Raw genomic sequence first — 115343 nt, 5'->3', positions numbered from 1 at the left:
TGGCTCAACCGCGCCATCGGCAAGCTGGTGCACTATGCCGATGCGGTCAGCCAGGGCCAGCCCGCCACTCTGCCACGCCTCTACAGCCCGGAGCTGGATCGGCTCGGCCGCTCCCTTGAGACCATGCGCCGCCAGCTGGACGGCAAGGCCTACATCGAAGCCTATGTGCACAGCCTGACCCACGAGCTCAAGAGCCCGCTGGCCGCCATTCGCGGGGCAGGGGAAATACTGACCGAGGTGCCGCCGCTGGACGTCGCAAAGCGTTTTATCGGCAACATCAATCTGGAGACGGCCCGCATGCAGCAGCTGATCGAGCGGATGCTGCAGCTGGCCAAACTGGAATCGGGGCAGGGGCTGGACAGACAGGCGGTCGAGCCGGCCAGGCTGGGCAGGCGGGCGCTCGACGCCCGTCAGATCCTGGCCCAGCGCCGCCAGATCACCCTGCACGCCGAGCTGGGGGAAGCCCAGAAACAGAAGTGGGACCCGCTGCTGGTGGAGCAGGCCCTCGGCAACCTGCTGGACAACGCCCTCGACTTCTCCCCCGTCGGCAGCACTCTCAGGCTGAGCGGCACCATGGAGGAGGGGGGTTACTGCTTCCGGGTGCGGGATCAGGGACCCGGTATTCCGGACTATGCCCTGCCGCGCATCTTCGAGCGCTTCTACTCCCTGCCCAGACCCGACAAGGGCAAGAGCAGCGGCCTCGGGCTCAGCTTCGCCATGGAGGTGGCGCGCCAGCACGGCGGTCGGCTGACCCTCACCAACCAGGCTGACGGCGGGGTGCTGGCCGAGCTCTGGTTGCCAGCGGGCTGACACTTCACACTGGGCACATAAAGCGGCGCTATGCTGATGTTTTCCCAGCGAACTTTATGTGCTCAAGGAGCCCCCATGTCCCGCCTTCTGTTATCCGGCCTGCTCGGCGCAGGCCTGCTGTTTTCGCTGCCTGCCAGCGCCGCCACCGGCTGCTTTCTCTATGCCGACGGCAACGGCCAGACCCTCTCCAGCGAAGGGGATTGTTCAAGCCAGCTGCCACCCGCGTCCACCTTCAAAATCCCGCTGGCGCTGATGGGTTATGACAGCGGCTTTCTGGTAGACGAAGAGCACCCGGCACTGCCCTTCAAGCCGGGTTACGACGACTGGCTGCCCGCCTGGCGGGAGACCACCACCCCGCGCCGCTGGGAAACCTACTCGGTGGTCTGGTTCTCCCAGCAGATCACTGAATGGCTGGGGATGGATCGCTTCCAGCAGTACGTCGACCGTTTCGACTACGGCAACCGGGATCTCTCCGGCAACCCCGGCAAACACGACGGTCTGACCCAGGCCTGGCTCAGCTCCAGCCTGGCCATCAGTCCACAGGAGCAGGCCCGCTTCCTCGGCAAGATGGTGAGCGGCAAGCTGCCGGTGTCGGCGCAGACCCTGCAGTACACCGCCAACATCCTCAAGGTGAGCGAGATCGACGGCTGGCAAATCCACGGCAAGACCGGCATGGGCTATCCGAAGAAGCTGGATGGCAGCCTCAACCGGGATCAGCAGATCGGCTGGTTCGTCGGCTGGGCCAGCAAACCGGGCAAGCAGCTCATCTTTGTCCACACCGTGGTGCAGAAACCCGGCAAGCAGTTTGCCTCCCTCAGGGCCAGGGAAGAGGTGCTGGCCGCCCTGCCGGCCAAACTGAAAACCCTGTGATACCCAGACCGGCGCTCTGCGCCGGTTTTTTATCCCCCTTCACCGCCACTTCACACAGCCCCATCCCCCCTTCACCCGACCCAGCCACACTCGCTCCATCAACAAGGAGACGTGTCATGGTCAAACAGATATTCAGCCACAAGATCTTTCTGCTGCTGTTGCTCAGCCTGCTGCTGATGGTGCCGGTGCAATCCATCATGGAGCTGAACCGGGAGCGCCAGGCCTATCGCAGCCAGGCCATCCACAGCATCATGGCCAGCAGCAGCGGGCCGCAGCGACTGCTGGGGCCGGTCGTGGTGCAGCCTTATACCCGCACCGTCACGGTGGAGCAGGATGGCAAGCGCTTCGAGCGCAAGCTGCAGCTCTATCGCTACCTGCTGCCGGAACAGCTGGATGTGCAGGCCAGCATGGAGGTGACCCCGCGCAAGCTCGGCATCTACCAGGCCCAGGTCTATCACACCCGGCTCTCCCTCTCCGGGCGATTGCCTGCCGAACTGAACGGTAAAACCCTGATCAGCGGCGAACCTGATCTGACCGTCGATGGGGCCGATCCCGCCCTGGTGGCAGGCAAACCCTATCTGAGCCTGGTGCTGTCCGATGCCCGCGGCATCAACCGGGTACCCGAGCTGCAACTGGGTGAGCAGCGCATCCCGTTCGCCCCCGGCGCCCTGCTGGGTGACGGGCTGGCCGGTATTCATGCACCGCTTACCACCCTGCCGGGAGCAGACGGTGCCTTTCATATCGAGCTGGATCTGCAGGGGATGAACCAGCTGGAAGTGGTGCCGCTCGGCCAGGACAGCAGGCTCAACCTCGCCAGCAACTGGCCCCACCCCAACTTCATCGGCGACTTTCTGCCGGGCAGCCGTACCCTCACCGCCAGCGGCTTCGAGGCGAGCTGGCAGAGCAGCTGGTTTGCCACCGACATGGAGAGCCGTTTCAACCGGATGATGAAGGGTGCCAGCGGCGATCTGCCCGCCTTCAGCGTCAGCCTGGTGCAGCCGGTGGATCACTATCAGCAGAACGAGCGGGCCGCCAAGTATGCGCTGCTGTTCATCGGCCTCACCTTCCTCAGCTTCTTCATGTTCGAGCTGCTCAAGGGGCTGCGGGTGCACCCGATCCAGTACGCGCTGGTGGGCATCGGGCTGGCCATCTTCTATCTGGTGCTGCTGGCACTGACCGAACACCTCGGCTTTGCCTGGGCCTATCTGATTGCCGCCCTGGCCAGCGTGACCCTCAACGGCTTCTACCTCAGCCATGTGCTGGGCGGCCCCAAACAGGGGCTCGGCTTCGCGGCCCTGCTCGGGCTGGTCTACGCCATCCTGTTCGGCTTGCTGCAGGCCGAGGAGATAGCCCTGCTGCTCGGCGCCCTGCTGCTGTTCGCCATCCTGGCGCTGGTCATGGTGCTAACCCGCAAGCTGGACTGGTATCGGGTGATGGGAAGCGCCCCGACGCCCCCCGCCAGCGGGCAGGAGAACTGAAAACAAAACCGGCGCCATCAGGCGCCGGTTTGCATTTCATTGATCGGGCATCACTTCTTCTTGACCGGGCGAGCCCAGTTTTTGATGTGACGCTGGGGCACCCGGGTGATCACCAGCTCGTTCTCGGCCACATCCTTGGTGATGGTGGAGCCGGCCCCCAGGGTCGCCCCCTTGCCGATGCGCACCGGCGCCACCAGCTGGGTATCGGAGCCGACGAAGACGTCGTCCTCGATGATGGTCTGGAACTTGTTCACCCCGTCGTAGTTGCAGGTGATGGTGCCGGCCCCGATGTTCACCTTGGCACCTACTTCGGCATCCCCCAGATAGGTCAGATGACCGCACTTGGAGCCAACCCCGAGGCGCGCCTTCTTCATCTCGACGAAATTGCCGACGTGAGCATCCTGCTCCAGTACGGCACCCGGGCGCAGGCGGGTAAAGGGACCGACCGAGCACTGGTCGGCGATTTGCGCGCCTTCGATGACGGAGTAGGGTTTCACCTCGGTGTGATCGCCTATCAAACAATCCTTCAGCACGCTGCCGGCCCCGATGCGGACGTGGTTGCCCAGCACCACCTTGCCTTCGATGATGACGTTGACGTCGATTACCACCTCTTCCCCGATCTCCAGGCTGCCGCGCAGATCGAAGCGGGCCGGGTCGATCAGGGTGGCACCGGCGATCATCAGCTTCTCGGCCTGCATCTGCTGATAGCTGCGCTCGAGCTGGGCCAGCTGCACCCGGTTGTTGGCCCCTTCCACCTCCATGGCGCTGTCCGGGTGAACCGCGGCGATGGGGCAGTTGTCGGCGTGGGCCATGGCGATCACGTCAGTCAGATAGAACTCGCCCTGGGCATTCTTGTTGTCCAGACGGGAGAGCCAGCTGCGCAGCTGGCCACCGTTGGCCACCAGCACGCCGGTGTTCACTTCGCGGATGGCCAGCTGCTCGGCGTTGGCATCCTTCTGCTCGACGATGCCGACCACCTGGCCATTGCTGCGCACGATGCGGCCATAGCCGGTCGGGTTGTCCAGCACCACGGTCAGCAGCGCCATGCCGTCGTCGGCCTTGGCGGCCAGCAGCCGCTGCAGGGTCTCCGGCTGGATCAACGGGGTGTCGCCGTACAGCACCAGCACGTCGTCTTCATCGTTCCAGAACGGGATGGCCTGGGCCACCGCATGACCGGTTCCCAGTTGCTGGGCCTGCAGCACCCAGTTCAGGTCGGATGCCTGGATCCGCTCCTTCAGCAGTTCGGCACCGTGGCCATAGACCAGGTGCAGCTGCTCGGCCCCCACCTGGCGGGCAGTCTCGATCACATGGGAAACCATGGGCTTGTTGGCGACCGGGTGCAGCACCTTGGGCAGGGAGGAACGCATACGGGTACCTTTACCCGCAGCAAGGATCACGACGTTGAGGGACATAATTCGACCTTTGGAACATGAAGAAATACTCGGCGGAGTCTATCCAACGAGTAAAAAAAAAGCGACCCGCAGGTCGCTTTTTACCTCACCGTTATTAACGGTAATTCTTTTTGACGATATCGATGACCCGCAGTTGAGCCATCGCCTTGGCCAGCTCGGTAGCGGCCTGGGCGTAGTCGATATCACCATGGGAGCTGTGGATCCGCTCTTCCGCCGCGCGTTTGGCTTCCTGGGCTTTCGCCTCATCCAAATCGTCGGCACGAATCGCAGTGTCCGCCAGCACGGTCACGGCTTCGGGTTGTACTTCCAGCATGCCGCCGGAGATGTACAGCACCTCTTCAGTTCCGTTCTGCTTCACCAAGCGGACCAGGCCCGGCTTGATGGCAGTCAGCAACGGAGCATGACCGTGGCGGAGACCCAGCTCACCTTCGGAGCCTGATACCTGAGCGGACTGCACGCGACCGGAAAACAGTTTTCCTTCGGCGCTCACCACGTCCAGGTGAAAGGAGATCATCTCAGCCATGGGCCCTCCTATCGAGGCTTACAGTTTCTTGGCTTTCTCGACAACTTCGTCGATGCTGCCAACCATGTAAAACGCCTGCTCCGGCAGATCGTCGTACTCGCCTTTCAGGATGCCCTGGAAACCACGGATGGTCTCTTTCAGCGGCACGTATTTGCCCGGGGAACCGGTAAACACTTCGGCCACGAAGAACGGCTGGGACAGGAAACGCTCGATCTTACGGGCACGGGCTACGGTCAGTTTGTCTTCTTCTGACAGTTCATCCATACCCAGGATGGCGATGATGTCCTTCAGCTCTTTGTAGCGCTGCAGTACGGTCTGAACGCCACGAGCAGTCTCGTAGTGCTCCTTGCCAACCACCAGCGGATCCAGCTGACGGGAGGTGGAGTCCAGCGGGTCAACGGCCGGGTAGATACCCAGTGCCGCGATCTGACGGGACAGTACCACGGTCGCATCCAGGTGGGCGAAGGTGGTCGCCGGAGACGGGTCGGTCAAGTCATCCGCAGGCACGTAAACGGCCTGTACGGAGGTGATGGAACCGGTCTTGGTGGAGGTGATGCGCTCCTGCAGAACACCCATCTCCTCGGCCAGGGTCGGCTGGTAACCTACTGCGGAGGGCATACGGCCCAGCAGTGCGGATACTTCGGTACCGGCCAGGGTGTAACGGTAGATGTTGTCCACGAAGAACAGCACGTCACGACCTTCGTCACGGAACTTCTCGGCCATGGTCAGGCCGGTCAGCGCCACACGCAGACGGTTTCCGGGCGGCTCGTTCATCTGACCGTAAACCAGAGATACTTTGTCCAGTACGTTGGACTCCATCATCTCGTGGTAGAAGTCGTTACCCTCACGGGTACGCTCACCTACACCGGCGAACACGGAGTAACCGCTGTGTTCGATCGCGATGTTACGGATCAGCTCCATCATGTTTACGGTCTTGCCTACACCGGCACCACCGAACAGACCAACCTTACCACCCTTGGCGAACGGGCATACCAGGTCGATAACCTTGATACCGGTCTCCAGCAGGTCGTTGCTGTTGGACTGATCTTCGTAGCTGGGAGCCGCGCGGTGGATGGACCAACGCTCTTCTTCACCGATCGGACCCTTTTCGTCGATCGGATCGCCCAGTACGTTCATGATCCGACCCAGAGTCGATACACCGACCGGCACCTGGATGGATTTACCGCTATTCACTACTTCCAACCCACGACGCAGACCGTCGGAGGAGCCCATGGTGATGCAACGAACGACGCCGCCACCGATCTGCTGCTGAACTTCCAGCACCAGACCCTGGCCTTGACCTTCGCTGACAACCTTCAGTGCATCGTACACCTGGGGCACGGCATCTTGCGGGAACTCGATGTCCACCACAGCGCCGATGATTTGGACGATGAAACCGTTACTCATGTCAAATCCTCTAAACCTTTGATAACCCTTGCCTTACACCGCAGCAGCACCGGACACGATCTCTGTCAGTTCCTGGGTAATACTGGCCTGACGGGCCTTGTTGTATACCAGTTGCAGATCGTTAATCAGGTTACCGGCGTTGTCAGTCGCGGCTTGCATGGCAACCATTCGGGCTGCCTGTTCACTTGCCAAGTTTTCCACTACCCCCTGGTAGACCTGGGATTCGACGTAGCGAATCAGCAGGGTATCCAGCAGTTGCTTGGGATCCGGCTCATAGAGGTAATCCCAGTGGTGTTTCTTGGCGAGCTTGCTGTCTTCAGTTACGGGCAAAGGCAGCAGTTGATCGACTCGTGGTTGCTGAACCATGGTGTTGACGAACTTGTTGTACACCAGATACAGCCTGTCAATCTCACCGTTGTCGTAAGCCTTCAGCATGACCTTGACTGAACCAATCAGGTCATTGACGCTCGGGTTATCGCCCAGTCCTGCGACGTGAGCTTTCACCTTGGCGCCGTGCCGTTCAAAGAAGTTGGAGGCCTTGTTGCCGATCAGAGCCAGGTCAACCTTGGCTCCTTTCGCGCTCCATTGCTTCATGTCATTGAGGGCAGCCTTGAACAGGTTGATGTTCAGACCACCACACAGGCCACGGTCGGTGGAGACGACGATGTAACCCACTCGCTTGACCTCACGTTCGATGAGGTAGGGGTGCTTGTATTCCAGGTTCCCCTGAGCGATATGGCCGATCACCTTGCGCATGGTTTCAGCGTACGGACGGCTGGCAGACATGCGATCTTGCGCACGGCGCATCTTGCTTGCTGCCACCATTTCCATAGCGCCGGTGATCTTCTGAGTGTTTTTCACACTCGCGATCTTGTTACGTATCTCTTTTGCGCCGGCCATCTCTTACTCTCCATCAGGTGGCAGCTCGCGCTGCCACACACGCTTACCAGGTCTGGGTTGCCTTGAAGTTGTCCAGCAACGCAGTCAGCTTGCCAACGATCGCGTCGTTGTAGTCGGCCTTGGCATTGATTTCAGCCATCAGCTCGGCATGCTGGGTATTGGCGTAAGAGAGCAGAGCGGCTTCGAAGTCGACGATCTTGTTCAGCTCGACATCGGAGAGATAGCCTTTTTCCGCGGCGAACAGCACCAGAGACTGGTGAGCCACGCTCAGCGGAGAGTACTGCTTCTGCTTCATCAGCTCGGTCACTTTCTGACCGTGGTCCAGCTGCTTGCGGGTCGCATCGTCCAGGTCGGAAGAGAACTGGGCGAATGCAGCCAGTTCACGATACTGGGCCAGCGCGGTACGGATACCACCGGACAGCTTCTTGACGATCTTGGTCTGAGCGGCACCACCTACACGGGATACAGAGATACCCGGGTCAACGGCCGGACGGATACCGGAGTTGAACAGTTGTGAAGTCAGGAAGATCTGGCCATCGGTGATGGAGATCACGTTGGTCGGAACGAACGCGGACACGTCACCAGCCTGGGTTTCGATGATCGGCAGCGCGGTCAGAGAACCGGTCTGGCCTTTCACGGCACCGTTGGTGAACTTCTCTACGTACTCGGCGTTGACGCGAGCAGCACGCTCCAGCAGACGGGAGTGCAGATAGAAAACGTCGCCCGGGTAGGCTTCGCGTCCTGGCGGACGGCGCAGCAGCAGGGAGATCTGGCGATAAGCTACGGCCTGCTTGGACAGGTCATCATAGATGATCAGCGCGTCTTCACCGCGGTCACGGAAGTACTCACCCATGGAGCAGCCGGCATACGGAGCCAGGTACTGCAGGGCAGCCGCTTCGGAGGCAGAGGCAACCACCACGATGGTGTTGGCCAGGGCGCCGTGCTCTTCCAGCTTGCGCACCACGTTGGCAATGGTGGAGGCCTTCTGGCCGATCGCAACGTAGACACACTTAATGCCGGAGTCTTTCTGGTTGATGATGGTGTCGATGGCGATGGCAGTCTTACCCACCTGACGGTCACCGATGATCAGCTCACGCTGGCCACGACCGATAGGGATCATGGCATCGATGGCTTTCAGACCGGTCTGGACCGGCTGGTCAACAGACTTACGCTCGATAACGCCCGGTGCAATCACTTCGATCGGCGAGAAGCCGTCGTTGTCGATTGGACCTTTACCGTCGATCGGCTGACCCAGGGTGTTCAACACCCGGCCCAACAGACCACGACCGACCGGCACTTCCAGAATGCGGCCAGTCCCTTTTACTTTCATTCCTTCTGACAGACCGTCATAGGAACCCATGATCACCGCACCGACAGAGTCACGCTCCAGGTTCAATGCCAGAGCGTAGCGGTTGCCCGGCAGCTCGATCATCTCACCTTGCATGGCATCGGCCAGGCCGTGAATACGAATGATACCGTCGCTCACAGAGACGATGGTACCTTCGTTACGCGCTTCGCTCTTTACATCAAACTGCGCAATGCGCTGCTTGATCAGCTCGGCGATTTCAGTGGAATTCAGTTGCATGCTCTAATACCCCAATCAAGATTGCAGCGCGTCAGCCATGCGATCCAGCTTACCGCGGACCGTGCCGTCGATAACCAGGTCACCGGCCTTGATGAGCACCCCGGCCATCAAGGACGCATCCATGCTGCAATTCAGCTTCACTTTGCGCGCGAGACGTTGTTCCAGAGAAGCCTGAATATTGGCTTTCTGCTGGTCGGTCAGTTCGATCGCCGAAATCACATCAGCCTGAACTTCTTTATCCAGTTCAGCCTTGAACGCGATGAATTCGGCAACGACCGCCGGCAGCACACCCAAGCGACCATTCTCGGCCATCACCCGGATCAGGTTCTGACCATGCTCGTCGAGTTGCTCACCACAGATGCCGACAAACAACTTTGCCAGCTCTTCGGCAGCCACAGAGCCGTTTACCAGGTTGTGGATGGTCTCGTTCTCCGCTACTTGTGCAGCGAAGCCGAGCATCCCCAGCCACTGGTCAACCGCCTTGTGCTCAACGGCAAACTCGAAAGCAGCCTTGGCGTAGGGGCGAGCGATTGTAGTCAGTTCAGACATAGCCCCGTTCCCGTTACAGTTCTGCTACCAGCTTGTCGACGATGTCGCTGTTGGCAGCCTGGTCGATTTGACGCGCCAGGATCTTCTCTGCACCAGCAATGGCAAGAGCAGCAACCTGCTTACGCAGTTCTTCTTTGGCACGATGACGTTCAGCTTCAATCTCGGCACGGCCCTGAGCCAGGATTTTTTCCCGCTCAGATTGGGCACCGGCAGCAGCTTCATCAATGATCTGGGCCTTGCGTTTGTTGGCCTGTTCAATGATTTCTGCAGCCTGGAGCTTGGCTTCTTTCAGCTGATCGGTGGCGTTGGCCTTGGCCAAATCCAGATCTTTCTTGGCACGCTCGGCAGAAGAGAGGCCGTCAGCAATGGTTTTCTGACGGGCTTCGATGGCAGCCATCAGCGGCGGCCACACGTACTTCATGCAAAACACTACGAAGAAGAAAAAAGCAACTGCTTGGCCGAGGAGGGTGGCGTTGATATTCACAGCCTGTGTCCTCTTAGTTAGTTAATGGGTTATGTCCGGAGGTCGCTATGACTTAGCCGGCAACCGCAAACATCACGTACAGACCCAGACCAACGGCGATCATCGGGATCGCATCCACCAGACCCATCACGATGAAGAACTGGGTACGCAGAACAGGGATCAGGTCCGGTTGACGAGCTGCACCTTCCAGGAATTTGCCACCCAGGATACCGATACCGATGGAAGCGCCGATAGCCGCCAGACCCATCATCATTGCAGCAGCGATGTACAGCAGGTCCATGTTCAAGTTTTCCATGAGGATCTCCATTTATTTAGATGTAATTGATTGTATAAAAAGGATTATTTGAGTTGCATCAACCATGGTCTTCTTGCGCCATCGACAGATAGACGATGGTCAGCACCATGAAGATAAACGCCTGCAAAGTGATGATCAGGATGTGGAAAATTGCCCAAGGCACGGACAGGATCCACTGAGACCACCAGGGTAGCAAACCCGCAATCAGGATAAAGATCAGTTCGCCAGCATACATGTTGCCGAACAGTCGAAGACCCAGAGAAACAGGTTTGGAAATCAGCGTAACAGTTTCCAGGATGAGGTTAACCGGGATGGCCGCCGGGTGGTTGAAAGGCTGAAGCGTCAGCTCCTTCACAAACCCGCCGATACCCTTGACCTTGATGCTGTAGTACAGGATCAAGAAGAACACGCCCAAAGCCATGGACATGGTGATGTTAACGTCAGCAGAGGGAACCACACGCAGATAGGGAACACCCATCAACTGTGCAGCGTGGGGGATAAAGTCAACGGGGATCAGATCCATCAGGTTCATCAGGAAGATCCACACAAACACCGTCAGGGCCAAAGGTGCGATGACCTTGTTGCGACCGTGAAAGATGTCCTTGACGTTACCACTCACAAACTCGACCAGCATCTCCACAAAGCACTGCAGTTTACCGGGCACACCACTGGTAGCGTTGACGGCTACGCGGCGGAACAACCAGATAAACAGAGCGCCCAACAGAACAGAAAATATCATTGAGTCGACATTGACTGTCCAGAACCCAGACCCGACTTGCAGATGGGTCAGATGGTGGGAGATATATCCCTGAGGAGTCAGGACTTCTCCGGTTGCAGACATGAGTTTTCCTAATAGTGGTTGTTAAGCGTGAATGAGACTATCCACTGTACAACGAGGGCGAGGATATAAGTGGCAAAGAACGAGACGGTATCGACCTCGATCCCGGCGCCAAACATCAGGGCGAAAAGTCCTGTTGTAGTAATGAGCTTAATCCCTGCCCCACCATAAAAGTCCCGCAGAACCAAGCCCACGCTCTCTTTCGTCACCTTGCGGCGCAGAACCCAGAGCGTGAACAGGGCTTGAGGAACCCAGTACATGCTCCCCCCGTAGAGAGAGGAGCGTCCGGCAAACGCACCGCTCTGGTAAAACCAGACGGTACTGATCGCCAGGATCAGGACGAGCTGACAAACGAGCATAGCCAAGGCCAGCGTTAAACCTTCCAAGGCTATTTTCTGCTTCACCAACCTACCCCTGAACATTACAGAACTGTAAAAAATCGGGATCCGAAGACCCCGCGTTTACAGCCCAAAAAGCCGGTCAAATTATACCCTTGAAGACAGCTATTGCAACATGGCAAAAATCCTTAATTTTTGCGGCTTTCCGCACAGAATTAAGGTTATGTTCATATCAAAAGGAATGGATGTTTTATTACTACAAAAAGCGTAAAAATCACGATTCTGACAGGCCAAAATAGCTCAATACCCGGTCCAAATCCGCCAAGTTCTCGTAACTAATTACTAACTTGCCGCTATCCTGTTTTCCCGGCTGAAGTTGTACCTGATTGCCAATTTTTTCTGAGATCTGGCGCTCGAGATAACCAAACTGGGGATCGCGGACGGGCTCGACCCTGGCTTTTGCCGGTTCCAGCGCCTTTTGCACCAATTTCTCGGTATCTCGCACGGTCAGCCCCTTCTGGGCCACCAGTTTGGCCAGTTCGGACTGGGCCTGGCCACTCAGGGCCAGCAGGGCACGGGCATGACCCATGTCGAGGTCACCGTGCTCGACGAAGCGCTTCACGTCGTCGTTGAGCTGGTTGAGACGCAGCAGGTTGGTCACCGTGGTGCGGGACTTGCCCACCGCATCGGCCACCTGCTGGTGGGTCAGTTCGAATTCGGTCAGCAGCCGCTGCAGGGCGACCGCCTCTTCGATGGCGTTGAGGTCTTCACGCTGGATGTTTTCGATGAGCGCGATGGCGACGGCCGCCTCGTCAGGCACGTCCTTGACCAGGCAGGGCACCACCTCGAGGCGGGCCAGCTGGGAGGCGCGCCAACGCCGTTCACCGGCGATGATTTCAAAGGATTGCTCGCCGAGGGGACGTACCACGATGGGCTGGATCACCCCCTGGGCACGGATGGAATTGGCCAGCTCTTCCAGCGCATCCTGCGACATGTCCTTGCGCGGCTGGTACTTGCCGGACTGCAACCACTCCACCGGCAGCTTGCGCAGTTCGCCCTGATTGGTCGGGGTCGGGGCCATGGCCTGCTCGGTGCGCTGATCGCTCATCACCTGCTTCTGGCGCGCGGCCGTGCTGGTGCTGAGCAGAGCGTCCAGCCCCTTGCCCAGCCCACGTTTTTTCGGCGTCATATGCTCTCTCGGTCTGCGATGGTCACCTGACGCTCCTGCTCCTGGCGACGCAGGATCTCGCCAGCCAGAGCCAGATAGGCCTTGGCGCCCACCGATGATTTGTCATAGTGCATGGCCGGGGCGCCGAAACTCGGTGCCTCCGCCAGTCTTACGTTGCGGGGAATGATGGTGCGATAGACCTTGTCCCCGAAGTGCTGTTTAAGCTGATCGGACACATCATTGGCCAGCCGGTTGCGGTGATCGAACATGGTGCGCAGCACCCCTTCGATCTTAAGATCCGGATTGACCACGGCTGCCAGCTTGCTGATGGTGTCGACCAGGGCGGTCAGCCCTTCCAGCGCATAGTATTCGCACTGCATGGGCACCAGCACGGAGTCGGCGGCGGCCATGGCGTTGACGGTCAGCATGTTGAGAGAAGGCGGGCAGTCGATGAAGACGTAGTCGTACTTGTCCCGCACAGCGGCCAGCGCGTTGCGCAGGCGGATCTCGCGGGCGAAGAACTCCATCAGACGAATTTCGGCCGCGGTCACGTCGGCATTGGCGGCGATCAGGTGATAGCCCCCGGAGGTTTCGGGGATGATCACCTCGCCGATGGGGGCGTCCTCGATCAGCAGCTCATAGGCGGTGCGCTCGACTTCGTACTTGTCGACACCGCTGCCCATGGTGGCATTGCCCTGCGGATCCAGATCGATCACCAGCACCTTGCGGCGGGTAGCGGCCATGGAGGCGGCCAGATTCACACAGGTGGTGGTTTTACCCACTCCACCCTTCTGGTTGGCTATGGCGATGACTTTTCCCACACTGTCCCCTAAATGAAACTGCGACCCTATTAGGGCTGGATATGTTTGAATTCCAGCAGATGACGTTCGCCTTCCAGCTCCGGCACCACCAGTTGATGGGAGGCGACCAGACGGATGTTGGCGGGCAACTGGGCCAGCTCCTGCTCGGGATACTGTCCCTTGAGCGCGAGGAAGCTGCCCTGGGCCGACGGCAGATGGTGACACCAGCCCAGCATGTCCTCCAGCGAGGCGAAGGCCCGGCTCAGCACGCCGTCAAATCCCACCTCGGGCTGATACTCCTCGACCCGGGATTTGACGGGAGTCACGTTGGTCAAGCCCAACTCCAGGATCACCTGGCGGATGAAGTTGATCCGCTTGCCCAGACTGTCCAGCAGCACGAACTGCTTGTCCGGATTGATGATCGCCAGCGGCAGTCCGGGCAGACCCGGGCCTGTGCCCACATCGATGAAGCGCTCACCGTGCAGGTGCCGGCTCACCACCAGGCTGTCGAGGATGTGCTTGACCAGCATGGCGTCCGGATCTCGTACCGAGGTGAGATTGTAAGCCTTGTTCCACTTGTGCAGCAACTCGACAAGCCGAACCAACTGGGTCTTTTGGGTCTCGGTGATAACAATTCCGGCCTGCATGAGCAGGCCGTTCAATCTTTCCAGCATGTTTTGCAACGGTAGGATCCTCAGGCGGTTTTACGCAGCAGGCCGTGTTTTTTCAGATGAACCAGCAGGATGGAGATGGCCGCCGGGGTGATGCCGGAGATGCGGGACGCCTGACCTATGGTCTGCGGCTTGGCATCGTTGAGCTTGGCGATCACCTCGTTGGAGAGGCCGTTGACGTCACGGTAGTTCATGTCCAGCGGCAGCAGGGTGTTCTCATTGCGCAGCTGCTTCTCCACCTCGTCGTGCTGGCGTTCGATGTAGCCGGCGTACTTGATCTGGATCTCCACCTGATCGGCGGCGGCCGAATCGCTCAGCGCAGGCCCGACCCCCTCGATGGCCATCAGCGCATCATAGGTCACCTCGGGGCGACGCAGCAGCTCTTCCAGGCTCTGCTCGCGGGTCAGCGGGGTGTTGACCAGGGCGTTGACCGCCTCCAGCGACGGATGTTGCGGGTGGATCCAGGTCGAGCGCATGCGCTGACGCTCCTGCTCCACCTGTTCCATCTTGGCGTTGAACTTGCTCCAGCGCTCGTCATCCACCAGGCCCAGCTCGCGGCCGATGGCGGTCAGGCGCAGATCGGCGTTGTCTTCCCGCAGCAGCAGGCGATATTCGGCACGGCTGGTGAACATGCGATAAGGTTCGCGGGTTCCCAGGGTGGAGAGATCGTCCATCATCACGCCGATGTAAGCCTGATCCCGGCGCGGATACCAGGGATCCTTGCCCTGCGCACGCAGGGCGGCGTTCAGACCGGCCAGCAGGCCCTGGGCTGCCGCCTCTTCATAGCCGGTGGTGCCGTTGATCTGGCCGGCGAAGAACAGGTTGCCGATGCACTTGCTCTCCATGTTGGCCTTGAGATCCCGCGGATCGAAGAAATCGTACTCGATGGCATAACCCGGGCGGGTGATATGCGCATTCTCGAAGCCGCGCACGGAGCGGACGATCTGCACCTGCACGTCGAACGGCAAGCTGGTGGAGATCCCGTTCGGGTAGAGTTCGTGGGTGGTCAGGCCTTCCGGCTCGACGAAAATCTGGTGCGCCGTCTTGTCGGCAAAACGGGTGATCTTGTCCTCGATCGACGGGCAGTAGCGCGGGCCAATCCCCTCGATCACCCCGGCGTACATGGGGCTGCGATCCAGGTTGTTGCGGATCACCTCGTGGGTGCGCTCGTTGGTATGGGTAACGTAGCAGGGCACCTGACGCGGATGCTGGCTGGCATCGCCGATAAAGGAGAAGACCGGACGCGGATCATCGCCGTGCTGGGCCTGCATCACCGAGAAATCGACGCTGCGGGCATCGATGCGGGGCGGCGTACCTGTCTTGAGGCGATCGATGCGCAGCGGCAGTTCCCGCAGGCGCTGGGCGAGGGCGATCGAGGGAGGATCCCCGGCGCGGCCGCCCTTGTAGTTTTCCATGCCGATGTGGATCAGGCCGTTCAGGAAGGTACCCACGGTCAGCACGACCGTCTTGCCGCTGATGCGGATCCCGCTCTGGGTGACCACGCCGGCAACCCGATCCCCGTCCATGATGAGATCGTCACAGGCCTGCTGGAAGATCTTCAGGTTGGGGTAGTTCTCCAGCATCTGGCGCACGACCGCCTTGTACAGCAGACGATCCGCCTGGGCACGAGTGGCGCGAACCGCCGGGCCCTTGGAGGAGTTGAGGGTACGGAACTGGATCCCGCCAAGATCGATGGCACGCGCCATGATCCCGCCGAGAGCGTCAACTTCCTTGACCAGGTGTCCCTTGCCGATCCCGCCGATCGCCGGGTTGCAGGACATGTGTCCCAGCGTATCGATATTGTGGGTCAGCAACAGGGTATTGAGGCCCATCCGGGCTGCCGCTGTTGCCGCTTCGGTTCCTGCATGACCGCCACCGACGACGATCACATCAAATTGTTCATGGTATTGCATTGGGGATCACCTTGATCTGCACGCCTGAAGATCTTTGTTTGCCTGTGCTCGAGGGCGGAACATTCTATCTGTTTAGCGTCCTGAGGGGAACGTCTACTTAACGTTCAGTATGGAGGGAGGATCCACTAAATAGATCTTAAGGATCTTTAGATCGATCTTTTATTGGATCTTTTATTAGGATCCGCCGCTTCTGTTGATAAGCACTTTTTGATCATAAAGATCATCGTCTTAAGAGCGATCTCTGGTTGTGGAAAAGCTTGGATCCTGGCCCCGTGAACTGGGGGATAACAAGGGTTTTTATACACAGACACCCTTTGGTTTAGATCTCATACATGGATAACTATAGGTTTTACAGAGTTTCACACAGGAGTTATTCACAATTTCTCGGGGCATTCTAAGGGAACCCTTGGAACAACTTCTCCGGATCCACCTGTTAATAACCTGGTGGATAGCGATCTGGGGATAAGCGGGGAGATCGAGCCGTTCATGCCGGATCTCCCGCTCCCGGTTCAGGCGATCAGGGCCAACCAGTCCCGGATCCAGATTTCGGCCGCATCTTCCGGGATCTCGTGCCGGGTCACGTCGATGTCGAGACGATCCCCAATCCGGCTGGCGCCGCACTCGGCCAGCAGTCGATCCAGCGTCTTGCCGCCCTGGCAGAAGGTGTCATAGCTGCTGTCTCCCAGCGCGATCACCCCGTATTTCCAGCCATCAAGATCCGGACGCTGCTCGGCAAGATCCTTGGCGAAAGGCTGCAGATTGTCGGGCACATCGCCGGCACCGTGGGTGGAGGTGACCACCAGCACTATGGCCTCCGGCTCGGCAAGCACCCTGGCCAGGCTGGCGGGGTTGTGGATCTCGGTTTGGTGGCCCGCTTGTTCCAGCAGGCCGGCGACGTGGTCCGCGACATATTCAGAGGCGCCCAGCATGGAGCCGACGACGAGATTGAGTTTGGCCATGGAATGGATCCTGATTTCAGACGAAGCAAGAGAAAGCCGGATTCTACCGCCAAAGGGTGTGGATAAATATGGATAAAGCTTGGGGATAATGGATCCTCGCTGCTTTTGTACGGAAAAAAGGATCCCCGCCCACCGATCCTGCCCAATCTTGCGATCGTGTCGAAAAGGGGCCGTTTCCTCCTCTTGTGTGTTCTCCGCTCGGCTCCTGATACGTTAAGTAACAATGCGGATGCAAATGATTAGCAATTATTGAATCGATTCGATCATGGCTCCTGTAGTAGCATGTCGCTGCTTTATTCGCCTGAGGAACCGGGCTACCGGCATGACCGGCTACCAATAATAAGAAATCAGAAACAACTCATTGATATTTGAGACACTTACTATGATTGCGCAAAAAAACACCCCCATCGCAGCGATGCGAAAGAGAGGGGCACAGCAACTGCTGCCGCTCTCCTGCCTGTTGGCCAGCCTGCCCGTGCTGGCGGCCGAACAACCGAAAGAACTGCCGAAAGCCAGCGAGACCATGGTGGTCACCGGTACCGCCATGAAGGTGGAAGTGCCTATGGCCGAGACGCCTCGCGCCGTCTCCGTGGTCAACCGCGAGGAGCTGGATCAGCGTGCCGTGCAGCAGCTTGACGAGTCCCTGCGCTACCGCTCCGGCGTGCTCAGCGGCCTCTATGGCTCCGACAACAATACCGACTGGTTCAAGGTGCGCGGCTTCGATGCCGCGTCCTATCTGGATGGCAACCGCCTGTTCGGCACCGGTTATTATCTCTGGACGCCGGAGCCGTTCGGCCTGGAGAGCGTGGAAGTGCTCAAAGGCCCGGCCTCGATCCTCTACGGCGAGGCGCCTCCCGGCGGCGTGATCAATGCCATCAGCAAGCGGCCGACCGCCACCCCGCAGGGGCTGCTGGATCTGCAGCTGGGCAGCCGGGATCACCGCCAGATCGGGGTGGATGTCTCCGATGCACTGACCGACAACAGCCGCTACCGCATGGTTGCTCTTTATAAGGAGCGTGACGGCGTGCTGGACGGCACCTACAACGATCGCGTCTATCTGGCGCCAAGCGTGACCTTCGATCTCTCGGATCGCACCAGCCTGACCCTGCTGGCCAGCTTCCTGCACGACGAAGGGGTGCCGACCAACGGTTTCTTCCCGGTTTACGGCACCCTCAATACCAGCGGTGGCCAGATTGATCCCAGCACCAACCTGAGTCAGCCGGATTACGATCGCAACCGCAACACCCAGCTTTCCACCGGTTACGAGCTGGCCCACCAGCTCAACCAGACCTGGGAGTTCAAGCAGAACGTCCGCTTCAACTACAACGATCTGCTGCTGCGCCAGACCTATATCTTCCCGACCTATGAAGGCACCACCGCCTTCCGCGGCCTGATCTATCGCGACGGCACCACCAAGAGCGCCACCATGGACAACCAGATGGTGGGTTACTGGAACACCGACAGCACAGAGCAGACCCTGCTGCTGGGGGTGGATCTGCAGCGCCATGTCAATGAAGGCCAGGAAGCCGACAACTACGGCATGGGCTCCATCAATACCATGAACCCGGATTACAGCGGCTTCCCCGGTTTTGATGAGTCCACTGCCACCCACCAGAAGAGCACCAAGGGCCAGAGCGGCCTCTATGCCCAGCACCAGATCCGCTGGGACGATCGCTGGTTGCTGACCGGCGGCGGTCGCTTCGACTACGTGGAGACCCACAACATCAGCGAAGCCAAGGGCAAGAACGAGAAGCAGTATGATCACGAGCTCTCCCTCTCCGGCAGCCTGATGTACCTGGCCGACAATGGTCTCTCTCCTTATGTTGCCTATGCCGAGTCGTTCGAGGTGCTGCCTGGGATCGACCCCAACACCAGCGAATCCTACAAGCCGCTCAAGGGCACCCTGTACGAGACCGGCGTCAAGTACGCGCCGAGCTTCCTCGATGGCTACATCAACCTGGCCCTGTTCGATCTGGAGCAGACCAACTCGCTGGTCTCCACCGGTTCCGGTCAGCAGACCCAGGCCGGTGAAGTGACCTCCCGGGGTGTCGAGCTGGAAGGGAGCGTGCAGGCCACCGAGGCGCTGCGCCTGACCGCGGCCTACACCTATACCGATGCCAAGACCAACGACACCGGCAATGGCGATCGCCGTGCCAGCCTGATCCCGCGCCACCAGGTCTCCTTCTGGGGCAACTACAAGGTGCAGCAGGGTCCGGTCTCCGGTCTCGAGCTGGGGAGCGGCGTGCGCTACGTCGGCTCCAGCGTCGGCATCGGTGCCGTGAATGCGGACTACACCCCCATCTACGGCTCGGCCCAGGTGCCGGCCCATACCGTGTGGGATGCGATGATCGGGTATGACTTTGCCAAGAACTGGCGGGCTCAGCTCAACGTCAACAACCTGCTGGGTGATACCTACGTGGCCAGCTGCGACTACTACTGCTACTACGGCGAGCCGCGAAGCGTAGTGGGCAGCATCAACTACCGCTGGTAATCGAAGCGGGGCGGGAACTGGGTTCCCGCCCTTCTTTTCACCTGCAGTTGCTCTGCTCTCTCTGGAATACCGGTCCGTTATGGAACTCTTGTCTCTGGTTTATCGCCAATATCGTTGGCCCTTCATCGCCATTACCCTGCTCAGCCTGCTCAGTGCCGTCAGCGGGATTGGTGTCATTGCCTTTATCAATCAGTCTCTTGTCGAATCCGTCGGCGATCCGCTGCCGGTGCTCGGCCAGCTGATCGGCCTCATTTTATTGCTGCTGGTGATCACGCTCGGCTCTCAGCTGGCGCTGACCACCCTCGGCCATCATTTCGTCTACCGGCTGCGCGGCCGCCTGCTCAAGCAGTTGCTGGATACCGATGTCGCCCGCCTGCGCCAGATTGGCCAGGGGCCGCTGTTGGCCTCCCTTTCCAGCGACATCGGCCAGATCACCATCGCCTTCGTGCGCCTGCCCGAGCTGGTGCAGGGTCTGGTGCTCACCCTGGGGTCGGCTCTCTACCTTGGCTGGCTGTCGCCGGCCCTGCTCGGCGTCACAACGCTCTGGGTCACCTTCACCATGGTGGTGGGCTGGCTGCTGGTGAACCGGGTCTATCGCCATCTCTCCCATATGCGTCAGGCCGAGGATCGGCTCTATCAGAACTATCAGGCCATCATCGCTGGCAGCAAGGAGTTGGCGCTCAACCGCGAGCGGGCCCACTTCGTTTACCACCAGCTTTATCAGCAGAATGCGCAGGACTATCGGGAGCAGATCATTCGCGCCGACACCTATCACCTGAGCGCGGTGAACTGGTCGAATATCATGATGCTGGGGGCCATCGGTCTGGTCTTCTTCCTGGCCAACGGGCTGGGCTGGGCCGACACCCAGGTGGCCGCCACCTTCGCGCTGACCCTGCTGTTCTTGCGCACCCCCTTGCTGCAGGGCATTGGCGCCTTGCCGACCCTGCTCTCCGCCCAGGTGGCGTTCGACAAGATAGCGGCGCTCAATCTGGCCGCACCGGACGCCGACTTCCCGCTGCCGTCCGCACCCCGCACCTGGCAGCGCATCGAGCTGGAGCAGGTGAGCTTTCACTATCAGGAGGAGGGCGGCTTTGCCGTCGGCCCTATCGATCTGGTCATCGAAAAGGGGGAGCAACTCTTCATCATAGGTGGCAACGGCTCCGGCAAGTCGACCCTGGCCATGCTGCTGACCGGCCTTTATCAGCCGGTAGCGGGTCGGATCCTGCTGGATGGGGAGCCGATCACCGATCGCAACGCCTATCTGGCGCTCTTCTCCGCCATCTTCACCGACTATCACCTGTTCCAGCACCTGCTGGGGCCGGAGCCCAAGGATGAGCTGGTGGCCGAGTGGTTGGAGCGGCTGCAGATGGGCAGCAAGCTCACCATCGAAGAGGGCTTCATCGCCGATATCGACCTCTCCCAGGGGCAGCGCAAGCGGGTCGCCCTGCTGCTGGCGCTGGCCGAGCAGCGCGAGGTGATGCTGTTCGACGAGTGGGCCGCGGATCAGGATCCCCAGTTCCGTCGCATCTTCTATCAGCTGTTGCTGCCGCGCTTGAAGGAGATGGGCAAGACGGTGATCGCCATCAGCCACGATGATCTCTACTTCTCCCAGGCCGACCGGCTGCTGGAGATGCGCCAGGGCCGGCTCAGCGAGCTGACCGGCGAGCGGCGCGAGCAGGTGAGCCGCGATGCGGTCGCCCATCTGGATTGTGACTTGAATGCAGAGGCGCCGGTTTGAACCCGGCCAACAGGAACCGCTTATGTTTGAGATGAAATCAGCCAGCTTCGCGGTCAATGACCGCACGCTGCTGCACCCTACCGATCTCTGTTTCGAGCAGGGCAAAGTCTATGGCCTCATCGGCCACAATGGTTCGGGCAAATCCACCCTGCTCAAGCTGCTGGCACGCCAGCAGCCGCTCAGTGACGGCGAGATCCGGTTCGATGACAAGCCGCTACCGGCGTGGGGGGCGCGCGACTTCGCCCGTCAGGTGGCCTATCTGCCCCAGCATCTGCCTAGCGCCGAAAACCTGCTCGGGCGGGAGCTGGTGGAGATGGGACGCTATCCTTGGCGCGGCCTGCTGGGTCGGATGGGGGCGGAGGATCACCGCCAGGTCGAACGGGCCATGGCGCTGACCCATACCGAACGCTTTGCCGACCGGCTGGTGGATACCCTCTCCGGCGGCGAGCGGGGGCGGGTGTGGCTGGCCATGCTGCTGGCCCAGGAGAGCCGTTTCATCCTGCTGGACGAGCCGCTGGCCGCGCTGGACGTAGCTCATCAAGTAGAGGTGCTCACGCTGGTCAAGCAGTTGAGCCGCCAGTTCAAGCTCGGGGTCATCATAGTCATTCACGACATCAACATGGCCTCCCGCTTCTGCGATCGGCTGGTGGCGCTGCACTCCGGCCGCCTGCTGACCCACGGCGAACCCGAACAGATCATGACCGGCGAGACCCTGCACGCCATCTATGGCATCCCGATGGAGGTCATTCGCCACCCGGCCCATGACCACGCCATCGCCATCGTTTAGACAAGGCTTGTTATCTCGATGCTTTTATTCAAGAAAGTTGGCTGGTTCTGCTGCCTCTTGGCTCCGCTCATGTTGCAGGCCGAGCCAGTGGTGCCTGCCGCTGCAGACCTCCCTCGAGCCGATGCTGTGAAGTCGGTACCCCGTATCGCCACCGTCGACTGGACCATAGCGGAAACCCTGCTGGCGCTCGGGGTGACGCCGCTGGCGGTGGGGGATGTCGGTTCCTACCGCGCCTGGGTCGGCGAGCCGCTGCTGCCGGCCGCCGTGGTGGACATCGGCCAGCGCGCCCAGCCCAACCGCGAGCTGCTGGCGGAGCTCAAACCCGATCGCATCCTTATCTCGCCGCTGGCGGCCCCGCTGGCGCCGACCCTCTCCCGCATCGCGCCGGTGCAATCCATCGCGCTCTACGAGCCGGATGCCGATCTGTGGCAGCGATTGCACGAGGCGACCCTGACCATAGCTGCGCTGGTGAACAAGACCGCCGAGGCCGAGCAACTGCTGGCCAGGCTGGACCAGGATCTGGCGCAGATGCGGGCGGCGTTGCCTGCAGAGCTGCCGCCCCTCTTGGTGGTGCAGTTCATCGATGAGCGCCATGTGCGGGTATTTGGCCGCCACAGCCTGTTCGAGGCGGTGATGCAGCGGCTCGGCCTGCGCAATGGCTGGCAGGGGGAGACCAATGCCTGGGGCTTTGCCGTGGCCAGTCTGGAGCAGTTGATGGCGCTGCCGCAGGCGCGGCTGGTGGTGGTCGATCCGATCCCGGTCGGGGTGAGTGAGCGGCTGCAGGAGCCCGGTCTGTGGCAGCAGCTGCCACAGGTGAGGGCGGCGGCCGTGCTGCATCTGCCCGCGGTGTGGAGTTTTGGCGGCGTGCTGGCGGCGCGTCGCTTTGCCGTGCAGCTGAGTACTGCGCTGCAGCGGGATGGGCAAAGCGGGGAGGGGCTGTGATGAACCAGATTTTTCCATCGCCGCTGCGACTGCCTGTCAGCCTGTTGCTGGGATTGACGCTGGCGCTCGCCGGTTGGGAGCTGGCCGATCAATTGCCGGTGGCGCGTTGGCTGGCGACCCTGTTATCGCCAGATCTGACCGATGCCAGCCAGGCGGTAGTCCACTTCAGCTGGCTGCCGCGCCTTGCCGTCTGCCTGCTGGCCGGCGCCGCCCTCGGGCTGGCCGGCACCCTGATGCAGCAGGTGCTGCGCAACCCGCTGGCCTCGCCCACCACCCTGGGGGTAGCCTCCGGCGCCCAGCTGGCGCTGATGATGGTGACCCTGTTTGCTCCCTCCTGGCTGCTGCTGGGGCAGGAGTGGATCGCCATGGCCGGCGGCAGTCTCGCCATGGGGCTGGTGTTTGCCCTGGCCTGGCGTCGCCAGCTCAATCCGGTGGTCATCGTCTTTGCCGGGCTGGTGATCAACCTCTATCTGGCGGCCATCAGCATGGGGCTCCTGCTGTTCTTTCAGGAGGAGCTGAAAGGCTTGCTGGTGTGGGGCAGTGGCTCGCTGGTGCAGAACAGCTGGAGCGGGGTGAGTTACCTGCTGCCCCGTCTGCTGCTGGCTGGCGTGCTGGCCGCGGTGCTGGTGCGCCCGCTGGCGGTGCTGGAGCTGGATGATGCCAGTGCCCGCAGTCTGGGGGTCTCTCTTCAACACCTGCGTTTCGCCGGACTGGGGCTGGCGGTGTTCGTCACTGCCTGCGTGGTGAGCGTGGTGGGGCTGATCGGCTTCATCGGGTTGGCGGCGCCCGCCCTGGTGCGCTTGCTGGGGGTGAGAAAACTGGCCCTGCGACTGCTGTGGGCCCCGCTATTGGGCGCTCTGCTGCTGGCGGCCACCGATCTGTTGCTGCAATCCTTGAGCCGCAGCGGCTCTGTACTCATTCCGACCGGCGCCATGACGGCCCTGTTGGGAGCTCCGCTGTTGTTGTGGCTGATCCCGCGCCTGGGTATCAAGTCGGGCACACCAAAGGCGAATGCCGCCCTGCTGGTGGCCCGCCACCCGGCACCGGCTCGCCTTGTCGGCCTGATGTTGATGGGGCTGGTATTGGCGGTGATGGCCTCCCTGCTGTTTGGACAGGGGATTGACGGCTGGCACTGGCCTAGCTGGCTGCGCTGGCAGGCCCAGCTGGAGTGGCGGCTGCCGCGCACCCTGGCGGCCGGTGCGGCGGGCATGCTGCTGGCGCTGGCGGGCACCCTGCTGCAACGGGTCAGCAGCAACCCCATGGCGAGTCCCGAGCTGCTGGGGGTGAGTGGTGGCACCTTCATGGGGGTGATTGCCACGGCGCTGCTGCTACCCGCCCTGCCTCTGCCCATGATGCTGGCCGGCGGCCTGTTAGGTGCCTTCGGTTGTCTGCTGCTGTTGCTGCTGGTCAATCGCAGCCACGGCTTCCAGCCGGAGCGGCTGCTGCTCTCCGGCATCGCCATCACGGCGCTGTTCGAGCCGCTACAGGCCATCGCGCTGGCCAACGGTGACCTGCGGGTGCAGCAACTGCTCTCCTGGATGTCCGGCTCCACCTATTACGTCACCCTGCCGCTTGCCGGCGGGTTGGTCGTGCTGGCACTGACGCTGCTGGCAGCCTGCCTGCTGCTCAGCAGCTGGCTCGATCTGCTGCCGATGGGGCCGGCGGTGGCCGCCGCGCTCGGCATTCGGCTCAACCGGGCCCAGCTCGCCATCCTGCTGCTGGTGGCCGTGCTCACCGCCAGCGCGACCCTGGTGGTGGGGCCGCTCTCCTTCGTCGGCCTGCTGGCACCGCACATGGCCAAGCTGATGGGGCTGGTGCGGGCACGCTGGCATCTGCTCGGTGCCGCCGTCTCCGGCGCCCTGCTGATGGTGTCGGCGGACTGGATCGGCCAGCAGATCCTGTTCCCGCAGGAGGTGCCGGTGGGGCTGGTCTCCACCTTGTTAGGGGGCGCTTACTTCATGTGGTGCCTGCGCCGTCTCTAGGTTGGTGGATGAAAAATGCGCAATAAAAAGCCCGGGTTCATCCCGGGCTTTTTATTGCCTGCCGTGCAGTGTTATTTGCCGATGCAGAAGCTGGAGAAGATGCGGCCCAGCAGATCGTCGGAGCTGAACTCGCCGGTGATCTCACTGAGTGACTCCTGCGCGAGGCGCAGCTCTTCGGCCACCAGCTCGCCGGCCACGAACACCTCCAGCTGCTCCTTGGCTACCAGCAGCCGCTCGGCGGCGCGCTCCAGCGCATCCAGGTGGCGGCGGCGGGCCATGAAGCCCCCCTCGGTGTTGCTCTGGAAGCCCATGCAGGCTTTCAGGTGCTCGCGCAGGGCGGGCAGCCCCAGCTCGGTCTTGGCGGAGATTCGATAGACGGCATGGCCCTGCTCCTGACTCGGTGCCAGATCTTCGCCGGTCAGGTCGGCCTTGTTGCGCACCACGGTGAGGCCGATCTTTTTTGGCAACCGATCAACAAATTCCGGCCAGATCTCCCGCGGGTCTACCGCATCCGTGGTGGTGCCATCCACCATGAACAGCACCCGATCGGCCTGTTCAATCTCGGCCCAGGCACGCTCGATGCCGATCTGCTCCACCTTGTCCTGGGTATCGCGCAGGCCGGCGGTGTCGATGATGTGCAGCGGCATGCCATCCAGATGGATGTGCTCGCGCAGCACGTCGCGGGTGGTGCCGGCGATCTCGGTGACGATGGCGGACTCGCGGCCGGCCAGGGCGTTGAGCAGGCTCGATTTGCCGGCGTTGGGGCGACCGGCGATCACCACCTTCATTCCTTCCCGCAGCAGGGCGCCCTGCTTGGCCTCGCCGCGCACCGCATCCAGTTCATCCATGATGGCGTAGAGATCACCCGCCACCTTACCGTCGGAGAGAAAGTCGATCTCCTCGTCCGGGAAGTCGATGGCGGCCTCCACATAGATACGCAGCCGGGTGAGACTCTCCACCAGCTGCTGGATCTTGCCGGAGAATTGCCCCTGCAGGGAGTGCATGGCACTGCGGGCCGCCTGCTCGCTGGAAGCCTCGATGAGGTCGGCGATGGCCTCGGCCTGGGCCAGATCCAGTTTGTCGTTCATGAAGGCGCGCTCGCTGAACTCGCCGGGGCGGGCTGGGCGTAGCCCTTTTATCTGCAGGATGCGGCGCACCAGCATGTCCATGATCACCGGGCCGCCGTGGCCCTGCAGCTCCAGCACGTCTTCGCCGGTGAAGCTGTTGGGGGCCTTGAACAGCAGGGCGATGCCCTGATCCAGCGGCTGGCCTTGCTCATCCCTGAACGGCAGATATTCGGCGTAACGCACCCGGGGGAGTTTGCCGAGCACTATCTCGGCGACCTGTTCGGCGGCGGGGCCGGAGACGCGGACTATGCCGACGCCGCCACGGCCGGGGGCGGTGGCCTGGGCCACGATGGTATCTGTAGTCATCTTGCTTGGCTCATTTGTTCGCTGATGTTCACAGCAGTGGGGTCATTGTAATAAAAAAGGCGACCCGAAGGCCGCCTCTTTTGTCATCCATCTTGCCATCGGGAGCGATTAGCTGCGGGTATGCAGGCCTTTCTTCTCCAGCTGACGGTAGATGATGGTCTGCTGGGTAATGGAGATGACGTTGCTCACCAGCCAGTACAGGGTCAGACCTGCCGGGAACCAGAGGAACATGAAAGTGAAGATGATCGGCATGAACTGCATCACTTTCTGCTGCATCGGGTCGGTAATGGTGGTCGGGCTCATCTTCTGCAGATACCACATGGAGGCACCCATGAGGATCGGCAGCACGAAGAAGGGGTCCTTCACCGACAGGTCGGTGATCCACAGGGCGAACGGCGCGTGGCGCAGCTCGACGGACTCCATCAGTGCCCAGTAGAGGGCGATGAAGATCGGCATCTGTACCAGGATCGGCAGACAGCCACCCAGTGGGTTGACCTTCTCCTTCTTGTACAGCTCCATCATGCCCTGAGACATCTTCTGGCGATCGTCGCCGAAGCGCTCGCGCAGGGCGGCCAGCTTGGGCTGCAGCATGCGCATCTTGGCCATGGAGGTGTACTGGGCCTTGGTCAGTGGGAACATGACGCCACGCACCAGCAGGGTCAGCATGATGATGGCCAGACCCCAGTTCTGGACGAAGCCGTGAAACACGGTCAGCAGCCAGTGCAGCGGTTGGGCGATGAACCAGAGCCAGCCGTAGTCGACGGTCAGGTCGAGGTGGTTTGCCACCTTGGCCATCTGATCCTGCAGCTTGGGACCGACCCACAGCTTGCTGGTCACTTCGGCCTGCTGGCCGGCAGCGATGTCAACCAGCGGTGCCTTGTAGCCGATGATGGCCTGGTCTTTGCCAGGGATCACGCGGCTGTAGAAGCTGTTGGTGTCGTCGGCATTCGGTGCCCAGGCGGAGACGAAGTAGTGTTGCAGCATGGCGACCCAACCACCCTTGGTGGTCTTGTTCAGGTCGGCATCCTTCATCTCGTCGAAGGTGTACTTCTTGTAGCGGGTATCTTCGCTGGAGAAGGCACCACCGCGGTAGGCGCTGGCCACCATGGCGTGACCCTGCTGGTCTTTCGGCGTGGCCACGGTCTGCTTCAGCTGACCGTAGAATTGCACCTGGACCGGCTCGGCAGACTTGTTGTCGATCTTGTAGTCGACGCCGACTGCGTAGTCACCACGCTTGAGGACGAACTCCTTGGTGAAGACCACGCCCTTGCTGTCGGTCCAGGTCATCGGGACGACGACTTGATCCTGACCGTCGGCCAGCTGGTAGCTGGTCTGGGCGGCTTCATAGGTGGGACGACCCTGGGGCTGGCTGTCCGGGCCATTGCGACCAACCAGACCGCTCTGGGCAACATAGAGGTGCTCAGGCTGACTGGTCAGCAGTACGAACGGTTGATCCTTGCCTTCTTCCAGCTTGTGGGCCAGCAGTTCGGCAGAGACGATGTCACCACCCTGGGTATCCAGGGTCAGCTTGAGCACGTCGGAGGTGACGGTGATCAGCTTGCGTGCGGTGTTCGCGTTGGCTTGCTCGGAAACCTGAGGAATATCACCGGTCTGACCGGCTTCAGGTACGAAATGTTCGGTTTGGGCCACGGTAGTCGGGGCCGGCTTCGGAGCCTTGTCGGACTCCCACTGTTGCCAGAGCAAAAAGCTCACGAACAGCAAACCGATCAGGATGAGATTGCGTTGTGATTCCATAGTCTTCAGTTTCTTCGCTTTGGTTGCGGAACCGGGTCATAACCACCCTCGGATAAGGGATGGCATTTTAATAGACGTTTGCTGGCTAACCAAACGCCTTTTATGAAACCGTGAAGTCGGATTGCTTCTATCGCAAATTGGGAACAAGTCGGGGTGAAACGGCAGCGCGGCCCGAGCAGAGGGCTAATGATTAGCTGATACAGGCGTATCAGTTTGACAGCTACCCATTGCAACGGCGTGACAGAGTGCGCCATAGCTTTTCCAGTAACTTGAACAGTTCCTCGTTATCCATCTCCTTCACACCGGCCTTGGCGATCACGACGATGTCGATAGCGGGCAGATTGGCTTGATTGAGGCGGAAACTTTCCCGAACCACCCGTTTTACACGGTTGCGCCAGACGGCACGCTTGAGTGCTTTTTTGGGCACGGCGAGACCAAGGCGAGGGTGTTCGAGCGAATTGGGAGAGGCGAGAAGCGTAATCTGCGGAGAAGCGGCCCGGACAGGCTCGGCGAAAACGCGTTTGAAGTGTTCGGGAGTTAACAGACGTAACTCCCGAGAAAAGGCGTGCTGGGTAGGCATTAGACTACCAGGCGGGCACGACCCTTGGCACGACGAGCGGCCAGAACTTTACGACCGTTGGCAGTTGCCATGCGGGCGCGGAAACCGTGAGAGCGCTTGCGCTTCAGGTTGGACGGTTGAAAAGTACGTTTCATGATTCGATTCCGTATTTCTGTACAGTTTTGATTGTCACACTTAGCCGACGCGCCAGCTATAGCGTGTGACGACTAGCAAAAGAGGCCGAATTCTAAACAGAGTTCGGCTTTTAGTCAATCCGCCGTTCCCTCCCATCCTTCCCCGACCTCGAAAAGGTCTTGGGCGAGCGTGAGGATCCGAAGGATCAAGGGCTCCGGATTATACTGGCAACCCGGGGTTTAACAAGGATCCTCCAATAAAAAAGGCGGCAGAGCCGCCAAAGAGAGAGCTATTTAAGCACTTTGCGCAGGAACTCCCGGGTGCGGGGATCCTGCGGATCGACCAATATCTGATCCGGCGGGCCCTGTTCCACGATCCGGCCCCCCTCCATGAAGATCACCCGATCGGCAACATCTCTAGCAAATTCAATCTCATGGGTCACCACCACCATGGTCTGGTGCTGGCGAGCCAGTTCCTTCATCAGGCCCAGTACTTCGTCGACCCATTCGGGATCGAGGGCCGAGGTGGGCTCGTCAAACAGGATCACCTTGGAGTGAGCCGCCATGGCCCGGCCGATGCCGACCCGTTGCTGCTGACCGCCCGACAATGAGGCAGGATAGGCGTCCTGCTTGTCGGCGAGACCTATGTCCTTGAGGATGCCGAGGGCGGTGGCATGGGCCTCCGCCTTAGGTTGCTTCCAGACGGTGATCAGCCCCTCGGCGATGTTGTCCAGCGCCGTCTTGTTGGCAAACAGGGCGTAGTTCTGGAACACGAAGGAGGCGCGCTTGCGCAGCTCGATGGCCTGCTGCTCGCTGGCCTTGGCCAGGTTGAGCTGCAGATCGTCGATGGCGAGGGTGCCCGTATCGGGAGTCTCCAGCAGGTTGAGACAGCGCAGCAAGGTGGACTTGCCGGTGCCGGAGGGGCCGATGATGACGACGATTTCCCCCTTTTTCACCTCCAGATCGATGCTGTTTAGCACCTGATTGCCGTCATATGCCTTGGAGAGGCCGGTTAGCTTGATCATGATGGCCCTCCTTTAAACAGGCGCAGAGTTAAAACGGACTTCCGGCGTGCATTGCAAGCGGGTCGGTTGCGTTGTCATGGCAAACCCCTAATAGGCACGGTTGAGCCGCACTTCCAGCAGATGCTGCAGGCGGGTAAAGAAGATGACCACTACCCAGTAGACCAGGGCCACCGCCATGAAGCTCTCGAAGAACTTGAAGGAGGAGGAGGCTTCCATCTGCGCCTTGCCCATGATCTCGGCCACCCCCAGGGTGAAGGCCAGCGAGGTGCTCTTGATCATGTCGATGAAGTAGTTCATCAGCGACGGCGTGGCGATGCGGGCCGCCTGCGGCAGTATGATCCGCTGCATCGCCTGGTAACGACTCATGCCGATGCTGAGGGCAGCTTCCATCTGGCTCTTGTGGATGCCAATGATGGAGGCACGGATCGACTCGGCCATGTAGGCGGCAAAGTGCAGGGTCAAACCGACGATGGCGGCGGTGAAGGCATCCATTCCCACGAAGATGGGGAACAGCTGCGGCAGCCCGTAGTAGAGCAGGAACAGCTGGACGAGCAGCGGTGTACCCCGAAAGAACGAGATATAGAGCATCGCCAGCCAGTGGATCACGGGAACGCGAAAGACCCGTACTATCGCCAGGGCCAGCGACAGTACGAGTGCCAATGCGAATCCCCACAGGGCCATTTCCATCGTGGTGCCCAGATACTTGAGCAGGATGGGAAACAGCCCCAGCGTGTATTCGAGGTCAAATTCCATCATTTATTTGTCGGTGATGTCGGAAGCGAACCATTTTTCAGAGATCTGACGCAGGGAACCATCCTTGCGCATGGCGGTGAGGGCGTCATCGACCTTCTTCAGCAGTGCCTGCTTTTCCGGGGTCTTCAGGAAGGGCAGGGCGTTCTCGATGGTTTCGAACGGTGCGCCGGCCTGTTGTAGCGGCAGCTTGGACTCCTTGATCAGCTGGGCGGTGGAGACGCGGTCCATCACGAAGGCATCGATGCGGCCCAGGGCAACGTCCTGCTCGAAGGCGGAGTCATAGGTGCGGATGTCGATCTTCTTGTTGGGGTCGTTCTTGCGCAGCAGCTCTTCGAAGTTGGAGCCCAGGTTCACCGCGACCTTCTTGCCTTCCAGATCCTTGATGCCGTGAATGGTGCTGTTGCCCTTGCGGACCACGATCTGAGCGCCGTCATAGACGTAGGGCTGGGAGAAGGCGTACTTGGCCTTGCGCTCGTCGGTGATGGTGATCTGGTTGGAGATGGTGTCGACGCGGCCGGTTTCCAGCATGCCGAACAGGCCGGAGAAGCTGGCGGTCACGAACTCGACCTTGTAGCCGGTGCGCTCGCCGATCTGGTTCCACATGTCCACTTCAAAGCCCTGCAGCTTGTCCTGCTTGACGAAGGTGAACGGGAAGTACTTGCCGGACATGCCGACCTTGATGGTTTCCTGGGCGATGGCTTGACCGGACAGGGCGGCCAGCAGAATGGCGGCGCCGGAGACCAGCTTGATGGATGACGTCATGGTGATTCCTCTCTCTCTGTAGTTCTGTATTTTTAGTTGTAAACGCTGGGGTTGCGCTGATGTTATTGGAATAAAACCTAAAGAATAAATGATATTTGGTTATATAAAATAACCGCTTCAGGTCTGGATCTTTGGTGCATCGGTGACGGGATCGGGCTGTGGGTAACTTTGGGGATGAAATCAGATCCACGGCTGCTGGATCCTTGAAAGTCAAGGATCTTATTTGCTGGATCCGCGAGGTCGCGGCTAGAGATCCAGCCGCTAAAAACGTAGAATAGCCGGTCTTTAGTTAATCAATCGACGGGAGTTTAGAGTGACTGCTTCGCTATGGCAGCAGTGCCTTAACCGGCTGCAAGATGAGTTGCCCTCGGCAGAATTCAGCATGTGGATCCGGCCGCTTCAAGCGGAGTTGAGTGACAATACTCTGACCCTGTATGCACCGAATCGTTTCGTTCTGGACTGGGTTCGAGACAAGTATCTCATCCGGGTGAACGGCATCATCAATGAGCTCTGCGGGGTCGATGGCCCCACCCTGCGTTTTGACATCGGCAATCGTCCCCATCCCGTCGCGGTGGCCAGGGCGCCGGCACGGGGTGCGGATCCTGTGAATAACTCGCAGAAGAGCTGGGAAAGCAAGGCCGAGGCCAAGCCCGAACCGAACCACAAGAGCAACACCAACGTGAACTATACCTTCGAGAATTTCGTCGAGGGTAAGTCCAACCAGTTGGCCCGTGCGGCTGCCCGTCAGGTGGCGGACAATCCGGGTGGGGCCTACAACCCGCTGTTCCTCTATGGCGGCACCGGTCTGGGCAAGACCCACCTGCTGCATGCCGTCGGCAACGCCATCAAGGAGCGCAAGCAGGACGCCAAAGTCATCTACATGCACTCCGAGCGGTTTGTGCAGGACATGGTGAAGGCACTGCAGAATAACGCCATTGAAGAGTTCAAGCGTTATTACCGTAGCGTCGATGCCCTGCTCATCGATGACATCCAGTTCTTCGCCAACAAGGAGCGCTCCCAGGAGGAGTTCTTCCACACCTTCAATGCCCTGCTCGAAGGCAACCAGCAGATCATCCTGACCTCGGATCGCTATCCGAAGGAGATCAACGGGGTGGAAGATCGTCTCAAGTCTCGCTTCGGCTGGGGCCTGACGGTGGCGATCGAGCCGCCGGAGCTGGAGACGCGTGTCGCCATCCTGATGCGCAAGGCGGACGAGAACCAGATCCACCTGCCGGACGAAGTGGCCTTCTTCATCGCCAAGCGGCTGCGCTCCAACGTGCGCGAGCTGGAAGGGGCGCTGAACCGGGTTATCGCCAATGCCAACTTCACCGGTCGCGCCATCAACATCGACTTCGTGCGCGAAGCGCTGCGCGATCTGCTGGCGTTGCAGGAGAAGCTGGTCACCATCGACAATATTCAGAAGACGGTGGCGGAGTACTACAAGATCAAGCTGGCGGATCTGCTCTCCAAGCGCCGTTCCCGCTCCGTCGCCCGTCCACGCCAGCTGGCGATGGCGCTGGCCAAGGAGCTGACCAACCATAGCTTGCCGGAGATAGGTGATGCCTTTGGTGGTCGTGACCACACTACCGTGCTTCATGCCTGCCGCAAGATCGAGCAGCTGAAGGAAGAGAGTCACGACATCAAGGAAGACTATTCCAACCTGATCCGTACCCTTTCTTCCTGATGACGGAACTGAGTGCACAGATGCAGCTTGAACCTGCCAACCTGATCCGAAACCTTTACTCCTAATCACAACGGAGAGCACAGATGCAGCTCGAAATTAGCCGTGAGGCCCTGTTACGTCCTCTGCAACTGGTGTCCGGTGCCCTCGGTGGCCGGCCGACCCTGCCGATCCTCGGCAACGTGCTGCTGGATGTCAGCAACGGTCTGCTGTCACTGACCGGTACCGACCTCGAAGTGGAGATGATCGGTCAGGTCTATCTCAACAGTGACAGTCAGGATGGCCGCACCACAGTACCGGCGCGCAAGCTGCTGGATATCTGTCGCGGTCTGCCGGAAGGGGCGGACATTCGTCTCAATACCGAAGGCGAGCGTCTGATCATCCGCTCCGGCCGCTCCCGCTTCAACCTGTCGACCCTGCCGGCCACCGAATACCCGAACATCGAGGATTGGGAGTCCGTGCTCGAGTTCGACATCGGCCAGCTGGAGCTGAAAAAACTCATCGACGCGACCCAGTTCTCCATGGCGAGCCAGGACGTGCGCTACTACCTGAACGGCATGCTGTTCGAGAGCGAGGGCCACGGCCTGCGTACCGTGGCCACCGATGGTCACCGGCTGGCAACCTGCCGTCGCGAGGTGGTGAGCGAATCGCTGCCCGATCATCAGGTCATCCTGCCGCGTAAAGGCGTGCTGGAACTGGTGCGCCTGCTGGAAGCGGAAGACAAGCCGGTACGGCTGCAGATCGGCCGCAGCAACCTGCGCGCCGCCCTCGACGGCTTCATCTTCACCTCCAAACTGGTGGATGGCCGCTTCCCGGACTGGCGCCGCGTCATTCCGCGCAACAGCGACAAGGCCCTGATCGCCGGCCGTGAGGATCTGCGCCAGGCCTTTGCCCGTGCCGCCATCCTCTCCAACGAGAAATTCCGTGGGGTGCGTCTCAATCTGCAGGAAAACCTGCTGCGCATCACCGCCAACAACCCGGAACAGGAAGAAGCCGAAGAGCTGCTTGACGTACAATACGAAGCCGGCGAGATGGAGATCGGTTTCAACGTCTCTTATGTGCTGGACGTGCTGAATACGTTAAAATGTGACCAAATCCGGATCAGCCTGAGCGATTCCATCAGCAGCGCCATTATTGAGGATTTTGACAGTCAGGATGCTCAGTACGTGGTAATGCCGATGCGGATCTAGTCGTGTCCCTGGTCAAACTCCAGCTCAGCGACTTTCGCAATATCCAGCAGGCCAGTCTCGCGCTGTCACCCGGCCTCAACATCCTGGTCGGGTGCAACGGCAGCGGCAAGACCAGCGTGCTGGAAGCCATTCACTACCTCGGTCTCGGTCGCTCCTTTCGCACTCACCTGACCGGGCGGGTCATCCGCCAGGGGGAGAGGGCGTTTACCCTGTTCGCCCAGTGCGAACTGGAGGGGCGCCAGGTGCCCATTGGTCTCGCCAAGGACAAGAGTGGCGAGACCCAGCTCAAGATTGCCGGTGCCCAGGCTCAGCGCCTAGCCGACCTGGCCGAGCTGCTGCCGGTGCAGCTGATCCACCCGGATGGCTTCAACCTGCTGACCGGCGGGCCCCAGGCTCGCCGCGCCTGGCTCGACTGGGGTGTTTTTCATCAGGAACCGACCTTCTTCTCCCTGTGGGGACGGGTACGGCGGCTGCTGAAACAGCGCAATGCACTGCTGCGCCAGAGTACCCAGTATCGCCAACTGGCGTTCTGGGATCAGGAGCTGGTGCGGTTGGGGGGAGCGCTGGCCGAGTTTCGCGCCAGTTATTGTCAGGCCATTACCCCCCTGATCAAGGAGATGACGGCGGACTTTTTGCCGGAATTCGACATCAGCCTTGGATTCTATCGAGGCTGGGAAAAAGATACCCCGCTCAATGAATTGCTGGAGGCGGGGTTTGAGCGGGATCGGACGCTGGGTTACACGGGCGTTGGTCCGCAGAAGGCCGATGTGCGCCTCAAGGCGAACGGCGTGCCCGCTCAGGATATTTTGTCCAGGGGTCAGCTGAAGTTGTTGGTCTGTGCCATGCGACTGGCCCAAGGGCTCTATTTGAATCAACATAGCAGCCGTGGCTGTATTTTTTTAATTGACGATTTTGCCTCTGAACTGGATGTCGACAAGCGCCGCTTGCTGGCCGCAAGGCTGAAGCAGTGTGCGTCCCAGGTGTTCATCACCGCCATCGACACCGGTCAGCTCGCAGACATGATGGATGCGAATGACTGCAAGTTGTTCCACGTGGAACAAGGCAAGATCTCCGAAACGTTAGAGAAGGCAGAGAGTAAGCTATGAGTGAAAATACTTACGACTCCTCGAATATCAAGGTACTGAAGGGCCTGGATGCGGTCCGCAAGCGCCCGGGGATGTATATCGGCGATACGGATGATGGCTCGGGCCTGCACCACATGGTGTTCGAAGTGGTCGATAACTCCATTGACGAGGCGCTCGCTGGCTACTGCTCCGATATTCAGGTCAAGATCCACTCCGATGGTTCCGTCTCCGTCCGTGACAACGGCCGCGGCATTCCTGTCGACATTCACCCGGAAGAGGGTCGCTCCGCCGCAGAGGTCATCATGACCGTGCTGCACGCCGGCGGCAAATTCGATGACAACTCCTACAAGGTGTCCGGCGGTCTGCACGGCGTGGGCGTTTCCGTGGTGAACGCGCTCTCTGACAAGCTGTTGCTGACCATCCGTCGCAACGGTCATGTCTACGAGCAGACCTATCACCTGGGCGAGCCGCAGGCTCCGCTCAAGCAGATCGGCGATGCCACCACCACTGGGACCGAAGTGCGTTTCTGGCCGAGCCCGACCATCTTCAGCGACACCTTGTTCCACTACGAGATCCTGGCCAAGCGTCTGCGCGAGCTCTCCTTCCTCAACTCCGGCGTCTCCATCCGTCTGATGGACGAGCGTGACGGCCGCGAGGCGCACTTCTGCTACGAAGGCGGCATCAAGGCGTTTGTCGAGTACCTGAACCAGAACAAGACCCCGATCCACCCGAAGGTGTTCCACTTCACCACCGAGCAGGACGGCATCGGCGTCGAAGTGGCGATGCAGTGGAACGACGCCTATCAGGAAGGGGTCTACTGCTTCACCAACAACATTCCGCAGCGTGATGGCGGCACCCACCTGGTGGGCTTCCGTACCGCGCTGACCCGTACCCTCAACTCCTACATGGACAAAGAGGACTACAGCAAGAAGGCCAAGTCTGCCGCCAGCGGCGATGACGTGCGTGAAGGTCTGATTGCCGTTATCTCCGTCAAGGTGCCGGATCCCAAGTTCTCCTCCCAGACCAAGGACAAGCTGGTCTCTTCCGAAGTGAAGACCGCAGTCGAACAGGCGATGGGCGAGAAGCTGGCCGACTTCCTGCTGGAAAACCCGGGCGATGCCAAGATCGTGGTCAACAAGATCATCGATGCGGCCCGTGCCCGTGAAGCGGCCCGCAAGGCCCGCGAACTGACCCGCCGCAAGGGCGCGCTGGACATCGCCGGTCTGCCCGGCAAGCTGGCCGACTGTCAGGAAAAAGACCCGGCGCTCTCCGAACTCTACATAGTGGAAGGGGACTCTGCTGGCGGTTCCGCCAAGCAGGGTCGCAACCGGAAGAACCAGGCCATCCTGCCGCTCAAGGGCAAGATCCTGAACGTGGAGAAGGCCCGTTTCGACAAGATGATCTCCTCGCAAGAGGTGGGCACCCTGATCACCGCACTGGGTTGCGGTATCGGTCGCGACGAGTACAACCCGGACAAGCTGCGCTATCACAACATCATCATCATGACCGATGCGGACGTCGATGGTGCGCACATCCGTACCCTGCTACTGACCTTCTTCTATCGTCAGATGCCGGAGATCATCGAACGTGGCTACGTCTACATCGCTCAGCCGCCGCTCTACAAGGTGAAGAAGGGCAAGCAGGAGCAGTATCTGAAAGACGAGGATGCGCTGCTGCAGTACCAGACCGCCATGGCGCTGGATGGTGCCACCCTGCACGTCAACGAGTCTGCTCCGGCTATCGGTGGCGAGGCGCTGGAGCGTCTGGTCAACCAGCACCGTTCGGTGACTCACCTGATCACCCGCATGTCCCGCCGTGCGCCGGAAGCCGTGCTGACCCAGCTGATCTATCAGCCGGAACTGAACGAAGCACTGCTGACCAGCGAGAGCGATCTGCAGGCCTGGTGCCAGAGCATGGAAGCCGTGCTCAACGAGAGCAACCACGGCATCCAGTACCAGATGCAGGTGCGCCGCGATGAAGAGCGCCGTCTGTTCGTGCCGCACGCCGTGGTACGTCAACACGGTGTCGACCGCGAATACCCGATCAGCTACGACTTCCTGCAATCCTCCGAGTACCGTCAGCTGGTCTCGCTGGGCAAGGAGATTGCCAACCTGATCGAGGAAGGCGGTTACATCAAGCGTGGCGAGAAGGTGAAGCCGGTCGCCAGCTTCGTCGAAGCGGTCGAGTGGCTGATGGGCGAAGGCAAGCGCGGCATCTACATCCAGCGCTATAAAGGGCTGGGCGAGATGAACCCGGACCAGCTGTGGGAAACCACCATGGATCCGGAAGCCCGTCGCATGCTGCGCGTCACCATCGATGATGCCGTCGGTGCCGACCAGCTCTTCTCTACCCTGATGGGTGACGCAGTAGAGCCGCGTCGCGACTTTATCGAGACCAACGCTCTGCGCGTGGCCAACCTCGACGTCTAATTTGACGCTGTCAGTACGATATTAAAAAGCCGCTCCCTTGTGAGCGGCTTTTTGTTTTTCTGGCGAAGGAGGTGGCACGTTCCACGTGGAACATTGAACCCGATTACCCCAGTTCAGGTGCAGGGCAGTAGAGGCGCAGACGATGGCCGTCCGGATCGAGGGCCATACAGGTGTAGCCAAACTCCATCCGGGTCGGTGCCTGGATCAGGGTAAGTCCGCGTGCCTGCCACTCCGCAGACTGGCGATCGACGGCGGCATCATCGGGGAGGGCGAAGGCCAGCTCCATGGCCCCGGCCGTTTGGGTCACAGCGGGTTCGACCGTGGCGCTGGACCAAAGTGCCAGTCTGGCGCCCGATTCGAACACGAACATGGCAAAGGTAGGTGACTCCTCCACCGGCTGGCGGCCGAACAGCTCGCGGTAGAAGAGGGCGCTGCGGGCCGGGTTGGCAACGTAGAGGATGGTGAACTGGGGGACTAACATGGTGATGCTCCTTGCTGATGAGATGGCGCATCGGCGCCGACCCAATCAGCATGGCGCCGCCTGCTGTCAGTTTCTGTCAGCAATGAATCTGGGTTGCGGGATCTGCTGGCTGGCGCGCCACTCCTTGAGCAACCGTTCCCGATTGCCAGGATAAGGCTCCGCCTCCAGCCGCATCGCGCTGATCCTGTCCACCCGAAAGTGGCGAAAGCCCTGGCGCAGCTCGCACCAGGCCACCAGTACCCGCACCTGATCGAAGTAGCCGAGGGCGAAGGGCCAGACGGTGCGCTCCGAACTCGCTTCCTTGAGATCCCGATAGTTTAGAGTCACCTTACGCTGCTGGCGGATGGCACTGCGCAGCGGAGCCTCGTCGACGGGGCTGTCACCGCGAGCGGTGCCGATCAGCAGGGCATTGGCATGCAGCTGTTGGCGATAATCGGCGGGCAGCACGGCCTCTATCTTGGCCAGCGCGCTGCTGGCGGCGGTGCTGAGGGCATGATCGGCATGGGCCGCCACCCAGCGTGAGCCCAGTACCAATGCATCCAGTTCCTCTTCGCTGAACATCAGCGGCGGCAGCATGAAGCCGGGGCGCAGCACATAGCCGATACCTGCTTCCCCCTCGATGTGGGCGCCCTGTGCCTGCAGGGTGGCAATATCCCGATAGAGGGTGCGCAGACTGATGCCAAGCTGGCTGGCCAGCTCGCTGCCGGTAATGGCGTAGCGGTGGCCGCGCAGCAGCTGCAGCAGGGCCAGCAGGCGTTCGGAACGGGACATGATGTGGCTCCTCAAGATCTCCGCTCAGGGTGCCATGTTGTGACTGGGGGAGAAAGTTGAATGTGGAAAAAGCCTGCAACGGGCGGTGAGAAGATTTTTCGATCAGGGCCCTTGAAAGCCGAAAGCGGGCCCCTATATAGATAACAAGGCCGGAACGCTCGACAGAGGTTTCGACCAGGCGCCCGTCCATCAGGAGGGCAAACAATCAGTTATCGCTCAAAAGAGGATAATACTATGCGTTCTATCGACTTTTCTCCGCTCTATCGTTCTGCCATCGGTTTCGATCGTCTGGCCAATCTCATCGAATCTGCGGCCAGCAATGGCAATGCCGGTTATCCCCCCTACAACATCGAGCAGCTGGGTGATAGCGACTACCGCATCAGCATGGCGGTGGCGGGCTTTACTCAGGAAGAGCTGGAGCTGAGCTTCCAGGAAAATCTGCTGACGGTGAAGGGCAACAAGCAGGCTGATAGCGAGCGCAACTACCTCTACCAAGGCATAGCCGAACGCGGTTTCGAGCGTCGCTTCCAGCTGGCCGACTATGTGCGGGTGAAGGGCGCCGATCTGAAAAACGGTCTGCTGCACATCGACCTGGTGCGCGAAGTGCCCGAGGCGATGAAGCCCCGCAAGATCGAGATCAACGGCTGATAGCCTGACCTCATTGAATTGATGACGTTTTCCGGGTGCCGATGACGGGCCCGTGGAGAAGTGAAACCTGTTGCTTATAGAAGGATAGGATTATGCGTAACCTCGATTTTTCTCATCTCTATTCCAACGCCGTCGGCTTCGAGCGGATGGCCCGTGAGCTGGAAGGTCTGTTCGAGCAGAAGACCGCCGCTTACCCCCCGTACAACATCGAAAAGCGCGATCACGACGGCTATCGCATCACGGTTGCCGTGGCCGGCTTCGAGCGCGAAGAGCTGGAGCTGGAGACCGAAAACGGCACCCTCAAGGTGAAGGGGCGCAAGGCCGCCGCCGATGAACGCCAGTTCCTCCATCAGGGGATCGCCGAGCGCGACTTCGAGCTCGCCTTCAAGCTGAGCCAGCACGTGGAAGTGCAGGGCGCCAAGCTGGAGCATGGGTTGCTGACCATCGATCTGGCGCGTGAGCTGCCGGAGGCGCTCAAGCCCCGTGCCATCCCGATCGGCAAGCCCGAGCAGCTGGCACTGCCCGGTTAAGCCAATCGGCGCGCGATAAACAAGAGAGGCCTGCATGTGCAGGCCTCTCTGTTTTTGTATCGCCGAACTGGGCTTAGCCGGCGTAGAGGGCGTTGATTTCGTCGGCCAGGATGGCGATGCCGCGCCGTACCAGCTCCTCGCTCTGGGAGTAGTTGAGGCGGATGCATTCCCGGCTGTGGCGCCACTCGGGGTCGTCGATGCCGGGGAAGAAGTAGTGGCCCGGCACGATCAGCAGGTTCTTCGCCTTTAGTCGCTCGTACAGATCCTGACAGTGGATCGGCAAGCCTTCGAACCAGAGCCAGAGGAAGAGGGCGCCTTCCGGCTTGTGGATGTGGAAGCGCGGGTCGGGGATCGCTTCGCGCAGCAGTTGCACCGCCAGCTCCGCCTTCTGCCGATAGAAGGGTTTCACCACCTGCTCGCTGAGGGCGATGATCTCGCCGCTCTCGATCATCGGAATGGTGATGGCGGGCCCCAGACTGCCCGGCGCCAGATTGATGATGCCGCTCAGGTTGGTGATGGCCTGAATGATCTTCTCGTCGGCGATGACGATGCCGCAGCGAGTGCCCGGCAGGCCGAGCTTGGAGAGGCTCATGCAGAGGATGGTATTGGCGTTCCAGAACGGCTTGGCCTCGCTGAAGATGATGCCAGGGAAGGGGACGCCATAGGCATTGTCGATCAGCAGCGGAATGCCCTTGTCGCGGGCAATCTGATCGAGGTGTTCGATCTCTTCATCGGTCAGCACGTTGCCGGTGGGGTTGGTGGGGCGGGAGACGCAGATCACCCCGATGTCGTCACCCACCTGCAGGCTCTCGAAGTCCACGTGGTACTTGAACTGGCCGTCGGCCAGCTTCTCTATGGTGGGCTTGTAGGCCACGAAGTAGTCGTCCGCCAGTGCCGAGTCGGCATAGCCAATGTACTCGGGGGCGAGCGGGAACAACACCTTCTTCTTGCGGCCATCGGCAAATTCGCCCGCCAGCAGGTTGAACAGATAGAAGAAGGCGTTCTGGCTGCCGTTGGTGAGGGCGATGTTGCGGGCGGAGATGTCCCAGCCCAGCTCCTTGCTGAGCAGGGCCGCCAGCGTCTTGGTGAACCTGTCCTTGCCCTGGGGGCCATCGTAGTTGGCCATCGCCTTCACCAGCTCGCCGTTGTCGAGCAGGCTCTTGGCCTCGGCCTGAAAGCGTTCCAGCATGGCAGGGATGGGGGCTGGGTTGCCGCCACCCAACATGATGGCGTTCGGATTGGTCAGCCCCTGATTAAGGTCATCCATGAGTTGGGTAATACCGGCATGGCGAGTGAACTTCTCGCCGAACAAGGAAAATTCCATTCGGTGACAGATCCAGAGTCAGTTACGGGGGAGCTAGCACCATAGCTCAGTTTAAAAGCGGGTGTCGATCAAAAAAATGGGACGTTCCACGTGGAACAGCAGGCAAAATCTAGTGTGGTGAAAATGACCACTTGTTGGTTCAATCCTGACTACAGGATGTTTTCCAACTGGCGCTATTTATTATCTAAAAACAATTAATTTAAACAAAATCATGTTGTTATAGATTTGGCACGACAATTGGAATAGTCATCTGGTCATCTCAACCGCACCGGAGCACACCAGATGAAAATCCTGATCGCAACCTTGATTGCCAGCAGCCTGAGCCTGAACGTCATGGCCGACGAATACCCCAGACCCGAACTGGACAGCGTCAAGCTGGAGCAGGAAATATTGGCCCAGCAGCAGCAGGCCTCCCATGCCGTGGTGGCGGAAGCCATTCACAACCTCAAGCCGCTGGCGCTGGATACCCTGGTGGTGGAGGCGAGCTCGGCCGATGCGACTCACCCCGAGAGTTGAGATAGCGCAAGGGGGTCTGCCCCGTGTGCTGTCTGAAGAAGGCGATGAAGGCACTGTCGCTGGCGAACTCCAGCGCAGCCGCCACCCGGCTGATGGGCTCGGCTTCTGCCAGCAGCTCCAGCGCCCGCAGCAGTCGCCACTGCTGACGCCAGGCCTGGTAGCTCATGCCGGTCTCCCGCATGAAGATGCGGCCTATGGTCTTGTCACTGGCACCCACCCGTTCGGCCAGCCGGTTGAGCCGATCGGGCAGGGCATCGCCCTGTTTCACCTCCTGCAGCCAGCCGGCCAGACGTACGTCTGACGGCAGCGGCAACTGCCAGGATTCCCGCGGCGCTTGCGCCAGCTCCTCTTTCAATAATGCCAGCGTGCAGGTCTGCTCTGCCTCCGGCTTGTCCCACGGCCAGAGTGCCATCCGTTCGATGATCTCCCGCAGCAGCGGGTTGACCGCCAGCACCGCCATCTCGACCGGCAAGCCGGGTTCGGTTGTGAAATAGAGGGAGCGATAGGCCACCACTCCGCGCATCAGCACCCGATGGGGCAGACCCGCCGGCAGCCAGGCGGCCCGCGTCGGCGGCAGCAGGCAGACCTGATCGTCCAGCTCTATGGTCATGCAGCCGGCCTGGGCGAACAGCAGCTGATGGTGCCTGTGCTGGTGGCGGCCAGAGTCGTGCCAGCCGAGGGCGGCGGCGATCCCGATGGCACTGCCGTCGTGCTGATCCGGATCAAAAGGGTGATCGGGAAGAATAAAGGCCATGTGTCCTATTCTTGATGTTTATAGTCCTGCTTATTGTAATCGGACAATCGGCGTCACTCTAGAATGACGGCCTCTAGTGAAGGAGGTTTGTCATGAACAACAAGTTGCCACCGCTCTGGCTGGTGGTCGGACTGATGATGTTTCCGCAGATAGTGGAGACCATCTACAGCCCGGTACTGACCCATATCGCCACTGAGTTTCGGGTGAGCGAGGGGCAGGCATCCCAGACCCTGTCGGTCTATTTTCTGGCGTTTGCGGCGGGCGTGGTTTGCTGGGGCAGACTGTGCGATCTCATCGGGCGGCGTCCCGCCATGCTGGCGGGGTTGCTGACCTATGGCGTCGGCACCCTGCTGGCATTGCTGGCCACCCAGTTTGAAACCCTGCTGCTGGCCCGGGTCATTGCGGCCTTCGGTGCCGCCGTGGGCTCAGTGGTGACCCAGACCATGCTGCGCGACAGCTATCAGGGCAGCGATCTGGCGCGGGTCTTCTCGGTGATGGGCATAGCGCTCTCCCTGAGCCCAGTGCTGGGGCTGGTGAGCGGCGGCCTGCTGGCCGATGGTTTTGGTTATCTCGGGGTATTTGGCGCCCTGCTGGCGCTGGCAATCGGCTTGTTGCTGATGGCCTGCCGGCAGTTGCCGGAAACCCGGCCGATCACCACCCAGCGAGTGGCACTCTGGCCGCTGGTATGCCGGATGGTGCGTGATAGCGGCTTGTGGCGCAGCGCCGCTCTGGTGGCGCTGTTCAACACCATGCTGTTCGGCTACTACAGTCTGGCGCCATTTCTGTTTGCCGGGCTGGGGCTGAGCGCGGGTGAGTTTGGTTACTCCGGTATCGTGCTGGCACTGGCGACCCTGGGGGGAAGTCTGCTCAACAAGCGTCTGCTGGGGCTTGGCTGGTCGCCTGCCTCGCTGATCCGGCTCGCCGCCGTGTTGGCACTGGGCTCGGGTTGGCTGGTGTGGGCCAGCCAGGCGTCGCTCTGGTTTCTGCTGCCCATGACGGGAGTGGTGATGGCATTCGGGCTGGCGATCCCCAATGTGCTGAGCCAGGCGCTGCTGGCCTATAGGGAGGTGGCGGGCAGTGCCGGCGCCCTGTTCGGGCTCGGTTACTACCTGCTGCTCAGCCTGGGGTTGGCGGTTGCAGCCAGCTTGCAGGATCTCGGTCTGCTGCTCGGTGGATGCGGTCTGTTGGCCCTGTGTTGTTGCTGGCGTCGTTCCACGTGAAACATCAGCTGCCGATAAAGCGGTAGCCGATGCCGGATTCGGTCTCGATAAGGGCGGGGTCTTGAGGGTTATCCCCCAGCTTCTTGCGCAGGCTGGCGATGACGATGCGCAGGTAGTGGGTGTCCTCCTTGTGGCTCGGCCCCCAGATGTCGTTGAGCAGCTGGGTCTGCAGCACCAGCTTGCCGGGGTGGCACACCAGGGCCTGCAGCAGGGCGAACTCCTTGCGGGAGAGAGCCACCTCTTCCTCCCCCAGAGTGACCCTGTGGCTGCTGCTGTCCAGGGTCAGCCCGCATTGGGGGAAGTGGCGCTGCTCGCCACTACTGACCCCGGCCCGCTGGCGCAGCAGCACCCGGATACGGGCCATCATTTCACCGACGCCGAACGGCTTGCTCATGTAGTCATTGGCTCCGGCATCCAGCAGGCGCACCTTCTCCTGCTCCGAGTCCCGCGCCGACAGCACCAGTACCGGATGCTGATGGTGCTCGCGAATGGCCTGCAGCACCTGGAGGCCATCCCCATCCGGCAGGCCCAGATCCAGGATCACCAGGTCGGGGTTGAGGTGGCGATACTGCGCCACACCCTCGTTGACGCCAACCGCCTCGCTGACCTGATGGCCTTCGGCGATCAGGCTGATCCGCAAAAAACGGCGGATGGCCGCCTCGTCGTCGATGACCAGTATGTGAGCCATTCAACCTCCAGCTCGCTGATGAAAAAGGGCGGCGACCATCAGGCCGCCGGAGCATTGAGGGCCAGCGGCAGGGAGATGCGCATGCAGGTACCGTTGCCGTTGGGGCCGGAAAAGGCCCAGATGCGGCCCCCATGGACCTCTATCATAGCGCGGGAAATGGCGAGGCCAAGCCCGGTGCCGCGGCTGCCGCAATCACCGACCGGCTGGGTGTAGAAGAGGTTGAAGATCTTGTCGCGGTCCGACTCGGCGATGCCGACCCCGATATCGATGATGTCGATGATGAGGTCGGGGTCCGCCAGCATCACCTTGAATTCGATGGGAGTGCCGGCCGGCGAGTAGCGGGAGGCGTTGTCGAGGATGTTGACCAGCACCTGCTCGATCAGGGCGCCGTGCACATAGAGCCGGGGGATCTGCTGATCGAAGTGCACCAGCAGCTTGTGCTGGCGCCAGGAAGAGTCGAGCCGGCGGCGGGCATTCTCCACCAGATCCGCCAGATCGACCCAGTCCCGTTTCAGCTGGAAGTCGGGTGAGCCGATGCGGGTCATGTCCAGCAGGTTCTGCACATAGCTGTGCAGGCGGCGCGCCTCCTCCTGTACCGAGTGCAACAGCTCGCTGCGGTCTTCGCTGCTGATCCGGTCACCATATTCCAGCAGGGTGCTACCGGCGCCCATGATGGTGGCGAGCGGCGTCTTCAAATCGTGGGAGACAGAAGAGAGCAGGGCGGCGCGCATCCGGTCGGTCTCTGCCTGCAGCTGGCTGTCGGCCAGCCGCTCGTTGAGGTCGATCCGGGCCAGGGCGGCGCGAATGTCGGTGAGCAGCGCCTGCAGCTGATGCTCGGCCGAGGAGGCGAGCGGATTGGCCAGCAGTATGCCCAGCACCAGATCATCGCTGAGGTGATGGTACTGGGCCTCGGCCGCGTTGAGGGTGGCGGTGTGGGCGCCGGCGCTCTGCTTCTGGGCCAGACACCAGTCGATGGCCGCCTTGTCGGTCTGTCCCGGTTTGTGCTCGGTCGAGCCGGCCCAGTACTGGTAGTGCCGATCGAGGGCAAACACCGGCTGGCCCAGTGCCAGCGAGATGGCCTGGCTCCCTTGCCTGAGCACCTCGACCGGGCTGCTGGCGGTGGCCAGCCCCTGGCTCAGGGAGAGCAGAGCGTTGCCCAGCTGCTGAGTCTCGCGCAGGCCGACCAGCTGCTGGCGCTGACGGGAGGCGAGCCGCCCGGCCGTGATGCCGACGATGAGCAGCACGAACAGGGTGAGCAGGTCGCTGTGGCTGGCGACGCTGAGGGAGAAGTAGGGGACGGTGAACAGCAGGTTGTGGCCGACGAAGCCCAGCACGGCGGCCAGGATGGCGGGCACCAGGCTGGTGGTGAGCGCGGTGGCCAGCACCCCCAGTACGAACAGCATGGGCAGGGAGGCGGGCGGCAGCCAGTGGGAGAGCCCCCAGACGGCGGCTGAGGTGGTCCCCATGATCACCACCGCCAGCAGGCTCTGGCGAATGTCTTTGGGGTGAAGCGGCTGCCAGTTCAGGCCGGGTTTGCGCTTCTCTATGTCCACCAGGGTGATCTCGAGCCCCTGCGCCTGCCTGAGCAGATGCTGCACCAGCGAGCGGCGCCACGGCGCCTTGTGGGGTTTGCCCAGCAGCAGTTGCGACACCTGCTGCTGCTCGGCCGTCTCCAGCAGGGCGTCGGCCACCGCCGGGCTGGAGAGGGTCAGCACCTTGGCACCCAGCTGGGAGGCGAGCGCCAGCGCCTGCTCCTGCTCGGCGGAACGCTGCCCCTTGCTGTCGACGTGCACCACCAGCCAGGGCAGCTGGCGGCGCTGGGCGAAACGGTGGCCGTAGCGCACTAGGGCGGCGCCGTGCTCGTCGCCGAGGCAGACCATCAGCTTGCCTCTTAGCGGCAGCGTGGTCTTGCCGGCGGCCTGCCACTGCAGTTGCAGATCCCCCTCCACGTGGCTGGCGGCGGTCTGCATCGCCAGTTCGCGCAGGGCGGTCAGGTTGTTGAGGGAGAAGAAGGACTGCAGGGCGGCCTTGGCCTGATGGGGCACATAGACCTTGCCCTCCTTGAGGCGGCCGAGCAGCTCCTTGGGGGGGAGGTCTATCAGCACCAGGCTGTCGGCCTCCAGCAGCACCTGATCGGGCAGGGTCTCCTTGACCCTGACCCCGGTCAGCTGCCACACCAGATCGTTGAGGCTCTCCAGGTGCTGCACGTTGAGGGTGGTGTAGACGTCGATGCCGGCGCCGAGCAGCTCCTCCACATCCTGCCAGCGTTTCTCGTGGCGGCTGCCGGGGGCGTTGCTGTGGGCCAGCTCGTCCACCACGGCGATGGCGGGCTTGCGGGCCAGCAGGCCGTCCAGATCCATCTCCTCCAGCCGCTGCTGGCGGTGCAGGTGCAGCTTGCGCGGCTGGATGGCGAGCTTGTCGAGCAGGGCCAGGGTCTCCTGGCGGCCGTGGGTCTCCACCACCCCGATCAGGATATCGACCCCCTCCTTGGCCTGCTCCCGCACCGCCTGCAGCATGGCGTAGGTCTTGCCGACGCCGGGGGCGGCACCGAGAAACACCTTCAGCTTGCCCCTGTGCTCCTGTTCCAGGCTCGCCAGCAGGGCGTCCGCCCTCACCTCATCACGCATCCCCGTGCTCCCGTTGCATCGGCCGAACCGCGGCCGTGACCTCATTGCTCATGCTTGTCCCCGTTGTCGAACGAGAGCCTTCCCGAACGGTAAGGAGCGCCCTCAGGCGCCCTTTTGATGATCGAGTTGCAGGTTCAACTGGAGAATGTTGACCACCTGCGGGCCAAGGATACCAGCTTGTGCCGCCGACTTGACCTGCTCCGTCAACTGAACGGGATCCAGCCCCCGTTGCCCGGCGACCCGCTCCACCTGAGCCAGCACCGCATCGAGCGGCAGATGGGGATCGAGGCCGGAGGCGGAGCGGGTCAGCAGGGCGGGGACCCTGGCTTCCGGCTGCGCCTTGGCCGCCGCTGCGGCAAACTCGGCTCGCAGCGGCGAGCTCATCCCCAGGTTGCTGGCGCCGCCACCTATGGTGGCGAAGTCGCTGGCGGAGGGGCGGGAGTGGAAGTAGCCGGCCCGCTCGAATTTCTGGGCCAGCAGGGCGCTGCCGACCACCTGTTGCTTGTCATTGGTGAGCAGGCTGCCATTGGCCTGCCAGGGGAAAATAAGCTGGGCCAGCCCGGTGACGGCCAGCGGATAAGCCACCCCCAGCAGCAGGGTCAGGGTCAGCAGGGTTCTGATTGCTATCATGATTTTCTTGCTCCAAATGCGTTGGTTGGATGCGGGTCTGCCCCGCATCCGGTGATGCCGTTACATCAGCCCCAGGCCGGTGATGACCAGGTCGATCAACTTGATGCCCATGCATGGGGCACGATCTGGCCGTGGATACAATCGTGCGGCGTTTTCATCACACCAGCCCCAGGCCGGTGATAACCAGGTTGATCAACTTGATACCGATGAAGGGCACTATCAGACCACCGACACCGTAGAGCAGCAGGTTGCGGCGCAGCAGGCTGGCTGCCGTGCCCTGCAGGCTGACCCCGCGCAGGGCCAGCGGCACCAGTGCGACGATGATCAGGGCGTTGAAGATGATGGCCGACAGGATGGCGCTTTCCGGGCTGCCCAGCTGCATCAGGTTCAGCGCCCCCAGCTGCGGATAGGCGGCGATGAACAGGGCCGGCAGGATGGCGAAGTACTTGGCCACGTCGTTGGCGATGGAGAAGGTGGTCAGGGCGCCACGGGTTACCAGCAGCTGCTTGCCTACCAGCACCACGTCCAGCAGCTTGGTGGGGTTGGAGTCGAGATCCACCAGGTTGCCCGCCTCCTTGGCGGCCTGGGTGCCCTCGTTCATGGCCAGCCCCACGTCGGCCTGGGCCAGAGCAGGGGCGTCGTTGGCGCCGTCCCCGCACATGGCCACCAGCCGGCCGTCGGCCTGCTCCTGGCGGATGTAGGCCAGCTTCTTCTCCGGCGTCGCCTCGGCGATGAAGTCGTCCACCCCGGCCTCGGCGGCGATGGCGGCGGCGGTCAGCGGGTTGTCACCGGTGATCATCACGGTGCGGATCCCCATGTGGCGCAGGATCTGGAAGCGAGCCTTGATGCCCGGCTTGATGATGTCCTTGAGGAACACCACCCCCAGCAGCTTCTCATGGGTGCAGACCAGCAGCGGGGTGCCGCCCTGGCGAGCTATGCTGTCCACCGACTTGAGGATGGGCTCGGGCACCGCCTTGCGATCGAGGGAGAGGTAGCGCAGCACCGCATCCACCGCCCCCTTGCGATATTGATGACCGTTGCGATCCAGCCCGCTCAGCCGGGTCTCGGCGCTGAAGGGGATCAGGATGTCGCTCTCCAGCTGGCTCGGTCTGGTGTGGCTCTTGCCAGCCAGAGTCAGGATGGATTTGCCCTCCGGCGTGTTGTCACCGAGCGAGGCCAGCATGGCGGCCTGGGCCAGCAGGGCCGGATCGATACCGGGGGCCGGGATCAGTTCATCCGCCATCCGGTTGCCGAAGGTGATGGTGCCGGTCTTGTCCAGCAGCAGGGTGCGCACGTCGCCGGCGGCCTCCACCGCCCGGCCCGACTTGGCGATCACGTTGAGTTTCACCAGCCGGTCCATGCCGGCGATGCCGATGGCGGAGAGCAGACCGCCGATGGTGGTCGGGATCAGGGTGATGAACAGCGCCAGCAGGTAGAGCCGGGGCACCTGGGTGCCGTTGTAGTCGAGGAACCAGGGCAGGGTGGCCACCACCAGCAGGAAGATCAGGGTCAGTCCCACCAGCAGGGCGTCCAGCGCCATCTCGTTGGGGGTCTTCTGGCGCTTGGCCCCTTCCACCAGCGCAATCATGCGATCCAGGGTGCTTTCGCCCGGATTGTTGCTGATGCGCACCCAGATCTCGTCGGAGACGACGGTGGTGTTGCCGGTCACGCCGCTGCGGTCGGTGCCCGACTCGCGGATGACGGGGGCGGATTCCCCCGTGATGGCCGCCTCGTTGACCGAGGCGATGCCGGCGACCACTTCGCCGTCGGCGGGGATCATCTCGCCGCTGCGCACCAGCACCAGATCGCCCTTGCGCAGGCTGGTGGCCGGCACCCACTCCCCCTTGTCATCCTGCGGATGGGTGACCCGGCGCGCCCTGAGCTGGCTCATGCCGGCCTTCAGGCTGTCGGCCCGCGCCTTGCCGCGCCCCTCGGCCAGGGTCTCGGCGAAGTTGGCAAACCAGAGGGTGAGCCAGAGCCAGGCAGTCAGCTGCCAGGCCAGCGAAGGAGCGACGCCGGAGACAGGCTGCCCCAGCAGGGACTCCACGCTGGCCATCACGGCCGCCAGCCAGAGGGTGAACAGGATGGGGCTGCCGAGCAGCGCCCTGGGGTTGAAGCGATAGAGGGCTTCCACCATGGCCTGCATGATCTGTGATTTCTGTTTCTTGCCCTTCACCTTGAGGGTGTCGGTGCTCATTGAAGCGGACTTGCTCATTGGAAAGCTCCCAGCATCGAATAGTTGACCACGGCGATCAGTTGGGTGTGCAGCATCAGAAGGCACCTCCCAGCAGGCTCAGGTGTTCCGCCACCGGACCCAACGCCAGCACCGGCAGGAAGGAGAGACCCCCCATCAGCAGCACGGTGACGATCAGCAGGGTGATGAAGAGCGGGCCGCTGACGGGGAAGTCCCCTTCGCTTCGCTCCTGGCGCGGGGCGCGGGCCAGTTGGCCGGCGATGGCCAGCACCGGAATGATGTAGCCGAAGCGGCCGAGCAGCATGGCCAGCCCGATGGCGATGCACTGCCAGCTGTCGGCGGCGGCCAGGCCGGCGAAGGCGGAGCCGTTGTTGCCGGCGGCCGAGGCGTAGGCATATATCAGCCGGGACAGGCCGTGGGGGCCGTCGTGACCGATGACGGTGGCGGAGTCCGGCATCAGCAGGGTAATGCCGCCGATCACCAATACCCCGACCGGCATCACCAGCATGCTGGCGACCACCCATTTCATCTCGGTGATACCGAGCCGTTTGCCCAGATAGGTCGGGGTACGCCCCACCATCAGGCCGCACAGGAATACGGTCAGCAGCACGAACAGCATCATGCCGTAGATGCCGGAGCCGACCCCGCCGAAGATGACCTCGCCGAGCAGCATGTTGATCATGCCGACCATGCCGCCGAGGGGAGTGAAGCTGTCGTGCATGGCGTTGACCGCACCGTTGGAGGCGCTGGTGGTCGCCACTTCCCAGATGCTGGAGAGCAGGGGGCCGAAGCGGCTCTCCTTGCCTTCCCAGTTGCCGGCCATGTTGCTGGCGTCAGTGGTGAACTGGGCGAGGGTGGGGTCCGGTTTCAGCTCCTGGGTGATGGAGACGAAGAGCCCGATCACCATCATCAGGGTCATGGCGACGAGGATGGCGCGGCTGTGGGCCAGGTCCTTCACGTAGCGACCCAGGGTGCAGACCATGGCGGCGGCCAGCGTCAGCAGGGCGACCATCTCCAGCCAGTTGGAGAGAGCGGTCGGGTTCTCGAACGGATGAGCCGAGTTGACGCCGAAGAAGCCGCCGCCGTTGGAACCGAGCTGCTTGATGGCGATCTGGGAGGCAGCCGGGCCGAGCGGCAACAGTTGCTCCTGGCCTTCCAGCGCGTGGAACGGCAGGTAGGCCGACAGGCTCTGGGGTACCCCCTGCCAGACCAGCAGCAGCGCCAGGATCAATGCCATCGGCAACAGCACGTAGAGGCAGAAGCGCACCAGATCCTGCCAGAAGTTGCCGAGGTGGGTGGTCTGCTGGCGGGCGATGCCGCGGAACAGGGCGATGGCAACGGCGGCGCCGGTGGCGGCGGAGACGAAGTTCTGGGTGGTGAGCCCCACCATCTGGCTGAAGTAGGAGAGGCTGGCCTCGCCAGAGTAGGCCTGCCAGTTGGTGTTGGTCATGAAGCTGACCGCGGTGTTGAAGGCGAGTTGCCAGTTCAGCCCGGGCAGTTGTTGCGGGTTGAGGGGCAGCAGCCCCTGCGCCAGCAGGATCAGGAACAGCAGGCCAAAGCCGGCGCCGTTGAAGGCCAGCAGGCTGAGGGCGTAGGACTTCCAGTCCTGCTCGCGCCCGTCCGTGCCACAGCAGGCCAGGGTGGCGCGCTCGACGGGAGCCAGCCAGCGACTCTTGCCCTCAAATACCCGATACAGGTAGTTGCCAAGCAGAGGCGCCGGCAGCAGCACCAGCAGTACGAACGCGACGGGATAGATGATCTCTTGCCACATATCCGGTTCCTCACTCATGGGTGCGCGCGAGGGCGCGCAGCAGATAGCCCGCGAGGGCGAGGACCAGCAGCAGATATAGCCAATTCATATCGACTCCATTGGTGTAATTGACGACCAAATGGTAGGAATAACCGGCGTAAAGGCGCCATAAAGCCGGATTTGGCAGGCGTAAAATCGGCGTAAAAAAGCAGGTGTGGGCGCTATTTGGGGGAGGGGAAAGATCGAAAAACCCGGCCTGAGCCGGGTTTGGTAGCAAGTCGCTGAGGCTGACCTGATAGTGACAGGCCAGCTTCAAACATGCTTATCGCATGGTCACAAACTCTTCCGCGCTGGTGGGATGGGGAGTGGGAACGCAGTGGCCGGTTTGACCTCTATGCCCTAGCTCCCTCAGCGCATGGTGACAAACTCTTCCGCACTGGTCGGATGGATGGCGACACAGTTGTCGAAGTCCGCCTTGGTGGCACCCATCTTCATGGCGACGCCGAATCCCTGCAGGATCTCGTCCATCGCAAAGCCGATGCCGTGCAGGCCGACCACCTTCTCTTCCGGGCCGACGCAGACCAGCTTCATCCGGGTGGGCTGGCGATGCTGGGTCAGCGCCGAGTACATGGCGCTGAACTGGCTGCGGTAGACCTTGACCTGATCTTCACCGTACTCGGCGATGGCTTCCGGCTCGGTCAGCCCTATGGTGCCGATGGGTGGGTGGCTGAACACCACGGTCGGCACCAGATCGTAGTTGAGGTGCTCGTTCGGCTTGTTGTTGAACAGCCGCTCGGAGAGGCGGCGGCCCGCCGCGACGGCCACCGGGGTGAGCTGGATGCGGCCGGTGTTGTCACCCACCGCATAGAGGTTGGCGACGGCGGTATTCTGGAACTTGTCGGTCGGGATAAAGCCCTTCTCGTCGAGCGTGATACCGGTGGCGGCCAGGTTGAGGTTGTCGGTGGCCGGGACGCGGCCGATGGCCCAGATCAGGCAGTCGACGGTGAGGTGGCGACCATCTTCCAGCTGCAGGGTCAGGCTCTCATCGGCGTTCTTGACCACGGCTTTCGGAATGGCGTGGGTGTGCAGCTTGGGTCCTTCCTGCGCCATGATTTCCACCAGAGTCTCGTGGATCATGGGATCGAAGTTGCGCAGCGGCGCGTGCTTGCGCACCACCAGGTGGGTCTCGGAGCCGAGCGCCTGCATCACGCCGGCGATCTCCACCGCGATATAGCCGGCACCCACCACGGCAACCCGTTTGGGCTGTTCTTGCAACTCGAAGAAGCCATCGGAGTCGATGCCCAGTTCGGCACCCGGAATGGCCGGCACTTCGGGGCGGCCGCCGGTGGCGATCAGTATGTGATCGGCGCTGTACTGCTCGCCATTCACCTCGATGGTGTTGCTGCTGACGAAGCGGGCGAAGCCCTTGATGACGGTGATCTGGTTCTTGCCCAGCACGTTCTGGTAGGACTGATGAATGCGGCCGATATAGGCCTGGCGGGACTCGACCAGCTTGGCCCAGCTGAAGTGGTTGAGAGTGGTGTCGAAGCCGTAGTCGGCGCCATATTTCAGGGCATCGGCGATCTGGCCGGCATACCACATGGCCTTCTTCGGCACGCAGCCGACGTTGACGCAGGTTCCACCCAACTCTTTGGCTTCAATCAGGGCAACTTTCTTACCGTACATGGCAGCCCGGTTGGCCGAGGCGATGCCGCCGCTGCCGCCGCCGATGGCGATATAGTCAAAATGCTGTGCCATTGCGAGGTTCTCCGCTCATTAAGAATGCAATCACAGCATGATGGGGATAAAGCGGCTGGCTCACAAGAGCCAGCACTCAGTTATGTTGGATCGGCAGGCGAATATGGAACTGGGCGCCTTGCTCCGGTTCGCTGATGCAGTTGATGCGACCACGCAGCAGCTGCACCACCAGGTTGTAGATGATGTGGGTGCCGAGCCCGCTGCCGCCCTGGCCCCGCTTGGAGGTGACAAAGGGATCGAAGATGCGCGGTAGTATCTCGGGCGGGATGCCGCGGCCGTTGTCGCTGTAGTCGATCAGCAGCTCTTCACCCTGTTGCTCTACCTTGATGGTGATTTTCTTGGGCTTGTCCCAGTTGTCGAAGCCGTGATTGATGGAGTTGAGGATCAGGTTCGAATAGATCTGGGTGAAGCTGCCGGGGAAGGAGAAGATCGACAGCTTGGGATCGCACTGGATATCCACCTCGCACTGGGCCTTCTTCAGCTTGTGGCCGAGGGAGACCACCACCTGGTGCAGGTTGTCGGCGAGGCTGAAGTTGTAGCGTGCCTCGGACGACTGGTCCACCGCTACCTGCTTGAAGCTGGCGATGAGCTCGGAGGCGCGGCGCAGGTTGCCCTGCAGCAGCTGCATGGATTCGTCGAGGTTGACGGTGAATTCGGTGAGATAGGAGCGTGACAGCTGCTTGGAGTCGATGTGCTGTTTGAAGTCGGCCACCCGCTCCTGCAGGTAGGAGGAGGCGGTCACGCTGATGCCGATGGGAGTGTTGATCTCGTGGGCCACGCCGGCCACCAGGGAACCGAGGGAAGCCATCTTCTCCGATTCCACCAGGGTCTGCTGGGCCTGTTTCAGATCGTCGTAGGCCTTGCCCAGCTGGTCGTTGGCATCGCTCAGGCTGCGGGTACGCTCCACCACCTTGCCCTCCAGCTGTTCGTTGAGCTGGATGATCTCCCGCTCCACCTTCTTGAGGCGGGTGATGTCGTAGCCGAAGCCGATCAAGTATTTGAGGTTGGGCCCTTCGTAGAAGGGGGCGAAGGTCCACTGCAGCACCAGCTCGTGGCCCTGCTGGTCATGCATCATGACCTCTTTGTCCTCGATGGAGCCGTGATCGGCCAGGGTGGCCGCCAGCTGGTCGCGCTGCTCCTTGCTGACGAACAGATCCAGCCAGTTGTGCTGCAGTATCTCCTGCTGGTGGTAGCCGGTCAGCAGGATGGCCGCCGGGTTGATGCTGGCGATGTTGAGGTCCGGCTCCATGCAGCAGATGACCATGTTGGCGGAGTTGATCAGGGTGGCGGAGAAGTCCCGCTCCTGCTGCAGCTGTTCGGCGGCCTGATGGCGCGCCGCAAATTCGTCGAGCAGCCGGGTGCGCATCTGGTTGAGGGTGGCGACCAGGGTGTCGAGCTCGTCGGGTTTCTTGCGGGGCAGTGTGCGCCCCTCCAGAGTCAGCTCGTTGGTGAGCCGGTCCAGATTCAACTTCTGGGCGTAGTGGGCGATGCGGTTGAGGTGACGCACCACCAGGTAATAAATGATGATCAGGATGCAAAACGAGACCACCAGGGTCTTGATGGTCTGGCTGACCATGATCAGCACGGATTTTTCGATGAGGCGCTGGTAGATCTGCTCCAGTGAAGCGGCGACGAACAGCTTGCCCACCACCTCCCCCTGATAGGTGAGGTTGAACTCGCGGGAGATGTCGTAGCTTTCCCGCTCGACCCCCTGGGTCAGCAGCGGCACTTCCGAGTTGCCGAGCATCTCTTTCACCATCACGAACTGCATGTTGGGCAGGTTCATGATGCCCTCGATCTGCACCTTCACCTGCTCTTCATCCAGGTTCCACAGGCTGGCGGCGATGGGCTGCAGGAAGGAGGCCTCGATCTGGCCGATGCTGTCCTCGATGACGGCCACGTCCTTGCGGTAATCCCAGGCAAGCTGCAACACCGTAATGATCATCGCCAATACGGTACTGCACACCAGAATGTAGGAGAGCAGGCGGTATGAGAGTCCGTTACGGCCGACGGCCCTAGCGGTCTTGGAGAAGAGTCCTGACATGGCGTCCTTGCGGTCTGGATATATTGCCATTTAGTTTAACTGCTTCATGCACTTATGTCGTGTTTCGTTCGCGTGATAAAAACAAGGCCCCGAAATGGGGCCTTGTTGATTCAAAAAGGTTTTTAATGACTCCCTTTCGCCTTGGGCGGAATGGATTCATCAAATACCGGCAGCGGTTTGTGTTCGGAGGCCAGGTAGGTGTAGATCACCGGCAGTACGAACAGGGTGAACACGGTACCTATGGCCAGACCGGCCACGATCACGATGCCGATGCTGAAGCGCTGGGCAGCCCCGGCCCCCGTGGCATAGAGCAGCGGGATGAGACCGGCGATCATGGCGGCCGTGGTCATCAGGATGGGGCGCAGACGCACCTTGGCAGCGGTCATGACGGCTTCTATCCGGTTGCGTCCATGCAGCAGCTGCTCCTCCTTCGCCACTTCACAGATCAGGATGCCGTGCTTGGTAATCAGGCCGACCAGGGTGATCAGACCCACCTGGGAGTAGATGTTCATGGTGGCGGCACCCCAGGCCAGGGCGATCAACGCCCCGCTGATGGCCAGCGGCACGGAGACCATGATCACCAGCGGGTCACGAGCCGATTCGAACTGGATCGCCAGCACCAGGAAGATGATGGCCAGCGCCAGACCGAAGGTGGCGTACAGGGCGCTGCCCTCGGTCACGAACTGGCGGGCCTCGCCCATGAAGTCGTAACGGTAGCCCTGCGGCAGCTTCTCGTCCGCCGTGGTGTTGAGCCAGTTGATGGCGTCACCCATGGTGGTGCCAGGCATCAGCACGGCACCTATGGTGGCGGAGTTGAGCTGGTTGAAGTGGGGCAGGGAGCGCGGCTCACCGATCACCTCGATGCTGATCAGGCTGCCGAGCGGGATGGATTTGCCATCGGCCGCCCGCACGTAGTAGCCCTTGATCGACTCGGGGTTGAGGCGGTATTTGCGCTCGACTTGCGGGATCACCTCGTAGGAGCGGCCATCCAGGTCGATGCGGTTGACGTAACCGTCCGACATCATGGTGCCCAGGGTGATGCCGATGTCCTGCATGGTGATGCCGTAGGCACCCGCCTTGTCCTTGTCGATCTTGATCTTCATGGTGGCGGAGTCGTACTGCAGGTCCAGCTCGGAGTAGACGAAGCGTCCGCTCCCCTGGGCTGCGGTCAGGATCTCGCTGGCCACCTGATAGAGGCTCTCGAAGTTGTTCGGCGTGGTGATGACGAACTGCACCGGCAGGCCGCTCGAGGCGCCCGGCAGTTCCGGGAACTGGAAGGTGGTGATGGACATGCCGGGCACGTCTTTCACCAGCCCGGCCACCCGGTCCAGCACCTCTTTCTGGCTCGCTTCACGCTGGCTCCACGGCACCATGGAGGCGATGCCGAACGCCTGATTGGCGTTGAACACCCCGGAGAAGACCTGGGAGAAGGCCACTTCCGGCTGGGAGTCCAGCACCTTGTTCACCTGCTCCATGGTCCCCTGGATGTAGTCCAGGTTGACGTTGGAGGGGGCGGTCCCCAGCACGGCCATGACGCCCTTGTCCTCGTTCGGCGCGAGCTCGCTCGGGATGAACTTGAACAGCATCGGCAGGCTGGCGAACACGATAACGGCGAACAGCACCACCACGATGCGCTTTTGCATCACGGCGTGCAGCATGGCGTCGTAACGGACCGTCATGCGCTCGAGCAGGTGGTGTACCGTGCTTTCGAACTTGCCCGGCTCCTCGTTGGCCTTGAGCATCTTGGCGCACATCATGGGCGACAGGGTCAGGGCTATGATGCCGGAGACAAACACGGCGCCCGCCAGGGTCAGCGCGAACTCCTTGAACAGGGAGCCGGTGATGCCCCCCATCAGGGCGATCGGCGCGTACACGGCGGCCAGGGTGACCGTCATGGCGATGACCGGCACGGCGATCTCGCGGGTGCCTATGATGGCGGCACGGAACGGATCTTCTCCCTCCTTGACGTGACGATCCACGTTCTCCAGCACCACGATGGCGTCATCCACCACCAGGCCGATGGCCAGCACCATGGCCAGCAGGGTCATCAGATTGATGGAGAAGCCGAACATCTGCATCACCATCACCACGCCGATCAGACTGAGCGGGATGGTGATAATCGGGATGATGACCGCGCGGAACGAGCCGAGGAACAGGGTGATCACCACCAGCACGATGGCGGCTGCCTCGGCGATGGTCTTGATCACCTCGTGGATCGATTCGTTGATGGCCACGGTGGAGTCATAGAGGACGTTGGCCTCCATGGTGCTCGGCATGTTGCTCTTCAGGCTCGGCAGCATCGCCAGCACGTCGTGGGCGATGTTGATCGGGTTGGCAGTCGGTGCCGCGTTGATGGCCAGTACCACGGCCTCGCGGCCGTTGGCGGTGGCGCGATAGGTGTCGTGGCTCTTCTCCAGGGTCACCTTGGCGATGTCGGCCAGGCGGATCACCTTGCCGTCACGTGTGGAGACCACCAGGCGCTCGAGCTCCTCGGTGGTGTTGACCTGGGTCTCGGCGTTGCCGTTGTAGAGGGTGAAGTAGCCGGTGGCCTGGCCGGTGGCGGACTGATAGTTGTTGCTGTTGAGCACGTTCATCACGTCCGCGGCGGTCAGGTTGAACGCCGCCATCTTGGCCGGATCCAGCCATACCCGCAGGGCGTACTTGGTACCGCCGTACATGTCGACCTTGGAGACACCGCCGACGGTGAAGAGCTGGGGCTTGATGACCCGCTCCAGGTAGTCGGTGATCTGGCTGGCGTTGAGCTCTGGGCTGGTGAAGCCGATGTAGAGCACCGCCGTGGTGGAGCCGGTGGACATGGTGACCGAGGGGTCTTCCGACTCCTTGGGCAGCTGGGATCGCACCGAGTTGACCTTGGCCAGAATGTCGGACAGGGCGGCGTTGGGATCGGTGTTGAGCTTCATGTAAGCGGTGATGGTGGAGCTGCCGAGCTGGGTGGACGACGTCATGAAGTCGATGTTGTCCGCCTGGGCGATGGCCTGTTCCAGCGGCTGGGTGATGAAGCCCTGGATCAGGTCGGCACTCGCGCCGTAATAGCTGGTGCTGACCGTGACGACCGTGTTGGTCATCTCGGGGTACTCGCGCACCTGCATCTTGAACACGGCCTGCAAGCCCAGCAACGCGATCAGGAAGCTGATCGAGATGGCCAGGATGGGCCGCTTGATGAATATGTCGGTAAAGCGCATCTGTCTCTCCGCGTTTTACAGCATGGGAGCCTGGTCAGGAACCTTCAGACCCTGATCCTGCACGATTTTTACCTTGGCGCCGTTGCTCAGGCGTACCTGGCCGGACATGACCACTTCGTCACCCGCCTTGATGCCGGAGACCACGTGGGCATCGTTGCCCTTGCGCTCGCTCACCTTGACCACCACCTGTTCGACGCGTTTCACGCCGTCCTGCTCCTTGACCAGGTAGACGTTCTCGCCGTACAGGGTGAAGGTGATGGCGGTCTGCGGCAGCACTATCTGGTCCTTCTGGGCCGGCAGCAGGATGCTGGCGCGGGCAAACATGCCGGAGCGCAGCAGGCCGTCGTTGTTGGGGATGTTCGCCTGCACCTGGATCAGGCCGCTCTGGTAGTTGACGGCCGGCTCGATGGCGCTGATGTGACCCTTGAACTGGCGGTTCGGGTAGGCATCCACGTTGATCCGGATCTCCTGATTCAGGCTGATGCGGGAGATGTCGGTCTGCGGCACGGTGAAGCGCAGGCGCATCACGCTGGTGTCTTCCAGCCGCACTATGTCGGTGCCCGGTTGCAGGTACTGACCGAGGAAGACGTTGCGCAGGCCGACCACGCCGGCAAACGGTGCGCGCACTTCGCGGCGGGCGATGGTCGATTTCAGGCTCTCGATGTCGGCCTCGAGGGAACGATAGGTCGCCTCGGCATCATCCAGCTGGTCGCGGGAGATGGAACCCTTGGTAAACAGGTTCTGGTAGCGTTCGTACTTGGCCTTGGCCGCCGGCAGCTTGGCCATGGAGGCGCGCAGGTTGGCCTTCTCGACGCTGGCGTCCAGGCTCAGCAGCAGCTGGTCCAGCTTGACGGTGGCGCCGGATTCGAAGGAGATGCTGTCGATGGTACCGGACTGCTCGGTCGACAGGGTCACCCCCTGATTGGGTTCGATGAAGCCGATCGCCTCGATGGTCGGTACCCAGTCACGGGTCTCCACCTTGTGGGTGGTGACCGGGAACTCGGGCTCCGGCATGTTGGCCATGTAGTTGGCTATCATCTTTTGCTTGAACAGGTTGAAGCCAATCACGCTGCCGAACAGGGCCAGCGCGATGAGCAACATGATGCTCATCCACTTTTTCATGAACTCTCGCTCCTGAGATATGAGTGCAATGTTTAAGGGGTCAAAATGGCTCGCCAGCTGGCCCGGATCACGGCTTCCAGCTGCTCTTGCGTCAGTTCGAATTGGTGCACCTGGCTTTGCAACGCCAGGTTCGCCACACAGTCCAGGCTCAGCACCTGCAGTACCCGAACGGGCAGGTCGATAAACAGGCCCTGTTCTATCCCCCGTTCGTAGAAGCGATCCAGCGGGGCCCAGGCGGCCTGGATGACCGGGTCCTGCTCCAGCTCAGCTCCCAGCGGGGATGTTTCATACTGCAATTTGCATTTGAGCGCGTTCGGTTCGTCGACAAAGATGGCGTGGATGTTGAGCCACAGCCGCCGAAATTGTTCGAACGATACCTCCTCTGTCTGCACGCCTTCCATGACCAGGGGATGACACTGGAGGATGGTGTGCCGGTAGAGTTGACGGATCAGGTCATCCTTGTCGCTGAAATAGCGATAGATGGTGCCTGCCGCCACCCTGGCTTTCTTGGCCACCACGGCAATGGAGAGGCCGTGGAAACCCTGTTCGCCGAGTACTTCATGAGCCGCATCGAAAATGCGTTCTTTCTTGTTCATGATTGGATGATCACAACGACTGAATGAACGTTCATTCATTCTAGGGAGGCTTTGAGGCAAGTCAAGTTTTGCCCATCGCTGTCAGCAAAATGGGGTGGGGGGAAAAGTAGCGGGGAGGGGCCGGAACCGGCCTGAATAACACAAAATCGCTTAAAAAAAGCCAGAAACGATGGAAAAACAAGCGGTTGATTCGGCTTGATAAAAAAAGGGTAGACAAGGTGGGTCCTCATCATTAATATTGCGCCCCGTTCGACAGCGTAGCGCCCGTAGCTCAGCTGGATAGAGCGCTGCCCTCCGGAGGCAGAGGTCACAGGTTCGAATCCTGTCGGGCGCACCATCAAAAGTGCGCCGGTTAAACGGGCGAGTTGAAGAACGAAAACAGCTGTGGTGGCTGTAGCTCAGTTGGTAGAGTCCCGGATTGTGATTCCGGTTGTCGTGGGTTCGAGCCCCATCAGCCACCCCATTTTACAGCTTGTCAGGTACGCGAAGGTGGCGGAATTGGTAGACGCGCTAGCTTCAGGTGTTAGTGCCCCCCGGGTGTGAGGGTTCGAGTCCCTCTCTTCGCACCATACTTGCTGTATAACCAGGATGACCGCATGGTCGTCTTTGTTTTTTGTAGAATCAAAATATTCTCGGTGATTAGCGCAGCCCGGTAGCGCATCTGGTTTGGGACCAGAGGGTCAAAGGTTCGAATCCTTTATCACCGACCACATTCTGAAAAACCTCGCTTCGGCGGGGTTTTTTGCTTTCTGCCCTGCCTATCATCCCGGCTTGCCGCGCCGCTGTAACGTTTGTTTACACTCTATCCGGGCAGTCTTGTCCCCCCTTCAGTTATCCTGCCAGCTGGAGTCCTTGGTGACCGGATGTCACAGACCTCTTTCAGGCTTTTTTATGCATAACAAAATCTCGATTTTCTCCTGCAGACCCGCAGTCATGGCCGCCCTGCTGCTGGGCGGTTGTACCCTCAAGCCGCCGATGGATGAGGTGATGAACTCCATGGTCTCCCAATCGCAGAGCGAGTCTGCCTCCTCCCTCTTGCTGACCTACAACGGCTTCTGTGTCGGGGTTGCCGGGCAGCAGGCCGTCACCCAGGTGTGCGGTGGCAAAGACACCAGGTCGTTTGAGTGGGCGCTGGGGGAGCTGAAGATGCAGGAGACATGCCTGCAGGCCAGAAGCGGCAATGAACTGATCCTGGCTCCCTGCGATGGTCACGCCCAGTGGGTGTGGCGGGAGGACAAGCTGTTCAACAACAAGGCCTCCCGTTGTCTGGATGTCGCGGGACGGCGTCATACCCCGAATACGCCCTTGCGTTTGGCAGAGTGCTATGGCGGTGCCAATCAGAGCTTCCTGGTCGGGGGGATTGAGTGATGCGTCCATCTCCTTTGATTGCCGCCTGTCTCTCGCTTTCGCTGGGAGGGTGCCAGAGTCTGGACTCTTCGGATTTTCTGCTGGGGGCCGTGGTGATCGGTGCCATAGGTGCTGCCGCCTACTACGACCACAAGCAGGAGAAGAAGGAAGCCCGCAAGCGAGAAGAGTCGGGGGGCCAGTTGCTGGCAGCCAATGGCAAATGCCTCGACATTGCCGGTGGCGTGCGCAATGGCAACCAGTTGCAGCTTTGGGACTGCAACGGCGGAGAGAACCAGCGCTTTCGTCTGGATGGCAAGGCGGTGAAGGTCGGCGGCAAGTGCCTGGATGTGGCCGGCGGCGATCGCGACACCGGGGCCAGGGTGATCGCCTGGGATTGTCATGGCGGCAGCAATCAGCAGTGGCGCTGGGAGCGGGATCGGCTGGTCAGCCGCAGCAGCCACCTCTGTCTGGATGTATCCAAGGATGGCAGTGCCAATGGTACTCCCCTGATCCTCTGGCAGTGCCATGGGGGCGACAACCAGCGCTTTCGAAGAAAGTAACCCCGGATTGCCAATGCCAGTCAGCATCAACTGACTGGCATTGTTTTTTGGCGTGTCCCGGTGAACGGGGATCAGTAGTTGACGACTTTTTTGGCGTTCCACACCGTCATGGCGAGCAGCATGGAGACCACGGAGGCTCCGAGCCAGAAGTACTGGGCACTGCTGAAGTCATAGTGGGTCACGCCGTCTATCTCGCTGGTCTTGATCAGGGCCGCAGAGACCAGCTCCTGGATGGAGGCGGCGATGTAGGAGCAGAGGCCGATGAAGCCTTTCACGGCACCGACCGCCGTCTTGGGCATCAGGTCGCAGGCGGTCAGGCCGGCCAGGAACACCACCAGACCACCGATGGCGTAGCCGATCAGGGCCAGCGCGACGGCATCCATCATGCGGCTCTGCGGGCCCCAGAACATCAGGCACATGCCGGCCACGTTGGCCAACCCGTACAGCAGGGTGGGGATGTGGCGGTTGGCGTTGAATACCTTGTCGGAGATGATCCCGGCCAGGATGGCGCCGAGGAAGCCGGCGATGGGGTAGGCCGACATGGCGAAACCGGCGTCGATCAGGCTGTAGCCCTTCTGCTCCTGCAGGTAGAGCACGGCCCAGGAGCTCATGGCGTAGCGGGACATGTACATGCAGGCGCAGGCGGCGGCGATGAGCCAGACGACGGGCTGCTTGAGCACGAACAGCTGGGCGCGGCGGATTTCGGCCGGATCCACCTTCTTGGCGATCTCGGGGGCTTCACCAAAGGCGACGGCCGGCTCCGGCAGGGCATAGGTCTGCGGGCGATCTTTCAGCACCAGATACATGCACAGGGCGGCGATCAGGGAGGCGATGCCGGCGCCGATGAAGCCGGCCTTCCAGCCGAAGTAGCTGACGATGGTGGCGGTCAGGATCCAGGAGATGCCTTCCCCTATGTTGCGCGAGCCACCCCAGACCGAGTAGACCGAGCCCCGTTGCTTGGGGGAGAACCACTGGAAGATGGAGACGCAGGAGGGGGCGGAACCGACGGACTGGAACCAGCCGTTCAGGCCCCACATCAGCACCAGGAAGAAGGTGGCGGTGTTCATGCCCATCAGGATGGTGCAGATGGACGAGAGCCCCAGCGAGACCGACATGAAGCGGCCTATGTTGGCGTAGTCGGAGAGGAAGCCGTTGGAGAACTTGCCGACGGCGTAGGTGAACAGGAAGGCGGAGCCGATGACCCCCAGCTCCTCCAGGGTCACCACGCCGGAGTCGAGCATGGGTTTCTTGACCACGTTGAGGCTCATGCGCACGACATAGAACATGGCATAGCCCAGTACCAGCCCCAGGAAGACCTGCCACTGGTACTTGCGGTAAATCGAGCGGATTTTATCGGGCGAGGCATCCATGACCGGCAGGTCGGCTCGCGTCTTGAAGAAGTTGAACATGGGGTTCTCCGTTTCTATTTTGGCAGCATGGTTTCAGAGGGAGCTCTGATAGCGGCTGCCATCATATGAAGGGAGAAATTCAGCCGGCAAAAAGCCGGATATGGGTCAACTCTGACTCAATCATGGGAAAACCATGAGTCAAAAATGACATATTTGAACTGTCCTATTGATATTCGATGAATAACAATAGCCGCGTGCCGAGGCATAATGAGTCAGAACTGGCTCATCCTCGTGTAAATAAAAATTACGGCATGTGCCGAATATTAGATGTACTGCACATATTCCTGAATTAACGCGCGAGTCGACCGATAGTCATGCACCTCTTTTGCCGCCGGCTGGCCCTGTTCATGGGCAGCGTTTTGTTGCCATTCAGCACCCTGCAGGCCGCTTCACTGACGGTGCTTACCTCGTTTTCGGAGGCGCCGGTCAAAGCGGTGATCGAGGGCTTTGCCGAACAATATCCCGGGATCCGGGTCGAAGTTATTTATCGGCGCACCATTCCCTCCCTGCGCTTATTAACGGAGGCCGATGCACCGCAAGTCGATATTATCATGTCCTCTTCGCCGACTTTTTTTAACACGCTGGACAAAGCCGGTTTGTTGGCGGCTTTGCCAAATGAAACTATGCCGCCCAAATGGCTCGCTCCCCATACCCTGGGGCTGGGCAATAAAGTGGCCGTGGTCGGTTATTCCAGCAGTGGCATCATGTATAACCGCCATTATCTGGCCAAATATCAGCTGCCGCAGCCCACCAGCTGGCAGCAACTGGCGTCCCCACTCTTCATGGGGCACGTGATGATGAGCTCACCCTCCCAGTCCGGCACCACCCACATGATGGTGGAGAGCGTGCTGCAGCAATATGGCTGGCAGCAGGGCTGGGCCCTGCTGATGCGCCTGGGCGGCAACCTGTCGGCCATCACGGCGCGCAGCTTCGGGGTGAGCGACGGCATCAGTCGCGGTCTGGCGGGGGCCGGCCCGGTGATCGACAGCTACGCCCTCACCAGCCAGGCCCGCTTCGATCACGTCGGCTTCAACATCATGCCGGATTCGGTGATCCTGCCGACCTACCTGGGGGTACCCCGTCGCTCGGACCATCCGCACAGTGGCGCCCTCTTCATCCAGTACCTGCTTTCCGACAAGGGGCAGGGGATCCTCGCCACTCCCGGCATGGCCAAGGCCACCCTGAGCCAGCCCGGGCTGGCCAGACAGACCCGCTACGTCACCGACAAGGCGCTGCTCTATCGACGGGCAGGCCTGCTCAAGGCCCTGTTCGAGCAGACCATCACCCAGCAGCTGCCTAGGCTGAAGATGACCTGGCAGGGGATCAACGGGTTGAATACCCATGGCGAGCCCTGGCGGGTTGCACTGCTGGAGCAGGCCGTCGCCAAGGCGAGCACGCCGCCGCTGAGCGAGCAGGAGGCGCAGGATCCGGCTCTGCTGGCGCTGTTTGACGGCCTCTATGACCGGGAGCAGGGCAATCCGCAGGCGGAGCGGGTGATGCACCAGTGGCGCCAGGCGACCGAGGCGCGCCTGAACGAGGCGCAGCGGCTGGTCGAACAGGCGGCCAGGCCATGAGCCGGCTGGGGCACCTGCTGGCCATGCCGCGCAGCCTGGGGCGGCGGCTCATCCTCGCCTTCGTGGCCATCACTGCCCTGACCGGCGCCATGGGCATGGCCGCCTATGTGATGTGGGATCGGCTGGGCCGGCAGATCCACCTCATCGTGGAGGAGAGCCTGCCCGCCATCGACAACGCCTATCAGCTGGAGCGGGCCAGTTCCCGCCTGTTGCTGTTGCTGGCCCAGTTGCGCGATACCCGGGATCCGGTGCAGTACCAGCGCCTCTCCCACTCGGTGTCGACCACCCTGCGGGACATCCAGCGCGCCTACCGGCTGGGCACCCCGGGGGATCAGGAGACACCCTCGCAACGCCAGGCGTTCGGGGAGCTGAGCGCGCTGGTGGCGGATCACGGGCGCTACCTCAAGCAGCAGATCGAGCACGCCGAAACCCTGCAGCAACTGCAAAAGCGCAGCAACTGGCTGCATCAGGATCTGGTGGATGATGCCGCCCCTCTGCTGCAGGAGGTGGAGTGGCACCTGACCGGCATGGTGGCAAGCCCGGACGACATGAGCGAGTTTGGCAACGTCATCAAGGAGTTCTCCGCCCTGCAGGATCTCACCTTCAAGGAGAACGAGCTGCAGTCCCTGGTCGGCGAGGTGATCGCCCAGCGTTATCAGCAGGATCTGGAGAGCGCCTTCCTGTTCATCGGCTACAAGATCGACGAGATAGACGAGCTGACCTCGCGGCTAGCAGAGTACCCCTCGACCGTGAGCTACCGCCAGATCCTGCAGGACATCATCACCCTGGTGAAGCCGGATGGCCCGCTGCACCGGCTGCTGCTGGCGGATGTGCAGACCCATCAGCAGCTGACGGCCCTGCGCCCCCGGCTGGACGACGCCGTGTCGCGCTATCACCAGAAGGTCAGCCTGATGGTGAGCGATGCCAACCGCTCCCTCAGCGCGCTGGGGGAGGACAGCAGCCAGCAGGTGGCGACCGGCAAGCTGGTGATCCTGGTGGTGCTGGCGCTCACCCTGCTGCTCAGCATCTTCGTGCTGGTGGTGCTGATCGGCCGCCGGCTGATCAAGCGGCTCGACCTGCTGGGGCAGGAGCTGGACAGAGTCGCGGCAGGCCGGCTGGACGTGCCGGTCAGCACCAGCGGCCGGGACGAGATCGGCCGACTGGGCGACAGCCTGCGCCACTTCAGCCAGCAGTTGCAGCAGATGGAGCGGGCCAATGCCCTCAACCTCATCAATAACACCCAGGCCTGCCTCATCACCTGCCATCCTGATGGCACCATAGAGTCGGTCAACCCGAGCGCGCTCACCCTGTTCCGGCAGACCGGCATCGAGCCGGGCCGGCCGTTGTGGCAGGCCTTTCCGGCAGCGGCGAGGGCGATGCTGGCGGAGCAGTTCGGGGCGGACCAGCCGCTGCACCGGCTCGGCCACAGCGAGTGCACCCTGGCCTGCGATCAGGACGAGACGCCCCGTTTCCTGCATCTCAACCTGCGCCGCTTCGAACAGGGGCGCGGGTACAGATTCATCATCACCATCACGGATGTCACCCGCCAGGAGCTGACGGCCAGGGAGCTCGGCCTGCGGGTGGCGGAGCGTACCCGCGAGCTGACCGAGAACAACCGGCTGCTGGCGGAGGAAGTGGTGCAGCGCCAGCAGGCGGAGCGCACCCTGTTGCAGACCCAGGATGAGCTGATCCAGGCGGCCAAGATGGCGGTGGTGGGGCAGGCGATGACCAGCCTGGCCCACGAGCTGAACCAGCCGCTGTCGGCGATGATGACCTACCTCTACACCAGCCGGGCGGCCCTCGCCGCCGGTCAGCTGCAGGCGCTGGACCAGGACCTGGGCAAGCTCGACAAGCTGGGGCGGCGCATGAGCCGCATCATCAATGCGCTGCGCCATTTCGCCCGCAAGTCGCCGGCGGAGGAGGTGCGGGTCCGGCTCGAGCTGGGGGCGCTGGCCGAACAGGCCATGTTGCTGCTGGAGACGCGGGCGAAACGCGATGGCTGCACCCTCTGCAACGAGTTGCCGGAGGGGCTCTGGCTCGAGACCGACCCCGTGCTGCTGGAGCAGGTGCTGGTGAACCTGCTGGTAAACGGGTTGGACGCGGTGGCCGGGCTGGCGCGGCGCGAGATCCGGCTGCAGTTGCTGGAACGAAGTGAGGCCCGGCTGCGGCTGGCGGTGGTCGACAGCGGTGCCGGCTTCGGCGAGGCGATCCTGCCCAGGTTGTTCACCCCCTTCACCACCTCCAAGGAGGTCGGGTTGGGACTGGGGCTGACCATCTGCCGCTCCCTGCTGGCCCGCTGCGGTGGCGAGATCATGCTGGGCTCGGCGCTGACTGGCGGCGCCATGGTGATAGTGGAATTGGCGGCGGTCGACCCTGCCGGGTCGATCGCCCATCAGAACGAGGAGAGTGCCATCTATGCTGTTGCCCGCTAACCGTCCCGCCAACGTGCTGCTGGTGGACGATGACGAGGACGTGCTGGAGTCCTATTGCCACCTGTTGCGGCTCTCCGGCTACCAGCCGAGGGCGACCACCTCCCCCCACGAGGCGCTGGAGCTGCTGGCCGGCCAGTGGCCCGGGGTGCTGGTCTCTGACATCTACATGCCCGCCATGAACGGCATGGAGCTGTTGGCCCGGGTGCACGAGATAGATGCCGAGATCCCGGTCATCATGATCACCGGCCATGGCGACATCCCGCTGGCGGTGAAGGCGGTGAAACAGGGGGCGTTCGACTTTCTGGAGAAACCGCTTCATCCCCAGGATTTGCTGGGCCTGCTGGAGCGGGCCTGCCAGCAGCGCAGCGCCGTGCTGGCGCGCCGCAGCGAGATCCAGGCGACGGTGGATGACGAATTGATCGGTACCAGCCCGCAGATAGTGGCGATCCGCGGCCAGCTCAACCAGCTGGCGCAGACCGACAAGGATCTGCTGCTGGAGGGGCCGGCCGGCTCTGGCCGCCACACCCTGGCCCGGCTGCTGCACAGGATCAGCGCCCGGCGAGAGCAGGCCTTCCAGCTGCACGACTGCGGGTCGGCACCCAGCCTGGCCGAGGTGCAGGCCAGCCTGGCGCAGGCCGATCAGGGCACCCTGGTGCTGCAATCCCCGGCCCGCCTGAGCGCCGACTGCCAGCGCTGGCTCGGCAACCACCTGCTGGATCAGGAGCGCAAGGGAGGCAAGTCGCTGCGCACCATAGCGCTGTTCGAGGAGTCGCCGGAGGCGCTGGTGGAGCGCCAGCAGCTGATGCCTGAGCTCTACTACTTCCTCTCCCAGGTGCGGCTCAGGCTGCCGCGGCTGGTGGAGCGCAGCTGCGACATCATTCCCCTGTTCCGGGCCTTTCTGCGACAGGGCTGCAAGCGCATCGGCCGGCCGGTGCCGGCGGTGGATCGCGCCTATCTAGAGACGCTCAAGCGGCATCAGTGGCCCGGCAATCTGCGTGAACTGCGCAACGTGGCCGAGCTCTATGCGGTGGGGATCGTCAAGCTGGCCGGTGCGGAGCGGGCCATGCCGCTGGCCAGCGGCAAGGAGCCGCTGGACGATCTGGTGGAGGAGTTCGAGCGACGGGTGATCGAGGATACCCTGTTTCTCTTCTCCGGCCGGGTGACCGACGCCGCCCAGTACCTCGGCATCCCGCGCAAGAAGCTCTACCTGCGCATGAAGAAGCACCAGCTCGACAAGGAGCAGTTCAAGCCGGCCACCTGAGGGGTTGCCGGCCTGCTCGTTCGGAAGGTTATCCGGGCGGGAGCACGCCATGAGCCGCAGCGTGGCTCATGGCGCCTTGTCTCAGGCGACGTCGACGCCCTGCAGGGCGAATAGCTGCTCCAGATAGACGGCGACGCCGTCTTCGTCGGAGCTCAGGGTCTGCTCGTGGTTGGCCAGCGCCAGCTTGAGCCGGTCGTGGGCATTGCCCATCACCACGCCGCGGCCGACCATGCTCAGCATCTCGAAGTCGTTCATACCGTCGCCGAAGGCCACTGCCTGGGACATCTCCAGCCCGTGCTGCTCCAGCACGGCGCGCACCGCATTGCCCTTGTGCACCCCGGCGTGCATCACCTCGAGGCAGTCCGGCAGGGAGAAGGTGACGTTGAGCCGATCACCATAACGCTGGTTCAGCTCTGTCTCGATCTGCAGCAGCTTCTCGTGCTCGCCGATGTAAAACACCTTGTTGACCTTGTCCAGCGGGTGGCTGGCGAGATCGGTCAGGCGGTAGCTGAAGCCGGATTCATGATGGAACTGCAGCAGCCAGGGCATCTCCTCTTCTACCAGCCACTCGTCGCCGTAGTAGAGGTTGATATGGATGGAGGGGTCGCGCTCCAGCGCGATCAGCTCGGCCGCCACGCTGTCCGGCAGGGCCTGGTTGAAGATCAGTTGATCCTGCTTGTCGTGCACCACGGCGCCATTGGAGGTGATGAGATAGATGTCGAGCCCGAGCGTGTCGCGGATGCTGCGCACATCCACATGGTGACGGCCGGTGGCCACCACGAACTTGACCCCCTGATCCACCAGTCGGTGCAGGGTATCGCGGGTGCGGGGGGAGATCTGGTGCTGCCCGTTGAGCAGGGTGCCATCGAGATCAGATACAACGACCTTATACATCATCACCTCGGGGTTACGAATGAAAGCGGGAGCAGTTTACAGCAACCGCTCCCGTGACCCCATTTATTTAGGGATACAAAAAATAACCAGCCGTCAGTAGCGCGCGAAGAAGGCCAGGGTGGCGTTGAGCGCGGCCTGGCGCTGGGGATCGGCCTCCATGAACAGCTCGTGCCAGGCCCCTTCGATGCGCAGCGGCTTGCCCCCTTCGCAGCGAGCGAGTGCGCAGAAGGCGTCCTGCGCGGCGTTGTCCACCACGCCGTCGTCGCCGGCCTGCAGCAGCAGCAGCGGCGTCTTGATGGCGCCGGCCTCGGCCACGGCGGCGTCCGCTCCCGTCAGCCCCTGATAGATCCAGTGGGCGGTGGCGCCTCCCAGCTTGATCTGCGGGCGCTGCTCATAGAGTTCGCGGAAGGCCTGATAACGGGCTTCGCTGTGGCTCAGACCATTGTCGGCAAAGTCGTGGCTCTCGTACGGGCCCTGACCCGGGCCGTAGGGAGGCTCGCCCAGCCAGCCGCCGACCGTGCCTATGGTGGCCGCCAGCCCCTTGGCCAGCCACTTGGGCAGGCCGCCCAGGTTGATGCCCATCATGGGGGAGGAGAGCACGGCCGCCTCGATGTCACCGGGCCAGCGCTCCAGATAGCGGGCCGAGATGGCGCCGCCCATGGAGTGGGCCAGCAGGAACAGCTTGGCGGGCTGGTCCTGGGCGATCACCTCGTCATGAAACTGCTTGAGATCGAGCACATAATCGTCGAACTGGTCGACATATCCCTTCTCCGGGTCGGCCAGCAGCCGATCGGACAAGCCCTGGCCGCGGTGGTCGATGAGGTAGAGGCTGTAGCCCTGACGCCACAGATCCCAGGCCAGCTCCTGATACTTGAGGTAGCTTTCGACCCTGCCGTTGACGATGAGGATGGCGCGATCGACCTTGGCCTGGCGCAGGGCGGCATAGCGGATGGTGACCCCGTCTTTGCCCTTGAAGGCGCCCTCGACGGCGTGCTGGCGCCAGAAGTCGGGCAGCGTCTGCTGATGGAGGGTGGCGACGTCGGTTTCCGGCGTCAGCTGGTAGGGATTGTTCACGGCGAGGGCTCCGGCAGAAAACAGGGTCAGGGCCAGCAGGGCGGGCGGCATCAGCTTCATGATGCCGACTCTTGCTGCCAGTGCTGGTAAAGCCCCTCGATGTCGCCCGAGCAGAGCAGCGGCATGGCCGCCTGCAGGCGCGGCAGCGGCCAGTCCCACCACCGCATCTCTTGCAGCAGGGCAATCTGCTCATCGCCGAAGCGGCGACGGATCGGCTTGGCCGGGTTGCCGCCGACTATGGTGTAGGGCTCCACATCCCGGGTGACCACGGCGCGGGTGGCGATAACGGCGCCATCGCCTATGGTGATGCCGGGCATGATCATGGCTTCCGAGCCGATCCAGACATCATTGCCGACCCGGGTATCCCCCTTGCGCTGGAAGCCGCTCTGTACCCCCTCGCCAAAGGTGCCCGGATCGAACGGGAAGGTGGATACCCACTCCATGCGATGGCCCTGATTGCCGGCCAGCAGGAAGGTGGCACCCGAGCCGATGGAGCAGAACTTGCCGATGAGCAGGCGATCCACCTCGCCCCAGATGCCGCTCTCCCAGGTCTCCCGGGTCGAGCCGTCACCCAGCAGATAGCGTACGCAGTGATCCTCGAACGTCTTGCCATGGTAGTAGCCGGAGTAGTAGCTGTAGTCGCCCGCCTCGATATTGGGGTTGCTGAGATGATCCCGTATTACCTGGGACTCCAGCCAGCTGCCAAAGGGACTATTCATTATTATTGCTCCTGTAATTGCTCATCTTGCTGTGCTGCCCAGCCTTTGCGGGTCAGCTGCATCTGCTGCCACCACTGCTCGTCAGCCAGGATCTCACCGGCCGGGCCGAGCTGGGGATAGGGCATCTCCTTCTCCTTGCAGAGCTGGGCATAGACGGGATAGCCCCCCTCGAACAGTATGCTGTTCTGCTCTTCCAGACTTAAGGGGCAGCCGCGTTGATAACAGCCGGCCAGCTCGCGTTGGCGCTGGGCCTCGTAGAGGATGGCGGCGGCGGCCACCGAGACGTTGAGGGACTGCACCATGCCCACCATGGGGATGACGATATGGTGATCGGCCAGGGCCAGCGCCTCTTCGCCGATACCGTGCTTCTCCTGGCCCACCAGGATGGCGGTGGGCTTGGTGTAGTCGATGGCGCGAAAATCCACCGAGCTGTCGGAGAGGTGGGTCGCCAGGATCTGCATGCCGGAGGCCTTGAGCTCGGCCACCGCGCTGCCGATGTCCGGGTGCAGCTTCACGTCCACCCAGTTCTGGCTGCCGCGGGCGGTACCCTTGCGCTTGTGGATCCAGGTTTTGGGCCAGACCGCGTGCACCCGATGGATGCCGATGGCATCGGCGGTGCGCACGATGGCGGCCAGGTTGTGCGGCTTGTGGACCTCTTCCATGCAGACGGTCAGATCGAGCTGGCGCTGGGCCAGCATGTCGGAAATTCGTTTGAAGCGTTCAGGTGTCATGTCAGTTTCTATCGGGTGAGGCAGGTGCGCGCATCGCTTGCATGCACAGGGTCAAATCGGGCCGGCGCCGGGCCAGCATGTCTCTTGAAAAGCAGCAGGCGGCTTGCGCCGCCTGTGTTCAGTTTTTCTGCCGGCTCACCTTGAGCACGTTCGGCATCACCCGGATCTTGCGCATGATGTTGGCGAGGTGGATCCGGCTCTTGGTGGTGATGAGCAGGGTGACCAGATAGACCCGGCCATCCTTCTCTTCGGTGCTGATGGCGTGAATGTTGGCGCCGGTGGCGGCAATCACGTTGGCCAGCTCAGCCAGGGCACCCTGGTGGTTGACGATCTCGATGCTGATGCCGGTGCGGAACTCCTGTTCCTGCTCCTTGTCGACTTCCCACTGTACCGGCAGGTACTTGTCCGGTTCCTTGCTGTAGCCCTTGATGTTGCGGCAGGCTTCCTGGTGGATCACCAGCCCCTTGCCCGGGCTGATGTGGGCTATGATGGCGTCCCCCGGGATCGGGCGACAGCAGTTGGCGAAGGTGACCAGCATGCCGTCGGCACCCTTGATCGGCATCTTCTTGCTGCTGGACTTGGGCTGTTCTTCCGGCGGCAGCTCATCCCCCAGCATGCGGCGCGCCACCATGACGCTCATGGCGTTGCCAAGGCCCACGTCGGCCAGCAGGCCCTGCAGGTTTTCGTGCTTGGTGTCGGCCAGCACCTGCTTGATGCGAGGCTCGGGGATGTCTTCGATGTTCTTGGCGCCGAGTGCATGGTTGAGCAGGCGGCGACCCAGTACTACCGACTCTTCGGTGCGCAGGTTCTTGAGGAACTGGCGGATCTTGGAGCGGGCCTTGGTGGTCACCACGAAGTTGAGCCAGGCCGCGTTCGGGCGGGCCCCCGGTGCCGTGATGATCTCCACTGTCTGGCCGGAGTGCAGCGGGCTGCTCAGCGGATAGGGGTGGCGGTCGACCCGCGAACCGACGCAGGCGTGGCCGATGTCGGTGTGCACCGTGTAGGCGAAGTCCACCGGGGTGGCCCCGGCGGGCAGCTCCATGATGCGCCCTTCCGGCGTGAACACGTAGATCTCGTCGGGGAAGAGGTCGGTCTTGACCCCCTCGATGAATTCAAAGGAGCTGCCGGCGCTCTGCTGCAGCTCGAGCAGGCTCTGCATCCAGCGCTGGGCGCGGATCTGGGCCGTAGTGCCCGAGCTGTCGCCATCCTGCTTGTAGGCCCAGTGGGCGGCGACGCCCTTGTCGGCCATCTGGTCCATGAATTCGGTGCGGATCTGCACTTCCACCGGCACCCCGTGCGGCCCCACCAGCGAGGTGTGCAGCGACTGGTAGCCGTTGGTCTTGGGGATGGCGATGTAATCCTTGAAGCGGCCGGGGCGGGGCTTGTAGAGGCTGTGCATCTGGCCCAGCACCCGGTAACAGGTATCTATGTCCTTCACCCTCACACGAAAGGCGTAGATATCCATTACCTCATGAAATTGCAGCTCTTTTTTCTCCATCTTGTTGTAGATGGAGAACAGGTTCTTCTCGCGGCCGCTGACCTGGGATTCGATGCCAGCCTCACGCAGCCGGCCTTCAATCTCGCTCTGGATGGAGTCGATGATCTCGCGGCGGTTGCCGCGGGCGCGCCGTACCGATTCGCGCAACACCCGCGAGCGCATGGGGTAGAGCGCCTCGAAGCCCAGTTCTTCCAGCTCGTTCTTCATGGTGTGAATACCGAGGCGGTTGGCGATGGGGGCGAAGATCTCGAGGGTTTCCCGGGCGATGCGGCGGCGTTTGTCCGGGCGCAGGGAGCCCAGGGTGCGCATGTTGTGGGTGCGGTCGGCCAGCTTGATCAGGATGACCCGGATATCTTGGGTCATGGCCATCACCATCTTGCGGAAGTTCTCTGCCTGGGCCTCCTTGCGATCGCGAAACTTCAGCTTGTCGAGCTTGGAGACGCCTGATACCAGCTCGGCAACGGCATCGCCAAACAGTTCGGCCAGGTCGGCCTTGGTGACAGGAGTATCTTCGATGACGTCGTGCAGCACGGCGGCCATCAGGGTTTCATGATCGAGGCGCATGTCGCCGAGAATGCGGGCAACGGCAACCGGGTGGGTGATGTAGGGCTCGCCGCTGGAACGCATCTGTCCCTGGTGAGCATCACGGGCCACCACATAGGCTTGCCTGAGCTTCTCCACCTGCTCGGGTGGCAGGTAGGAACTGGCTATTTCTTTAAGATTTTCAAATAAATACAAGACAGTCCCCGCAGCGGTGAAACGGCAATCCGTGGATATAGAGGGTATAGTCCTGAGTTTGCGAGGTTTTCGAGCGGTTGTAAATGGGGGAGAACAGTCGGCACCCGGGCGGGCGCCGACTATAGGAAACAGCTGACTTAACCGCGGCCTTCGGCGATGGCAGCAACGGCAGCCAGCTCGGCGGCTTCCTGCTCTTGCTGCTCGTAACGGTCCTGGGTGTCCATCACCTGGTTGTTCACCAGACCCAGTTCGATCTCACGCAGGGCGATCACGGTCGGCTTGTCGTTCTCTTCGTCAACCAGGGGATCTTTGCCTTGAACCGCGATTTGACGGGCGCGGCGTGCGGCGACCAGCACCAGGTCAAAACGGTTACCTACCTGTTTTACAGCATCTTCTACAGTAACGCGTGCCATGCAGGACTCCAGTGTTTGGGCTTTCTCGGTTTAAAAAAGCGGTGTTTAAAAATGACGCAAAAGTTTACTTGTTTTTGGCCTATTCTGCCAGTAGCTGTTGCAGCAAGTTTTGTTGGGCCTGCTGCTGCTGGCGCAATTCCAGCCGTTGGCACTCGATGATGGCCCTGAGCTGGAACAGCGCCTGCTCAAAGTCTTCGTTGATGATGACATAGTCATACTCGTCGTAGTGCACCATTTCGGCAATGGCTTTATCCATCCGGCCCTTGATCACCTCGGCACTGTCCTGGCCGCGGCCGATCAGGCGGCGCTCCAGCTCTTCGCGGCTGGGGGGCAGGATGAAGATGGACTTGGTCGGCATCTGCTCGCGGATCTGGCGGGCACCCTGCCAGTCGATGTCGAGGAAGACGTCGATGCCCTGCGCCAGGCAGGCTTCGATGGCGGCGCGGGAGGTGCCGTAGTAGTTGCCGAACACCTCGGCCCACTCCAGAAAGTCGCCACGCTCGATCAGCGCCTTGAACTCTTCCACCTTGACGAAGTGGTAGTGCACCCCGTGTTCTTCACCGGGACGGGTGGCGCGGGTGGTGTGGGAGACCGACAGCTGCATCTTGCCTGCGCTGTTGTGCTGGGTCAGCAAGGCATTGAGCAGGCTGGATTTACCCGCTCCGCTCGGGGAGGAGATGATATAGAGAGTGCCTTGTTGCGCCATGTCTGTACCTTTAATCTAAACCCGTGTTTTGGTTGTAGCAGAGGCCGCCGTCTTGTGCCCGAAAGGGAGACAGCCAAATCCGAAACGCGGAAAATTCTTGAAGAAGAGGGATGTAAAGGCGGCGAATTTTAACAGAAGGTGGCGGATAAAAAAACGGCCGGAATCATATTCCAGCCGATCAAAGTATTCGTAGCTTGCTGCGGGAGCGTAACCCACATCAGCCCTCATTCTGCCTGCCGTTGCCGGGGCGGGCCAGCAGATTATCCCTGCCGCTGGCTTCGGGATTTCCGAGTTGCGCGCATCATCAGTGCGGCAGTTGGCGCTCGGCGCAGAGCCGGTCGAAGGCGGCGATGACCCGTTCGCTGGTGATTTTGCCCATGGCGTCCGGATCCTTGAGGCGGGTGCGCCAGCCAAGCTCGGCCAGCGGCTTGCCGGTCTCCTGCTCAATCAGCTCCTGATAGACGCTGACCGCGTAGTCGCGGCACAGATAGGGGCCGGTACGATCCGGGTTGTGATGGGCATAGAGGCCGAGCACCGGTGTACCCACCAGGGTGGCCATGTGAGCCGGGCCGGTATCGGGAGCCAGCACCAGGCTGGCCTCCTTGATCAGCGCCAGCAGTTGCTTGAGGTTGGTCTGCCCCACCAGATCCACCGGCTTGCTGTGGCTTAAGCGCTGAATATTGGCGGCCAGATCCTGTTCCAGCTTGGCCGGCCCGCCACACAGATAGACCTGAAACCCCTTGCTGGCGGCGTGATCCGCCAGTGCGGCATAGCCGGCGGCAGTCCAGTTCTTGAAGGCCTTGCTGGCGGCGGCGCAGATGAGCAGGGTCGGCTTGCCGCCGATCTTCTCCTTCGCCCAGGCCTGGTGCTCGGCGCTGATGGGCAGTTGCCAGTCCGGGGTCAGATCCTGGATGCCGAGCTCTGTGGCGAAGGCGAGGAAACCGTCCAGCACGTGGGGTGAGGCGGGGGATGGCACCTTGTGGTTGGTGAACAGCCACTGGCCGTCGCTGGCCCGCTCCCGATCAAACCCGAGCTTGACCTTGGCCTTGATGCCGAGGGTGGCGATGCTGGCCCGCATGGCGGCCTGCAGATGGAGCAGGGCATCGAACCTGCGCCCCTTGAGGGCCTGCCAGAGCTCGCGATAGCCGCGCCAGCCCTTGCTCTTGTCGAAGGGGATGACCTCGACCCCGGGCAGATCGGCAAACAGGGTCGCCTCAATCTTGCCGGTGATCCAGGTGATGCGGGTCTGGGGCCAGGCACGCTGGATGACGCGCACCAGCGCCAGCGCGTGGCAGCAATCCCCGATGGCGGAGAGCCGCAGGATGCAGATGGAGGAGGGCGGCGTTTGGAACAGCGGCATGATGTGGCGCAACGATGGCAAAATGGATGGATGGCATTATGCAAACTCCCCTGTGGATTGTAAAATTGCGCACGACTGGCAGCCGGCCCCACCGGGCCCCTGTTGCCCTGGCCCTGAGCGCCAACCCGTAGCGATGACCGACCGGAATGACCAAGATGCAAATTCAGACCGAACACAACCAGATCTGCTGGTATGCCGAAGGGGCGTTTCGCGACCCTTCTCCCGAGCTGTTTGATCCGGCCTGGTGGCAGAACAACCGGCAGGTGGTGGGTACCTCCATCGGCCGCGGCGTGACCTGGTTCGTGAAGGATGAATCCCGCCACCTGGTGCTGCGTCACTACTATCGCGGCGGCATGGTGGGCAAGGTGGTGCGGGATCGCTTCTGGTTCGAGGGAGTGGAGTCTAGCCGGGCCATGGCCGAATACACGCTGCTGGCCAAGTTGAGCGCCCAGGGGTTGCCGGTGCCGCGCCCGTTTGCCGCCCGGATGGCCAAGCAGGGCCCCTTCTATCGGGCCGACATCCTGATCGAGCGCATTCGCGGTGCCAAGGATCTGGTCGCCCTGCTCAAGCAGGGGCCGATCGCCGGTGAGGTGTGGCACAAGGTGGGCCAGACGGTGCGCCGGTTGCACGACGCCGGGGTCTATCACGCCGATCTCAACAGCCACAACCTGTTGCTCGACAAGGAGGGCAAGGTGTGGGTGATCGACTTCGACAAGGGGGCCATCCGCTCGCCCGGCAACTGGCAACAGGCCAACCTGGAACGCTTGCTGCGCTCCTTCAACAAGGAGTCCCAGCTGCATACCAGTTTTTACTTCGTACCGGAGAACTGGCAGGCCCTGATGAACGGCTATCAAGGAAAAGCGAGCTGACCCTGTTGCTCGGCGCGAGAGCCAATGTTACTTATTGAGAAGGTCTTCAGATTCGGTGTCGAGGCGCTCGATGGACATGCTCAAGGCTCCCCTCAGGGAGGCAATTACCCGGTTTGATCTGGCGCTGATGGCGGATGCCATCGCCTTGCTGGAGGCAGGGCTCTGGAGCTGGAGTCCGCAGCAGGGCGTGCAGCGGGATCTCTCCTGTCTGCGGCTGCTGGGATTGAACGAAGCTGGTCTGGACGACCTCGGCTGGCTGGAGCGGGTGCACCCCGACGACCTGGGGAGCCTGCAGGAGGCGCAGCTGGCCTGCCAGAGCGGGCGGGTGGCCCAGATCCGGCTCGAATACCGCATCCTGCATCACGATGGCCACTATGTCCGGCTGGAAGAGCGGGCCAGGCGCGATGTCCACGGCCAGGTGCTGGGGGTGGTGCGTCTGCTCGAACCGCAGGCGGTACAGGTGGAGGAGCGGCACGGTACCGATCCCCTCACCGGGCTGGAGAGCCGCAGCCGCTTCGAACAGCTGCTCGATGAGCGGCTGGCCAGCGCGAGCGGCAGCTTCAGCCTGCTGCAATTCACCGTCGATCACAGAGCCAAGATCCAGCAGCTGTTTGGCGAGGCAGCCTGCGACGCCATGCTGGCCAAGCTGGCCCGCATCGTGCGCCATGAACTGCGGCGGGAAGACCCCTTCGCCCGCTGGGACGAAGACGGTTTCATCCTGATGCTCTCCCAGACCGACCGGCTGAGCGGCCTCGAGATTGCCGAGCGACTGCGGATGGAGATCGCCGATGCCAGCCTGCTGCCGCAGCGGCCGGTGACCGTCAGCATCGGGCTGGTGCAGAGTCAGGCCGGCGAACAGATCGATCACCTGCTGGCCCGGCTGGCCACCTGTCACGGTCAGGCCAGACGGGAGCACAACACAGTCGTCGGCTGATTTTTAGTCAGCGCTCACTTACCCCATGACGCTGGCACACCCAGAGGGAGGCCAGCATCAGCAGGCCGCCCAGGCTGAGCCTGAGCAGGTCGGTATCCTTGCCCCACAGCACTAGGTTGACCAGAAGACCTGCCGGGATCAGGGCGTTGTTCATGATTGCCAGCACGCCGCTGCTGACCTGGGTCGCCCCCTTGTTCCACAGGAAGTAACCAAGGCCCGAGGCACCTATCCCCAGCCACAGCAATATGCCCCACTGCAGGGCGCTGGTGGGGTATTGCGGCGTGCCGAGCAGCCACCAGGCGGGCAGGGCCACAGCCAGGGCACCCAGATAGAAGCAGCCAAACACCGCCAGTTGCGGCGGTTGCTGTTCCTCCCGTGCCAGCAGTACCTTGTAGCCCACCTGACCCAGGGCGAAGCAGACGTTGGCACCCTGCACCACCAGGAAGCCCAGCACGTAGCTTTCGGTCAGCCCGTCGAAGCGGATGACGGCCGCCCCCAGCACCGCCAGCAGTGCTCCCCACAGATAGACCGGCTTGAAGCGCCGCTCCAGCAGATCGTGGATCAGGGTGACATAGATGGGGGTGAAGATGGTGAACACCAGCACTTCCGGCACCGTCAGCAGCAGGAAGGAGTGGTAATAGAACAGATACATGATGCCGAGCTGGGTGGCGCCGAGGGCCATCAGCTTGGCCACCAGGTCGGGCCGCAGCCAGCGGCGGCGCAGGAAGGGCAGGAACACCAGGCTGGCGAGCACGATGCGGGTCAGCACCGAGAAGTAGGCATCCACCTGGCCGGCGAGATAGACCCCGATCAGGCTGAAGGAGAATGACCAGAGCAGGGTAACCCCTATCAAGTAGTTCATGTGGTTGATTTGTCGTCAGTTGTCAATTTTGAAGGGGGCTATGATGGCCGAGAAGGAAGCCGTGATCCAGCGTTTATGGCACCAGTTGCCACAGATCGGAGCATTTGCCTTTAGCGCGAGCAACGGGGCAGGCTCCGCCACCGACTGGAGTGGCAGCGGCGAGGGGGAGGTGGCGGTGACCGATCACCAGGGCGGCTGGTTGTTTGTCGAGACGGGTCGCTATACCACGCCCCATGGCCGGGTGCTGACCATGCACAATCGCTTCTGGTGGCAGCGCGGCGAGCAGGGGATCCGGCTCTCTCATCTGCGCTATGAACAGCCGGTGGTGCTGTTCGAGCTGCTGCCTCAGACGGATGGTCGCTGGCTCACCGCCGAACCCCATCTGTGTGGCCAGGATCACTACAGCGCCGAGCTGACGCCGACCGAGGGCGGTTTTCTGCTCGGCTGGCAGATCACAGGTCCGCGCAAGAACGAGCGACTGAGTTATCGCTATCTGGCGTGATGGGACGGCAAGGCCGCCAGGCGGGCATAAAAAAACCGGCGCAGAGCGCCGGTAGAGGGGACAAATCGGAGGTTTTTTTAAAACGGTCCCAAAAACAGGAGAGATACACTCTCGTCACACATTCAGAAACAGACGTCAGGCGCTCAACGCATAGCTCAGCATGGCTTGCAGCTTGCTGTCGAAGAACCAGGGCAGCAGCACCATCAACAGCCCGAGCAGACCCACCAGCCGCCGGCGATACTGCCAGCCGGCGATCACCACCAGGCCGCCGCAGAGCGTGGTCAGGATGCCTGACATAGGGCAGCCTCCCGCTGGACGCGGCGCTGCTGGGCCCATTGGTTGAGGGCGACCGAGCCCAGGATCAGGGCCAGTGCCACGCCGGTGGTGGACTGGATCTGCTCGCCGAGGAACAGGGCACCCAGCATGACGCCGAACAGCGGCACCAGGTAGTTGCTGAAGGAGGCGAAGGTCGGGCCCGCCTTCTGGATCAGCGCCATGTAGAGGAAGTAGACCAGACCGGTACAGAACACCCCGAGCACCGCGACGGCGCCGATGGCCTGCTGGCTCGGCAGGGTGAGCGCGCTCAGATCGGTGACGAACGGTGCGGCCAGCAGCAGCTGGATGGCCGAGGAGATCAGGATGTTGCGTGCCACGACCACCGGGTGGTCCTTGGCGAAGCGCTTGATCATCAGCAGGCCGATGGCGAAGCAGCTGGCACCGAACAGGATGGCCATGGCGCCGAGCAGGCCGGCATTCATCCCGCTGGCCAGTTTCGGCCAGAACAGCACCAGTACGCCGACGAAGCCGATGATCACGGAGACGAGACCGCCCTTGGTGATTTTTTCACCGGAAACCAACAAGGGTGCCATCAGGATGGTGACAAACGGGATACAACCCATTACCACGGCGGCGATGGCGCTATCCACATACTGTTGACCCCAGGCCACCATGATGAAGGGCAGGGTGGCATCGAGCAGGGCGATCAGCATGTAGGTACGCCACGGGGTGTGCTCGCTCTTGAGACGCATGAACAGGCAGAGCAGACCCAGGGTCAGGCTGCCACACAAGGCGCGACCGGCTGCCACCATGATGGGAGGCAATTCGGTGACGGCCTGATGCATGAAAATGAACTGGGAGCCCCACAACAGGCCAATCGCCAGCAACAACAGATAGCTACGCATTTTAATCTCCGATGTAATTCGCCTGCGCATTCTATGCAATCTGCTACTATGCCAAAAATGAATTGTCGTCATTCAACCATGGTCAATATCGATGGAACTGCCCCTTTCCCGCCTCGACCTCAACCTGCTCACCGTGTTCGACATGCTGATGCAGGAGCGCAACGTCACCCGTGCCGCCGAGCGGCTGCACCTCTCCCAGTCCACCGTCAGTCATGCGCTGGGGCGGCTGCGAACGGCGCTGGACGACCCCCTGTTCGTGATGAGCCGGCGCGAGATGATGCCGACCGAGCGCGCCAAGGCACTGGCCGGCCCGGTGCGCCAGGCGCTGGCCATGTTGGAGCAGGGGTTGCGGCAGGCCAAGGGGTTCGACCCCGCCAGTGCGCGGCGGATCTTTCGCATCGCCACCCCGGGTTCGGTAGAGCATGGCCTGGTGCCGGCGCTGGTGGAGCGGTTGCACCGGCATGCCCCGCACTGCCGGCTGGAGGTGTGCGAGCTGGCGGACAGCGACTATGAGCGGGAGCTGGAGAAGGGGGAGCTGGATCTGGTGATCGGTTTCGCCGATGCCAACCACCTCTCGCCCCGGCTGTGGCGCGAACCCTGGTTCAACAACCCGCTGGTGTGTCTGTCGCCCCTTGGCAGCGAGCTGCCGGACGTGCTGGGGCCGGACGATCTGGTCAGCCGGCCCCATATCCACACCTCCAGCTGGGGTCACAGCCAGGCCATGGTGGATCTCTGGCTGGCCCGCTTCGGGGTGGAGCGGGAATTGGGTGTCCGGTTACCGAGCTTTATGGCGGTGCCGCCGCTGATGGCCACCGGCCGCTATCTGGTGGTGGTGCCCGAGATGATCGGGCGCCACTTCTGCCGCTACTATCCACTGCGTCTGCACCAGCTGGACCCCGCCATCCCCATCGTCTATCTGATGGCGGGCCACCCGCTCACCGCCCACGACGAGGCGATCGGCTGGTTCAAGGGGCTGTTGCACCGGCTGGCGTTCGAGCGCTACGGCGCGGATGCGCTCGGCAGCCCGGCGCAGCGCGGGGCGGATCAGTTCAATCCGGTGAAGTAGTCGAGCCCCATTGCCCCCTTCACCTCGGCCAGCACCTCGTCGGTCAGGGTGCGCGCCTGCTCGGTACCCTGCTGCAACAGGCGCAGCAGCTGGCGCTTGTCGGCGATGGCCGCCTTGCGCCGTTCCCGCATCGGGGCGAGCAGGGTCTGCAGGCAGTCGTTGAGCACCTGCTTGCAGCGCATGTCCCCCAGCCCGCCGCGCTGGTAGTGGGCCTTCATCTCGGCCACCAGTGCCTTGTCGGGGTGGAAGGCATCCAGATAGGCGAACACCGTATTGCCCTTCACCTGACCCGGATCGCTCACCTTGAGGTGGTTGGGGTCGGTATACATGGCGAACACCGCCTGCTTGATCTCATCGCTCGACATGCCGAGCTCTATGGTGTTGCCGAGGGACTTGGACATCTTGGCCTTGCCGTCGATGCCGGGCAGGCGGCCGGTGTCGCTCAGAATGGGCTGGCACTCGGTCAGCACCTCCTTGCCAACCAGAGAGTTGAAGCGGCGCACTATCTCGTTGGTCTGCTCCAACATGGGCAGCTGATCCTCGCCCACCGGCACATGGGTGGCGCGAAAGGCGGTGATATCGGCGGCCTGGCTGACCGGATAGATCAGGAAGCCGGCCGGCAGGCTGCGCTCGAACCCTTTCTGCTGGATCTCCGCCTTGACGGTGGGGTTGCGCTCCAGCCGGGCGACGCTGACCAGGTTGAGGTAATAGGTCGTCAGCTCGGCAAGGGCGGGCAGGGCGCTCTGCAGGCAGAAGGTGGTTTTGGCCGGGTCGAGGCCGGCGGCCAGGTAGTCGGCCATCACTTCCAGCACGTGATCGGTCACCTTGGCAGGGTTGTGGCCGTTGTCGGTCAGCGCCTGCAGATCGGCGATCATCACGAACTGGCGGTAATGGTGCTGGGCGGCCACGCGCTGGCGCAGCGAGCCGACGTAGTGGCCGATGTGCAGTTTGCCGGTGGGACGGTCGCCGGTCAGGATAACGGGGTTGTGCATGTCGCTCTCTCCAGTTGGGTGAGCCGGGAGGCGACAAAGGGATGAAAACAATGACCGCCTCTCGGCGGTCACGGTGTTTTCTTTGGGAAATTTTACATAGAAAAGCAGTGCCGCCTGTTTAAGAGCAGCACCACCAGTAGTTGTGATTGAACGAGGTCATATTCATGGCAAATCAAACTACGCCTGTTCGGTTACTTCTGCAAGGGGACGACCAGCAGATCGCAGGGCACGGTATTCATCAGCTGGCGCGCACTCGAAGTGAGCAGGCTCCAGAAGCTCTGGCGGTGGCCGCACACCAGCAGGTCGATCTGATAATCCCTGACCGCCTGGTTGACCCGTTCGCTCAAATCGCCGCAGATCACCAGCTTCTTCTCGATGGGGTAGTCTACCGACGCCAGGAAGGCTTCCAGCTTCTCTTTCGCCTCGGCGATCACCTGGTCCTGCACGTTGTCGATGTCGATATCGATCATCTCGGTGTAGAGATCCTTGAGGTCCACATCGACATGGATCACCGACAGCTTGGCGCCGTTGGAGCGGGCCCGGTCGACCGCCTTCTCGATCACCTTGCGGTTGTCTTCCGACAGGTCGATCGCGGCCAGTATGTGTTTGTAATAGGTTCCATTCATGGGAGTTCTCCTCACTGATCCTGAGTCCACTATACCAATGTCTGCTGAAACTAAAATGGTGTCCCCGGCACAGTTTTGGGATTTTAAAGAGTTTCCTATGGAGCTTACTGTCGATGATGGGCAATAAACTGGCGATAAATCGAACAGGAGTTTGAAGCAGGTCACACCCGCTGGCTTGCCCGTAGCCGGTGACAGGCATAGGATGTGCCCGTGTTTCGCAATGAACACAAAACAACAAAAAGCATCTGAATACCGCTTTGGGGAGCCTCGCGCTCCCTTTTGTTTTTCTGCCCTCTTCCCGCCGATATTCCGCCCGACATCAAGGTAATCCTGCCCCGCTTGGTTATGCTGTAGCCAGTTCCCTTGGCAAACCGTGGTGCGCCGCTGCGTCCCATGGCCGTTCCTGTTGTCGTGTTCCTTTCCCGGAGACTCCTTGATGATCATTCATCCGCAAATCCAGGGCTGCGTCGCCCGCAACTGTCACCCCATCGGCTGCCGCGCCGCCGTGCTGCAGCAGATCGCGCGGATCCGGGCGGCGGGCCCGTTCAACGGGCCGAAACGGGTGCTGGTGCTGGGCGCTTCGTCCGGCTTCGGGCTGGCGTCGCGCATCGCCCTGGCCTTCGGGGCCGGTGCCGACACCATTGGCGTGTCGTTCGAGCGCGGCCCCTCCGACAAGGGACTGGGCAGCGCCGGCTGGTACAACAACATCTGGTTTCGCACGGAGGCGGAACAGGCTGGCCGCGTGGCCATCAACCTGATCGGCGACGCTTTCTCAGACCAGATGCGTCAGCAGGCCATCGACGTCATCCGCCAGCAGCTCGGGCAGGTGGATCTGGTGATCTACTCGTTGGCGAGCGGCATCCGGGTACTGCCGGACGGCACCCAGGTGCGCTCCGTGCTCAAGACCACCGGCCAGCCCTTTCGCGGCTGGGGGCTGGATCTGGAACAGGACACACTGGTGCAGCAGTCGCTGGATCCGGCTACCCCGGAGGAGATCCGCGACACCGTCAGCGTGATGGGGGGCGAGGATTGGCAGCTCTGGCTGCAGGCGCTGCAGCAGGCGGATTGCCTGGCGCCCGGCGCCCAGACGGTGGCCTACTCCTATATCGGCCCCGAATCGACCTATCCCCTCTATCGGGACGGCACCATCGGTTACGCCAAGGAGCACCTGCACGCCACCGCCGAGACCATCAACCTGCAGCTGGCGGAGATCGGCGGCCACGCCTGGGTATCGGTCTGCAAGGCGCTGGTGACCAAGGCGAGCGCCTATATTCCGGTGCTGCCTGTCTATCTGGGTCTGCTGATGGGGGTGATGAAGGAGCGTGGGGTGCACGAGGGCTGCATCGAGCAGATGCAGCGGCTGTTCGCCGGCAAGATGTACGGCCCGCAAGGGGTGGTAGCTGACGGCAACCGGCTGATCCGGATGGATGACCACGAGCTCGCCCCGGCCGTGCAGGCCGCCGTCTCGGCGCTCTGGTCCAAGGTGACGCCGGACAACTTCCACGCGCTGGGGGATTTTGCCGGCTTGCGGCAGGACTTCATGCAGCTCAACGGCTTCGAGCTGGTGGGGGTGGACTATGGCGAGCCGGTGGATGTCGCCTCCCTCACCGAGCTGCAGCCCTGAGTCAGGGGAGGCTGTGGCTCAGGCCACGCTGCTGGCCAGCGCCTCCGGTTCTTCGTGGCTGCCAGGCTCCGCGGCCAGTATGGTCTGATTGCGGCCCTGGCGTTTGGCCTGATACATGGCCATGTCGGCCCGGTGGATGAGCTGGCCCAGCCCGTCATCGGCGGCCGAGCGGCCAGCCACCCCGATGCTGATGGTCATGCGCGGCTGTTCGATCTGGCCGATGCGCTGGCGCAGTTGCTCTGCCAGATACCAGCAATCTGCCGCCGGCAGCGGCACCGCTACCAGAAACTCCTCGCCACCCCAGCGCCCGACCAGCTGCAGGTCGGGCGCCCAGGATCTCAGCTCCCGCGCCAGCCGCTGAATAGCCCTGTCCCCCGCCTGATGGCCGTGACGGTCGTTGATCTGCTTGAAGTGATCGATGTCGATGATGATCAGGGTGAGCGGCCCCTCCTGTTGCCAGCGGCTGGCCAGCCGCTCCAGCAGGGCACGGCGATTGGGCAACTCGGTCAGCTGATCGAAGGTGGCCAGCTTGTAGAGGTGGCGTGAGCTGCGGTGCAGTCGATGGGTGGTGAGCCCGAGCAGCAGCAGGGCCCCGGCCAGCAGGCCGACCAGCATCAGCTGGTAGTGGCGGGCACTCTGCTGATGCAGCAGCTGCTGGCGCTTGTTCTCGTTCTCCTGCTGCAGCACCCGGTTGCTGGCCTCGCTGCGGGCCAGATCCATCTCGGCCTGGAAGGCGGCGGCATGCTGGCTCAGGGTCTGGTTGAAGTGCTGCTTGTAGTCGCTCACGTATTCGCTGAGTGCCTGGTAGGCCTCCGGGTAGCGCCCCTGATCCGCCAGCAGGCTGGCCTGCAGCGCCTTGCTGGCGGCTCCCGTGCTCCCCTGGCTGGTCAGCACCTGCAGCGCCAGCTGTTTCTCGCCGCTACCCTGCAGCGCCCGGGCCCGGGTCTCCTGCAGGCGCGTGCCGGCTTCCGGGTAGCCCAGCTGCCGATACAACGCCTGTGCCTCGTCCAGGGTGCGCAGGGCGCCGGCCCAGTCGTGCTGGGCGTTGAGCGCCATGGCCTGATAGCCGAGGATGATGGCTCGGTAATCCGGCGCCAGATCCGGGTTGCTGAGCAGGTTGTCCAGCAGCCGCTTGGCCTGGGTGGGTCGATCGGTATCGATGTAGAGCCGCGCCATGTTGGCGCGAATGATGATCTGGCTGTTGGGCTCGCCCAGCTGCACCATGCGTTGCAGCGCCTCCAGATAGTAGCCTTCGGCTTCCCGCGCCAGGTTCAGGTCGGCATAGAGGTTGCCGAGGGTCATCAGCAGGCGGGCACACTGCAGGCTGGCGATGGGGGAGTCCGGTACCGATTGTTTGAGGCGAAAGGCGGTCTTGAGTTCGGCGATGGCCGGGCTTAGTTGCTGGGTGCGGTAGAGGGCGAGCCCGTTCAGGGCGTGCCACTCCGAGGTCTGCTGCGGATGGCCGGCAACGGCGGGTCTGAGCTGCTCCAGCAGGGTGAGCGCCTGATCCGGCGCCTCGGTGTCCAGGGTGAGGGCGATCTGCTGCAAGCGAAAGTCGAGCAGGCGCAGGGTCTCCTGCTGGGCGCTGGCCAGCCCGCGGGCCCGGGCGTTGTCGAGCAGGGCCTGTGGATAGCGCCCCAGCGCGGCCTGGGCCAGGGACCTGGCGTAGAACAGTTCCATATCCTGCTGGGGACTGGCGTCGAGGCGCTGCAGATAGCCGACGGGATCGCGCGCCGCCTGCAATTCAGCCTCTTTCAGCAAGGAGGGAGCTGCCTGCAACTGGGTCATCCAGAGCAGCGCCAGTGCCATTATGAATCTCATTGAATCCTTTCCCCGACCACTGGCGCCATCATAATGGCTGAATCCGCTTACACCATGTTTCTTTGCTTCTCTATAACCGTATGGGGGATAGGATGAGGCGAAAAGCTGTCACAACTGGGATCTTCGGCCGCGCTATCTGGTTGCGTCGGGCAGCAACTGTGGCGACAATCGTGACCAAATCACAGTGGAGAATCATCATGTTGGCCAAAGCCATGATCGAGAAGTTGAACGAGCAGATTAATCTTGAATTCTATTCCTCCAACCTCTACCTGCAGATGAGCGCCTGGTGCGAGGACAAGGGCTTCGAGGGGGCGGCCACCTTCCTGCGCCAGCACGCCGTCGAGGAGCGTCAGCACATGGAGCGCCTGTTCACCTACGTGAGCGAGACCGGTGCCATGCCGCTGCTGGGTGCCATCGATGCCCCTCCCCACGAGTTCAAGTCGCTGGGCGACATCTTCCGCACCACCCTCGAGCATGAATACCACATCACCAAGTGCATCAACGGCCTGGCTCACGTGGCGTTCACCACCCAGGACTACTCCACCTTCAACTTCCTGCAGTGGTACGTGGCCGAGCAGCATGAAGAGGAGAAGCTGTTCAAGAGCATCGTCGATCGCCTGTCGCTGGTGGGGGAAGACGGCAAGGGCCTCTACTTCATCGACAAGGAGCTGGCCGAGCTGGCCAAGGGCGCCCCGGCCAGCATCATGGATGGCAACGCCTGATAGTCGTGGACACTTAGTGTTCAGCCAGTACAATGACGGCCCCTCTTAACAGGGGCCGTTTTTCTTTGGATGAGTGAGTGATGATGAAGCAGTTTGATGTGGTGGTGATCGGCGCCGGGGCGGCCGGTTTGATGTGTGCGGCCCAGGCCGGTTATCGGGGCCGCTCCGTGCTGGTGCTCGACAATGCCAAGAAGCCGGGCCGCAAGATCCTCATCAGTGGCGGCGGCCGCTGCAACTTCACCAACCATCAGGCCGGCCCCCACGCCTTTCTCTCGGCCAACCCCCACTTCTGCAAGTCGGCGCTGGCGCGCTACACCCAGCAGGATTTCATCGAGCTGGTGGACCGGCACGGCCTGAACTATCACGAGAAGACCCTGGGCCAGCTCTTTTGTGACGAGAGCGCCAAGGAGATCGTCGACATCCTGCTGACCGAGTGCGACTGGGCCGGCGTGGCCCTGCAGTTCCAGACCGAGATCCTCACCGTCAGCAAGAACGACGAGGTTTTCGTGCTGACTACCAGTCAGAGTGAGATAACCTGCCACTCGCTGGTGGTGGCCACCGGCGGCCTCTCCATGCCGAAGCTCGGTGCCACCCCCTACGGCTTCAAGCTGGCGGAGCAGTTCGGCCTCAAGGTGCTGCCGACCCGTGCCGGGCTGGTGCCCTTCACCCTGCATCAGGCAGATAAAGAGGCCTTCGCCGATCTGGCCGGAGTCAGCCTGCCGGTGGCGGTGACCGCCGAGGATGGCACCTGCTTCAAGGAGGCCATGCTGTTCACCCATCGCGGCCTCTCCGGCCCCGCCATCCTGCAGATCTCCTCCTTCTGGCTGGCGGGGGAGAAGATCCACATCAACCTGCTGCCGGAGCTCGACATTGCTACCACCCTCAAGGCCTGGGCCCAGGCCCATCCGGCGCAGGAGCTGAAAACCGTGCTGGGGCGCGAGCTGCCCAAGCGCTTCGTCGACAAGCTGGTGGAGTTGGGCCAGCTGGTCAGCAAGCCGATGCGCCAGTACAACGAACGGGAGCTGGAGGCGGTAGCCACTCTGCTGGGGGATTGGCAGATCCTGCCCAACGGCACCGAGGGTTATCGCACCGCCGAAGTGACCCTGGGGGGGGTGGATACCAACGAGCTCTCCTCCAAGACCATGGAGGCGCGCAAGGTAGCCGGTCTCTACTTCATCGGCGAGGTGGTGGACGTGACCGGTTGGCTCGGTGGCTACAACTTCCAGTGGGCCTGGTCCTCCGGTTGGGTAGCCGGCCAGTACTGCTGACCACCCCTTGCTCTCATCCACGTCAGACGCGGCCGCTCAGGCCTCGTTTTTTATGGGTTACATTCCTCGCGGGGTGGCCCGCTATCCCTTTCTAAGGGTTGGCAAGAACACGGTCAGCAGGCCGATGAGCGGCAGATAGGCGCAGACCTGGTACACAGTCTCGATGCTGGTGGCATCGGCGAGCTGACCGAGCAGAGCCGCCCCTATGCCCCCCATGCCGAAGGCGATACCGAAGAACAGGCCTGAGATGGTGCCAACCTTGCCGGGAACCAGCTCCTGGGCGTAGACCAGGATGGCGGAGAAGGCCGAGGCCAGGATCAGGCCGATGATGACCGAGAGCACCGAGGTCCAGAACAGGTCGACATGGGGCAGCAGCAGGGTGAAGGGGGCGACGCCGAGGATGGAGATCCAGATCACCCGCTTGCGGCCGATGCGATCGCCGATTGGCCCGCCGAGCACGGTACCCGCCGCGACCGCAAACAGGAAGGCGAACAGATAGAGCTGGGCGCTGTCCAGCGACAGGCTGAACTTGTCCATCAGGTAGAAGGTGTAATAGCTGCTCAGGCTGGCCATGTAGAAGAATTTGGAGAACATCAGCAGGCCGAGGATGGCCAGCGACCAGCCGATCTGACGGCGGCTCAGACCGTGGCCGAGGTGCGCCTTCATCCGTTTATGGAAGTTGGCGGCGTGGTGGCTGGACCAGCGCCCGACCAGGCTGAGCACGATGACGCCGACCAGGGCGAACAGCGAGAACCAGGCCGCGCTGCCCTGGCCCCGTGGCACTATGATCAGCGCGGCGAGCAGCGGGCCTATGGCCGACCCCAGGTTGCCGCCGATCTGGAACAGCGACTGGGCCAGCCCGGGCTGACTGCCGGCTGCCATGCGGGCGACCCGGGAAGATTCCGGGTGGAACACCGACGAGCCGATACCGATCAGCATGGCCGACAGCAGCACGGCGCCGAAGCTGGCCGCCTGCGACAACGACAGCAAGCCGATCATCGTAAAACCCATGCCGAACGGCAATGAATAGGGCATGGGCCGGCGGTCGGTGTAGAGGCCGATCAGCGGCTGCAACAGCGAGCCGGTGAACTGGTAGGTGAGGGTGATGAGGCCGATCTGGGCGAACGACAGGTTGAGGCCGAGCTTGAGCAGCGGATAGATGGCCAGCAACACCGACTGCATCATGTCGTTCAACAGGTGCGAGAAGCTGATGGCGGCGATCACCGGATAGCTGGTGCGACTCAAGGCATCGTGCGCGGCAGCAGCGGCGAGTGGCTGATCGGTACTGAGGCTCTTTTCCATGAGGGCGGGTTCTGTGAGTCTGGATATGGCTTAACATGCCTGATCCCGATGCGTCTGGACACCACAAAGTGGTGAGTGCGGGGATGGGTTGCCCAGAGACGAACGGATCATTGCTCGGTGCTTGTGCTCGGCGGGCGGAGGATTAGTATAGAAACCTCGTCGTCGCATTCTGCGGGTCGCCACCCGCCATGGAGAGATCATGTTCGAGAGCCTGGGAGTCATCAACGTCTGGATCTGCCTGAGCGGGCTCTTTTCCAAGTCCAGAGGGGCGCGCCATGTTTGAGAGCCTGGGTGTCATCAATGTCTGGACCTATCTGGTCGGGCTCTTCTTCATCATCATAGCGCCGGGGCCCAACTCGATTTATGTGCTGCGCACCGGGGCTAGCCGCGGCGTCGGCCCGGGCTACCAGGCTGCCCTCGGGGTCTTCGTCGGCGACGCCATCCTGATCTTTTGCGCCTATCTGGGCATCGCCTCCCTCATTCGCACCACCCCCTTGCTGTTCACCCTGGTGCGCTATCTCGGCGCCCTCTATCTGCTCTACCTCGGGGTGAAGATCCTGCACGCCAACTTTATCGCCAGGCGGGAAGGGCAGGCGTCCGTGGTCGAGCACGGCGAGCGCTACTTCTCCAAGGCGCTTACTTTAAGTCTCACCAACCCCAAGGCGATCCTGTTCTACGTCTCCTTCTTCGTGCAGTTCGTCGACTTCAACTATGCCCACACCTGGCTCTCCTACCTGGTGCTGGCGAGCATGCTGGAGGCCATGAGCTTCGTCTATCTGACCCTGCTGATCTTCGGCGGTACCCTGATGGCCCGCTTCTTTGCGCGCAAGGTACGCCTCGCCAGACTCGGTAACGGCCTCATCGGTCTATTCTTCATGGGTTTCGCCGCCCGGCTGGCCACGTTGTCATCCTGATGGTGAGGACATTGCCCAAGTCCGGGAGCCTGGTTGCTGGTGACTAATCCGGCCAACAGTCCTTGCCAACCCGCACAAAGCGGGATTGATGCACGATCAGCTTCTGGTTGCCTGGCTGACGGATCTTGGGGTTGTGATAGGTTTCGCCGGGTAGCAGATATTTGTTGTCGGCCAGGTTATCGGGCTGGTCACACCCTTGCTTCACCATGAATTCAAAGAAGCTGTTGCCGGTATTGGTGATGCTGCCCGTCATCTGATCGAGGCGGTATGCGAACTGTTCCTGGCGTGGTCTTACCACCAGGATGGACTGCAACGCTATGGTCATCTCGACCGAGCTGCGCTTGCCTGGGTGATCGGGTGTACCGGCCTGTGCCACCGGCACTTCGGTGAAAACGACCCTGTAGTAGCGCTCCTGCCGATCGCCTGGCCCCTTGTAATAGAGTTTGACGTGCTGCCGCTGGTCGGGATGCAACACAAACCGCTTGGGGGCGAACAACAATTCGCCTGGGGCCATGGGCAGCATGGCCTCGTCCGCTGTCGGACTGGTGATGCGATACGCCGCGAGCTCGTAGAGCTTGGGTGTGCTGGCGTTGTTGGTGACGGTGCGGGAGATGAACTCTTCATCGTGCTCCATGATGGCGGTCATGGGGCCTATGTCGATGGCCCATGCCTGGGGGCCGGCAAGCAGCAGAGCCGTCAGCAGAGTCAAATTGCGCGCCAGGTTTTTCATCATTGTCCTGAGATCCATGTTGATTGCTAACGCCAGCTGCCCTTGATGGTCAGGGTGCCGCTCTGGTGCCGTTCTCCTTCCCACATGCTGCCCTCCGTGGTTTGTGCCGCCCTTGGATCGGTCAGATCAAAGTCCAGCTTGAGCAGATAGAAGCGGGTAATACCGGGGTTCCCGTTGGGATCTACCCAATTGTGGGCCGGCTGGCTGTCCTTGATGGCGAGTGTCCTGATATTGACCGGCACCCGGTCACAGCCGATGGGATGGCGGTAATTGGCGCCATAGCGGGTGGAGTCGAACACCAGCCTGGCGGGAATAGGCACGGCACTCTCGGGTTCCTGGTCATCGGCCGGGTAGAAGGTGCAGTATCCCTGATAAGGAGTTCCCTTGTCCTGGGCCAGGATCATCTCCAGCACGTCGGCCGAGACAGGGCCGCTGTCCGAGATATTGTATTGGAACGACAGCACATCTTTGCCTATCTGTCCCTCACGATAGGGATTGGTGATCCCTTCGGACGAGAGGATGGAAACGCTGAAGTGGCGTGGCTTGATGATGATTTCCGTGGTGCCGCTGAACTCGTAATAGCCGCTTTCAGGGGCATGGGCATTGCGCATATTGAAGTTGATCAGATCCCGGGTCAGCCGATCCTGCAAACCCAGCCGTACGACCTGCTTGAAGAAGTTACCCGAGAGAAACAGGGAGACGGATTGCTGGTTCTTCAGATAGCGAGCCGTGTAGTCATAGCCATTCCAGGCCCAGTTGGTCATGTTGGCGGTGACTTGCACATCGGTGGCCGAGATGGCTGACTTGAGGCTTGCATCCTTGATATTGGTAAACAGATAGATGGGGTCGAAAGTCTGGCTGCCATCTTCGATGAAGGAGTAATCGAGGAAGCGGCACAACACGCCGCTGACGTTATTCAGCACATAGTTCTCGCAGCCGCGGGAGCCCGGCAGTACATAGGGATTGCCGTTGCTGTCGACGGTCACTTCGCTGATGGCGTTGGTCTGGGTGAACTTGATATGACCCGCCTTCTTGTGTTCAATCTTGCGAACATACCAGTAGCCACTTGCCTGATCCTTGCAGCGCGCCCCCGTGGCTGCGTTGAAGCTGACCAGGGTGGCGCACAGGTTCATTTCACGCAGCAGTCTGCTGCCGACCGGCATGCTTCTCAGGTAGTCGAAGAAACTGGCACTCAGCTTGGCATGGCCCCAACCCGCTGCCGCGCCCAGCAGGCCGTAGAAGCCCTTGCCATCGACGACGGCAGGTTTGTTGACAGCCTCGGCCGTGTTGGGATCGCAGCGGGTGTAGCTCATGATGCAGCGCTGGTTGATGTAGGGCTGGTTGATGGGCCCCTCTTCCCACATGTCGACGTTCCAGTTGTTGATGTCGGTGTTATAGCCGTTGTCAACATAGGCCAGGCTGACTTGGCGGGTGCCCTTGAGGGAGGTCCAGGCGTTGGCTCCGCTGAGGCGGGGATCGAGGGCATCGGTCGGGGCGACAAACAGGTTGCTGTCTTCCTGGTTTTCGATAAACAGAAAATTGCGTAGCGGCGCATCGCCCCAGACGGTCTTGGAGACGGCGGCCTGGGTGCCGACACTGGCGAGCATGCTGCCGATAAAGCAGGCCGCGATAACTATTTTCGTCATTTTCATGCCATCAACCTCTCACCATGGCGTAAGTGGGCAGGCCGCGACAGATCACATCACCTACCCAGGCGGCGCCGCTCTGCTGGGCCAGATCAAGCTCTGCCTCACAGAATTCGTTGCCATGCTTGAAGCTCAATACCGGATTGGCCTTGTCCACATCCAGTGAAAACTCGCCGGTCTCATTGGTCACCGTGGTGCCGATATGGTTGTCGATCCTGGCGTTGGCGATCACGCTGCCATCCTCGGCACGTATGATGCCAAAGACGGTGACCATCTCCTTGACCGAGCGGGTTGCATCCAGCGTAGCCACGTTGCCGGGAAACAGGGTATAGCGCTGCTTGCCGGTGTTGATGTCATAGCTGTCTTTGGTCGTCTTGCTGTTGAGCAGTTCCACTTCGTACTCCTGAAAGGGGGAGAGGGCGACAAAGGTCTTGCTGCCTTCGAGCGAGTACTCCTGGCCGTTGATCTTGGCGAGCATCTTGCCTTCCTTGCCGATGCCGGTATCGATCAGCAGACCTGAGCCGGAGCGGTTCTGGCTGGAAGCCAGAATTTCATCCCCTGTGGTGATGACAGCACCGCGTGCAATCAGGTTGCCGTTCACATCGCCACCCTGACTGCGACCCAGGGTGAGGGTGCCGCCCGTCATGCTGCTTTCGAAGCCAAGGGTGCCCGAGAGGGCCAGGTCATTGTGCTCTGCACCATTGATGACTTTGGCTCCGTTGAGTGTTGCCGTATTGATGAAGCCTTCCATCCGTTTCTGATAGCTGAGGTTGGCCGTGGTGTGCCCCTCTTCGTTGCTGCTCATGCCCAGACTGAACAGGTTGTCGAACGGGATCGAGTAGTCCAGGGTCAGGCTCTTGTTGTTGAACCCGCTCAGGGTTGCGCTGCTGCTCTGCAGGCTGGTGCGCAGCGACAACTGGCCATAACGGCCGGAATAGAGGCTCTGGTAATAATCGATATAGCTGCGGTCGCTCCCCTGCTCACGATCGTGCGTGGTGTTGAACGAGAGGTTGCCCAGCTTGTCATGCCAGCCGCTCAGGTTGATGCTGATGCCGGCGGTATAGAGATCCAGGGCTGCCGTGGTCAGCTTGTTGCCCGTGTCGAGCTTCTCCTGACTGAGCCAGAACGAGACGTTGTCATGTACCTGCGCCGTCACGCCGGACGAGAGCCGCCAGGAGGTGTCCGAGGCCAGCATGCCCTGCAGCTGGGTGCTGATTCTGTCGGTCAGTTGCCAGCTGGCCTGGCTCTCGCTGACCAAGGCATCCTTGAAGCCATAGCCGGTCAGGGTCAGGTTGGTAGTCTCGAAGGTGCGAGCCAGCGACAGCCCCAGCAGGGGAGAGCGGGTACCATCCTGACTGGCCTCCATCAGGCCGCCCCAGGATTGCCAGCCCCACTCCTTATCGAAGCCCAGGCTGCTGTTGAGTTTGGTGACGCGCTGAGTGCTGGACTCCGTCAGGCGCCCGTCGATGTGGATCTCGACCGTGACGCTGTAGGAACCGTGGGGGAAACGGCTGGTATCGATCCGGTGGTTGCCGATCGAGAAATTCTGCAGGCCGATCAGTTTGCCATCCCGATAGACCCGGACCTCGCCCGCCGAGGGCATGAAGACCTGGATCGGGGTGGTGGATTCGCTTTCGTTGACGGTGCGTGAGCGGGCCTGGTTGCCGTAAGAGATCCCGTAGATCCGGCCAGCATTCAGGGCGGATACGCCCCCCAGCGTCTGGAGATCCCAGGTCGACACCATGCCGGTCGCAAAGCGGCGATCTTCGATATCCCGCTCATACATGGCGCGATAGAGGGAGCCGCTCTGGTTCGTTTCCCCCAGGTTGTAGAGAGAACCATCAAGGTCCAGATGGTGTTCACTGTACCCCACCAGGCTGTTCAACTGGGCGAAGTTGGTGCTGGAGCTGCCCGCCTGACGGCTGTTGGCAAAGGAGTAGCCCAGGTTGTAGCGATTGACGCTGGTCAACGCTGCAACGGAGGGCGTCAGGCTGGTCTTGGTCGTGCTGACGCGTTTCTCGCCAAAGGCGGCCTTGGTGACCTGTATGGTCAGCAGCATGGCGATCAGGTCCAGCTGCAGGCTGGCGCTGTCGTTGATGACCAGGCGGCCGTCGCTGGAGAAGGTACGCAGCTGGTTCTGTTGCAGCAGATCCACCAGCTCCTGGCGCAGGGCCACATCGCTCTGGCCCTGGTTGAAATCCAGATTGAGCAGATGCAGTGCACCGTCCCGCAGGATCAGTGTGGCGTTGCCGATGGACTCCTCGGTGGTGGTGTCGAGTGCCAGTGCCTGATCCTGGTACTGCAGTCTGACCGGTACGGCAATGCCTTCTGCCAGTGCGTTGGCAAAGCTGGCAGGAATGATGACGTTGGCAATCTTCAGTGGCGCTGAGGCGCTGGCCGACGCTGACATCGCGATCAGCAGTGAGGCTGGCAACAGGCAGGCTTTTTTCAACATATCACGCACCATGGTTTCAAATTTCGGCAAAACAACACCGCCACTCGACCGGGTGGTGGAGGCAGTACCAGCACAAAGGGTTATTTGATGACGACGAATTCCTGGCCCAGCCAGAGGCCGACATGGCTCTTCGGATCCCGGAGATCGACCTGGCGGAATTGACGTTGTTTACCCGGCAGGTCGTAATAGGTTTCCTTGCACTGCTCCCGGCGCTGCTTCAAACAGGTTCCGTAAGCCACCGTGCGGTATGAGGCGTTTCCTTTGTTGATCAGGACGTCACCTTGCAGGAGGTAATCAAACTTTTGCTGGCGTGGCGTGACCACCAGGATGGTGCCTATCTGGGCCGAGGTGGTGGCGACGGCCTGGCGGCGTTCGTTGCGCTGATCGTCCATCGACAGTGCGGTATCCAGCCAGCGGATGCGGTAATAACGCTCTTTGCCATCCTGCGGGCCTTTATAGAAGAAACGCACGTTGTTTTTGGCGTTGGCGGGCAGCATCAGCCGGCTTGGCGACAGCATGAGTTCACCGTCCACTTCCATCGGCATCTCCTGGCCACCCTCTTCCGGGGATGAAATGCGTGTCACCGTGATGGTGACCAGCCTGGCTTGATCACTGGCGTTCTCGATCTCTTTGGCGACATCCTGGCTGCCCGCATCAATAAAGGTGGTCACCGAGCCGACGTTGATCGCCTGGCTTATTCCGGGAATAAACAGCATCCATGCCATCAGCATCTTCAGGTTCATGTCATCTCCTGTGAATACAAAGGGCCCCGCAGGGCCCCGAGTGATATGCGTTGAGGCAATCAAACCCAGTTGGCAACGAACTCGACGTTGACTTCACCGCTCCACAGGCCGTCAGGCAGAGCTTCAAAGGTGGCGGTGCTACCGTTGGCAGTGGCACTCTCAATGTTGAAGCTGAAGGAACCCTGCGCCGTGGTGCGTTGGGTGTCTTCCTTGAAGCCTTGAGCTATGGGGGAGAGGTTGCCGCCGCTAATACCTGCCGCCGTATCGATCAGGGTGGTGTAGGCGGTGGTGCTGACCGGTGCGCCGCCCCACAACACGCCGACGTCGACGGTGGAGTTGCCGCCCAGATGGTTCAGGGTACCGTTCAGCTTCTTGGCTTTCAGGGTGAAGGAGGTCGCGCTGGCATCCCCCTTGATGGCGACATCGAACAGGCCATTGACGGTGTTGAACCCCTTGATCCCCTCGGCATACTGGAAGGAGAGGCTGGAGAGCGGAGTGACAACCAGCTCGGAGGTTGTGTCTTTTTTGGCGGTTGCCTGCCAGGTGGCAACCGCGGATGCTTCAACGGCAGCCTGAGCAGTGGCGGCAAAGCCCAGACCAGTCACTGCCAGTGCAATCAGAGTCTTTTTCATCTTGATATTTCCTACACATTTCCTGATAGGGGGCGTTTAGCCACCCTTTTGATTTCACGCACCCGAGGTGCGTTCGCTTTCCATCTTGCCGGACTTGTTTGTCCAGACGGCTTTGCCAGTTGCAGAAGCATAAAGCTCCATCAACCAGCTCATCTTTTCGTCAATCAAGATAGCGGCCCGACCTGTTTGGATCGATCTAATGCTGTGTAGGAAAAGTCTTAAAAGATGGTTATGACCTGCAACTTAAAATAGACCTTGTTCCCATGATGAGTATGTGGGTTTATTTTTCTTATGATTTTGATTTTTAAGTATTTTGGTGCTTACCTTAACCAGATGAACCGGTGCGTTGATGGGTTATCTCAGATGAGATTGAAGTGCTGGAAATAGTGCAAGCTAAAATAGAGATTCAAAGGAATATATCTGTTTGTAAGTGTCTGATGATTATATGTAAAAAGGCATAATTAAATTTGTTTATAAGTAATGAAACCCGCAATCCACAGATGTGTGTAACATATCATTAATATTTAAGTGTCATATGGTACACGCACTGATTTTGTAGTTACTATATGCAGAATCAAACGGGTTAAGGATAGGTAACTATATGGCAACAATATTAATAGTCGATGACCATCCAGCGATAAGAATGGCCGTTAATATTTTATTGAAACAGGCGGGACATCATATTCTGGCAGAAGTTGATAATGGTGTTGATGCTATCTCTTTAGCTAGAAAAAATAATCCTGAGATGGTTGTTCTAGATATAGGAATCCCCAAGCTGGATGGTATAGAGGTCATCAAGAGGTTGAAGGATATGGATCCCGACATCAAGGTGGTAATATTATCTGGACAAGCTACACATCATATTATGGTACGCTGCCTACAGGCTGGTGCGGATGGATTCATATCCAAGCTTGATGACCTTTCATTATTAAATGCTGCCCTTGATAAAATAAAAAAAGGTCAGCTCTATTTTCCTCGAGATATTATTGCTGGAGCCAGGCATGCCCACGAGGTGGATCGTGCTGATCTGCTGTCTACACTCTCTGACAGAGAGATGAGTGTCCTGCTTTTGATATGCCAGGGGCACACCAACAAGCATATTGCCGAAAATATGTTACTCAGTGAAAAGACAGTCAGTACATACAAGACCCGGCTCATGCAAAAACTTAATGTAACTAACATGGTTGACCTGATCAGTCTGGCCAGGCGCCAAGAGTTGTTGTGAGCATGATAAAATTTTTCACGACCATACTGGTCAGCCTTTGTACATTCTGTTCCTTTGCCCATGAGCTGGAGACAGAGCTGCTGCACATCTATGCGCGCAATGATAGCGAGTATCTCGAGAAACGGAGCCTGCCTCTGCATGCGGAAGATTGGTTGTGGCTGAGAAATCGTGGTCGACTGCTGCTCGGAGTACCTAGGCCAGACAATCCCCCGATGGATATCACCTTGCGTGCCAATGCCTATGAAGGGGTCACTGCCGACATAGCCGGTATGTTGAGCCACCTGTTGAGTGTCGAGATCGTCGTAAAGACCTATCCCTCTCGCGCGGCGGCCATTGATGCGCTCAAGAGGGAAGAGATCGACTTGCTGAGTACCTCAAATTCCTATGAGGAAGAGCAGCAATTATTACTGACTGATAAATATATGCCGGATGATCCAGCCATATATAAAAACATTCACGTAAAGGAGCGTGATATAAGAACGGTGGCCATCCCGGAGTATTATCTGCCAGCCATAGATATAATGCGATACTTGCCTGATGTTAAAATAAAGATATATCCCTCTCGTTATAGTGCGTTATCTGCAGTGGCATATGGCCAAGTCGATGCCGTCATGATAGACATGATTTCTGGTAATTTCATCATCAATAAGTTTTATCAGGATAGCATTCAGTTATCTAGACCATTATATATTGATACGCATGGTTTTTCGTTCTCCCTTGAGAAAAAAAACCAGCGCCTCAGGAAAATATTGAATATTGCCTTGGGTGAAATATTTGATGGTAAGCGTGAAGAAATAGCCAAACGTTGGAATGGTGGCGGCTTATCGATAGGGGCCCGCAAGGTTGGGCTGACTAGTGAGCAGTGGGCATGGTTGGGCCAGCAGAAAAAAGTCCGGATTGCAGTCAACAGCGGGGTGCCGCCACTCAGCTTCCTCGATATCAACGATACCTTGCATGGTGTCGTTGCTGATCTGCTGCAGGTTTTGAGAGCCAAATTGGGCATCGAAATCGAAGTGGTGCCGGTCAAAACACCAAAGCAGATGCAGCAACTGCTGGATGGCGGGTTGGTGGATGTTGCCGTGTTGAGCCCGTCTGCGGAGCGTCGACATCGTTATCTGTTCAGTCGCGCTTTTGTGCTTGATCCTCTGTCATATGTGGTTGGCATACAGCATGATGCGAGCCCGCCAGAGACGCTGCTGAGGTCCGGCACCGTCGCCATGATCCGGGACTTTATCTCGGAGCAGGCCATCGCGGAGAGATATGGCAAGCTGGCCATCAGGCAATTCGACCGGATTGAGGATGCCCTGCGATGCGTGGCGACCGAGCTCTGCGATGTAGCCGTGTTGCCGTTGCGGGTGGCCAAGTACTACATCAACAGCAAGTTTCCTGACAGCCTGCTGATAACGGGGGAGTTGTTTGATTCTATTCCGATAGGTGCGGCCTTTGCCGTTGCTCCCGATCGTCAAATATTGCGCGATATTCTGGACAAGGTGATCACCATCATACCGCCGGATGAGTTGGAAGGACTGTCCAACCGTTGGCGCGTGAGCTCCCAGCAGGAAGCGATTACTTGGCAGGAGTTTGTGCGAGAGTTTGCGGTGTTCATTGTATTGGTGCTGCTGTTGACCATCTGGGTCAGTCTCTGGGGCCTCTCTTTACACAAACAGGTACGCCAGCGTCGGGTTGCCGAGATGGCTTTGAGTGCTCAGCTCAAGTTCATCGAAGACCTGGTGGATGGAACGCCCCATCCCATTTATGCCCGGGACAGGGAGGGCAGGCTGATTCTCTGCAACAGCAGTTATGCCGGTTTCTTCGGCGATGAGAAACATCGCTTGCTGGGGTCGAGTATGGAGGAGGATTGTCGGCGCTGGCCCTTTATGGCCCCTCTGTTTGAGGACCTGAGCACGGCTCGTGCGGTGCGTTGCACTCATCAGGGCGATCATCGCCTGCCCATGCCAACCGGCGCCGTGGATGTCTACCATTGGGTGCAACCTTATTATGACTTGGAAGGTAATGTACAAGGGGGGATTGGCGGCTGGATCGATGTCAGTGAGCGTCAGCGTTTGCTGGATGAGTTGGCTCTGGCCAGCCAGGATGCCCAGGAGGCCAATCGAGCCAAGTCGACTTTTCTGGCAACCATGAGTCACGAGATCCGCACTCCCATGAACGCAATCATAGGGTTGCTGGAGCTGACTCTGCGCCGTGGCAGGTTGCATGAGGAGGACAAGTCGTCGCTCACCATTGCTCATGGTTCGGCCAATGACCTGCTCAGCCTGATTGGCGATATTCTCGATATTTCAAAAATTGAATCGGGCCGACTCGAACTGATGCCTGAGCCTCATGACATTGTTGCGCTGACCGGTGCTGTCGTCACCGTCTTCAATGCATTGGCCAGACAGAAAAACCTGCAACTGGAGTTCGCCGCCGGCGATCCCCGTTGGGTGCAGATCGACGGCCTTTGCTACAAGCAGATCCTCTCCAACTTGGTCAGCAATGCCATCAAGTACACGGAACAGGGATCGGTGCAGGTCGAGTTGCAATCAAAAACCAGCGATGGATGGTGCACCTTGTATCTGGTGATCAGGGATACGGGCATCGGGATCGCGCCTGCGGAGCAAGCCAGGCTGTTCCAACCCTTTGGCCAGGCCAGCCAGCCAGAGCACATCCAGCGCTCCGGCACCGGACTTGGGTTGATGATCGCTCGCTCTCTTTGTGAATCCATGGGGGGCTCACTGCAGCTTGAGAGTGAGCCTGGACGCGGTACTTGCATCAGCATAGAGATGAAATTGCCACTGGCTGTCGCACCGGAGCAGGAGTCGGTCGTGGATGTGGTGGCTGTAGCCGAGTACAGCCGACGGTTGCGGGTCATGATAGTGGACGATCACCCTACCAACCGTCTGTTGGTCAGCCAGCAACTGGCATACCTCGGGCATGAGGCCACGGCTGCCGAATCGGGTGCCGAAGCGCTGGCACTGTTTGCCCACACACCTTTTGACGTGATGATCACCGACTTCAACATGCCCGGCATGAATGGTTTCGAATTGACACGGCAATGCCGGGGGTTGGAGCAGGACACTGGCGCTCATCGTTGTCTTATCCTCGGGCTGACGGCGGATGCTCGCCAGGAGCAAGTCAGTGAGGGGCTGGCAGCCGGCATGGACGACTGCCTGTTCAAGCCGGTCGGGCTGGAAGAGCTTGAGCGTTGTCTGTGCCGACATATACAACGAGAAGAGCAGTCCAGAATTGTCAGTTGCATGCAGGGAATAAAGCAGAGTCTCGGGCCATTGACCGGTAACCAGCCCGCGTTGATGCAACCCTTGCTGAGTGAGTTTGTGCGTGCCAGCGACGATGATCTGCTGGGTTTGCAGCAAGCGGCTGAAGCTGATGATCTGGCTGGTTTTCTGGATTATGTCCACCGGCTGAAGGGGGGGGCCAGGATCATGGGAGCGATGACACTGGTTGCCGTGTGTGGCGAGATAGAATCTGGCGAACTGCAACGACAGGGGTTGCCGACGGCCTTACTGCAGTTGCAGCATGCCTATGGCATTGTCAGACAGGCCATGGTGCGAATGCAGTCCGAACCGGGGTAAATAAAAATGAAGGCATGTTCAACATGCCTTCATGGAGGGTCAACCGTGCCAGTAGACCAGCAGCTCGTAGGCGGCTTCACCGGTTTGATCCGGTTTGGCGGCCGGGGCCTGATAGCTCAGGAAGTAGCGGGTGGCCTGGGTCAGGGGCTGGGCATGGTGTCGTGGCAGTGACTGGCCATTGAGCGCCAGCTTGAAGTCGGCGCCTGCCTGTGCGGGCAAACTGGCATACAGGGTACGTGCCTGCAATTGGTAAGTGGTGTTGAAATCAGGATTGCTGAGGTTGATGGCTTCGGTCTGGATAGGGTTGGCTGTGGAAGCGGAATTGACGGGTTGTTGGCCCGGGTGGGTGAGCGAGATTTCCATCCCGCTACTCTTGCTGGCGGTGGCGGGCCAATTGAGCTGATAGGTTTGCGTGCCGGCCTGAGCAGCCATCGCGCAGCAACCAGCCAGTAGTGCCACCAGAACTCCTTTCTGAGACATATGATTATCTCCTGGATATCGAGGTTACCCCGCTGCAAGGGGGTCACTCATCTATCGACCCGTCAGCAGCAAAGCTTAATCTGGAACCCACTATTCGAAATGAGCTGACACGGGATACGGGGTATGATCCCTCGCCTTGTCCTCCCTTTAGTCATAGATACGGAATCCCTGTTTTGCTCGAAAATCAGATGATGTTGTTGGCAGTGTTCGAACGGGCGGCGCTGATGCTGATGACCCTGTTCTTCCTGACCCGTACCCGGCCGTTCCAGCGGTTGTTCCAGAAGCGGGACCACACCCCGGCCGAGCTGGTGCTGGTGGCCGCCATCTTCTGCCTGTTCGCGGTGTTCAGCACCTACACCGGCATTCCGGTGGAGGGGGCCCTCATCAACGTGCGGATCATCGCCATCATCTCGGGCGGCATCCTGTTCGGCCCCTGGGTCGGCATTCCGGCCGGGGTCATCTCGGGTCTGCACCGCTACCTCATCGACATGGATGGCCACACCTCGATCCCGTGTCTCATCGCCAGCATCATCGCCGGCCTGCTGGCGACCTGGCTGCACCTGCGCTGCCGCAAGTCGCGGCTCTGGCTGTACGGCATCCTGGCGGGCATGGCCTGCGAGGGGCTGACCATGCTGCTTATCTGGCAGCTGACCGAGCCCCACGCCGTGGGGGTGGAGATCGTCAGCCACATCGCCTATCCCATGATCGCCGGGGCGCTCTGTATCGGCCTCATCATCAAGCTGGTACAGGATCTGGACGACGAGAAGGAGCTGATTGCCGCCAAGCAGGCCAAGCTGGCGCTCGACATCGCCAACAAGACGCTGCCGTTTTTCCAGAACATCGATCGCCACTCCCTGAGCCAGGTGTGCGGCATCATTCGCAGCGAGATCAGCGCCGATGCGGTGGCCATCACCGACACCCGCGACGTGCTGGCCTACGTGGGGGTGGGCAAGGGGTACTACGAGCTGGACGAGCACCATGCCATCAGCGCCATGACCCAGCGGGCCGTGCTGCTGGACCAGATCATCATCAACAACGATCTGCGCCAGTACCATCTGGCCGACTTCCACTCGGTCATCATCATTCCGCTGCGGGAGAACGGCGCCGTCAGCGGTACCCTCAAGATCTACTACCGCCGCACCCACAGCATCACCAGCTCGTTGCGGGAGATGGCGGTCGGCCTCTCCCAGCTCATCTCCACCCAGATGGAGGTGTCGCGCATCGAGCAGCTCAAGGAGATGACCCGCAAGGCGGAGTTCACCGCGCTGCAGAGCAAGATCAACCCCCACTTCCTGTTCAACGCCCTCAACGCCATCTCGTCGCTCATCCGCATCCGTCCCCAGCAGGCGCGCCAGCTGATCGCCAACCTGGCGGACTACCTGCGCTACAACCTCAACAAGGGGGACACCCTCATCGACATCCAGGAGGAGCTGCAGCAGGTGCGCGACTACGTGGCCATCGAGCAGGCCCGCTTCGGCGACAAGCTGGAGGTGGTGTTCGAGGTGGACGACGTGCATATCCAGGTGCCGAGTCTGCTGTTGCAGCCCCTGGTGGAAAACGCCATCCTGCACGGCATCCAGCCCCGCAGCGCGCCGGGTCGGGTCACCATAGAGGTGAAACAGCTGGCAGGGGGGATCCGGGTGGCGGTGCGCGACACCGGCTACGGCATCAGCCAGGCGGTGATCGACGGGGTGGCCGCCGGCCGGGTGGAGAGCCGCAGCATCGGCCTGATGAACGTGCATCAGCGGGTCAAGCTGCTCTACGGGGACGGCCTGCACCTCTCGCGGCTGGAGCCGGGTACCGAAGTCTGTTTCTATCTGCCGGATCAGGAGGCAATGCCATGCTGACTGCCATCAATATTGAGAAGAACGCCATGACGCGAGAGGGGCAGCCATGCTGAAAGCCATCATAGTGGAAGACGAATACCTCGCCCGCGAGGAGCTCATCTATCTGGTGAACCAGCACAGCGCCATCGAGATAGTGGCGAGCTTCGAGGACGGGCTGGAGGCGTTCAAGTACCTGCAGGATCACGAGGTGGACGTGGTGTTTCTGGATATCCAGATCCCCGCCATCGACGGCCTGCTGCTGGCCAAGAACCTGCACAAGTCCAGCCACCCGCCCCACATCGTCTTCGTCACCGCCTACAAGGAGTTTGCGGTGGAGGCGTTCGAGCTGGAGGCGTTCGACTACATCCTCAAGCCCTACAACGAGCCGCGCCTCATCAGCCTGCTGCAAAAGCTCGAGCAGGCCGGCAAGTCGCAGACGGGGCAGGGGAGCGAGTCGGGGGCGCCGCACAATCGCACCGTCAACCTGGTGAAGGGGGAGCGCATCATCGTCACCCCCTGCGAGCAGATCTACTACGCGGAAGCCGACGAGAAGCTGACCCATGTCTATACCCGCACGGATCGCTACGTGATGACCATGACCCTCAGCGAGTTCGTCAGCCGGCTGCCGGCTGAGGGGTTCTTCCGCTGTCACCGCTCCTACTGCGTAAACATCAACAAGATCCGCGAGATAGTGCCCTGGTTCAACAGCACCTGTCTCATCCGGCTCCATGACCTGCCGTTCGAGGTACCGGTCAGTCGCAGCAACATCAAGGCGTTCCGTCAGCTGATGCGGCTCTGATTGTCATTCATTCCCGCCGATCTGCATTTCATGCCGTAATCGGTCGGCGGGAGGAGCGTCTTGCCTATAGTGGCCCCAGTTTCCTTAAGGCCATTGACCGAGACGCATCATGACCAAAGAGATGAATCGCACCCGCTACCTCACCCTGTTGGGGACCATCATCACCCAGTTCGCGCTGGGATCCGTTTACACCTGGAGCCTGTTCAACGCCCAGCTCTCCGACAAGCTGGACGAGCCGGTCAGCCAGGTCGCCTTCGCCTTCGGCCTGCTCAGCCTGTCGCTTGCGGTCGCCTCCTCCCTGGCGGGCAAGCTGCAGGAGCGGTTCGGGGTGCGCAATGTCACCCTGGGGGCCGGCGTGCTGCTCGGCATCGGCTTCTTCCTCACCGCCCACGCCAGCAACCTGGCCATGCTCTACCTCTGCGCCGGCATCCTGGTGGGCTTTGCCGACGGTACCGGCTACCTGATGACCCTCTCCAACTGCGTGAAGTGGTTCCCGGAGCGCAAGGGGCTCATCTCCGCCTGCTCCATCGGCGCCTACGGCCTCGGCAGCCTGGGCTTCAAGTACATCAACCTGCTGCTGCTCTCCAGCAACGGCCTTGAGACCACCTTCCAGCTGTGGGGGCTGATCGCCATGTCCATGGTGCTGGTGGGGGGCATGCTGATGAAGGATGCGCCCAAGCAGGCCGCCGCCGTGCAGCAGAGCGAGAGCCGCGACTTCACCCTGGCCGAGGCGATGCGCAAGCCGCAGTACTGGATGTTGGCGCTGATGTTCCTCACCGCCTGCATGAGCGGCCTCTACGTCATCGGCGTGGCCAAGGACATCGGCGAGAAGATGGTGGGTCTGCCGGCCGTGGTGGCCGCCAATGCCGTCGCCATCATCGCCATGGCCAACCTGGGTGGCCGCCTGGTGCTGGGCATCCTCTCCGACAAGATGTCCCGCATCCGGGTCATCACCATCGCCCAGCTAATTACCCTGGCCGGCATGGCGCTGCTGCTGTTCGTGCCGCTCAATGCCAACCTCTTCTTCGTGGCGGTGGCCTGCGTGGCGTTCAGCTTCGGCGGCACCATCACCGTCTACCCTTCGCTGGTGAGTGACTTCTTCGGCCTCAACAACCTGACCAAGAACTACGGCGTCATCTATCTGGGCTTTGGCCTGGGCAGCATCATCGGCTCCATCGTGGCCTCCCTGTTTGGCGGCTTTATGGCGACCTTCAACCTGATCCTGGTGTTGCTGGTGGTGGCGCTGGTGCTCTCCCTCACCATCCGCCTGCCAGCGCCGGTATCGGTGGAGCAGGCCTGATCACCCGCCTGTCGCAGCAAGCAATGAAAAGACCCGGGCCAGGCCCGGGTCTTTTTTTGTGCGCGGCTCAGGGGTCAGCGTGGCGGCAGCCCCAGCAGCTGGCGCACCCGCTGGCAGGTCTCTTCCACCGTCGGCCAGTCGGTGGCGGTGATGGTGACATGGCCCATCTTGCGGCCGGGGCGGGGTTCTTCCTTGCCGTAGAGGTGCAGATGCACACCGGGCAGTGCCAGCAGGGCGGCCCAGTCTGGCGTGCCGGCCTGCCAGAGATCCCCCAGCAGGTTGAGCAGCATGGCGGGGCGCACGGCGATCCGGGCGGGCAGCGGCAGATCGCACAGGGCGCGCACCTGCAGCTCGAACTGGCTGCACTCGGCGTTGTCGAGGCTGGGGTGGCCCGAGTTGTGGGGGCGGGGCGCCAGCTCGTTGACCAGCAGTTTGCCTGCCACCAGGAAGAACTCTACCGTCAGCACGCCGACGTAGTCGAGGGCGGCGATCAGCTGCTCGGCGATGTGTCTGGCGTCGGCCTCCAGGGTCGGTACGTTGGCCGGGGAGCGGGTCTGATCCAGAATGCCGCCGCTGTGCCAGTTCTGCACCAGCGGCAGGGCACCGATGGCACCGCTCGGACTGCGGGCCAGGGTCAGGGAAAACTCACCCTCCAGCGGCAGGCGCTTCTCCAGCACGCAGGGGACGCCGCTGGCGGCCAGCGCTGCCGGCAGCTGGTCGGCGGCCTGAATGGTCCACTGGCCTTTGCCGTCGTACCCCTCGCGGGCAGTCTTGAGGATGGCGGGGAAGAGGTCGTCCGGCAGCTCGGGCAGCGGCTCGCCCGGCAGCAGGGTCTGGTTGGGGGCGACCGGGATGCCGGCTCTGCTCAGGAAGGCCTTTTCTTCGCGGCGATCCTGACAGATGCGCACGGCACCGGCGGCCGGTCGTACCGGCTGGTACTGCTCTAGCAGGGCCAGGGCGGTGGCCGGTACATTCTCGAACTCGCAGGTGACGGCGGCGCAGCGGCTGGCCAGATCATGCAGCGCCGTCGGGTCGTCATAGGCGGCGACAATATGGTGATCGGCAGCGGCGCCGGCGATGCTGGCGGGATCGGGATCCTGCACCACCACCTTGTAGCCGAGACGGTGGGCTGTCATCACGAAGTAGCGGCCAAGCTGGCCGCCCCCCAGCATGCCGAGGGTGGCGGGTGGCAGTATCATGCCGGGTCCTCCAGGGTGAGGGCCAGCACCCGGTCGCGCTCGTTGGCGCGAAAGCCGTCGAGCTGCTGCTGATAGCGGGGGGCATCGCCGTCTTGCGCAACGGAGAGCAGGGAGACCGCGAACAGGCCGGCGTTGGCGGCCCCCGCCTCGCCGATGGCGAAGGTGGCGACCGGCACCCCCTTGGGCATCTGCACGATGGAGAGCAGGGAGTCCATCCCCTTGAGCTGGCGGGTCGGGATGGGCACACCCAGCACCGGAAGAGTGGTCTTGGCGGCCACCATGCCCGGCAGGTGGGCGGCGCCGCCGGCGCCGGCGATGATGGCGCGCAGGCCACGCTCACGGGCGCTGGCGGCATATTCGAACAGCAGATCCGGGGTACGGTGGGCCGAGACCACGCGCGCCTCGTAAGGGACGCCATGCTCCTTGAGGATGCGGGCGGCGGCCTGCATCACGGGCCAGTCGGAGTCGGATCCCATTACCAGGCCGATCAGGGGAGGGGTGTTCATGGCTATGACTCCTTGCAGTCAAACGTTTGTCTCTGGTTGGCAAAAAGAGCCGGCAAGCCGGCTCAGAATTTTTCGGGTCGCACGATTTCGACCGGTTGCAAAAAGGCGACCATGGCATAGTCGGGGTAGTAGCGACTCTGCAGGTGGGCGAGCAGGCGTTCCGCCTGTTCGCGGCTGCAGATCGCCTCCAGCCGGATGTTGCCGCTCTCGCTCCAGCTGGCGTTGCGCTCACCGTGGTCACCGCGCCCTCTGGCATCCGTGATGGTGTAGCCGCGCAGCCCCTCGCGGGTGAGGGTGCGCAGCAGGGTGGGTTCCAGGTTCGCTTCCGTGATGACGGTGAGCAGGGTGCGGATCTCGGTCTGCATGTGGCTACTCCGTGAAGTGGCGGGCCCAGCTGTGGTAGAGCGGGATCCCCAGCATGATGTTGAACGGGAAGGTGACCCCCAGCACGGCGCTGAGCGACAGGCCCGGATTGGCCTGAGGCACGGCGATGCGCATGGTGGCCGGCACGGCGATATAGGAGGCGCTGGCTGCCAGGGTGGCCAGCAGGGTCAGGCCACCCAGGGAGAGTCCCATCAGCTGGCCGATCACCAGGCCGAGGCCAGCCGAGGCCAGCGGCATCAGCAGGGCAAAGCCGAGCAGGAACAGGCCATGGCGGCGCAGGTCCTGGCACTGGCGGGCGACGATGAGGCCCATCTCCAGCAGGAACAGCGCCAGCGCCCCCTTGAACAGGTCGACAAACAGGGGCTTGAGCGGGGCAATCCCGTCGGGACCGGCCAGATAACCGATGGCCATGCCGCCCAGCAGCAGGGTGACCCCCTTGCCGAGGAAGGTTTCATGGGCCAGCCGGCGCCAGCGGGTCTGCCGGCTCACTCCCTGGGCCAGTACGATGCCGACCAAGATGGCGGGGATCTCCATCACCGCCAGGAAGATGGAGAGCTGGGATTCGAAGCTGATGCCGCGCTCGGTGAGCCAGTTCACCCCGACCGCAAAGGTCGCCACGCTGACCGAGCCGTAGTGGGCGGCAGTGGCGGCGGCATCGACCCGGCTCATCTTGAGGCGTAGCACGGCGAACCCGGCCAGGGTCTGCAGCATGCCGAGCAGGATCACTAGCGCCAGTTGCGGTAATAAGGGTTGCAGGGATTGCTGCGCCAGACCGACGCCGCCCTTGAGGCCGATGGCCAGCAACAGAAAGAGGGAGAGAGTATCGTAGAGCGCGGGCGGTAGCTTGAGCTCGGAGCGCACCAGACCGGCCAGCAGGCCAAACAGGAAAAAGAGTACAACAACATCCAGCATGGGAGTTCGCAGGAGGCAATTCACAGGGTGGTTGCATGCTAGAGTGCAAGATGTTTCGATAAAATCAGATTTTGATTGATGATTGTTCGGTAGAAACTGATAAGGGACCCGATGCTCAACTATAAACAGCTCTATTACTTCTGGCACGTGGCGCGCAGCGGTAGTGTGACGCGGGCCGCCGAACAGTTGCACCTCACGCCGCAGACCGTCAGTGGTCAGGTGGCCGAGCTTGAGCTCTCCCTCGGGGTGGCGCTGTTCAACCGGGTGGGGCGGCGGCTTGCCCTGACCGCCGCCGGTCGCCAGGCGCTTGAACAGGCTGGCGCCATCTTCTCGCTCGGCGCCGATCTCGAGCATACCCTGCGCCACGCCAGCCAGGAGCTGACCATGCAGGTGGGGATCGCCGACTCAGTCCCCCGCACCCTGGCGTTCGAGCTGCTGGCGCCCGCCATGGCGCTGGCCACCCCGCTGCGCCTGGTGTGCCATGAAGAGCGGGCGGAGCAGCTGTTCAGCGAGCTGGCCAGCCACAAGCTGGACATGGTGCTGATCGATCGCCCGCTTCCCCCCGACAGCGGGGTGCGCGGCTACAACCACGAGCTGGGGCGCAGCCCGCTGGCGCTGTTTGCCAGCCCCGAGCTGGCTGCCCGGGCACGGCAGGGTTTTCCTGCTTCCCTCGAAGGCTTGCCCCTGCTGATCCCCGGAGAGAAGTCGGCAACCCATGACAGCCTGCTGGCCTGGTATCGTCAGCAGGGCATCCATCCCCACCTGGTCGGCCAGTTCGATGATTCGACTCTGATGAAGTCGTTTGGCAAGGCGGGGATGGGGCTCTTCCCGGCGCCGCTGGCCATGGCCGAGGAGATAGCACGGCTCTATGGTGTCGAACGGATTGCAACCCTGACCGAAGTGACGCTCTCCTACTATCTGGTGTCGGCCGGTCGTCATCTCTCCCATCCCGGTGTGCAGGCGGTGATGGCAGGGGCGAAGCAGCGATTGGCGGCATTGGGTGGCAAGAAATAGAAATCTGGATGGCTATACATCCACCTCTGCTCTGCCTATAATCCCTGCGCTTTGGCGCATCATGCTTAATAGGGAATCCGGTGAAAATCCGGAGCTGGCGCGCAGCGGTAAGGGGGAACGAAGCGACATCAGGGCACTGCCATCGGGTGGGAAGCCGTCGCCGTAGGCCATCAGCCCCCCAGCCCGAAGACCTGCCAAAGTTCGTATTTCGGGCCGAGAGAAACCGGCCACGAAGTAGATGCTTACGCGAACTTAAGGATCTCTCATGTCCAAGAAATTATTGGCGGCTGCCCTGTTGCCAACGGCGGCCTTTGCCCAGCCACTGACCATCCCCGTCAACCCCACCATGGTGGTGACCGCCACCCGTGTCGCCCAACCTGCCTCCAGTGTGCTGGCTCCCGTCAACGTGGTGACCCGTGACGAGATCGACCGTCTGCAAGCCCAGACCGTGACCGATGTGGTCAAGACCCTGCCCGGCGTGGAAGTGGTGAGCAATGGCGGCCGTGGCCAGCTGAGCTCGCTGCGGGTGCGTGGCGGCACTTCTTCCCAGACCCTGGTGCTGGTGGACGGGGTGCGTAGCGCCTCTCTGACCGCCGGGATGACGGAGCTCAACAACCTGCCGCTCAACCAGGTGGAGCGCATCGAATATATCCGCGGCGCGCGTGCCACTATCTATGGTTCGGATGCCATCGGCGGGGTGATCAACATCATCACCCGTCCCGACCCCGCGACCAACAAGCACAAATTCAATGTCGGTGCCGGTTCTCACAAACAGCGCCAGGCCGCCTTCAGCAGCGCCAGCCAGATCGGTGAAGCTGGCCAGCTCAAGGTTGCCGGGGGCTTCGATGACGAGACCGGCTACAACGTCCACCCCATCGCAGGGGTGAACGATGGCGACAAGCACGGTCACCGGGGCTATAACGCCATGCTGGACTATCAGCATGCGCTGACCGGCAACTGGGATCTGTTCGGCACGACCCGCTGGTTCCGCAACATTGCCCAGTACGACCGATCGTCCGCCGCTTCTGCCTGGGGCCCGGCCTACCATCAGCGCAACGAAACCTGGACCGAGAATCAGAGCTACCAGCTGGGGTCCCGTTATCACGACGAGCGTTACCTGAGCGAACTGCGCGGTGCCTTCTCCAAACAGGATGCCTACGACTACCCGGACAGCAGTGGCCGCGATCAGGCCACTGACCGGCTCTATACCCGTCAGTACACCCTGAACTGGGTCAACAACGTCAAGCTGGACGAGAACTGGACCCTGGGTGGCGGCGCCGACTGGCAGCGCGACATGCTGGATGCCAGTTCCCGCTCCTCCGGCACCGTCTTTCCGAGCGATGCCGACGAGCGCGACAACACCGGGCTCTATGCTCTGGCCCAGTTTGACAACCAGACGTGGCAGGCCGAGCTGAGCGGTCGTAGTGACGACAACAAGCAGTTTGGTCGTCACAACACCTGGCAGAGTGGGGCTGGTTGGCGCTTCGCGGAGGATTATCGCCTCAGTGCCCGTTACGGCACCGGCTTCCGCGCCCCCTCTTTTAATGACCTCTACTACCCGAGCTCAGGCAACCCTGACTTGAAGCCGGAAGAGTCGAAGAGCCGCGAGCTGATGCTCGATGGCCAGACTGCCGGCGTCGAGTGGCGTGTGACCGGTTATCGCAACGACTTCGAGCAGATGATCCAGTGGGCACCCACTAATCCGAGTGATTCCAACAGCCTCTGGAGTCCTCAGAACGTTGGCAAGGCGCGGATCGAAGGTATCGAGCTGGAAGGGGAATTTGACACTGGCTGGCTGAGCCACCGGGTCTCTGCCGAGTACAAGGATCCCAAGGACAAGGTGACCGACAAACAGCTGCAGCTGATCTCCCGCAAGGGGGCCAAGTGGGTGACCCAGGCACAGTGGCAGCAGTTCGATGGCTCCCTGAGCTGGATCTATCAGGGCGAGCGCTATGGCGATGCGGCCAACACGACCCAGTTGGGGGGCTACAGTGTCTGGAACCTGGCAGTGGGTTATCAGGTCGCTCCTTCCTGGAAGGTCTCCGGCAAGATCAACAACCTGCTGGACAAGGAGTACCAGACTGCGGTGGGCTACCCGGCCGACGAGCGTGCCTATTACGTGACGGTCGACTACTCACTCTGATCCCGACCGTGATTGTATAAATGAGGGGCCCCGCCATTGGTGGGGCCTTTTCTATTGGCGGTTGGCGGGAGTATGATCGCCGCCTTGCACCAAAGGGGAGCTCAAGTGGCCAATATTCTCGTGTTCGACTCCGGTATGGGTGGGCTGACCATCTACCGCGAGATCCGCCGCGCATTGCCGGCACACAACTATCTCTATTGCTTCGACAATGCCAACTTCCCTTATGGTGAGCTGAGTGAGCCTGCCCTGATTGCTGCCTGCACCCGACTGGTCACTACCATGGTGGCCCGTCATCATATCGATCTGGTGGTGATCGCCTGCAACACCGCCAGCACCATAGCGCTGCCTGCCCTGCGCGAGGCTCTGGCTATTCCCGTGGTAGGGGTGGTGCCAGCCATCAAGCCCGCGGCCGCGCTTACCCGCAACGGTTGCATCGGTCTGCTGGCAACACCGGGTACCGTCAGCCGTGAATACACCCACGAGCTCATCGCACAGTTTGCGCCAGGCAAGCGGGTGCTGCTCAAGGGGGCGACCGAGCTGGTCATCGAGGCCGAACGCAAGCTGGCGGGTCTGCCGGTCAATATGGCGCTGCTGCGGGAAGTGCTGGCGGACTGGCTGGAAGGGGAAGAACACCCGGATACCCTGGTGCTGGGCTGTACCCATTTCCCGTTGCTGGATGAAGAGATACGGCAGCTGATGCCTGTGTGCCAACTGGTGGATTCCGGCAGTGCGGTTGCCAAACGGGTGGCTCACCTGTTGACTGGTTTGGTCACGACACCGACGCGGATGGAAGATGTCGGGGGGAGCGCCTATTGCACCCGGCTGGATGCCCAGACCCAGAAACTGACAGCCCCCTTGCAAGCTTGGGGGCTGTCATCTCTCGAAGAGGTTAGGTTCTAACAAACGATCGGTTGCCGATCAGGCGTCAACCTCGTTGCCTTCTCGTTCATCTTTATCCCGCTTGTCATTGGCTTCGCGCACCTTGAGAGTGCGCTGCTGATACTCCTTGTCGTTGAGCGCTGCGATCGCCTTGGCGGCGTCCGCAGCAGGCATCTCTACGAAACCAAATCCTCGGCGCTTGCCGGTGGCCTTGTCCTTCATCAGACGAACTGAGATCACCTGGCCCTGTTCGGCAAACAGTTCACGCACGGCTATCTCATTGGCACGGTATGGCAGGTTGCCTACATATAAGGTGCAGGTCTCCTGATTGGAGGCCTGTTCAGTGGCGCCGGCGGGCGCACGGTTGTTGAGGAACAGCGGTACAACGAAACCGCCGATGGCCAGACCCACAGCAAAAATCACTTCGGCTTTCAAAGAAAATTGTAGTGCCTGGGCAACCAGATAACCAACCAGTGCCAACACCAAGGCAAGGATGGCTGCCTGCACATAAACGGGAAACTTGGATAAATTCATCTTTAAAGACCTTTTGTAAATGAAAGCAAAAAAGGTGCAACACTCTATTCACCTCCATGGTAACCAGCTTTCCAGCCGGGCGCTACCATGGACCATTCGGGACACATTATCCGTTCCAGTATGGCATCCCTTGCGGGAGGAAGACCCACTTAAATGATGATAAAAGGGGTCTGAAATCATTGGGTTGTGGATAACATTGTATATATACACTGAGTAAGCTGTTTCTAATTGGATAATTTGAGATTTCCGTGACTTTCTTCAAAAAAAGCCTTGTCATCGCGACGCGCCTCCCTATAATGCGCCCTCACCAGCACGGCAGAACACGCCAACCTGATGAGCTCGCTT

Annotated in this window: 102 protein-coding genes, 4 tRNA genes and 1 riboswitch (1 of these 107 running past the window's edge); of the genes, 41 read left to right on the top strand and 65 right to left on the bottom strand. The window is 61.3% G+C overall.

Annotated features, from left to right (window positions below; translation table 11 throughout):
* From blrB to creD, 3 genes are all read left to right on the top strand, one after another.
* Window positions 1-810, top strand: partial view of a beta-lactam sensor histidine kinase BlrB gene (gene blrB / locus G5134_RS16230; RefSeq protein WP_019839805.1) — the 3' portion only. The gene continues 612 nt to the left of window position 1, outside the view; only the last 810 of its 1422 coding nucleotides appear in the window; its start codon lies off the left edge, out of view; the stop codon is at window positions 808-810.
* A gap of 75 nt (window positions 811-885) precedes the next feature.
* Window positions 886-1680: an OXA-12 family class D beta-lactamase gene (gene blaOXA, locus G5134_RS16225; protein WP_242761649.1), complete on the top strand. Its 795-nt coding sequence runs from the start codon at window positions 886-888 to the stop codon at window positions 1678-1680.
* Window positions 1681-1796: 116 nt separating this feature from the next.
* Entirely contained in the window at window positions 1797-3158 is a 1362-nt protein-coding gene (gene creD / locus G5134_RS16220) for a cell envelope integrity protein CreD (RefSeq protein ID WP_421232085.1), read from the top strand.
* A gap of 50 nt (window positions 3159-3208) precedes the next feature.
* Here creD and glmU read toward each other — a convergent pair whose 3' ends face one another.
* From glmU to mioC, 15 genes are all read right to left on the bottom strand, one after another.
* Window positions 3209-4570 (bottom strand): bifunctional UDP-N-acetylglucosamine diphosphorylase/glucosamine-1-phosphate N-acetyltransferase GlmU, encoded by a 1362-nt coding sequence (gene glmU / locus G5134_RS16215; protein ID WP_421232084.1) that lies wholly within the window; start codon window positions 4568-4570, stop codon window positions 3209-3211.
* A gap of 94 nt (window positions 4571-4664) precedes the next feature.
* Entirely contained in the window at window positions 4665-5093 is a 429-nt protein-coding gene (locus G5134_RS16210) for a F0F1 ATP synthase subunit epsilon (protein WP_005307217.1), read from the bottom strand.
* An 18-nt stretch (window positions 5094-5111) separates the two neighbouring features.
* The gene (atpD, locus tag G5134_RS16205; protein WP_005307215.1) at window positions 5112-6500 is read right to left on the bottom strand and encodes a F0F1 ATP synthase subunit beta; all 1389 of its coding nucleotides are present in this window, start codon (window positions 6498-6500) and stop codon (window positions 5112-5114) included.
* A 33-nt stretch (window positions 6501-6533) separates the two neighbouring features.
* The gene (gene atpG / locus G5134_RS16200; protein ID WP_005307212.1) at window positions 6534-7400 is read right to left on the bottom strand and encodes a F0F1 ATP synthase subunit gamma; all 867 of its coding nucleotides are present in this window, start codon (window positions 7398-7400) and stop codon (window positions 6534-6536) included.
* Between the two features lie 43 nt (window positions 7401-7443).
* Entirely contained in the window at window positions 7444-8985 is a 1542-nt protein-coding gene (atpA, locus tag G5134_RS16195; protein ID WP_010635591.1) for a F0F1 ATP synthase subunit alpha, read from the bottom strand.
* Window positions 8986-9000: 15 nt separating this feature from the next.
* Window positions 9001-9534: a F0F1 ATP synthase subunit delta gene (gene atpH / locus G5134_RS16190; RefSeq protein WP_010635592.1), complete on the bottom strand. Its 534-nt coding sequence runs from the start codon at window positions 9532-9534 to the stop codon at window positions 9001-9003.
* Window positions 9535-9547: 13 nt separating this feature from the next.
* Entirely contained in the window at window positions 9548-10018 is a 471-nt protein-coding gene (atpF, locus tag G5134_RS16185) for a F0F1 ATP synthase subunit B (protein ID WP_005307207.1), read from the bottom strand.
* 52 nt (window positions 10019-10070) lie between these two features.
* Window positions 10071-10313: a F0F1 ATP synthase subunit C gene (gene atpE, locus G5134_RS16180; RefSeq protein ID WP_005307205.1), complete on the bottom strand. Its 243-nt coding sequence runs from the start codon at window positions 10311-10313 to the stop codon at window positions 10071-10073.
* A gap of 58 nt (window positions 10314-10371) precedes the next feature.
* Entirely contained in the window at window positions 10372-11154 is a 783-nt protein-coding gene (gene atpB, locus G5134_RS16175; RefSeq protein WP_005307200.1) for a F0F1 ATP synthase subunit A, read from the bottom strand.
* An 8-nt stretch (window positions 11155-11162) separates the two neighbouring features.
* Window positions 11163-11573: an ATP synthase subunit I gene (locus G5134_RS16170; RefSeq protein WP_024942393.1), complete on the bottom strand. Its 411-nt coding sequence runs from the start codon at window positions 11571-11573 to the stop codon at window positions 11163-11165.
* Between the two features lie 190 nt (window positions 11574-11763).
* The gene (locus G5134_RS16165) at window positions 11764-12678 is read right to left on the bottom strand and encodes a ParB/RepB/Spo0J family partition protein (protein ID WP_010635594.1); all 915 of its coding nucleotides are present in this window, start codon (window positions 12676-12678) and stop codon (window positions 11764-11766) included.
* A complete protein-coding gene (locus G5134_RS16160) occupies window positions 12675-13478 on the bottom strand; it encodes a ParA family protein (RefSeq protein ID WP_005307193.1) in 804 nt (267 codons plus the stop codon). Before G5134_RS16160 ends, G5134_RS16165 begins: the two co-directional genes overlap by 4 nt.
* 29 nt (window positions 13479-13507) lie before the next feature.
* A complete protein-coding gene (rsmG, locus tag G5134_RS16155; protein WP_242761652.1) occupies window positions 13508-14131 on the bottom strand; it encodes a 16S rRNA (guanine(527)-N(7))-methyltransferase RsmG in 624 nt (207 codons plus the stop codon).
* A gap of 20 nt (window positions 14132-14151) precedes the next feature.
* Complete coding sequence (gene mnmG / locus G5134_RS16150; RefSeq protein WP_201892918.1) at window positions 14152-16041, bottom strand: tRNA uridine-5-carboxymethylaminomethyl(34) synthesis enzyme MnmG; 1890 nt, start codon at window positions 16039-16041, stop codon at window positions 14152-14154.
* Window positions 16042-16550: 509 nt separating this feature from the next.
* Window positions 16551-17000, bottom strand: a complete 450-nt coding sequence (gene mioC / locus G5134_RS16145; RefSeq protein ID WP_043171123.1) for an FMN-binding protein MioC — start codon at window positions 16998-17000, stop codon at window positions 16551-16553.
* A gap of 382 nt (window positions 17001-17382) precedes the next feature.
* Between mioC and G5134_RS16140 the strand changes: the two genes are divergently transcribed.
* The 5 genes from G5134_RS16140 (at window position 17383) to fhuB (ending at window position 24940) form a co-directional block, all read left to right on the top strand.
* Window positions 17383-19491, top strand: a complete 2109-nt coding sequence (locus G5134_RS16140; RefSeq protein ID WP_421232083.1) for a TonB-dependent siderophore receptor — start codon at window positions 17383-17385, stop codon at window positions 19489-19491.
* A 79-nt stretch (window positions 19492-19570) separates the two neighbouring features.
* The gene (locus G5134_RS16135; RefSeq protein WP_421232082.1) at window positions 19571-21229 is read left to right on the top strand and encodes a multidrug ABC transporter permease/ATP-binding protein; all 1659 of its coding nucleotides are present in this window, start codon (window positions 19571-19573) and stop codon (window positions 21227-21229) included.
* A 22-nt stretch (window positions 21230-21251) separates the two neighbouring features.
* The gene (locus G5134_RS16130; protein ID WP_195879757.1) at window positions 21252-22016 is read left to right on the top strand and encodes an ATP-binding cassette domain-containing protein; all 765 of its coding nucleotides are present in this window, start codon (window positions 21252-21254) and stop codon (window positions 22014-22016) included.
* Between the two features lie 18 nt (window positions 22017-22034).
* Window positions 22035-22958, top strand: coding sequence for an ABC transporter substrate-binding protein (locus G5134_RS16125; protein WP_065017158.1), 924 nt, complete (start codon window positions 22035-22037; stop codon window positions 22956-22958).
* The gene (gene fhuB, locus G5134_RS16120) at window positions 22958-24940 is read left to right on the top strand and encodes a Fe(3+)-hydroxamate ABC transporter permease FhuB (protein ID WP_421232081.1); all 1983 of its coding nucleotides are present in this window, start codon (window positions 22958-22960) and stop codon (window positions 24938-24940) included. The genes G5134_RS16125 and fhuB overlap by 1 nt, the downstream gene beginning before the upstream one ends.
* Before the next feature lie 71 nt (window positions 24941-25011).
* Here fhuB and mnmE read toward each other — a convergent pair whose 3' ends face one another.
* From mnmE to G5134_RS16080, 8 genes are all read right to left on the bottom strand, one after another.
* Complete coding sequence (gene mnmE / locus G5134_RS16115; RefSeq protein WP_421232080.1) at window positions 25012-26373, bottom strand: tRNA uridine-5-carboxymethylaminomethyl(34) synthesis GTPase MnmE; 1362 nt, start codon at window positions 26371-26373, stop codon at window positions 25012-25014.
* A gap of 108 nt (window positions 26374-26481) precedes the next feature.
* Window positions 26482-28128 carry a membrane protein insertase YidC gene (gene yidC / locus G5134_RS16110; protein ID WP_010635604.1) on the bottom strand — a complete coding sequence of 549 codons (1647 nt, stop codon included), beginning with the start codon at window positions 28126-28128 and terminating at the stop codon, window positions 26482-26484.
* Window positions 28129-28133: 5 nt separating this feature from the next.
* On the bottom strand, window positions 28134-28382 hold the full coding sequence (gene yidD, locus G5134_RS16105; RefSeq protein ID WP_010635605.1) for a membrane protein insertion efficiency factor YidD: 249 nt from the start codon (window positions 28380-28382) through the stop codon (window positions 28134-28136).
* Window positions 28349-28708 (bottom strand): ribonuclease P protein component, encoded by a 360-nt coding sequence (gene rnpA / locus G5134_RS16100; protein ID WP_005307159.1) that lies wholly within the window; start codon window positions 28706-28708, stop codon window positions 28349-28351. Before rnpA ends, yidD begins: the two co-directional genes overlap by 34 nt.
* On the bottom strand, window positions 28708-28842 hold the full coding sequence (gene rpmH / locus G5134_RS16095) for a 50S ribosomal protein L34 (RefSeq protein ID WP_005307156.1): 135 nt from the start codon (window positions 28840-28842) through the stop codon (window positions 28708-28710). Before rpmH ends, rnpA begins: the two co-directional genes overlap by 1 nt.
* Before the next feature lie 269 nt (window positions 28843-29111).
* Window positions 29112-29846, bottom strand: a complete 735-nt coding sequence (locus G5134_RS16090; protein WP_065017161.1) for an amino acid ABC transporter ATP-binding protein — start codon at window positions 29844-29846, stop codon at window positions 29112-29114.
* 87 nt (window positions 29847-29933) lie between these two features.
* Complete coding sequence (locus G5134_RS16085; RefSeq protein WP_005307147.1) at window positions 29934-30602, bottom strand: amino acid ABC transporter permease; 669 nt, start codon at window positions 30600-30602, stop codon at window positions 29934-29936.
* Entirely contained in the window at window positions 30603-31361 is a 759-nt protein-coding gene (locus G5134_RS16080) for an amino acid ABC transporter substrate-binding protein (protein ID WP_005307144.1), read from the bottom strand.
* A 313-nt stretch (window positions 31362-31674) separates the two neighbouring features.
* Here G5134_RS16080 and dnaA point away from each other — a divergent pair, with 313 nt between their 5' ends.
* From dnaA to gyrB, 4 genes are all read left to right on the top strand, one after another.
* The gene (gene dnaA / locus G5134_RS16075) at window positions 31675-33045 is read left to right on the top strand and encodes a chromosomal replication initiator protein DnaA (RefSeq protein WP_005307141.1); all 1371 of its coding nucleotides are present in this window, start codon (window positions 31675-31677) and stop codon (window positions 33043-33045) included.
* An 83-nt stretch (window positions 33046-33128) separates the two neighbouring features.
* Entirely contained in the window at window positions 33129-34232 is a 1104-nt protein-coding gene (dnaN, locus tag G5134_RS16070; protein WP_005307138.1) for a DNA polymerase III subunit beta, read from the top strand.
* A 2-nt stretch (window positions 34233-34234) separates the two neighbouring features.
* On the top strand, window positions 34235-35338 hold the full coding sequence (gene recF, locus G5134_RS16065; RefSeq protein WP_065017162.1) for a DNA replication/repair protein RecF: 1104 nt from the start codon (window positions 34235-34237) through the stop codon (window positions 35336-35338).
* Window positions 35335-37746: a DNA topoisomerase (ATP-hydrolyzing) subunit B gene (gene gyrB / locus G5134_RS16060; protein ID WP_065017163.1), complete on the top strand. Its 2412-nt coding sequence runs from the start codon at window positions 35335-35337 to the stop codon at window positions 37744-37746. Before recF ends, gyrB begins: the two co-directional genes overlap by 4 nt.
* 103 nt (window positions 37747-37849) lie before the next feature.
* On the opposite strand, the gene G5134_RS16055 is transcribed toward gyrB, so the two are convergent.
* Entirely contained in the window at window positions 37850-38227 is a 378-nt protein-coding gene (locus G5134_RS16055) for a VOC family protein (RefSeq protein WP_019839340.1), read from the bottom strand.
* Window positions 38228-38293: 66 nt separating this feature from the next.
* Window positions 38294-38998, bottom strand: coding sequence for a helix-turn-helix transcriptional regulator (locus G5134_RS16050; RefSeq protein WP_017785136.1), 705 nt, complete (start codon window positions 38996-38998; stop codon window positions 38294-38296).
* 234 nt (window positions 38999-39232) lie between these two features.
* Here G5134_RS16050 and G5134_RS16045 point away from each other — a divergent pair, with 234 nt between their 5' ends.
* Together G5134_RS16045 and G5134_RS16040 are read left to right on the top strand one after the other, a co-directional pair.
* A complete protein-coding gene (locus G5134_RS16045; protein ID WP_016348872.1) occupies window positions 39233-39646 on the top strand; it encodes an Hsp20 family protein in 414 nt (137 codons plus the stop codon).
* A gap of 92 nt (window positions 39647-39738) precedes the next feature.
* On the top strand, window positions 39739-40176 hold the full coding sequence (locus G5134_RS16040) for an Hsp20 family protein (protein ID WP_016348873.1): 438 nt from the start codon (window positions 39739-39741) through the stop codon (window positions 40174-40176).
* A gap of 73 nt (window positions 40177-40249) precedes the next feature.
* Here G5134_RS16040 and G5134_RS16035 read toward each other — a convergent pair whose 3' ends face one another.
* A complete protein-coding gene (locus G5134_RS16035; protein ID WP_065017164.1) occupies window positions 40250-41500 on the bottom strand; it encodes a valine--pyruvate transaminase in 1251 nt (416 codons plus the stop codon).
* Window positions 41501-41782: 282 nt separating this feature from the next.
* Between G5134_RS16035 and G5134_RS16030 the strand changes: the two genes are divergently transcribed.
* Window positions 41783-42016 carry a hypothetical protein gene (locus G5134_RS16030; RefSeq protein WP_005307116.1) on the top strand — a complete coding sequence of 78 codons (234 nt, stop codon included), beginning with the start codon at window positions 41783-41785 and terminating at the stop codon, window positions 42014-42016.
* Here G5134_RS16030 and G5134_RS16025 read toward each other — a convergent pair.
* Window positions 41946-42770, bottom strand: coding sequence for an AraC family transcriptional regulator (locus G5134_RS16025; RefSeq protein WP_065017165.1), 825 nt, complete (start codon window positions 42768-42770; stop codon window positions 41946-41948). The genes G5134_RS16030 and G5134_RS16025 overlap by 71 nt on opposite strands.
* 92 nt (window positions 42771-42862) lie before the next feature.
* On the opposite strand from G5134_RS16025, the gene G5134_RS16020 reads away from it, so the two are divergent.
* Window positions 42863-43990: a multidrug effflux MFS transporter gene (locus G5134_RS16020; RefSeq protein WP_065017166.1), complete on the top strand. Its 1128-nt coding sequence runs from the start codon at window positions 42863-42865 to the stop codon at window positions 43988-43990.
* A gap of 4 nt (window positions 43991-43994) precedes the next feature.
* On the opposite strand, the gene G5134_RS16015 is transcribed toward G5134_RS16020, so the two are convergent.
* The 11 genes from G5134_RS16015 to G5134_RS15965 all read right to left on the bottom strand — a co-directional run bounded on the left by G5134_RS16015 (window position 43995) and on the right by G5134_RS15965 (window position 60602).
* A complete protein-coding gene (locus G5134_RS16015; RefSeq protein WP_065017167.1) occupies window positions 43995-44678 on the bottom strand; it encodes a response regulator in 684 nt (227 codons plus the stop codon).
* A 38-nt stretch (window positions 44679-44716) separates the two neighbouring features.
* Entirely contained in the window at window positions 44717-47305 is a 2589-nt protein-coding gene (locus G5134_RS16010; RefSeq protein WP_065017168.1) for a sensor histidine kinase, read from the bottom strand.
* 102 nt (window positions 47306-47407) lie between these two features.
* Window positions 47408-47935, bottom strand: coding sequence for a potassium-transporting ATPase subunit C (locus G5134_RS16005; protein ID WP_065017169.1), 528 nt, complete (start codon window positions 47933-47935; stop codon window positions 47408-47410).
* Between the two features lie 157 nt (window positions 47936-48092).
* Window positions 48093-50150: a potassium-transporting ATPase subunit KdpB gene (kdpB, locus tag G5134_RS16000; protein ID WP_421232079.1), complete on the bottom strand. Its 2058-nt coding sequence runs from the start codon at window positions 50148-50150 to the stop codon at window positions 48093-48095.
* Window positions 50151-50205: 55 nt separating this feature from the next.
* The gene (gene kdpA, locus G5134_RS15995; protein WP_043171132.1) at window positions 50206-51900 is read right to left on the bottom strand and encodes a potassium-transporting ATPase subunit KdpA; all 1695 of its coding nucleotides are present in this window, start codon (window positions 51898-51900) and stop codon (window positions 50206-50208) included.
* 10 nt (window positions 51901-51910) lie between these two features.
* A complete protein-coding gene (locus G5134_RS15990) occupies window positions 51911-52195 on the bottom strand; it encodes a hypothetical protein (protein ID WP_231939756.1) in 285 nt (94 codons plus the stop codon).
* A gap of 92 nt (window positions 52196-52287) precedes the next feature.
* Window positions 52288-53637 (bottom strand): glutathione-disulfide reductase, encoded by a 1350-nt coding sequence (gorA, locus tag G5134_RS15985; protein WP_421232078.1) that lies wholly within the window; start codon window positions 53635-53637, stop codon window positions 52288-52290.
* Between the two features lie 76 nt (window positions 53638-53713).
* Window positions 53714-55681, bottom strand: coding sequence for an ATP-binding protein (locus G5134_RS15980; RefSeq protein ID WP_005307102.1), 1968 nt, complete (start codon window positions 55679-55681; stop codon window positions 53714-53716).
* Between the two features lie 122 nt (window positions 55682-55803).
* A complete protein-coding gene (locus G5134_RS15975; RefSeq protein ID WP_010635626.1) occupies window positions 55804-58884 on the bottom strand; it encodes a multidrug efflux RND transporter permease subunit in 3081 nt (1026 codons plus the stop codon).
* Between the two features lie 15 nt (window positions 58885-58899).
* On the bottom strand, window positions 58900-60006 hold the full coding sequence (locus G5134_RS15970) for an efflux RND transporter periplasmic adaptor subunit (RefSeq protein WP_005307097.1): 1107 nt from the start codon (window positions 60004-60006) through the stop codon (window positions 58900-58902).
* A 32-nt stretch (window positions 60007-60038) separates the two neighbouring features.
* Window positions 60039-60602 carry a TetR/AcrR family transcriptional regulator gene (locus G5134_RS15965; RefSeq protein WP_019839352.1) on the bottom strand — a complete coding sequence of 188 codons (564 nt, stop codon included), beginning with the start codon at window positions 60600-60602 and terminating at the stop codon, window positions 60039-60041.
* A gap of 260 nt (window positions 60603-60862) precedes the next feature.
* Here G5134_RS15965 and G5134_RS15960 point away from each other — a divergent pair.
* The 6 genes from G5134_RS15960 (at window position 60863) to G5134_RS15935 (ending at window position 62509) form a co-directional block, all read left to right on the top strand.
* A tRNA-Arg gene (locus G5134_RS15960) sits at window positions 60863-60939 on the top strand.
* Window positions 60940-60989: 50 nt separating this feature from the next.
* A tRNA-His gene (locus G5134_RS15955) sits at window positions 60990-61065 on the top strand.
* A 20-nt stretch (window positions 61066-61085) separates the two neighbouring features.
* A tRNA-Leu gene (locus G5134_RS15950) sits at window positions 61086-61171 on the top strand.
* 64 nt (window positions 61172-61235) lie between these two features.
* Window positions 61236-61312: transfer RNA gene (locus G5134_RS15945), tRNA-Pro, on the top strand.
* 223 nt (window positions 61313-61535) lie between these two features.
* Entirely contained in the window at window positions 61536-61970 is a 435-nt protein-coding gene (locus G5134_RS15940) for a ricin-type beta-trefoil lectin domain protein (protein ID WP_010635629.1), read from the top strand.
* Between the two features lie 14 nt (window positions 61971-61984).
* A complete protein-coding gene (locus G5134_RS15935) occupies window positions 61985-62509 on the top strand; it encodes an RICIN domain-containing protein (protein WP_017766490.1) in 525 nt (174 codons plus the stop codon).
* A gap of 71 nt (window positions 62510-62580) precedes the next feature.
* Here the strand turns inward: G5134_RS15935 and G5134_RS15930 are convergent, their stop codons facing one another.
* Window positions 62581-63918 (bottom strand): MFS transporter, encoded by a 1338-nt coding sequence (locus G5134_RS15930; RefSeq protein ID WP_005307086.1) that lies wholly within the window; start codon window positions 63916-63918, stop codon window positions 62581-62583.
* 314 nt (window positions 63919-64232) lie between these two features.
* Here G5134_RS15930 and G5134_RS15925 point away from each other — a divergent pair, with 314 nt between their 5' ends.
* From G5134_RS15925 to G5134_RS15915, 3 genes are read left to right on the top strand one after another with little or no spacing between them, the layout of a single operon-like run.
* Window positions 64233-65492: an ABC transporter substrate-binding protein gene (locus G5134_RS15925; protein WP_197495593.1), complete on the top strand. Its 1260-nt coding sequence runs from the start codon at window positions 64233-64235 to the stop codon at window positions 65490-65492.
* Complete coding sequence (locus tag G5134_RS15920; RefSeq protein WP_065017171.1) at window positions 65489-67924, top strand: ATP-binding protein; 2436 nt, start codon at window positions 65489-65491, stop codon at window positions 67922-67924. The genes G5134_RS15925 and G5134_RS15920 overlap by 4 nt, the downstream gene beginning before the upstream one ends.
* Entirely contained in the window at window positions 67908-69185 is a 1278-nt protein-coding gene (locus tag G5134_RS15915) for a sigma-54-dependent transcriptional regulator (protein ID WP_017783518.1), read from the top strand. The genes G5134_RS15920 and G5134_RS15915 overlap by 17 nt, the downstream gene beginning before the upstream one ends.
* An 81-nt stretch (window positions 69186-69266) precedes the next feature.
* Here G5134_RS15915 and G5134_RS15910 read toward each other — a convergent pair whose 3' ends face one another.
* The 8 genes from G5134_RS15910 to G5134_RS15875 all read right to left on the bottom strand — a co-directional run bounded on the left by G5134_RS15910 (window position 69267) and on the right by G5134_RS15875 (window position 77318).
* Complete coding sequence (locus tag G5134_RS15910) at window positions 69267-70079, bottom strand: Cof-type HAD-IIB family hydrolase (protein ID WP_065017172.1); 813 nt, start codon at window positions 70077-70079, stop codon at window positions 69267-69269.
* Between the two features lie 93 nt (window positions 70080-70172).
* Entirely contained in the window at window positions 70173-71213 is a 1041-nt protein-coding gene (locus G5134_RS15905) for an alpha/beta fold hydrolase (RefSeq protein ID WP_065017173.1), read from the bottom strand.
* Window positions 71210-71872, bottom strand: coding sequence for a CatB-related O-acetyltransferase (locus G5134_RS15900; protein ID WP_017780339.1), 663 nt, complete (start codon window positions 71870-71872; stop codon window positions 71210-71212). The genes G5134_RS15905 and G5134_RS15900 overlap by 4 nt, the downstream gene beginning before the upstream one ends.
* A gap of 2 nt (window positions 71873-71874) precedes the next feature.
* A complete protein-coding gene (gene trmH / locus G5134_RS15895; protein ID WP_017766486.1) occupies window positions 71875-72603 on the bottom strand; it encodes a tRNA (guanosine(18)-2'-O)-methyltransferase TrmH in 729 nt (242 codons plus the stop codon).
* Window positions 72604-72721: 118 nt separating this feature from the next.
* Window positions 72722-74839, bottom strand: coding sequence for a bifunctional GTP diphosphokinase/guanosine-3',5'-bis pyrophosphate 3'-pyrophosphohydrolase (gene spoT, locus G5134_RS15890; protein WP_005307064.1), 2118 nt, complete (start codon window positions 74837-74839; stop codon window positions 72722-72724).
* Between the two features lie 137 nt (window positions 74840-74976).
* A complete protein-coding gene (rpoZ, locus tag G5134_RS15885) occupies window positions 74977-75252 on the bottom strand; it encodes a DNA-directed RNA polymerase subunit omega (protein ID WP_005307060.1) in 276 nt (91 codons plus the stop codon).
* A 79-nt stretch (window positions 75253-75331) separates the two neighbouring features.
* Window positions 75332-75958 (bottom strand): guanylate kinase, encoded by a 627-nt coding sequence (gene gmk / locus G5134_RS15880; RefSeq protein ID WP_017766485.1) that lies wholly within the window; start codon window positions 75956-75958, stop codon window positions 75332-75334.
* A 304-nt stretch (window positions 75959-76262) separates the two neighbouring features.
* On the bottom strand, window positions 76263-77318 hold the full coding sequence (locus G5134_RS15875; protein WP_065017190.1) for a glycosyltransferase family 9 protein: 1056 nt from the start codon (window positions 77316-77318) through the stop codon (window positions 76263-76265).
* Between the two features lie 155 nt (window positions 77319-77473).
* Between G5134_RS15875 and G5134_RS15870 the strand changes: the two genes are divergently transcribed.
* Window positions 77474-78187, top strand: a complete 714-nt coding sequence (locus G5134_RS15870; RefSeq protein ID WP_065017191.1) for a 3-deoxy-D-manno-octulosonic acid kinase — start codon at window positions 77474-77476, stop codon at window positions 78185-78187.
* Between the two features lie 70 nt (window positions 78188-78257).
* Window positions 78258-79121, top strand: a complete 864-nt coding sequence (locus G5134_RS15865; RefSeq protein WP_010635641.1) for a GGDEF domain-containing protein — start codon at window positions 78258-78260, stop codon at window positions 79119-79121.
* Between the two features lie 7 nt (window positions 79122-79128).
* Here G5134_RS15865 and G5134_RS15860 read toward each other — a convergent pair whose 3' ends face one another.
* Window positions 79129-79983, bottom strand: coding sequence for a DMT family transporter (locus tag G5134_RS15860; protein WP_025202468.1), 855 nt, complete (start codon window positions 79981-79983; stop codon window positions 79129-79131).
* A 43-nt stretch (window positions 79984-80026) separates the two neighbouring features.
* Between G5134_RS15860 and G5134_RS15855 the strand changes: the two genes are divergently transcribed.
* Complete coding sequence (locus G5134_RS15855) at window positions 80027-80485, top strand: DUF6314 family protein (RefSeq protein ID WP_065017174.1); 459 nt, start codon at window positions 80027-80029, stop codon at window positions 80483-80485.
* 135 nt (window positions 80486-80620) lie between these two features.
* Here the strand turns inward: G5134_RS15855 and G5134_RS15850 are convergent, their stop codons facing one another.
* Together G5134_RS15850 and G5134_RS15845 are read right to left on the bottom strand one after the other, a co-directional pair.
* A complete protein-coding gene (locus tag G5134_RS15850) occupies window positions 80621-80782 on the bottom strand; it encodes a hypothetical protein (protein WP_017780345.1) in 162 nt (53 codons plus the stop codon).
* Entirely contained in the window at window positions 80767-81666 is a 900-nt protein-coding gene (locus G5134_RS15845; protein ID WP_010635645.1) for a DMT family transporter, read from the bottom strand. The genes G5134_RS15850 and G5134_RS15845 overlap by 16 nt, the downstream gene beginning before the upstream one ends.
* A gap of 91 nt (window positions 81667-81757) precedes the next feature.
* Here G5134_RS15845 and G5134_RS15840 point away from each other — a divergent pair, with 91 nt between their 5' ends.
* Complete coding sequence (locus G5134_RS15840; RefSeq protein WP_065017175.1) at window positions 81758-82732, top strand: LysR family transcriptional regulator; 975 nt, start codon at window positions 81758-81760, stop codon at window positions 82730-82732.
* Here the strand turns inward: G5134_RS15840 and trpS are convergent.
* Together trpS and G5134_RS15830 are read right to left on the bottom strand one after the other, a co-directional pair.
* Entirely contained in the window at window positions 82711-83724 is a 1014-nt protein-coding gene (gene trpS, locus G5134_RS15835) for a tryptophan--tRNA ligase (RefSeq protein ID WP_065017176.1), read from the bottom strand. The genes G5134_RS15840 and trpS overlap by 22 nt on opposite strands.
* A gap of 191 nt (window positions 83725-83915) precedes the next feature.
* Complete coding sequence (locus G5134_RS15830) at window positions 83916-84350, bottom strand: universal stress protein (protein ID WP_010635648.1); 435 nt, start codon at window positions 84348-84350, stop codon at window positions 83916-83918.
* A gap of 436 nt (window positions 84351-84786) precedes the next feature.
* Here G5134_RS15830 and fabV point away from each other — a divergent pair, with 436 nt between their 5' ends.
* Entirely contained in the window at window positions 84787-85974 is a 1188-nt protein-coding gene (gene fabV / locus G5134_RS15825) for an enoyl-ACP reductase FabV (RefSeq protein ID WP_065017177.1), read from the top strand.
* Between the two features lie 18 nt (window positions 85975-85992).
* Here fabV and G5134_RS15820 read toward each other — a convergent pair whose 3' ends face one another.
* Window positions 85993-87783, bottom strand: coding sequence for a GGDEF domain-containing protein (locus G5134_RS15820; RefSeq protein ID WP_065017178.1), 1791 nt, complete (start codon window positions 87781-87783; stop codon window positions 85993-85995).
* 209 nt (window positions 87784-87992) lie between these two features.
* On the opposite strand from G5134_RS15820, the gene ftnA reads away from it, so the two are divergent.
* Window positions 87993-88517, top strand: a complete 525-nt coding sequence (ftnA, locus tag G5134_RS15815) for a non-heme ferritin (protein WP_005307011.1) — start codon at window positions 87993-87995, stop codon at window positions 88515-88517.
* A gap of 83 nt (window positions 88518-88600) precedes the next feature.
* Window positions 88601-89785, top strand: a complete 1185-nt coding sequence (locus G5134_RS15810; protein WP_065017192.1) for an NAD(P)/FAD-dependent oxidoreductase — start codon at window positions 88601-88603, stop codon at window positions 89783-89785.
* Between the two features lie 81 nt (window positions 89786-89866).
* Here G5134_RS15810 and G5134_RS15805 read toward each other — a convergent pair whose 3' ends face one another.
* Window positions 89867-91087 carry an MFS transporter gene (locus G5134_RS15805; RefSeq protein WP_065017179.1) on the bottom strand — a complete coding sequence of 407 codons (1221 nt, stop codon included), beginning with the start codon at window positions 91085-91087 and terminating at the stop codon, window positions 89867-89869.
* 275 nt (window positions 91088-91362) lie between these two features.
* Between G5134_RS15805 and leuE the strand changes: the two genes are divergently transcribed.
* On the top strand, window positions 91363-92001 hold the full coding sequence (leuE, locus tag G5134_RS15800) for a leucine efflux protein LeuE (protein ID WP_005307001.1): 639 nt from the start codon (window positions 91363-91365) through the stop codon (window positions 91999-92001).
* 43 nt (window positions 92002-92044) lie between these two features.
* Here leuE and G5134_RS15795 read toward each other — a convergent pair whose 3' ends face one another.
* The 5 genes from G5134_RS15795 to ecpA all read right to left on the bottom strand — a co-directional run bounded on the left by G5134_RS15795 (window position 92045) and on the right by ecpA (window position 98207).
* The gene (locus G5134_RS15795) at window positions 92045-92731 is read right to left on the bottom strand and encodes a fimbria/pilus periplasmic chaperone (RefSeq protein WP_065017193.1); all 687 of its coding nucleotides are present in this window, start codon (window positions 92729-92731) and stop codon (window positions 92045-92047) included.
* 26 nt (window positions 92732-92757) lie between these two features.
* Window positions 92758-94383 carry a hypothetical protein gene (locus G5134_RS15790; RefSeq protein WP_065017180.1) on the bottom strand — a complete coding sequence of 542 codons (1626 nt, stop codon included), beginning with the start codon at window positions 94381-94383 and terminating at the stop codon, window positions 92758-92760.
* 4 nt (window positions 94384-94387) lie between these two features.
* Window positions 94388-96832 (bottom strand): fimbrial biogenesis outer membrane usher protein, encoded by a 2445-nt coding sequence (locus G5134_RS15785; RefSeq protein ID WP_231939757.1) that lies wholly within the window; start codon window positions 96830-96832, stop codon window positions 94388-94390.
* Between the two features lie 80 nt (window positions 96833-96912).
* Window positions 96913-97575, bottom strand: a complete 663-nt coding sequence (locus G5134_RS15780) for a hypothetical protein (protein WP_042006134.1) — start codon at window positions 97573-97575, stop codon at window positions 96913-96915.
* Between the two features lie 59 nt (window positions 97576-97634).
* Window positions 97635-98207: a common pilus major fimbrillin subunit EcpA gene (gene ecpA / locus G5134_RS15775; RefSeq protein ID WP_042006136.1), complete on the bottom strand. Its 573-nt coding sequence runs from the start codon at window positions 98205-98207 to the stop codon at window positions 97635-97637.
* A 601-nt stretch (window positions 98208-98808) separates the two neighbouring features.
* On the opposite strand from ecpA, the gene G5134_RS15770 reads away from it, so the two are divergent.
* A complete protein-coding gene (locus tag G5134_RS15770; protein ID WP_214455227.1) occupies window positions 98809-99432 on the top strand; it encodes a response regulator in 624 nt (207 codons plus the stop codon).
* Window positions 99433-99434: 2 nt separating this feature from the next.
* Window positions 99435-103022, top strand: coding sequence for an ATP-binding protein (locus tag G5134_RS15765; RefSeq protein ID WP_065017182.1), 3588 nt, complete (start codon window positions 99435-99437; stop codon window positions 103020-103022).
* Between the two features lie 39 nt (window positions 103023-103061).
* On the opposite strand, the gene G5134_RS15760 is transcribed toward G5134_RS15765, so the two are convergent.
* On the bottom strand, window positions 103062-103502 hold the full coding sequence (locus tag G5134_RS15760; RefSeq protein ID WP_017766465.1) for a hypothetical protein: 441 nt from the start codon (window positions 103500-103502) through the stop codon (window positions 103062-103064).
* A gap of 173 nt (window positions 103503-103675) precedes the next feature.
* Here G5134_RS15760 and G5134_RS15755 point away from each other — a divergent pair, with 173 nt between their 5' ends.
* The 3 genes from G5134_RS15755 (at window position 103676) to G5134_RS15745 (ending at window position 107427) form a co-directional block, all read left to right on the top strand.
* Window positions 103676-105349 (top strand): sensor histidine kinase, encoded by a 1674-nt coding sequence (locus G5134_RS15755; RefSeq protein ID WP_065017183.1) that lies wholly within the window; start codon window positions 103676-103678, stop codon window positions 105347-105349.
* Between the two features lie 46 nt (window positions 105350-105395).
* Entirely contained in the window at window positions 105396-106127 is a 732-nt protein-coding gene (locus G5134_RS15750; RefSeq protein ID WP_421232077.1) for a LytR/AlgR family response regulator transcription factor, read from the top strand.
* Window positions 106128-106236: 109 nt separating this feature from the next.
* Window positions 106237-107427, top strand: coding sequence for an L-lactate MFS transporter (locus tag G5134_RS15745; RefSeq protein ID WP_065017185.1), 1191 nt, complete (start codon window positions 106237-106239; stop codon window positions 107425-107427).
* A 74-nt stretch (window positions 107428-107501) separates the two neighbouring features.
* Here G5134_RS15745 and G5134_RS15740 read toward each other — a convergent pair whose 3' ends face one another.
* The 4 genes from G5134_RS15740 to G5134_RS15725 form a co-directional block, all read right to left on the bottom strand.
* Window positions 107502-108626 carry a 5-(carboxyamino)imidazole ribonucleotide synthase gene (locus G5134_RS15740; protein ID WP_065017186.1) on the bottom strand — a complete coding sequence of 375 codons (1125 nt, stop codon included), beginning with the start codon at window positions 108624-108626 and terminating at the stop codon, window positions 107502-107504.
* Window positions 108623-109132 (bottom strand): 5-(carboxyamino)imidazole ribonucleotide mutase, encoded by a 510-nt coding sequence (gene purE, locus G5134_RS15735; protein ID WP_005306988.1) that lies wholly within the window; start codon window positions 109130-109132, stop codon window positions 108623-108625. Before purE ends, G5134_RS15740 begins: the two co-directional genes overlap by 4 nt.
* Window positions 109133-109194: 62 nt before the next feature.
* On the bottom strand, window positions 109195-109497 hold the full coding sequence (locus G5134_RS15730; protein ID WP_005306985.1) for a P-II family nitrogen regulator: 303 nt from the start codon (window positions 109495-109497) through the stop codon (window positions 109195-109197).
* Between the two features lie 4 nt (window positions 109498-109501).
* Window positions 109502-110428, bottom strand: a complete 927-nt coding sequence (locus G5134_RS15725) for a sodium-dependent bicarbonate transport family permease (protein ID WP_026141428.1) — start codon at window positions 110426-110428, stop codon at window positions 109502-109504.
* A 111-nt stretch (window positions 110429-110539) separates the two neighbouring features.
* On the opposite strand from G5134_RS15725, the gene G5134_RS15720 reads away from it, so the two are divergent.
* From G5134_RS15720 to murI, 3 genes are all read left to right on the top strand, one after another.
* On the top strand, window positions 110540-111442 hold the full coding sequence (locus G5134_RS15720) for a LysR family transcriptional regulator (protein ID WP_065017187.1): 903 nt from the start codon (window positions 110540-110542) through the stop codon (window positions 111440-111442).
* 35 nt (window positions 111443-111477) lie between these two features.
* Window positions 111478-111656, top strand: a riboswitch (cobalamin riboswitch).
* 51 nt (window positions 111657-111707) lie between these two features.
* Complete coding sequence (locus tag G5134_RS15715) at window positions 111708-113585, top strand: TonB-dependent receptor domain-containing protein (RefSeq protein ID WP_065017188.1); 1878 nt, start codon at window positions 111708-111710, stop codon at window positions 113583-113585.
* A gap of 105 nt (window positions 113586-113690) precedes the next feature.
* Entirely contained in the window at window positions 113691-114485 is a 795-nt protein-coding gene (gene murI, locus G5134_RS15710) for a glutamate racemase (RefSeq protein WP_065017189.1), read from the top strand.
* 18 nt (window positions 114486-114503) lie between these two features.
* Here the strand turns inward: murI and G5134_RS15705 are convergent, their stop codons facing one another.
* Window positions 114504-114998, bottom strand: a complete 495-nt coding sequence (locus G5134_RS15705) for an RNA recognition motif domain-containing protein (RefSeq protein WP_005306971.1) — start codon at window positions 114996-114998, stop codon at window positions 114504-114506.
* Window positions 114999-115343: the final 345 nt, after the last annotated feature.

It is taken from the genome of Aeromonas sp. 600276 (genome assembly GCF_049175815.1).
Taxonomy (GTDB): Bacteria; Pseudomonadota; Gammaproteobacteria; order Enterobacterales; family Aeromonadaceae; genus Aeromonas; species Aeromonas dhakensis.
The sequence above is the reverse complement of the archived record's forward strand: the minus strand, read 5'-3'. Positions and strand labels throughout refer to the sequence as shown.

Excerpts from the sequence above, each read along its gene's own strand:
- blaOXA (WP_242761649.1), top strand. The coding sequence starts at position 886 with ATGTCCCGCCTTCTGTTATCCGGCCTGCTCGGCGCAGGCCTGCTGTTT.
- creD (WP_421232085.1), top strand. The coding sequence starts at position 1,797 with ATGGTCAAACAGATATTCAGCCACAAGATCTTTCTGCTGCTGTTGCTC.
- glmU (WP_421232084.1), bottom strand. The coding sequence starts at position 4,570 with ATGTCCCTCAACGTCGTGATCCTTGCTGCGGGTAAAGGTACCCGTATG.
- G5134_RS16210 (WP_005307217.1), bottom strand. The coding sequence starts at position 5,093 with ATGGCTGAGATGATCTCCTTTCACCTGGACGTGGTGAGCGCCGAAGGA.
- atpD (WP_005307215.1), bottom strand. The coding sequence starts at position 6,500 with ATGAGTAACGGTTTCATCGTCCAAATCATCGGCGCTGTGGTGGACATC.
- atpG (WP_005307212.1), bottom strand. The coding sequence starts at position 7,400 with ATGGCCGGCGCAAAAGAGATACGTAACAAGATCGCGAGTGTGAAAAAC.
- atpA (WP_010635591.1), bottom strand. The coding sequence starts at position 8,985 with ATGCAACTGAATTCCACTGAAATCGCCGAGCTGATCAAGCAGCGCATT.
- atpH (WP_010635592.1), bottom strand. The coding sequence starts at position 9,534 with ATGTCTGAACTGACTACAATCGCTCGCCCCTACGCCAAGGCTGCTTTC.
- atpE (WP_005307205.1), bottom strand. The coding sequence starts at position 10,313 with ATGGAAAACTTGAACATGGACCTGCTGTACATCGCTGCTGCAATGATG.
- atpB (WP_005307200.1), bottom strand. The coding sequence starts at position 11,154 with ATGTCTGCAACCGGAGAAGTCCTGACTCCTCAGGGATATATCTCCCAC.
- G5134_RS16170 (WP_024942393.1), bottom strand. The coding sequence starts at position 11,573 with ATGTTCAGGGGTAGGTTGGTGAAGCAGAAAATAGCCTTGGAAGGTTTA.
- G5134_RS16165 (WP_010635594.1), bottom strand. The coding sequence starts at position 12,678 with ATGACGCCGAAAAAACGTGGGCTGGGCAAGGGGCTGGACGCTCTGCTC.
- rsmG (WP_242761652.1), bottom strand. The coding sequence starts at position 14,131 with ATGCTGGAAAGATTGAACGGCCTGCTCATGCAGGCCGGAATTGTTATC.
- mnmG (WP_201892918.1), bottom strand. The coding sequence starts at position 16,041 with ATGCAATACCATGAACAATTTGATGTGATCGTCGTCGGTGGCGGTCAT.
- mioC (WP_043171123.1), bottom strand. The coding sequence starts at position 17,000 with ATGGCCAAACTCAATCTCGTCGTCGGCTCCATGCTGGGCGCCTCTGAA.
- G5134_RS16140 (WP_421232083.1), top strand. The coding sequence starts at position 17,383 with ATGATTGCGCAAAAAAACACCCCCATCGCAGCGATGCGAAAGAGAGGG.
- G5134_RS16135 (WP_421232082.1), top strand. The coding sequence starts at position 19,571 with ATGGAACTCTTGTCTCTGGTTTATCGCCAATATCGTTGGCCCTTCATC.
- G5134_RS16130 (WP_195879757.1), top strand. The coding sequence starts at position 21,252 with ATGTTTGAGATGAAATCAGCCAGCTTCGCGGTCAATGACCGCACGCTG.
- G5134_RS16125 (WP_065017158.1), top strand. The coding sequence starts at position 22,035 with ATGCTTTTATTCAAGAAAGTTGGCTGGTTCTGCTGCCTCTTGGCTCCG.
- fhuB (WP_421232081.1), top strand. The coding sequence starts at position 22,958 with ATGAACCAGATTTTTCCATCGCCGCTGCGACTGCCTGTCAGCCTGTTG.
- mnmE (WP_421232080.1), bottom strand. The coding sequence starts at position 26,373 with ATGACTACAGATACCATCGTGGCCCAGGCCACCGCCCCCGGCCGTGGC.
- yidC (WP_010635604.1), bottom strand. The coding sequence starts at position 28,128 with ATGGAATCACAACGCAATCTCATCCTGATCGGTTTGCTGTTCGTGAGC.
- yidD (WP_010635605.1), bottom strand. The coding sequence starts at position 28,382 with ATGGCGCACTCTGTCACGCCGTTGCAATGGGTAGCTGTCAAACTGATA.
- rnpA (WP_005307159.1), bottom strand. The coding sequence starts at position 28,708 with ATGCCTACCCAGCACGCCTTTTCTCGGGAGTTACGTCTGTTAACTCCC.
- rpmH (WP_005307156.1), bottom strand. The coding sequence starts at position 28,842 with ATGAAACGTACTTTTCAACCGTCCAACCTGAAGCGCAAGCGCTCTCAC.
- G5134_RS16090 (WP_065017161.1), bottom strand. The coding sequence starts at position 29,846 with ATGATCAAGCTAACCGGCCTCTCCAAGGCATATGACGGCAATCAGGTG.
- G5134_RS16085 (WP_005307147.1), bottom strand. The coding sequence starts at position 30,602 with ATGATGGAATTTGACCTCGAATACACGCTGGGGCTGTTTCCCATCCTG.
- G5134_RS16080 (WP_005307144.1), bottom strand. The coding sequence starts at position 31,361 with ATGACGTCATCCATCAAGCTGGTCTCCGGCGCCGCCATTCTGCTGGCC.
- dnaN (WP_005307138.1), top strand. The coding sequence starts at position 33,129 with ATGCAGCTCGAAATTAGCCGTGAGGCCCTGTTACGTCCTCTGCAACTG.
- gyrB (WP_065017163.1), top strand. The coding sequence starts at position 35,335 with ATGAGTGAAAATACTTACGACTCCTCGAATATCAAGGTACTGAAGGGC.
- G5134_RS16055 (WP_019839340.1), bottom strand. The coding sequence starts at position 38,227 with ATGTTAGTCCCCCAGTTCACCATCCTCTACGTTGCCAACCCGGCCCGC.
- G5134_RS16050 (WP_017785136.1), bottom strand. The coding sequence starts at position 38,998 with ATGTCCCGTTCCGAACGCCTGCTGGCCCTGCTGCAGCTGCTGCGCGGC.
- G5134_RS16045 (WP_016348872.1), top strand. The coding sequence starts at position 39,233 with ATGCGTTCTATCGACTTTTCTCCGCTCTATCGTTCTGCCATCGGTTTC.
- G5134_RS16040 (WP_016348873.1), top strand. The coding sequence starts at position 39,739 with ATGCGTAACCTCGATTTTTCTCATCTCTATTCCAACGCCGTCGGCTTC.
- G5134_RS16035 (WP_065017164.1), bottom strand. The coding sequence starts at position 41,500 with ATGGAATTTTCCTTGTTCGGCGAGAAGTTCACTCGCCATGCCGGTATT.
- G5134_RS16030 (WP_005307116.1), top strand. The coding sequence starts at position 41,783 with ATGAAAATCCTGATCGCAACCTTGATTGCCAGCAGCCTGAGCCTGAAC.
- G5134_RS16025 (WP_065017165.1), bottom strand. The coding sequence starts at position 42,770 with ATGGCCTTTATTCTTCCCGATCACCCTTTTGATCCGGATCAGCACGAC.
- G5134_RS16020 (WP_065017166.1), top strand. The coding sequence starts at position 42,863 with ATGAACAACAAGTTGCCACCGCTCTGGCTGGTGGTCGGACTGATGATG.
- G5134_RS16015 (WP_065017167.1), bottom strand. The coding sequence starts at position 44,678 with ATGGCTCACATACTGGTCATCGACGACGAGGCGGCCATCCGCCGTTTT.
- G5134_RS16010 (WP_065017168.1), bottom strand. The coding sequence starts at position 47,305 with ATGCGTGATGAGGTGAGGGCGGACGCCCTGCTGGCGAGCCTGGAACAG.
- G5134_RS16005 (WP_065017169.1), bottom strand. The coding sequence starts at position 47,935 with ATGATAGCAATCAGAACCCTGCTGACCCTGACCCTGCTGCTGGGGGTG.
- kdpB (WP_421232079.1), bottom strand. The coding sequence starts at position 50,150 with ATGAGCAAGTCCGCTTCAATGAGCACCGACACCCTCAAGGTGAAGGGC.
- kdpA (WP_043171132.1), bottom strand. The coding sequence starts at position 51,900 with ATGTGGCAAGAGATCATCTATCCCGTCGCGTTCGTACTGCTGGTGCTG.
- gorA (WP_421232078.1), bottom strand. The coding sequence starts at position 53,637 with ATGGCACAGCATTTTGACTATATCGCCATCGGCGGCGGCAGCGGCGGC.
- G5134_RS15980 (WP_005307102.1), bottom strand. The coding sequence starts at position 55,681 with ATGTCAGGACTCTTCTCCAAGACCGCTAGGGCCGTCGGCCGTAACGGA.
- G5134_RS15975 (WP_010635626.1), bottom strand. The coding sequence starts at position 58,884 with ATGCGCTTTACCGACATATTCATCAAGCGGCCCATCCTGGCCATCTCG.
- G5134_RS15970 (WP_005307097.1), bottom strand. The coding sequence starts at position 60,006 with ATGAAAAAGTGGATGAGCATCATGTTGCTCATCGCGCTGGCCCTGTTC.
- G5134_RS15965 (WP_019839352.1), bottom strand. The coding sequence starts at position 60,602 with ATGAACAAGAAAGAACGCATTTTCGATGCGGCTCATGAAGTACTCGGC.
- G5134_RS15940 (WP_010635629.1), top strand. The coding sequence starts at position 61,536 with ATGGCCGCCCTGCTGCTGGGCGGTTGTACCCTCAAGCCGCCGATGGAT.
- G5134_RS15930 (WP_005307086.1), bottom strand. The coding sequence starts at position 63,918 with ATGTTCAACTTCTTCAAGACGCGAGCCGACCTGCCGGTCATGGATGCC.
- G5134_RS15925 (WP_197495593.1), top strand. The coding sequence starts at position 64,233 with ATGCACCTCTTTTGCCGCCGGCTGGCCCTGTTCATGGGCAGCGTTTTG.
- G5134_RS15920 (WP_065017171.1), top strand. The coding sequence starts at position 65,489 with ATGAGCCGGCTGGGGCACCTGCTGGCCATGCCGCGCAGCCTGGGGCGG.
- G5134_RS15915 (WP_017783518.1), top strand. The coding sequence starts at position 67,908 with ATGCTGTTGCCCGCTAACCGTCCCGCCAACGTGCTGCTGGTGGACGAT.
- G5134_RS15910 (WP_065017172.1), bottom strand. The coding sequence starts at position 70,079 with ATGTATAAGGTCGTTGTATCTGATCTCGATGGCACCCTGCTCAACGGG.
- G5134_RS15905 (WP_065017173.1), bottom strand. The coding sequence starts at position 71,213 with ATGAAGCTGATGCCGCCCGCCCTGCTGGCCCTGACCCTGTTTTCTGCC.
- G5134_RS15900 (WP_017780339.1), bottom strand. The coding sequence starts at position 71,872 with ATGAATAGTCCCTTTGGCAGCTGGCTGGAGTCCCAGGTAATACGGGAT.
- trmH (WP_017766486.1), bottom strand. The coding sequence starts at position 72,603 with ATGACACCTGAACGCTTCAAACGAATTTCCGACATGCTGGCCCAGCGC.
- rpoZ (WP_005307060.1), bottom strand. The coding sequence starts at position 75,252 with ATGGCACGCGTTACTGTAGAAGATGCTGTAAAACAGGTAGGTAACCGT.
- gmk (WP_017766485.1), bottom strand. The coding sequence starts at position 75,958 with ATGGCGCAACAAGGCACTCTCTATATCATCTCCTCCCCGAGCGGAGCG.
- G5134_RS15875 (WP_065017190.1), bottom strand. The coding sequence starts at position 77,318 with ATGCCGCTGTTCCAAACGCCGCCCTCCTCCATCTGCATCCTGCGGCTC.
- G5134_RS15870 (WP_065017191.1), top strand. The coding sequence starts at position 77,474 with ATGCAAATTCAGACCGAACACAACCAGATCTGCTGGTATGCCGAAGGG.
- G5134_RS15865 (WP_010635641.1), top strand. The coding sequence starts at position 78,258 with ATGGACATGCTCAAGGCTCCCCTCAGGGAGGCAATTACCCGGTTTGAT.
- G5134_RS15860 (WP_025202468.1), bottom strand. The coding sequence starts at position 79,983 with ATGAACTACTTGATAGGGGTTACCCTGCTCTGGTCATTCTCCTTCAGC.
- G5134_RS15855 (WP_065017174.1), top strand. The coding sequence starts at position 80,027 with ATGGCCGAGAAGGAAGCCGTGATCCAGCGTTTATGGCACCAGTTGCCA.
- G5134_RS15850 (WP_017780345.1), bottom strand. The coding sequence starts at position 80,782 with ATGTCAGGCATCCTGACCACGCTCTGCGGCGGCCTGGTGGTGATCGCC.
- G5134_RS15845 (WP_010635645.1), bottom strand. The coding sequence starts at position 81,666 with ATGCGTAGCTATCTGTTGTTGCTGGCGATTGGCCTGTTGTGGGGCTCC.
- G5134_RS15840 (WP_065017175.1), top strand. The coding sequence starts at position 81,758 with ATGGAACTGCCCCTTTCCCGCCTCGACCTCAACCTGCTCACCGTGTTC.
- trpS (WP_065017176.1), bottom strand. The coding sequence starts at position 83,724 with ATGCACAACCCCGTTATCCTGACCGGCGACCGTCCCACCGGCAAACTG.
- G5134_RS15830 (WP_010635648.1), bottom strand. The coding sequence starts at position 84,350 with ATGAATGGAACCTATTACAAACACATACTGGCCGCGATCGACCTGTCG.
- fabV (WP_065017177.1), top strand. The coding sequence starts at position 84,787 with ATGATCATTCATCCGCAAATCCAGGGCTGCGTCGCCCGCAACTGTCAC.
- G5134_RS15820 (WP_065017178.1), bottom strand. The coding sequence starts at position 87,783 with ATGGCACTGGCGCTGCTCTGGATGACCCAGTTGCAGGCAGCTCCCTCC.
- ftnA (WP_005307011.1), top strand. The coding sequence starts at position 87,993 with ATGTTGGCCAAAGCCATGATCGAGAAGTTGAACGAGCAGATTAATCTT.
- G5134_RS15810 (WP_065017192.1), top strand. The coding sequence starts at position 88,601 with ATGAAGCAGTTTGATGTGGTGGTGATCGGCGCCGGGGCGGCCGGTTTG.
- G5134_RS15805 (WP_065017179.1), bottom strand. The coding sequence starts at position 91,087 with ATGGAAAAGAGCCTCAGTACCGATCAGCCACTCGCCGCTGCTGCCGCG.
- leuE (WP_005307001.1), top strand. The coding sequence starts at position 91,363 with ATGTTTGAGAGCCTGGGTGTCATCAATGTCTGGACCTATCTGGTCGGG.
- G5134_RS15795 (WP_065017193.1), bottom strand. The coding sequence starts at position 92,731 with ATGAAAAACCTGGCGCGCAATTTGACTCTGCTGACGGCTCTGCTGCTT.
- G5134_RS15790 (WP_065017180.1), bottom strand. The coding sequence starts at position 94,383 with ATGAAAATGACGAAAATAGTTATCGCGGCCTGCTTTATCGGCAGCATG.
- G5134_RS15785 (WP_231939757.1), bottom strand. The coding sequence starts at position 96,832 with ATGTTGAAAAAAGCCTGCCTGTTGCCAGCCTCACTGCTGATCGCGATG.
- G5134_RS15780 (WP_042006134.1), bottom strand. The coding sequence starts at position 97,575 with ATGAACCTGAAGATGCTGATGGCATGGATGCTGTTTATTCCCGGAATA.
- ecpA (WP_042006136.1), bottom strand. The coding sequence starts at position 98,207 with ATGAAAAAGACTCTGATTGCACTGGCAGTGACTGGTCTGGGCTTTGCC.
- G5134_RS15770 (WP_214455227.1), top strand. The coding sequence starts at position 98,809 with ATGGCAACAATATTAATAGTCGATGACCATCCAGCGATAAGAATGGCC.
- G5134_RS15765 (WP_065017182.1), top strand. The coding sequence starts at position 99,435 with ATGATAAAATTTTTCACGACCATACTGGTCAGCCTTTGTACATTCTGT.
- G5134_RS15760 (WP_017766465.1), bottom strand. The coding sequence starts at position 103,502 with ATGTCTCAGAAAGGAGTTCTGGTGGCACTACTGGCTGGTTGCTGCGCG.
- G5134_RS15750 (WP_421232077.1), top strand. The coding sequence starts at position 105,396 with ATGCTGAAAGCCATCATAGTGGAAGACGAATACCTCGCCCGCGAGGAG.
- G5134_RS15745 (WP_065017185.1), top strand. The coding sequence starts at position 106,237 with ATGACCAAAGAGATGAATCGCACCCGCTACCTCACCCTGTTGGGGACC.
- G5134_RS15740 (WP_065017186.1), bottom strand. The coding sequence starts at position 108,626 with ATGATACTGCCACCCGCCACCCTCGGCATGCTGGGGGGCGGCCAGCTT.
- purE (WP_005306988.1), bottom strand. The coding sequence starts at position 109,132 with ATGAACACCCCTCCCCTGATCGGCCTGGTAATGGGATCCGACTCCGAC.
- G5134_RS15730 (WP_005306985.1), bottom strand. The coding sequence starts at position 109,497 with ATGCAGACCGAGATCCGCACCCTGCTCACCGTCATCACGGAAGCGAAC.
- G5134_RS15725 (WP_026141428.1), bottom strand. The coding sequence starts at position 110,428 with ATGCTGGATGTTGTTGTACTCTTTTTCCTGTTTGGCCTGCTGGCCGGT.
- G5134_RS15720 (WP_065017187.1), top strand. The coding sequence starts at position 110,540 with ATGCTCAACTATAAACAGCTCTATTACTTCTGGCACGTGGCGCGCAGC.
- G5134_RS15715 (WP_065017188.1), top strand. The coding sequence starts at position 111,708 with ATGTCCAAGAAATTATTGGCGGCTGCCCTGTTGCCAACGGCGGCCTTT.
- G5134_RS15705 (WP_005306971.1), bottom strand. The coding sequence starts at position 114,998 with ATGAATTTATCCAAGTTTCCCGTTTATGTGCAGGCAGCCATCCTTGCC.